The sequence below is a fragment of the Rothia nasimurium genome (assembly GCF_928391935.1).
GTDB classification, from domain to species: domain Bacteria; phylum Actinomycetota; class Actinomycetes; order Actinomycetales; family Micrococcaceae; genus Rothia; species Rothia nasimurium_D.
On the sequence record NZ_CAKMTD010000008.1, the window covers coordinates 1 to 103109 of the forward strand.

90 protein-coding genes, 2 tRNA genes, 1 rRNA gene and 2 riboswitches are annotated in these 103109 nt (G+C 62.4%); of the genes, 71 read left to right on the forward strand and 22 right to left on the reverse strand.

Annotation, left to right across the window (positions count from 1 at the left end; all coding sequences use genetic code 11):
• The first annotated feature begins 177 nt into the window (after positions 1-177).
• The 19 genes from rrf (at position 178) to L7A15_RS08470 (ending at position 16697) form a co-directional block, all read left to right on the forward strand.
• Positions 178-294 (forward strand): 5S ribosomal RNA (gene rrf, locus L7A15_RS08380).
• A 393-nt stretch (positions 295-687) separates the two neighbouring features.
• Complete coding sequence (locus tag L7A15_RS08385) at positions 688-1572, forward strand: DsbA family protein (RefSeq protein ID WP_237208131.1); 885 nt, start codon at positions 688-690, stop codon at positions 1570-1572.
• 182 nt (positions 1573-1754) lie between these two features.
• The gene (locus L7A15_RS08390) at positions 1755-2423 is read left to right on the forward strand and encodes a nucleoside hydrolase (protein WP_237208301.1); all 669 of its coding nucleotides are present in this window, start codon (positions 1755-1757) and stop codon (positions 2421-2423) included.
• Positions 2385-2461 (forward strand) — tRNA-Thr (locus L7A15_RS08395). The genes L7A15_RS08390 and L7A15_RS08395 overlap by 39 nt, the downstream gene beginning before the upstream one ends.
• Before the next feature lie 687 nt (positions 2462-3148).
• Positions 3149-4183, forward strand: a complete 1035-nt coding sequence (locus L7A15_RS08400) for an ABC transporter substrate-binding protein (protein WP_237208132.1) — start codon at positions 3149-3151, stop codon at positions 4181-4183.
• A 3-nt stretch (positions 4184-4186) separates the two neighbouring features.
• Positions 4187-5308, forward strand: coding sequence for a FecCD family ABC transporter permease (locus L7A15_RS08405; RefSeq protein WP_237212406.1), 1122 nt, complete (start codon positions 4187-4189; stop codon positions 5306-5308).
• A complete protein-coding gene (locus L7A15_RS08410; RefSeq protein ID WP_237208134.1) occupies positions 5308-6435 on the forward strand; it encodes a FecCD family ABC transporter permease in 1128 nt (375 codons plus the stop codon). The genes L7A15_RS08405 and L7A15_RS08410 overlap by 1 nt, the downstream gene beginning before the upstream one ends.
• Complete coding sequence (locus L7A15_RS08415; protein ID WP_237208135.1) at positions 6432-7256, forward strand: ABC transporter ATP-binding protein; 825 nt, start codon at positions 6432-6434, stop codon at positions 7254-7256. The genes L7A15_RS08410 and L7A15_RS08415 overlap by 4 nt, the downstream gene beginning before the upstream one ends.
• Positions 7249-8316, forward strand: a complete 1068-nt coding sequence (locus tag L7A15_RS08420) for a siderophore-interacting protein (RefSeq protein WP_237208136.1) — start codon at positions 7249-7251, stop codon at positions 8314-8316. Before L7A15_RS08415 ends, L7A15_RS08420 begins: the two co-directional genes overlap by 8 nt.
• A gap of 77 nt (positions 8317-8393) precedes the next feature.
• Positions 8394-9194, forward strand: coding sequence for an SGNH/GDSL hydrolase family protein (locus L7A15_RS08425; RefSeq protein WP_237208137.1), 801 nt, complete (start codon positions 8394-8396; stop codon positions 9192-9194).
• Positions 9195-9765: 571 nt separating this feature from the next.
• Positions 9766-10002: a 50S ribosomal protein L28 gene (gene rpmB / locus L7A15_RS08430; RefSeq protein ID WP_083090534.1), complete on the forward strand. Its 237-nt coding sequence runs from the start codon at positions 9766-9768 to the stop codon at positions 10000-10002.
• Positions 10003-10004: 2 nt separating this feature from the next.
• The gene (gene rpmG / locus L7A15_RS08435; RefSeq protein ID WP_004005967.1) at positions 10005-10175 is read left to right on the forward strand and encodes a 50S ribosomal protein L33; all 171 of its coding nucleotides are present in this window, start codon (positions 10005-10007) and stop codon (positions 10173-10175) included.
• 3 nt (positions 10176-10178) lie between these two features.
• Positions 10179-10484, forward strand: a complete 306-nt coding sequence (gene rpsN / locus L7A15_RS08440; protein ID WP_237189500.1) for a 30S ribosomal protein S14 — start codon at positions 10179-10181, stop codon at positions 10482-10484.
• 80 nt (positions 10485-10564) lie between these two features.
• Complete coding sequence (locus tag L7A15_RS08445; protein WP_083090531.1) at positions 10565-10852, forward strand: HU family DNA-binding protein; 288 nt, start codon at positions 10565-10567, stop codon at positions 10850-10852.
• Positions 10853-11061: 209 nt separating this feature from the next.
• Positions 11062-11658 carry a hypothetical protein gene (locus L7A15_RS08450; protein ID WP_237208138.1) on the forward strand — a complete coding sequence of 199 codons (597 nt, stop codon included), beginning with the start codon at positions 11062-11064 and terminating at the stop codon, positions 11656-11658.
• A 44-nt stretch (positions 11659-11702) separates the two neighbouring features.
• Positions 11703-12299 carry a copper resistance CopC family protein gene (locus L7A15_RS08455; protein WP_237208139.1) on the forward strand — a complete coding sequence of 199 codons (597 nt, stop codon included), beginning with the start codon at positions 11703-11705 and terminating at the stop codon, positions 12297-12299.
• 106 nt (positions 12300-12405) lie between these two features.
• Complete coding sequence (locus tag L7A15_RS08460; RefSeq protein WP_237208140.1) at positions 12406-13074, forward strand: copper chaperone PCu(A)C; 669 nt, start codon at positions 12406-12408, stop codon at positions 13072-13074.
• A 14-nt stretch (positions 13075-13088) separates the two neighbouring features.
• Positions 13089-14456 carry a Dyp-type peroxidase gene (locus tag L7A15_RS08465; protein ID WP_237208141.1) on the forward strand — a complete coding sequence of 456 codons (1368 nt, stop codon included), beginning with the start codon at positions 13089-13091 and terminating at the stop codon, positions 14454-14456.
• Positions 14457-14507: 51 nt separating this feature from the next.
• Entirely contained in the window at positions 14508-16697 is a 2190-nt protein-coding gene (locus L7A15_RS08470) for a cytochrome c oxidase assembly protein (RefSeq protein WP_237212407.1), read from the forward strand.
• 87 nt (positions 16698-16784) lie between these two features.
• Here L7A15_RS08470 and L7A15_RS08475 read toward each other — a convergent pair whose 3' ends face one another.
• Positions 16785-18218 carry an amino acid permease gene (locus L7A15_RS08475; RefSeq protein WP_237208143.1) on the reverse strand — a complete coding sequence of 478 codons (1434 nt, stop codon included), beginning with the start codon at positions 18216-18218 and terminating at the stop codon, positions 16785-16787.
• A 249-nt stretch (positions 18219-18467) separates the two neighbouring features.
• On the opposite strand from L7A15_RS08475, the gene L7A15_RS08480 reads away from it, so the two are divergent.
• On the forward strand, positions 18468-20393 hold the full coding sequence (locus L7A15_RS08480) for an NHL domain-containing thioredoxin family protein (protein WP_237189493.1): 1926 nt from the start codon (positions 18468-18470) through the stop codon (positions 20391-20393).
• Between the two features lie 71 nt (positions 20394-20464).
• On the opposite strand, the gene L7A15_RS08485 is transcribed toward L7A15_RS08480, so the two are convergent.
• Positions 20465-21448 (reverse strand): hypothetical protein, encoded by a 984-nt coding sequence (locus tag L7A15_RS08485; protein ID WP_237189913.1) that lies wholly within the window; start codon positions 21446-21448, stop codon positions 20465-20467.
• 75 nt (positions 21449-21523) lie between these two features.
• Here L7A15_RS08485 and L7A15_RS08490 point away from each other — a divergent pair, with 75 nt between their 5' ends.
• Positions 21524-22219: a hypothetical protein gene (locus L7A15_RS08490; protein WP_237189914.1), complete on the forward strand. Its 696-nt coding sequence runs from the start codon at positions 21524-21526 to the stop codon at positions 22217-22219.
• Between the two features lie 54 nt (positions 22220-22273).
• Here L7A15_RS08490 and L7A15_RS08495 read toward each other — a convergent pair whose 3' ends face one another.
• From L7A15_RS08495 to L7A15_RS08505, 3 genes are all read right to left on the reverse strand, one after another.
• Positions 22274-22765: a hypothetical protein gene (locus L7A15_RS08495; protein WP_237189915.1), complete on the reverse strand. Its 492-nt coding sequence runs from the start codon at positions 22763-22765 to the stop codon at positions 22274-22276.
• A gap of 112 nt (positions 22766-22877) precedes the next feature.
• The gene (locus L7A15_RS08500) at positions 22878-23330 is read right to left on the reverse strand and encodes a MauE/DoxX family redox-associated membrane protein (protein ID WP_237218796.1); all 453 of its coding nucleotides are present in this window, start codon (positions 23328-23330) and stop codon (positions 22878-22880) included.
• A gap of 233 nt (positions 23331-23563) precedes the next feature.
• A complete protein-coding gene (locus tag L7A15_RS08505; RefSeq protein ID WP_237208144.1) occupies positions 23564-23836 on the reverse strand; it encodes a type II toxin-antitoxin system RelE family toxin in 273 nt (90 codons plus the stop codon).
• A gap of 136 nt (positions 23837-23972) precedes the next feature.
• Between L7A15_RS08505 and L7A15_RS08510 the strand changes: the two genes are divergently transcribed.
• Entirely contained in the window at positions 23973-24248 is a 276-nt protein-coding gene (locus tag L7A15_RS08510) for a type II toxin-antitoxin system prevent-host-death family antitoxin (protein ID WP_237200453.1), read from the forward strand.
• Positions 24249-24573: 325 nt separating this feature from the next.
• On the forward strand, positions 24574-25164 hold the full coding sequence (dcd, locus tag L7A15_RS08515; protein ID WP_237189899.1) for a dCTP deaminase: 591 nt from the start codon (positions 24574-24576) through the stop codon (positions 25162-25164).
• A 63-nt stretch (positions 25165-25227) separates the two neighbouring features.
• On the opposite strand, the gene L7A15_RS08520 is transcribed toward dcd, so the two are convergent.
• The gene (locus L7A15_RS08520) at positions 25228-26538 is read right to left on the reverse strand and encodes an MFS transporter (protein ID WP_237212411.1); all 1311 of its coding nucleotides are present in this window, start codon (positions 26536-26538) and stop codon (positions 25228-25230) included.
• A 139-nt stretch (positions 26539-26677) separates the two neighbouring features.
• Positions 26678-26950 (reverse strand): DUF4235 domain-containing protein, encoded by a 273-nt coding sequence (locus L7A15_RS08525; protein ID WP_237189901.1) that lies wholly within the window; start codon positions 26948-26950, stop codon positions 26678-26680.
• A gap of 201 nt (positions 26951-27151) precedes the next feature.
• Positions 27152-27253, forward strand: a riboswitch (TPP riboswitch).
• Between the two features lie 105 nt (positions 27254-27358).
• Here L7A15_RS08525 and L7A15_RS08530 point away from each other — a divergent pair.
• The 4 genes from L7A15_RS08530 to L7A15_RS08545 all read left to right on the forward strand — a co-directional run bounded on the left by L7A15_RS08530 (position 27359) and on the right by L7A15_RS08545 (position 31306).
• On the forward strand, positions 27359-27976 hold the full coding sequence (locus tag L7A15_RS08530; protein ID WP_237212413.1) for an ECF transporter S component: 618 nt from the start codon (positions 27359-27361) through the stop codon (positions 27974-27976).
• Positions 27977-28037: 61 nt separating this feature from the next.
• Positions 28038-29615 carry an ABC transporter ATP-binding protein gene (locus L7A15_RS08535; protein ID WP_237212415.1) on the forward strand — a complete coding sequence of 526 codons (1578 nt, stop codon included), beginning with the start codon at positions 28038-28040 and terminating at the stop codon, positions 29613-29615.
• Entirely contained in the window at positions 29612-30412 is an 801-nt protein-coding gene (locus L7A15_RS08540; RefSeq protein WP_237188392.1) for an energy-coupling factor transporter transmembrane component T family protein, read from the forward strand. The genes L7A15_RS08535 and L7A15_RS08540 overlap by 4 nt, the downstream gene beginning before the upstream one ends.
• Before the next feature lie 9 nt (positions 30413-30421).
• Complete coding sequence (locus L7A15_RS08545; protein WP_237188395.1) at positions 30422-31306, forward strand: aminotransferase class IV; 885 nt, start codon at positions 30422-30424, stop codon at positions 31304-31306.
• A gap of 191 nt (positions 31307-31497) precedes the next feature.
• Here the strand turns inward: L7A15_RS08545 and L7A15_RS08550 are convergent, their stop codons facing one another.
• Both L7A15_RS08550 and L7A15_RS08555 read right to left on the reverse strand, forming a co-directional pair.
• Positions 31498-32733 (reverse strand): multidrug effflux MFS transporter, encoded by a 1236-nt coding sequence (locus L7A15_RS08550; RefSeq protein ID WP_237212416.1) that lies wholly within the window; start codon positions 32731-32733, stop codon positions 31498-31500.
• A 168-nt stretch (positions 32734-32901) separates the two neighbouring features.
• Positions 32902-33504, reverse strand: a complete 603-nt coding sequence (locus L7A15_RS08555) for a hypothetical protein (RefSeq protein WP_237212417.1) — start codon at positions 33502-33504, stop codon at positions 32902-32904.
• Between the two features lie 75 nt (positions 33505-33579).
• Here L7A15_RS08555 and L7A15_RS08560 point away from each other — a divergent pair, with 75 nt between their 5' ends.
• A complete protein-coding gene (locus tag L7A15_RS08560) occupies positions 33580-36252 on the forward strand; it encodes a DEAD/DEAH box helicase (protein ID WP_237212418.1) in 2673 nt (890 codons plus the stop codon).
• Positions 36253-36437: 185 nt separating this feature from the next.
• On the opposite strand, the gene L7A15_RS08565 is transcribed toward L7A15_RS08560, so the two are convergent.
• The 3 genes from L7A15_RS08565 to L7A15_RS08575 all read right to left on the reverse strand — a co-directional run bounded on the left by L7A15_RS08565 (position 36438) and on the right by L7A15_RS08575 (position 38587).
• The gene (locus tag L7A15_RS08565; RefSeq protein WP_237212419.1) at positions 36438-36911 is read right to left on the reverse strand and encodes a low molecular weight protein-tyrosine-phosphatase; all 474 of its coding nucleotides are present in this window, start codon (positions 36909-36911) and stop codon (positions 36438-36440) included.
• Positions 36912-37313: 402 nt separating this feature from the next.
• Complete coding sequence (locus tag L7A15_RS08570) at positions 37314-38162, reverse strand: hypothetical protein (RefSeq protein ID WP_237212420.1); 849 nt, start codon at positions 38160-38162, stop codon at positions 37314-37316.
• Positions 38162-38587: a hypothetical protein gene (locus L7A15_RS08575; RefSeq protein ID WP_237200462.1), complete on the reverse strand. Its 426-nt coding sequence runs from the start codon at positions 38585-38587 to the stop codon at positions 38162-38164. The genes L7A15_RS08570 and L7A15_RS08575 overlap by 1 nt, the downstream gene beginning before the upstream one ends.
• Positions 38588-38938: 351 nt before the next feature.
• On the opposite strand from L7A15_RS08575, the gene dnaK reads away from it, so the two are divergent.
• The 7 genes from dnaK to L7A15_RS08610 all read left to right on the forward strand — a co-directional run bounded on the left by dnaK (position 38939) and on the right by L7A15_RS08610 (position 47021).
• Positions 38939-40786 carry a molecular chaperone DnaK gene (dnaK, locus tag L7A15_RS08580; protein WP_237188402.1) on the forward strand — a complete coding sequence of 616 codons (1848 nt, stop codon included), beginning with the start codon at positions 38939-38941 and terminating at the stop codon, positions 40784-40786.
• Between the two features lie 2 nt (positions 40787-40788).
• Entirely contained in the window at positions 40789-41394 is a 606-nt protein-coding gene (locus tag L7A15_RS08585; RefSeq protein ID WP_237188403.1) for a nucleotide exchange factor GrpE, read from the forward strand.
• 95 nt (positions 41395-41489) lie between these two features.
• Positions 41490-42491, forward strand: a complete 1002-nt coding sequence (locus L7A15_RS08590) for a DnaJ C-terminal domain-containing protein (protein ID WP_237212421.1) — start codon at positions 41490-41492, stop codon at positions 42489-42491.
• Positions 42492-42493: 2 nt separating this feature from the next.
• Positions 42494-42919, forward strand: coding sequence for a heat shock protein transcriptional repressor HspR (locus L7A15_RS08595; protein WP_237212422.1), 426 nt, complete (start codon positions 42494-42496; stop codon positions 42917-42919).
• A gap of 170 nt (positions 42920-43089) precedes the next feature.
• A complete protein-coding gene (locus L7A15_RS08600) occupies positions 43090-44223 on the forward strand; it encodes an ATP-binding protein (protein ID WP_237212424.1) in 1134 nt (377 codons plus the stop codon).
• Positions 44224-44351: 128 nt separating this feature from the next.
• On the forward strand, positions 44352-45437 hold the full coding sequence (locus tag L7A15_RS08605) for an LLM class flavin-dependent oxidoreductase (RefSeq protein WP_423817283.1): 1086 nt from the start codon (positions 44352-44354) through the stop codon (positions 45435-45437).
• Positions 45438-45584: 147 nt separating this feature from the next.
• The gene (locus tag L7A15_RS08610; protein ID WP_237212426.1) at positions 45585-47021 is read left to right on the forward strand and encodes an alanine/glycine:cation symporter family protein; all 1437 of its coding nucleotides are present in this window, start codon (positions 45585-45587) and stop codon (positions 47019-47021) included.
• 79 nt (positions 47022-47100) lie between these two features.
• On the opposite strand, the gene trmB is transcribed toward L7A15_RS08610, so the two are convergent.
• Positions 47101-47922: a tRNA (guanosine(46)-N7)-methyltransferase TrmB gene (trmB, locus tag L7A15_RS08615; RefSeq protein ID WP_237208149.1), complete on the reverse strand. Its 822-nt coding sequence runs from the start codon at positions 47920-47922 to the stop codon at positions 47101-47103.
• A gap of 540 nt (positions 47923-48462) precedes the next feature.
• Between trmB and L7A15_RS08620 the strand changes: the two genes are divergently transcribed.
• Entirely contained in the window at positions 48463-49896 is a 1434-nt protein-coding gene (locus L7A15_RS08620; RefSeq protein ID WP_237200470.1) for an amino acid permease, read from the forward strand.
• 107 nt (positions 49897-50003) lie between these two features.
• On the opposite strand, the gene L7A15_RS08625 is transcribed toward L7A15_RS08620, so the two are convergent.
• The 3 genes from L7A15_RS08625 to L7A15_RS08635 form a co-directional block, all read right to left on the reverse strand.
• Entirely contained in the window at positions 50004-51275 is a 1272-nt protein-coding gene (locus L7A15_RS08625; protein WP_272878630.1) for an MFS transporter, read from the reverse strand.
• A 99-nt stretch (positions 51276-51374) separates the two neighbouring features.
• A complete protein-coding gene (locus L7A15_RS08630) occupies positions 51375-52226 on the reverse strand; it encodes an HNH endonuclease family protein (RefSeq protein ID WP_237188411.1) in 852 nt (283 codons plus the stop codon).
• Positions 52219-53670: a TY-Chap domain-containing protein gene (locus tag L7A15_RS08635; RefSeq protein WP_237212428.1), complete on the reverse strand. Its 1452-nt coding sequence runs from the start codon at positions 53668-53670 to the stop codon at positions 52219-52221. The genes L7A15_RS08630 and L7A15_RS08635 overlap by 8 nt, the downstream gene beginning before the upstream one ends.
• A gap of 201 nt (positions 53671-53871) precedes the next feature.
• On the opposite strand from L7A15_RS08635, the gene L7A15_RS08640 reads away from it, so the two are divergent.
• Genes L7A15_RS08640 through L7A15_RS08650 form a run of 3 tightly spaced genes read left to right on the forward strand, consistent with a single transcriptional unit; the run spans position 53872 to position 58022 of the window.
• Positions 53872-56241, forward strand: coding sequence for a Tex family protein (locus L7A15_RS08640; protein ID WP_237212429.1), 2370 nt, complete (start codon positions 53872-53874; stop codon positions 56239-56241).
• Between the two features lie 14 nt (positions 56242-56255).
• Positions 56256-57134, forward strand: a complete 879-nt coding sequence (locus L7A15_RS08645) for an aldo/keto reductase (protein ID WP_237208151.1) — start codon at positions 56256-56258, stop codon at positions 57132-57134.
• A 54-nt stretch (positions 57135-57188) separates the two neighbouring features.
• Positions 57189-58022: an aldo/keto reductase gene (locus L7A15_RS08650; RefSeq protein ID WP_237200475.1), complete on the forward strand. Its 834-nt coding sequence runs from the start codon at positions 57189-57191 to the stop codon at positions 58020-58022.
• A gap of 222 nt (positions 58023-58244) precedes the next feature.
• Here the strand turns inward: L7A15_RS08650 and L7A15_RS08655 are convergent, their stop codons facing one another.
• Both L7A15_RS08655 and L7A15_RS08660 read right to left on the reverse strand, forming a co-directional pair.
• A complete protein-coding gene (locus L7A15_RS08655) occupies positions 58245-59561 on the reverse strand; it encodes an MFS transporter (protein WP_237208152.1) in 1317 nt (438 codons plus the stop codon).
• Positions 59562-59563: 2 nt separating this feature from the next.
• Entirely contained in the window at positions 59564-63379 is a 3816-nt protein-coding gene (locus L7A15_RS08660) for a DEAD/DEAH box helicase (protein ID WP_237208153.1), read from the reverse strand.
• Between the two features lie 220 nt (positions 63380-63599).
• Positions 63600-63727: riboswitch (SAM riboswitch) on the forward strand.
• A gap of 35 nt (positions 63728-63762) precedes the next feature.
• On the opposite strand from L7A15_RS08660, the gene L7A15_RS08665 reads away from it, so the two are divergent.
• The 3 genes from L7A15_RS08665 to L7A15_RS08675 all read left to right on the forward strand — a co-directional run bounded on the left by L7A15_RS08665 (position 63763) and on the right by L7A15_RS08675 (position 66449).
• On the forward strand, positions 63763-63978 hold the full coding sequence (locus L7A15_RS08665; protein WP_237188419.1) for a nuclease PIN: 216 nt from the start codon (positions 63763-63765) through the stop codon (positions 63976-63978).
• Positions 63975-64409: a plasmid stabilization protein gene (locus L7A15_RS08670; protein WP_237200478.1), complete on the forward strand. Its 435-nt coding sequence runs from the start codon at positions 63975-63977 to the stop codon at positions 64407-64409. Before L7A15_RS08665 ends, L7A15_RS08670 begins: the two co-directional genes overlap by 4 nt.
• 96 nt (positions 64410-64505) lie before the next feature.
• Positions 64506-66449, forward strand: a complete 1944-nt coding sequence (locus tag L7A15_RS08675; RefSeq protein WP_237208154.1) for a DUF6350 family protein — start codon at positions 64506-64508, stop codon at positions 66447-66449.
• Positions 66450-66482: 33 nt separating this feature from the next.
• Here L7A15_RS08675 and L7A15_RS08680 read toward each other — a convergent pair whose 3' ends face one another.
• Complete coding sequence (locus L7A15_RS08680; protein WP_237208155.1) at positions 66483-66896, reverse strand: hypothetical protein; 414 nt, start codon at positions 66894-66896, stop codon at positions 66483-66485.
• 155 nt (positions 66897-67051) lie between these two features.
• Between L7A15_RS08680 and purN the strand changes: the two genes are divergently transcribed.
• Both purN and purH read left to right on the forward strand, forming a co-directional pair.
• Entirely contained in the window at positions 67052-67630 is a 579-nt protein-coding gene (purN, locus tag L7A15_RS08685) for a phosphoribosylglycinamide formyltransferase (RefSeq protein WP_237208156.1), read from the forward strand.
• A 127-nt stretch (positions 67631-67757) separates the two neighbouring features.
• Positions 67758-69365, forward strand: coding sequence for a bifunctional phosphoribosylaminoimidazolecarboxamide formyltransferase/IMP cyclohydrolase (purH, locus tag L7A15_RS08690; RefSeq protein ID WP_237208157.1), 1608 nt, complete (start codon positions 67758-67760; stop codon positions 69363-69365).
• A 62-nt stretch (positions 69366-69427) separates the two neighbouring features.
• Here purH and L7A15_RS08695 read toward each other — a convergent pair whose 3' ends face one another.
• Positions 69428-71155, reverse strand: coding sequence for a VWA domain-containing protein (locus L7A15_RS08695; RefSeq protein WP_237208158.1), 1728 nt, complete (start codon positions 71153-71155; stop codon positions 69428-69430).
• 373 nt (positions 71156-71528) lie between these two features.
• Between L7A15_RS08695 and glyA the strand changes: the two genes are divergently transcribed.
• A complete protein-coding gene (gene glyA, locus L7A15_RS08700) occupies positions 71529-72812 on the forward strand; it encodes a serine hydroxymethyltransferase (protein WP_237208159.1) in 1284 nt (427 codons plus the stop codon).
• Positions 72813-72814: 2 nt separating this feature from the next.
• Positions 72815-73693: a bifunctional methylenetetrahydrofolate dehydrogenase/methenyltetrahydrofolate cyclohydrolase gene (locus L7A15_RS08705; RefSeq protein ID WP_237188436.1), complete on the forward strand. Its 879-nt coding sequence runs from the start codon at positions 72815-72817 to the stop codon at positions 73691-73693.
• 48 nt (positions 73694-73741) lie between these two features.
• Here L7A15_RS08705 and L7A15_RS08710 read toward each other — a convergent pair whose 3' ends face one another.
• Positions 73742-74452 carry a GntR family transcriptional regulator gene (locus tag L7A15_RS08710; RefSeq protein WP_237208160.1) on the reverse strand — a complete coding sequence of 237 codons (711 nt, stop codon included), beginning with the start codon at positions 74450-74452 and terminating at the stop codon, positions 73742-73744.
• 72 nt (positions 74453-74524) lie between these two features.
• Here L7A15_RS08710 and L7A15_RS08715 point away from each other — a divergent pair, with 72 nt between their 5' ends.
• From L7A15_RS08715 to L7A15_RS08725, 3 genes are all read left to right on the forward strand, one after another.
• Positions 74525-74977, forward strand: coding sequence for a glycosyltransferase family 39 protein (locus tag L7A15_RS08715; RefSeq protein ID WP_237188439.1), 453 nt, complete (start codon positions 74525-74527; stop codon positions 74975-74977).
• Between the two features lie 17 nt (positions 74978-74994).
• Positions 74995-76062 carry a tryptophan--tRNA ligase gene (trpS, locus tag L7A15_RS08720; protein WP_237208161.1) on the forward strand — a complete coding sequence of 356 codons (1068 nt, stop codon included), beginning with the start codon at positions 74995-74997 and terminating at the stop codon, positions 76060-76062.
• Between the two features lie 91 nt (positions 76063-76153).
• A complete protein-coding gene (locus tag L7A15_RS08725; RefSeq protein WP_237208162.1) occupies positions 76154-76618 on the forward strand; it encodes a 2'-5' RNA ligase family protein in 465 nt (154 codons plus the stop codon).
• 155 nt (positions 76619-76773) lie between these two features.
• Here the strand turns inward: L7A15_RS08725 and L7A15_RS08730 are convergent, their stop codons facing one another.
• On the reverse strand, positions 76774-77883 hold the full coding sequence (locus tag L7A15_RS08730; protein ID WP_237208163.1) for a mannose-1-phosphate guanylyltransferase: 1110 nt from the start codon (positions 77881-77883) through the stop codon (positions 76774-76776).
• A gap of 317 nt (positions 77884-78200) precedes the next feature.
• On the opposite strand from L7A15_RS08730, the gene sdhC reads away from it, so the two are divergent.
• From sdhC to L7A15_RS08840, 22 genes are all read left to right on the forward strand, one after another.
• A complete protein-coding gene (gene sdhC / locus L7A15_RS08735; protein WP_237189366.1) occupies positions 78201-78581 on the forward strand; it encodes a succinate dehydrogenase, cytochrome b556 subunit in 381 nt (126 codons plus the stop codon).
• 3 nt (positions 78582-78584) lie between these two features.
• Positions 78585-79070: a succinate dehydrogenase hydrophobic membrane anchor subunit gene (locus L7A15_RS08740; protein ID WP_237189367.1), complete on the forward strand. Its 486-nt coding sequence runs from the start codon at positions 78585-78587 to the stop codon at positions 79068-79070.
• Positions 79071-79107: 37 nt separating this feature from the next.
• Positions 79108-80871 carry a succinate dehydrogenase flavoprotein subunit gene (gene sdhA, locus L7A15_RS08745; protein WP_237189368.1) on the forward strand — a complete coding sequence of 588 codons (1764 nt, stop codon included), beginning with the start codon at positions 79108-79110 and terminating at the stop codon, positions 80869-80871.
• A 1-nt stretch (position 80872) separates the two neighbouring features.
• Positions 80873-81658 carry a succinate dehydrogenase iron-sulfur subunit gene (locus L7A15_RS08750; protein ID WP_237189369.1) on the forward strand — a complete coding sequence of 262 codons (786 nt, stop codon included), beginning with the start codon at positions 80873-80875 and terminating at the stop codon, positions 81656-81658.
• 130 nt (positions 81659-81788) lie between these two features.
• A complete protein-coding gene (locus tag L7A15_RS08755) occupies positions 81789-83015 on the forward strand; it encodes an amidohydrolase (RefSeq protein ID WP_237208164.1) in 1227 nt (408 codons plus the stop codon).
• A 258-nt stretch (positions 83016-83273) separates the two neighbouring features.
• On the forward strand, positions 83274-84386 hold the full coding sequence (locus L7A15_RS08760) for a BMP family lipoprotein (RefSeq protein ID WP_423816880.1): 1113 nt from the start codon (positions 83274-83276) through the stop codon (positions 84384-84386).
• 242 nt (positions 84387-84628) lie between these two features.
• On the forward strand, positions 84629-86221 hold the full coding sequence (locus L7A15_RS08765) for an ABC transporter ATP-binding protein (protein WP_237189372.1): 1593 nt from the start codon (positions 84629-84631) through the stop codon (positions 86219-86221).
• Between the two features lie 3 nt (positions 86222-86224).
• Positions 86225-87514: an ABC transporter permease gene (locus L7A15_RS08770; protein WP_423816686.1), complete on the forward strand. Its 1290-nt coding sequence runs from the start codon at positions 86225-86227 to the stop codon at positions 87512-87514.
• A gap of 2 nt (positions 87515-87516) precedes the next feature.
• On the forward strand, positions 87517-88809 hold the full coding sequence (locus L7A15_RS08775; protein WP_237208165.1) for an ABC transporter permease: 1293 nt from the start codon (positions 87517-87519) through the stop codon (positions 88807-88809).
• A 340-nt stretch (positions 88810-89149) separates the two neighbouring features.
• Positions 89150-89545 (forward strand): cytidine deaminase, encoded by a 396-nt coding sequence (locus L7A15_RS08780; protein ID WP_237189374.1) that lies wholly within the window; start codon positions 89150-89152, stop codon positions 89543-89545.
• 101 nt (positions 89546-89646) lie between these two features.
• Complete coding sequence (locus tag L7A15_RS08785; RefSeq protein WP_237189375.1) at positions 89647-90945, forward strand: thymidine phosphorylase; 1299 nt, start codon at positions 89647-89649, stop codon at positions 90943-90945.
• A gap of 27 nt (positions 90946-90972) precedes the next feature.
• A complete protein-coding gene (locus L7A15_RS08790) occupies positions 90973-92913 on the forward strand; it encodes a hypothetical protein (RefSeq protein WP_237208166.1) in 1941 nt (646 codons plus the stop codon).
• Positions 92914-93014: 101 nt separating this feature from the next.
• Positions 93015-94280 (forward strand): adenosine deaminase, encoded by a 1266-nt coding sequence (locus L7A15_RS08795; RefSeq protein WP_237208167.1) that lies wholly within the window; start codon positions 93015-93017, stop codon positions 94278-94280.
• A 14-nt stretch (positions 94281-94294) separates the two neighbouring features.
• Positions 94295-94987 carry a MazG nucleotide pyrophosphohydrolase domain-containing protein gene (locus L7A15_RS08800; protein ID WP_237212431.1) on the forward strand — a complete coding sequence of 231 codons (693 nt, stop codon included), beginning with the start codon at positions 94295-94297 and terminating at the stop codon, positions 94985-94987.
• Positions 94988-95327: 340 nt separating this feature from the next.
• Positions 95328-96608 (forward strand): phosphopyruvate hydratase, encoded by a 1281-nt coding sequence (gene eno, locus L7A15_RS08805; protein ID WP_237208169.1) that lies wholly within the window; start codon positions 95328-95330, stop codon positions 96606-96608.
• A 166-nt stretch (positions 96609-96774) separates the two neighbouring features.
• On the forward strand, positions 96775-97518 hold the full coding sequence (locus L7A15_RS08810) for a septum formation initiator family protein (protein WP_237208170.1): 744 nt from the start codon (positions 96775-96777) through the stop codon (positions 97516-97518).
• 80 nt (positions 97519-97598) lie between these two features.
• Positions 97599-98165 carry a DUF501 domain-containing protein gene (locus tag L7A15_RS08815; RefSeq protein WP_237200501.1) on the forward strand — a complete coding sequence of 189 codons (567 nt, stop codon included), beginning with the start codon at positions 97599-97601 and terminating at the stop codon, positions 98163-98165.
• A 46-nt stretch (positions 98166-98211) separates the two neighbouring features.
• Entirely contained in the window at positions 98212-99168 is a 957-nt protein-coding gene (locus L7A15_RS08820; protein ID WP_237208171.1) for a Ppx/GppA phosphatase family protein, read from the forward strand.
• 13 nt (positions 99169-99181) lie between these two features.
• Positions 99182-100570, forward strand: a complete 1389-nt coding sequence (locus tag L7A15_RS08825; RefSeq protein WP_237208172.1) for a S8 family peptidase — start codon at positions 99182-99184, stop codon at positions 100568-100570.
• 262 nt (positions 100571-100832) lie between these two features.
• Positions 100833-102218 carry an NAD(P)/FAD-dependent oxidoreductase gene (locus L7A15_RS08830; RefSeq protein WP_237189422.1) on the forward strand — a complete coding sequence of 462 codons (1386 nt, stop codon included), beginning with the start codon at positions 100833-100835 and terminating at the stop codon, positions 102216-102218.
• A 70-nt stretch (positions 102219-102288) separates the two neighbouring features.
• A tRNA-Leu gene (locus tag L7A15_RS08835) sits at positions 102289-102362 on the forward strand.
• A 295-nt stretch (positions 102363-102657) separates the two neighbouring features.
• Positions 102658-103035: a hypothetical protein gene (locus L7A15_RS08840; protein WP_237212433.1), complete on the forward strand. Its 378-nt coding sequence runs from the start codon at positions 102658-102660 to the stop codon at positions 103033-103035.
• Positions 103036-103109: the final 74 nt, after the last annotated feature.

A 103109-nucleotide genomic window follows, 5' to 3' on the forward strand; every position in this document is an offset into this window, starting at 1 on the left:
TAGGCCAGGTATGGACGCGGGGAATGCCCGTGGAGTTGACTGGTACTAATAGTCCGAAGGCTTACACTTTTTAGCTAGTACGTGTTTGTTTGTTTGCGTCCACTGTATGGTTTTGAGATAACAACCCTTTGGGTTTGTTATTGCTGCCCCGCTGGTGTGGGGTGGTCATCGTAGGTTTACGGTGGTTATAGCGAGAGGGAAACACCCGGTTCCATCCCGAACCCGGAAGTTAAGGCTCTTTGCGCCGATGGTACTGCACTGGTGACGGTGTGGGAGAGTAGGTCACCGCCGGTTTTTTATTGGGATACAGAAGGTCCTGGACGAAACGTCCAGGGCCTTTTTGTTTTGTTGTGGTGTTGTGTTGGCTCGGAGCTATCGCTCCGAGCCACTGTCATTTAAGGGGCACAATATGGTGCAGTCTATGAGAACACACCTGGTTTAAGTTAGCGTGCAGGGCGTCCGGGACACACACGCCTGCCTGCAACCCGAGAAAAGCACAATCAGCGGGCTAACACCCCAAACCATAAGTCTTCTACCAGCACTCACCCTGAGAATATCCAGAACTAAAACCCACAAAACTAATTGTTTCCTGGGAAAGTAGTCTAGGAGAGGGGTAGCCCCACCATACACCACCAAGAACCGGTAATCTTAACTCTGAACCAAACACCACGAAAGAGAGAAACCGCAGTGCCCCAGGGAACCCCCACCACTGACGCCCGCGAACGCGCCCGTCGCCTCGCCGCTGAACAAGCCAAAAAGTCCAGCAAAAAATCAACCCGCTGGATCCAGCTCACCGTCCTCGGCGTCGTTGCCGTTATCGTAGCGATCGTAGCCTTCGTCGTCATCAACGGTAACCGCAACCAAATCCCCGAAGCAGGCCCCGTCCCCGCGTCCGCAAACCAGTACGGCGGTATCGTCCTCACCCAGGACGGCATCGTCAAGGACTCATCAGACGTAGCAGAACGAAACTCCAAGGAACTCGGCACCTCCGAAGCAACCTACAAGGCAGCTGACGGCAGCGATGCAACAATGCCCCTCGGCGTCGCCCTCCCTGAAGAAGCAGACAAGAACGGCGAGCCCGTCCGCGTCACCATCTTCCAGGACTTCAACTGCGTCCACTGTGCATCCTTCGAAACTGAAAACGCAGAAACCCTCGCAGCCCTCGTCAAAGAAGGCAAAATTACCCTCGAACTGCGTAACCTAACCTTCCTCGACGCCAACAGCCCCACCTTCTACTCAGCCCGTGCCAACAACGTCGCCTACTCAGTAGCAAACCAGGTCTCCGCCGAGGACTACCTCAAGTTCCAGCAGGAAGTCTTCACCTACCAGGCCCAGAACGGCACCTCCAACGAAGAACTCATCAAGATCGCTGAGAAATACGGGGCAGACGTAAAGGACGACGTCACCAAAAACACCTGGCGACCTTTCATCCAAACCGTCACCCTCGAATCTGCAACCAACGGCATTGAAGGAACCCCCACCATCTTCGCCGACGGTGAGCTCTTCACCGAAGCCCCCACCGGTTTCGCTGACTGGATCAACCAGAAGATCGCCGACAAGGCCGCACAGTAACCCACTACAAACACACCACAGGCTAACAGCTAGTACGGTAGATGTACTGAACTGGTAGCAACCGTGTAGGGACAGCTACACGTCAACTCCTCAGCTTCATGCTGAAAAGAGATTGACGGTAGCTGTCCCTTTTCTTATGTCTACCCCCAAGAGCAGCAAGAACCCCCGCCATACCCCACCACTTGCTAATCGACTGCGACCCCGGCATCGACGATACCCTCGCCCTTACCTACGCTTATACCCACCCGCAGGTTGCTGTAGAGGGTATCGTGGCAACCGGCGGGAACGTGAGCACCGAGCAGGTGGGACGCAACGTCCGCGGCCTGCTAGAACTACTCGACGGCCAAGGCACCCCTGGGCCCTCGGAGCTGAGAACCCCCTGGCCCAACCACTCACCACCACCGAAGAAACCCCCGGACCCTTGGGCACAGGCTACGGGGCGCTGCCCAGGCAGAGCTGGCCCTCCGCGACACCCTGCGCGACGCCGTCCTACCCGCAGGCTCCGGGGAGAAACACCCCCTGGACCTGCTCCCCACCGAACAACACCTGCTTGCCCTAGCAGAAGCACACGCCACCGGGGCCTCCTGCATACTCCTCGACGAACCCACCGCAAGACTCGACACCCCCGGCCTCGAACAAGCCGCAGCACTCACCACCGCCCACCACACCGCAGGAGACAACACCATCATCGCCACCCACAACACACAACTCACCCAAGCCCTCACACCCCACCTTCCCCTACACCACTACCAGCTAGACACTTCCCAATAACATGCACCCGCCCGCAATATCAGGTACACTTGAAAAGTCTTGCCTCCTTAGCTCAGCTGGCCAGAGCACCTGTCTTGTAAACAGGGGGTCACCGGTTCGAATCCGGTAGGGGGCTCCACTCTATGAACTCTGCGATCGATTGGACACCTATAAACCGGTGACCATTCGGTCGCAGATTTATTTCCTCGTACGCCAGTTTCGCTAACGCTCAACTGATTCCAGGCCCTCTTGAGTGCTCGCTCGCACCCGGGCCTTCCAGCCGCTCCCTCATCTGGTTCGAATCCGGTAGGGGGCTCCACTCTATAAACTCTGCGATCGATTGGACACCCATAAACCGGTGACCATTCGGTCGCAGATTTATTTCCTCACACACCAGTTTCGCTGACGCTCAACTGATTCCAGGCCCTCTTGAGTGCTCGCTCGCTCGCACCCGGGCCTTCCATCCGGTAGGGGGCTCTCTTAGTGCCCAAAAACAAGGCAATACCCACTATCTAGATACGGGGGCATCCGGGCTCGCGCTCGCTGCCGACCCTCTCGCCCGGTTCGCTCCGCTCACGAGACGATTCACGCCCCGCCTAACGGCGGATTCCGTTCGCTCTCGTGCGCTGGCGCACCCGCTCACTCCATCCAGCCAGCAGCTTCGCTGCGAGTCCGATACGCCCCTATCTCACCATGCGCACCTAGCTAACCAGCGTTTGCACAAATACGCAAACAAAAGATAGTGTTATTCCTGGCTTAGGGTCACCTAAGCAGTTCTATAGATAGTCCTATAGAACCAAACACCCTTCCCAGGAGAACACAACCAATGTCCGCAATCACCCGCGCCACCTTCCTCAAGGCCACCGCAGCCACCGCCCTCACCGGCCTGCTCGCAGCCTGCACCACCGGCTCCAACGACACCTCAAGCAGCACCATCTCAGCAGCCTCTGGCGAGAGCTACACCGTCAAGCACGCCTTCGGCGAGACCACCTTCAGCGCGGTACCCCAGAAAATTGCTGTCGTGAACTTCTGGAAGAACCCCGACGTCCTCCTGGCCCTCGGCGTAGTACCCGCAGGCACCCCCGTCGTCACCTACGGCGCCAACGCCAAGGGCTCCACCGACTGGTTCGACGCCAAACTCGCCGAACTGGGCGGCACCGCCCCCACCACCTACGACGAAACTGACGGCCCCGACTACGAAGCCCTCGCAGCCCTAGCCCCCGACGCCATCTTCTCCGTCTACGGCGACATGACCCAGGAAGTCTACGACAAGCTCTCCGGCATCGCCCCCGTCGTTGCAGCCCCCGAAGGTGTCGGCGCCTTCGCCGCCTCCTGGGAAGACGTGGTCAACCAGGCAGGCGCTATGCTCCAGAAAACAGATGAAGCAGCCGCCCTCATCGAATCCACCAACCAGCTCATCGCTGACGCCTCAGCCCAGCACTCAGCCCTCAACGGCAAGACCTTCATCGCCGGTATGTTCGACCTCGAAGCCCAGGCCCTCAGCGCCTACGTCGCCACCGACTCCCGCTCCCAGTTCCTCACCTCCCTCGGCATGAAACTGGCCCCCTACGTCACCGACAACGCCACCGAAGCCGACGCCTTCTTCATGAACATCTCCGGCGAAGTCCTCTCCGAGGTCGAAACCGACGTCGTCTGGGCCTGGGGCACCAGCGACTCCGACGAAGAAGCCATCAAGGCTAACACCCTCTTCGCCCAGATGCCCGCTGTAGCCAACGGCAACCTGGTCGTCGAAACCGACACCGCCATCTCCCTGGCCCTCTCCGCCGCATCCCCGCTGTCCCTGAACTGGGCCATCAACGAAACCGACACCCTGGCCAAGCTCGCAGCAGCAGTCGCCTAACCTGTGCCAGCCACCGCTGTGACCCCAACCCAGCCCACCAGACAGGACGCACCCGCCCCGGCTTCCAGCCCGAGGGCGGGCGCCCGCCGTGGGGCAAGAACCCCAGCCCGCCGACGCCTACTCACCGGCACAGTCCTTATCCTGGGGCTGGTGCTAGCATCAATCGCCTCCCTGGCCTACGGGACCCGGCAGATCGACCCAGCCACCGTGCTCAGCTTTATCGGCAGCTCTGTGAGCGGAACAGATACTAGCCCCACCGGTGCGTCCGAAGCCGAAGCGGCCGTCCTGACCCAAAGGTCAGTGCGGACCCTCTGGGCGTTGGTGGTCGGCGCCGCCCTGGGACTGGCCGGTGCCGGGCTACAAGGAATTACCCGCAACCCCCTCGGGGACCCCGCCATCTTGGGTATCAACGCCGGGGCAGCCTTCGCTGTGGTGGCCGGAATCAGCTTCTTCGCGGCAGACTCAACCACCGTCTTCGCCCTCTACGCTTTTGCAGGAGCTATAGCCTCCGCTATCGCCGTATACGCGTTGGCCTCCATCGGCAGTGGGGGAGCGACCCCCATTAAACTAGCCCTCATGGGGGCAGCCCTGACCGCCGGGCTCGGCTCAGGCACCAGCGCCATGATCCTCACCAACCAAAACACCCTCGACGATTTACGCCGCTGGCAGATTGGATCAGTTGCCGGTGCGACCATGGAAGACTTCTTCCCCGCCGGTTTACTGTTGGCCCTTGGCGCAGTCATTGTACTCACCGGGGCCAAGACCATTAACAGCTTTGCCCTCGGCGACGACATGGCAGCCTCCTTGGGGGAGAACGTTGCAGCCCGCCGACTCGTCCTCACCGCCGGCGTTACCCTGCTCGTCGGCACCGCCGTTGCCCTCACCGGCCCCATCGGCTTCCTCGGCCTCATGGCCCCGCACGCCATGCGGGCCCTCGTCGGCGCCGACTACCGCTACCTGCTTCCCCTGTCCGCCCTCACCGGGGCAGTCCTCCTGACCGTCGCAGATACGGTCGGCCGAATTATCCTGCCCCCGCAAGAAATGCAGGTAGGCGTCATGATGGTGGCCCTGGGCGTTCCCGTCTTTATTTACCTAGTGCGACGAGGCAAGGCGGTCAATCTCTAATGACGTTCCGCTCAACTTCCCCGCAGGCCGAGCCCCCCGTCTGCCTGGCCTCTGCCCGGGCAGCAGGCTCCCCCCTGCCCCGGCAGGCATCTGAAGCCGCCCTCAACACGGTCGGGAAGGTGCGGAAGGACGCCCGCCGCCGGCCCCTCCTGGCCACTGCAGCCCTCCTGTTAGGGCTGGTAGCGGCTGTTGCCGTGAGGGTCCTGCTGGGCTCCTACACCGTCACAATCCCTGACTTCTTCACCATCCTGTCCGGCGGCACCCTTGACCATGCCCGGGGTGCCACCTACATTGTGATGGAAGAAAAGCTACCGCGGGCCGTCCTCGGTGCCCTGGCAGGAGCCTGCTTTGGCTTAGGAGGCGCAATCTTCCAGCTCCTCTTGCGTAACCCAATAGCCAGCCCCGACATCATCGGTGTCTCCAACGGCGCTGCCCTAGGAGCAGTCATCGGCATTGTCTTCCTGGGCCTGGGCGGCCTGCCACTGACCCTGCTGGCTATTCTGGTCGCCCTGGCTGTTGCCGTCCTTATCCTGGGTCTATCCGCTGGAGATTCTGGTGCCGGCAACCGCTTCATCCTGGTCGGTCTAGGAATCTCAGCGCTCTCAGGGGCCTTTATCCAGTACGTCCTCTCCCGGGTATCGACCAGCAACGCCCAGACCCTGACCCACTGGCTGGCCGGATCCCTGTCCACCGCCAACTGGACCCGCATCAGCCTGCTGGCTATCTGCTTTGCCCTCCTGGTGCTCCCCCTACTGGTCTGGTGGCGGCCCCTGCACGCCACAGCAGTCGGGGAAGAACTGGCCCGGGGGCTCGGCGTGCCTACCGGCCTGGTCCGCACCGGCTTCATCGCCCTCGGGGTGCTACTGGTTGCCGTGGCCACCGCCGCCACAGGCCCCCTAGCCTTCATCGCCTTTATGGCCGGGCCCATTGCCCGGGCCGCCACCGGGGGCCGCCACAGCCTCATCAACGCCGCCCTCGTCGGCGCCATCGTCGTCATCGTCGCTGATTTTATTGGCTCCAATGCCATACCCGGGGTAAACCTGCCCGCAGGCGTCCTCACCGGTGCTTTCGGGGCCCCCGCCCTCATCTGGCTGCTCGCCCGAACCTCCGAAGGGAAAACTTCATGAAAACAGTAACCGCCCGGTCCCTCACCGTTGAACAGGTACGCCTGGGCTATGGGGATACCGTTATCGTGCCTGAGCTCTCCCTGGAGTTCCCCACCGGAAAAATGACCGCCATTATCGGCCCCAACGGCTGCGGAAAATCCACCCTCCTGCGCGGTATCGCCCGCCTGCTCAAGCCGGCATCCGGCAAAATCCTCCTGGACGGCCGTCCCGTCGGCTCCTACGGGGGCAAGGAATTTGCCCGGATGGTTGGCCTGCTCCCACAAAGCCCCATTGCCCCCGAAGGTATTACGGTAGCCGACCTGGTAGCCCGCGGCCGCTACCCCTACCAGGGGCTCTTCAGAGGCTCCACCAAGGAGGACGACGCGGCAGTTGCCCGCGCCCTGGAAGCTACCCACACCCTGTCCCTAGCCGACCGCCAGGTCACCGAACTATCCGGCGGCCAGCGCCAGCGCGTCTGGATCGCTATGGCCCTGGCCCAAGAAACAGACGTCCTGCTGCTGGATGAACCCACAACCTACCTCGACCTTGCCCACCAGGTTGAGCTCCTAGACCTACTGGCAGCAATCAATGAAGAACGAGGCACCACCATGATCCTGGTGCTGCACGAACTCAACCTCGCCGCCCGCATTGCCCACCACCTCGTGGCCATGAAGGACGGCGCCGTTGCCGCCGCAGGAGATGCCGGGCAGGTGCTAACCTCCAAGAACCTGCACACCATTTTTGGGTTGCGGGCCTCCGTCGCCGACCCCCTAGGCGATGGTTCCACCGTTGTGGTTCCCCATACCCGGGCGTCCATGGAACGGGAGTTACTTCTTGGCTAAAACAACCCGCCGCGAGGTCTCCCGGTCTATCAACCAGTACGGGGTCTTTCCCGTTACCGTCTCCCGTATCCAGCAGCTGAGCCCCCACTTCGTGCGGATCTCCCTCACCGGCCGCTCCCTGCTCCACGCCGCCGAACCCATCGCAGACGGCACCGGCCGGGTCTTTGACGCCTACATTAAACTTCTGGTACCCCCGCCTGGGGCCAGCGGCCCGACCATGATTGAACTCGACGAATCCTGGCGCCAACGCTGGTTCGCCGCCCCCGCCTACGAACGAGGCCACATGCGGACCTACACGGTGCGTCACTCCCGGCTCGTGCCCTCCGTTGGCTTTGACGAAACCCCCCTCCTGGGTATGTTCCCCGCAGCAGCAGCTGACCTTACCCCCTTGGAGAGGCCCCTACCGGCTGGCGTCCAACCTGAAATCGATATCGACTTCGTGCTCCACGGGCCAGCCGACAGCTTAGATACCGGGAAGGCAGGAGAGTCGACCGGGCCAGGATCCACCTGGGCAGCCACAGCCCAGATCGGCCAGCAGGTCTCCATCCTGGCCCCCCTCTACGGCTCTAGCCTCTGGAGCTCCTGGAATCCCGGCGCCGCCCACCGCCTGCTCCTCTTGGGGGACGAAACTGCAGCCCCAGCCGTCCTCTCAATCCTGCGCTCTTTACCGGCCGGGGCCCGGGGCACCGCCATTCTCGAAACCCCGGACGACGATGACCTCACCACCTGGGCTGAGGTGAAGGACGCCGCCTCCCGTCTACCCGAACTCACCCTGCGCTGGGCCGCCCGCCCGCCTGGCCACAACCGGGGGGAAGCCCTCATCGCTCACCTGCGACAAACATGCGGGGTCGGGGCTGGCTGCGAGACAGCCCTGGAGTTCGTCGCCTCAGACGAAATCGTCTGGCAGCTCGCCGAAAACCCCCAAGGCAGCTATGTTTTCATCGCGGGGGAATCATCCCTCATCAAAACCCTGCGTCGGATCTGCGTCAACGAAGCGAAAATCCCAAAACACAACATCTCCTTCATGGGTTACTGGAAAGCCGGCCAAGCCGAAAGCTGAGGTAGGCCTGCTCACAATGTGTACACAAGGGCCAGGACACTTCTGCAGATGAGGGCCCTCGCGGTAGGTTAGAAACTGTGAAAACACTGCTGAACACTGAAGAACCTATCCGCTACGTTGCCCTCGGCGATTCCTTCACCGAAGGCGTCGGCGACGACGCCCCAACCCGCCCCAACGGCGTCCGCGGCTGGGCCGACCGCGTCGCCGAACAGTTCATGCTCGCCGACCCCGCCGCAAGCTACGCCAACCTGGCTATCCGGGGCCGCCTGCTCGGTCCCATCATCGACGAACAGCTTGAACCAGCTCTCGCCCTCAAACCCAACCTGGTCTCCCTTATCGGCGGCGGCAATGACTCCCTGCGCCCCGGGTTCGACGTCGATGCCCTGGCCAGCCGCTACGATGCAGCCTTCAAGACCCTGCGCGATGAAGGTATCGAAGTCTTCACCATGACGGGCTTTGACCCCGGCCCCAAGGGCTTCTTTAGCGGAAACCGGGCTAGAGTTGCCCTCTTCAACGAAATCCTGCGCGAAGTGGCAGACGACCGTGGCGTGACCATCGTTGACTATTGGCGGATGCACGAACTCCTTGATCTGAGGTACTGGGCCCCCGACCGGCTGCACATGAACGCTGCCGGCCACACCCTCGTCGCCCGCCGGGTTCTTGAAACCCTCAGTGCTGAAAATATACAAATCGGGGATCCCAGTGTGCCCGATGCCGAACACAAAACCCGGGTTCAAGAGGCCCTGGATAACGCCAAATGGGCGCGTGAATTCGTCGTTCCCTGGATTGGACGACGGCTGCGCGGCACTAGTTCCGGGGACGGAATCAGCCCCAAATATCCTCAGCTGACCCGTTTTGACACCGTGCCAGAACACTAAGACGGACCCCATAAAACGGCTTTAACAGGTTCTAGGGAAGATTAAAAGCTTTAAGCTGTTAAAGTCACACTTAAGATTACAAGCGTGTAATTTACGGCTGGGGAGGGGTTGGCAGGCGGCTGAACCTACCCCTCCCCATGGCTAAAAACCCCGGAAATAAGCGCCCGATGACTTGCAGAAAGTTAAAAAACCGGTAGAATTGACAGAGGTTCAAACGCACCAGTTGAACCAGAAAAACAAGCTTGCGCACACCGGAGCAGGTAGACCCCGCACCGGCGGACGCAAGCTTTTTACTGGCCAAACAGGTTGCGTGGTATCCCGTAATTACCTAGACTTTAAGGCTGTTCGTAGTGGTGGCAACACCTCTCGTACACCTCAAGCTTCACCGTTTTTCCCGCGGCGGGGATTCCTATCGGCCTCTCACCCGATAGCGAATCTCAAACACTCTAGCCTTGGAGAATAACCCGGTGCTCTACCTATAGGTGACGGGACGCCCATTGCTGATTGCTCCCTTCCAAGAGCAAACGCCAACTGCGTACCGTCATTTCGTCAACAATTGGAGGAGAAAACTATGGCAGCTGTCTGCCAGGTGACCGGAGCTGTTCCCGGCTTTGGACACAGCATCTCGCACTCGCATCGCCGCAACAAGCGTCGTTTCGATCCTAACGTCCAGAAGAAGAAGTACTACGTACCCTCACTTCGTCGCAACGTAACCCTGAACGTCTCTGCAAAGGGCATCAAGGTTATTGACGCACGTGGTATCGACGCAGTAGTAGCTGACATCCTTGCACGCGGAGAGAAGATCTAAACATGGCATCAAAGGCTAAGGACCTACGTCCTATCATCAAGCTCAAGTCCACTGCGGGCACCGGCTACACTTACGTCACCCGTAAGAACCGCCGCAACAACCCCGATCGTATGGTTCTCAAGAAGTACGATCCCGTTGTCCGTAAGCACGTTGACTTCCGAGAGGAGCGCTAAACAATGGCGAAGAAGTCCAAGATCGCTCGTAACGAGCAGCGCAAGGTCATCGTAGCCCGCTACGCTGAAAAGCGCCTGGAACTCAAGAAGACCCTGATCGACGAAAATGCAACCCCCGAAGAGCGCGAAGCCGCTCGCGTAGGTCTGCAGAAGCTGCCCCGCAACGCTTCACCCGTCCGCGTCCGCAACCGCGACCAGATCGACGGCCGCCCCCGTGGTACCTTCCAGAAGTTTGGTATCTCACGCGTACGCTTCCGTGAGATGGCACACCGCGGCGAACTGCCCGGCGTCACCAAGTCTTCCTGGTAATCTGCAACTGATATGGGTAGCCTTGTCACCAGGGCTAACCCCCAGTCGCAATTTTGTGAAAGTCTCAGAAGGAGCATTCAATGGCTAAGAACCGTAGCGAACTCGTCGCAGAGGTTGCAGAGAAGGCCGGCACCAGCCAGGCTGCAGTGAACGGCGTTCTCGACGCCCTCTTCCAGGTCTTCGAAGCATCTGTTGCTAAGGGCGAGAAGATCACCATCCCCGGCTGGATGGCAATTGAGCGCACCGATCGTGCCGCTCGCACCGGTCGCAACCCCCAGACCGGCGAAACCATTCAGATTCCCGCGGGCCACGGCGTCAAGCTGACCGCAGGTTCAAAGCTGAAGGCAGCAGTCTCCACCAAGAAGTAATTCTTGAGACAGGCTTCAAAGGGCCACCTCACGTAGAGGTGGCCCTTTTGCTATGCCTGCTGCAGGAATAAAAGTCTGGACTTAGTCCCATAAGTAGGTGCTGAGATACCTGCAGATGGGGCTAAGTACCTACAGGTGGAGGGCTATGAGATAATAGGCAAGGCCTCAGAAACCAGGACCACACCCACACGGCAGGAAAGGGGGAGAGCATGAACCAGCGCAGCCGCAAGGTCGCCCGCGCCTGGATAATCGCAACCTCCGCCACCAGCCTAGGCGCAGCCTCCCACCTGCTCGGTGGAGGTCACCTGCCCCACCCCATCGTCCTGGCCCTAGCCACCGCCCTGGCAGCCCTCATCACCCTGGGTATCACCCAGCTGAAACTGCCCCGAACCAGTCTTGGGGCAGGCGTCCTCGTCGGCCAGGGAATCCTGCACCTGCTCTACAGTTACGGCCACCCCGTCAGCCACCTTGCCACCCACACCGGCGGGCACCAGCACGGGGAAACCGCCGCAGCCCTCACAGCCGTCGCCCTGGACGGCCACAGCTACGGTGCTGGAATGTGGCTGGCCCACAGCCTAGCTGCAGGAGCCACCTATGCCATCCTGGCCTACAGCGAAGAGCTACTGGGCGTCCTCAAAACCCTGCTCGGTTACGCCCGCAGGTTCTTTGAGACGCCGAAACTTCCGGCCCTCACCCTGGCCCCCACAATCCGGGAGGCGACAGGGCACCTCCTGGTCCTGAAAGAAATCCTCGCAGGAGGTACCCGAACCAGCCGGGGCCCTCCGCCAGCCCTTGCCTACAGATAACCCGCAGCAACCGCTGTCGGGTCCCTACGTACGCAAGGAATCCCATGAAAAAGGCAAACGCCGCAAAAATTATGGCCGCAACCGGCCTCCTGCTTGCAGGTAGCATCACATCAGCTGCCGCCCACGACGAACTCGTCAGCAGCTACCCCGCAGACGGAGAAACAGTTGCCGTCGGCATCGACGAAATTACAATGACCTACTCCGGCAACATCATGGACGTTGACGGCGCGAACCAGGTCGTCGTCACGAATGCCGCCGGTGAAAACGTCACAGAAGAAACCCCGGACATCGACAACCGCACCGTCAGCCAGGACCTCTCACCGGCTGCCCTCGAACCCGGCACCTACACCGTGACCTGGCGCGTTGTTTCCTCCGACGGGCACCCCATCCAGGGGACTTTCAACTACACCGTAGGGGAGGGGCAGGACGCCACCCCCAGCAGCTCAGCTGAGGCAAGTAGCCCGGCTGCGACCTCCGAAACCAGCGCACCAGCCCAGGCTGCAGAAACTAAGGCTGCTAGCGACCCCGTCACCCAGGCAGCCGAGGGTCTCAGCCTGCCCGTAAAACTGCTCATCCTCCTCGGTGGCCTAGCAACCCTCGGACTCGTTGCTACGGTGCTGCTGAAAGCCCGCAAAAAGTAAGGACGAAGGCAGGGTCACCCCCTGCGGGTAGCTGACCTGCCTTCTCCTGTCCCTCATCATGAACTGGCCTGCACCGGCGCAGGCCCACACCCGAAAGAATATGACCATGTCATCCAAGAAAACCCTGACCATCGGTGTTTACGCCGCCCTTGCAACCTTGACCCTGGCCGCCTGCGGTGGAGGGGCTAACCAGGCCTCACACACCGCTAGCGCAAGCGCCTCAGCAAGCAGCTCAGCGACCGCCAGCGCCCCTGCTAGCGCCACTGCATCAGCTACCAGCCAGGTTGCTCTTGCTGTCCACGACGCCTGGGTTAAGGCCGCAAGCAGCAACATGACCGGTGCCTTTGCCACCATCACCAATGAGAGCGACCAGCCCATCACCATCGAAGGAGCCTCAGCGACCTCCGCAGGCATGGTTGAACTCCACACCACCGAAATTGATGCCGCAACCGGAACCTCCACCATGAAGAAGGTAGAGGGCGGCTTCACCCTCGAACCCGGGGCAACCCTCGAACTGGTCCCAGGCGGTGACCACATCATGCTCATGGACATGAAGTGCTCCCTCGTTGCCGGTAGCACCGCCGTCATCACCCTAGACACCAGCGCAGGCGAACTCAGCTTTGATGCAGTTGTCCGCGACTACGAGGGTGCCAAGGAAGAATATGCCCCCGGTGACCACAGCGGCCACGAAACCATGGGCACCGCCGAAGACAGTGACGGCCACAACCACAGCCACACAGCTGAAGAGGCCGCCGTCCTTCCTCAGTGCGCCTAGGAAGATAAAGCAGCATGAGTAGCTCCTTCGACGAAGACCTCGAACGCGCCATCAGCGGTGCCCAAGAGCCCCAGGGGGGCCCCGGCAAAAACCAGAAGGCCCAGGCCCCAGCATCGGGGCTGGACGGCGGGCCGGGAACCAGCCGACGGGCCGTCCTGACCGCAGGAATTGCAGGCGCAGGCCTTGGCATAACCGGCACCCTGGCAAGCCAATATGCCGCTAAGGCTATTGAGTCGGGGCAGGAGGCTACCCCAGAGGTACCTCCGCTCGAAGGGGCTACCGTGCCCTTCTACGGTCAACGGCAAGCCGGTGTAGATACCCCTGCACCGGCCCACGCCAGCTTCATCGCCGTCAACCTGAACAGTGAGATAGACCAGGACGGCGTCCGTCGCCTCCTGCGCATCCTGACCGACGACGCCGCCCGCCTCACTCAGGGAAAGGCAAGCCTGACCGACCAGGAAGCCGAACTGGCCAGCGTCGCCGCCCACCTCACCGTCACCATCGGCTTCGGCCCGCGCATCTTCGACATCGTGGCCCCCGAGAAAAAACCAGCCTGGCTCAAGCCCCTCCCCGCCTTCGAACAGATCGACCAGCTACAGCCCGAATGGAATGACGGGGACCTCCTCCTCCAACTCTGCGCCGACGACCCCATGACCATCGCCCACGCCCAGAGGGTCCTCCTCAAAAACGTGCGAACCTTCGGCCGTGTTCACTGGGTCCAGGAAGGCTTCCGCCGCGCCTACGGCAGCGAACGCCCCGGCCAGACCGTCCGAAACCTCTTCGGCCAAATTGACGGCACCATCAACCCAGCCAGCGAGGACGGCAGCATGGACGCCATGGTCTGGGGCAACCACGAAGAACTCACCCCCTGGGAACCCGGCGGAACCTCCCTCGTCATCCGCCGAATCCACATGAACCTGGATACCTGGGACCAGGCCGACCGGCCCGCCCGGGAGGACGCCGTCGGGCGAAAACTCTCCAACGGGGCGCCCCTCACCGGAGAAAATGAACGCGACCCCGCCGACCTCTCAGCCACCAACGAACTAGGCTTTACCGTCATAGCCCCCTACGCCCACATTCGTCGGGCCGCAGCAACCACTCGGGTTGAGCGAATCCTACGCCGGGGCTACAGCTACAACTTGCCGGTAGCCAACGCCTCGGGATTATCAGAACACGGGCAAACCAGCGGGGGAATCAGCAACTCCGGCCTCATCTTCTGCTCCTACCAGGCTGATCCCGTCCAACAATTTCTGCCGATTCAACAACGCCTTGCTGAACTGGACATGCTCAACACCTGGACTGTTCCCATCGGGTCAGCCGTCTTCGCCCTCCCCGCAGGGTGTCAAGAGGGTGGCTTCGTGGGTGAAGGCCTCTTCCAGTAAATACCTCATACTGCATACACACTGATCACAATGAGAAAAATGGTTGAAAAGATGGCAGAACAGCATCACCGCCCACCCGCCCAACCCCCCCGGGGAAAGCAGGGCGTCCACCGAGGCATCAGCCGAAACTGGATCTGGGCCTTCCCCGCAGCAGCAGCCCTCGCCCTCATCCTGAGTCTCCTCCTCACCGGAGCCAACTCGGGCACGGCCCTGGCCGACGCTGGCCCCCTGGTGCGCTGGGGCCTACCCCTCGCAGAGACCCTGCACAACTTCTCCATGGCCACCACCATGGGCGCCCTCATCTTCGCCATCGGCATCGTCCCCCGGTTCCTCGACTCAGCACGAGGCAGGGTCAATATCAACATGGCCCACGCAACCAGCTCCACCCAACGGGCCAAAAACCTTCAGAGGACAGAACACCCGGCCTTTATCGCCGTCCTCAACCTCGCCGCCGCTGCCGCAGTGACCTGGACGGTTGCAGCCATCGCCGTCCTCATCTTCAGCTACGCAGACATCACCGGCCGAGTGCCCTCATCAGGCGCTGACTATACAGGTGAGCTCATCAGCTACATCAGCACCATCGACTCAGGTAAACAAGAAGCCACCCACATCATCGTGGCTGCAACCGTCGCAACCCTAGCCCTGGGCGTCCGCTCCCTCACCGGGCTTCTGCTCACCTTCGGGCTGTCCCTGGTGTCCCTCGTCGCTATGGCCCTCGGTGGCCACTCCTCCGGCGGCGACGACCACATGGGCGCCGTCAACTCCCTGGGACTTCACCTGCTCGGTGTCGTGCTCTGGTGCGGCGGGCTACTTACCCTCATTGTCATCTCCAGGGCCATCAGCGCCGACGACGCAGGCACCGGCACCCTGCCCGAAACCCGCAGGGGAGAGCACACCGCCTCAAGCCGCAGGGCCCCCCTCGCCGTTGTCGTCCTGCGACGCTACTCAACAGTGGCCCTCTTCGGTTTCGTCCTCGTACTCCTATCAGGCTCCATCAACGCCCTGGTGCGCCTCAACAGCCTCGGGGAACTGTTCACCACCACCTACGGGGGACTGGTCCTAGCCAAGCTCTGCCTCACCCTGGCCCTGGGCGTCTTCGGCGCCCTCCACCGTCTTCGCCTCATTCCGCTCATGGAGTCCGGCCTGGTCAGCGCTGGCAAGGGGCTCTGGGCCGCCATTATCGCTGAGATGGTGATCATGGGCCTCACCAGCGGCCTTGCCGTGTCCCTCAGCCGTACCGCGCCCCCGGCCCCCCAAACCCTGCCCGAGGGGGCTGAACCCGTCCGCATCATCACCCTCTACGACATGCCGCCAGAACCGCACGTCGCCGAATGGTTCACCCAGTGGCGCTTTGACTGGTTCTGGGTCGCCTTTATCAGCTTCGTCGGTTTCACCTACCTCTGGGCCTACGTCAGGGTACGACGGACGGGCGGCACCTGGCCTATCGGCCGCCTCCTGTCATGGTTTGTGGGCCTCACCGTCCTGCTCTACATCACCTGCGGCGCCCTGACCGTCTACTCCCGGGTGCTCTTCTCCGTCCACATGGTCGAACACATGCTCCTGACCATGGTCTGCCCCATCTTCCTCGTGCTCGGTGCCCCCATCACCCTGCTCCTTCGGGCCCTTGAGCCCCGTCAGGACGGCACCCGCGGCCCCCGCGAATGGATCTTGCGGCTGGTTCACTCGGGCTGGTCAAAGGTCATCACCCACCCCATCTTTGCGGCCGTCAATTTCGCCGGTTCAATTGTGGTTGTCTACTTCACCCCGCTCTTCGGGGTCATGCTGAACTACCATGTGGGCCATGAATTTATGCTGATTCATTTCCTCATCACCGGCTATATCTTCTCGCTGGTGCTGATCGGTATTGACCCGATTCCGTACCGTCCTACCTTCCCCATGCGTCTCATCATGATTATTGCAACCTTGGGGTACCACGCCTTTGTGGGCATCGCGATTATGCAGATGGATACCTTGTTGCAGGCATCCTGGTTCGGTAACTTGGGCCGTCCTTGGGGGCTGTCAGCGATTGACGACCAGAAGCTGGGCGGTTCGCTTATGTGGGCCATTGGGGAAATCCCGACCATGCTCATCGCGGTGGGTGTAGCTGTGCAGTGGTCTATGAACGATAAGAAGGTTCAGCGCCGCATCGACCGTCAGGCTGACCGTGACGGCGACGCCGAGCTCAAGGCCTACAACGACATGTTTGCGGCCCTGGCGGAAAAGGATCAGACCCGCCGCTAGAGGCCACTGGCTGTAGGTACTTCCTCCCATCTGTAGGTAGCTCAGCACCTACCGATGGGAGGAAATACCTACATACACGGACGGGGGCTACCGGCTCCGGTGCAGGACGGCACCGGCCAGGCTCAGGGCCAGGGCCACTGCACAGGAAATCAGCACCTCAACCCGGTGCTTCTCCGTTACCCCCATGTAGACCAGCAGGGCAGTCAGCCCAGCTATTAAGAGGTAGTTGACCCAGGGCCAGCCCGCCAGGCGCAAGGACGCTGAGGCGGCGCGTCCGTCCGGACCGGCCAGCACCCCAGCCCCAGGCTCAAGCCCTGCCCCAACCCGGCGGAAGCGCAGGTGGGACACAGCTACAATCAGCCACACAAAAATCCCCACGCCACCGGTGGAATTAACCAGCAGGGCAAAGACCTGCTCCGGCATAAAGTAGTTCAGAAGAACCGAGGCGAAGCCGATCAGGGTTGAAAGGATAATGGCGTTGCGGGGGGCCTTGGTGGAGGACACCCGGGAGAAGCAGGCGGGGGCGTCGCCCTGCTCAGCCAAGGCAAAAACCATCCGCGAGGCGGCATACAGACTGGCGTTCAGGCAGGAGAGCAGGGCCGTGAGCACCACAATGTTCATGGCCAAACCGGCATAGGGAATCCCCAGCACCTCAAACATGGTGACGAAGGGGGAGACGCCGCTGGTGACGGACGTCCAGGGAATAACGGCCAGGGTGACGGCAATCGAGCCAACATAGAAGAAGAGGACACGGAAAATAACGGACCGCACAGCCTTAGTCACGGCCAGGGCAGGGTTGCTTGACTCGCCCGCAGCAACGGTAGCGATCTCAGCCCCAAACATAGAAAAAATGACCGCCAGCAGGGCCGTAAAGACTGCCCCCACCCCGTTGGCGAAGAAACCGCCCCCTGCCGTGTAATGAGCCAAGGACGCCGTCGAGTTGGGAATTAGCCCCAGCAGGGCCAGGACCCCCACGGCAATAATGACGACAATTGCCCCGATCTTGATCGAGGAAAACCAGAACTCAGCCTCCCCATAGGAGCGCACCGACAGCAGGTTCAGCCCCAGGAAGGCCACCACCATCACGAGGGCAACCAGCCACTGGGGCCAGGACGGCACCCAATCAGAAATAATGGCCGCCGCAGCCGTCGCCTCAATGGCAACCGTCACCGACCAAAACCACCAGTAGAGCCAGCCCACCGAGAACCCAGCCCACCGGCCAATATAGCGGCGGGCGTAGACCGAAAAAGACCCGGTTTCGGGGGTGGACGCAGCCATCTCACCCAACATACGCATCACCAGCACCAGCACGGTACCAGCAAGCAGATAGGTCAGTATGACGGCCGGGCCAGCAGTAGCAATCGCAGTAGAGGAAGCAACCAAAAGCCCAGCCCCAATAGCCCCACCCATGGCAATCATCGACAGGTGACGGGGCTGTAGGGTACGCGCCAACCGTGGTGACGCCGACCCCTCAAAGGAGTCAAGAGAAGGCTCAGAGCCAGAAGCATGAAGACGATTCACAGACATACTTTCATCGGGAATCCCGGAATGGGGGTAACAACCTAAACCGGGAAGATCCAAAAATATTCCCAGGTGGGGGAGCCCTGCCAGGGCAGGTGCCGAGAACAATACTAACTGTTACGCACTATTACGCCTCGTGTAACGCGCAGGCCCCACCGGCTCAATACACGGTCACCAGATGGCAGCGCCCCACCAGGAGGACTAGGCTTGAACTACTACACAACCCACCACCACAGAAAAGGTAAAAACATGGCAGAGAATGCAGCCGCACGCCAGACCAAAGTCCGCGCCTCAGAACTTGTCGGTCGTGGCTGGCTCAACACCGGCGACAAGCAGCTTTCCCTCGAAAGCCTGCGCGGAAAAATCGTCATTCTCGACTTCTGGACCTTCTGCTGCATGAACTGCCTGCACGTACTCGACGAGCTGCGCCCCCTCGAAGAAGAGTTTTCCGACGTGCTCGTCACCGTCGGCGTCCACTCACCCAAGTTCGAACACGAAGCCGACCCGGTGGCGCTCGCCGCCGCTGTTGACCGCTACGACATTACCCACCCGGTGCTCGACGACCCCAACCTGGACACCTGGAACGCCTACACCGCCCGCGCCTGGCCTACCCTGGTCGTCGTTGACCCCGAGGGCTACATCGTCGCCCACCTCTCTGGCGAGGGCCACGTTAAGGGCCTGACCTCCCTGGTGCGCGAGCTCGTTGAAGAGCACGAGGCCAAGGGCACCCTGCACCGCGGCGACGGCCCCTACGTTCCCCGTCCCAAGCCCCAGGGCACCTTTGCCTTCCCCGGCAAGGCCCTGGCCCTGCCCGAAGACCTGGCAGGTCGCCCCGGCACCTACCTGGTCACCGACACCGCCCGCCACCGCCTAGTGCAGGTGGAGGGCGACCTTGAAACCCCCCTGGCCAGCTTCGGCGGCCCCGAGAAGGGCTACGCGGACGGCGACGCCACCACCGCCCGCTTCAACGAACCCCAGGGCCTGGCCCTGGTGCCTGCCGAGCTGCGCGAAAGCCTGGGGGCGGACGTCCTGATCGCCGACTCCGTCAACCACCGGGTGCGCGGCCTGCGCCTGGCCGACGGAACCATCACCACCCTGGCAGGCTCCGGCGCCCAGCGCCTGATCGACGGCGACACCGCCCGCACCGACCCCAACTTTATCGCTGAGGGTGCTGACCCCCTCACCGTCGCCCTGTCCTCCCCTTGGGATCTGGTCTACTCCCGTGAGGCCTCCGCCTTCCTCATCGCCATGGCAGGCACCCACCAGATCTTCAGCTTCGACCCCGCCACCGGCCAGCTCGCCGTCTTCGCAGGCACCGGCGCCGAGGGGCTCAAGGACGGCGCGGCCGCCGACTCCTGGTTCGCCCAGTCCTCCGGCATCATCGAAGCCCGCGACGGCTCCATCTGGGTTGCTGACTCCGAAACCTCCGCCCTGCGCCAGATCACCTTTGAAAACGGTGCAGCGACCGTCAGCTCCGCCGTCGGTATCGGCCTCTTCGACTTCGGCTTCGTCGATGGCCCCCGCGAGGACGCCCGCATGCAGCACTGCCTCGGCCTAGTTGAGCTGCCCGACGGCTCCATCGCCATCGCCGACACTTACAACGGCGCTATCCGCCGCTTCGACCCGGCCACCGGCGTCCTGGGCACCCTAGACCGTGGCTTCGCCGAGCCCTCCGACCTGCTCGTCGAAGAAACCGAGGACGGCGGCGCCCGCCTGATCGTCGTAGAAGCCAACGCCCACCAGCTGGTGCGCGTCGCCATCCCCGAAGCCATGCAGCACGTCGACGAAGGCGCCTCCCAGGTCACCCGCAAACCCACCGAAATCGCAGGCGGAACCCTCAACTTCACCGCCCGCTTCACCGCCCCCACCGGCCAGAAACTCGACACCCGCTGGGGCGACCCCACCCAGCTCAAAATCTCATCCACCCCCGAGAACTTCATTCTCGAAGGAGCCGGAACCTCCCAGGGCCTCACCCGCCAGCTGGTACTCAACCCCGACATCACCGAGGCCGTCCTGCACATCACCGCCCGCGCCGCCGCCTGTGACGGCGAACCCGGCGGCGAAATCCCCGACCACGCTGCCTGCCACCTCTACCAGCAGGACTGGGGCCTACCCGTCGTCGTCACCGCTACCGGCGACAGCGACCTCGCCCTTGACCTGCGCGGCGTCAACTAAACCAAGCACCACACACATAAGGACCCGCCCCGAACACTCGGGGCGGGCCCTTAGCTTAACAACAAGGACGGCTAGGCGGCGGCCTTGAAGATTACAGCATCGTTGGCAACAGCCAAGGAGCCGGTCACCGTGAAAGGAACCGAATGGACTACCTGCTTCTTCTTCCCCGTAAAAAGATCAAGCTCAGTAAAGGAAATCTTAGCCGTGCCCTGGGCCGGAGCTAAGGTCCACTTCCCCTGACTCAGGGACACCTCAACCTCAGGGTACTCAGAAATTTCCCAGGCCACCCCGCCGTCCACCCGACCATCAAAAGCAAGCTCAAAGGGGCACCCCGTCGGGTACAGGGAATCCTGGGTAGCGCAGGAACTCAAATAGGTGTTGACCTGCTGCTGCACCGAAGCCACAGCCGCCTCAGAGGGTTGCAGCTCCACCGAAAGCTGAGAGGCATCCTTACTAGCAGACGTCACCGAGACACTCTCAGACACAGCAGAAAACAAGGCAGACTCATAGGTGACGGTGTAATGCCCAGGGTAAAACACCGCAAAAGTACCCTCACCCTGCTTGAGGGGGACCTTAGTGCCGTTCAAGGTCGCCGCCTCAACAGCCCCAGAACTTACCTCAAGCACAGGCAACTCCTGCGGAACAATATGCCACTGGTCAAAAACACCCCAGTGGGATCCCACCTTCTGCGTTTCGAAAACAGTAGACCCGGGCTCGCCAGCCAGCTCGTAGGCGACGGTCACGCGGGCCTTCTCGCCGCCGTCCAAGATCTCAACCTGCGAGGTTTCAAGATTTTTCAACTCGGCAAAAGACGCTTTGAGGGCATCCCCGGTCAACATCGCTGCCGATGCATCAGGGGCCTCAACCCCCAAAATGCCCAGGGCCTTAGACCCATCCCCCTCGCGCACCGCCGAAAAATAAGCCCGTACCTGGCCATCTGGCCCATACACAAACCGGTTAATCAGCCCTAAAGCTACCAGCGCAATCACCACAGCCAGGGCAACACCCATCAACCAACGAGCCAACACACGATCAACAGAAGAAGAAAAACGCACCCCTTAAATGTAGCTCACACAGGTACCAGCCCCACCTAGCCACCTAGGCGAGCTCATGCCCGCTACAGTAGAAGAATGGCAGAAAACGCGCACCAAGTACCCAAACACTATGGGGAACCTACCACCGTCTACCACCCCCGCATACACTCCTACCACCGGCGCGTCCTCGCCGTCCTCCCCAGTCTCCTCCTTGCCCTAGCCTGCCTTGGCTTCATGGGCTACAAACGCCCCACCCCCCTGATTATGGTTGCCCTCGGCCTGGTCGCTGTTTTTGCAATCTGCTCCATCTATGGCACCCTGCGCCCCCACATTGTCGTCAAAACTGACACCCATGTGCTCCGTGGCCGCCTCTACGGCTGGCAGGCCCTGCCCCTGGCCGCCTTCGCCCAGACTGTGCTCGTTGAGCGCCTCACTCCCAAGCAGGCAGCTGGCAAGGAGCTTAAGGGGGCTGCCGCCCTGCGCTACAAGGGCGTCCCCGCCCTTTTTGGTGTTGATGATAAGGGCAAACGCATTTTCCGCCTGGACGGGCGTGTTTGGGACGCTAAAACCCTGCGCTCCATTGCCACCGCCATAGCCCCCCAGACCACGGTCTACACCAGCATTAACGTGGTCCAGATGAACAAACAGCACCCCGGGCTAGTGACCTTCAACGAGCTTCACCCCGGCTGGAAATCAGCAACCCTCGGAGCTGTATCCTTGCTCTTCTTGCTGGCGCTCACTGTCGCCGCCTTCCTGCCTGACGACGTCCTGCGCCAACTTCACATTCTTTAAAGAGGTAACCCCCTACCCGCCCCACTAGGGCAGATAGGGGGTTTCCTGTATTAACTAGTCGGACGCCTGCCGGTAGAACCAGGTTTTTGTGGTGCCGACGAAATGCGCCCAACAACCGGCTAGCAGGGCCAGGGGAAGGGCCCAGGTCAGGAGATTAATAGCCGCGAAGCTGCCGGCCAGCCAGACATACCACCCCAAGGCCAGCCCGTACAGGGCCAGGCCAGGGACCGCCCAATTTAGGTGCGGGGTGTAGCTCGTTGCCGCCGACCGCCAGGTATTCGCAAGATGAAAAAGGGCGAAGAGTAGGGCTGGAATGAGGGCGTAGGCGTTGAAAACACCAGCAAAACGGGCGGGGTCATGAGGGGAGGTGCCCCAGAGGCCAACGTAGGCGAGCACCGGCAGGGAGGTCAGGATCAGGGTGGCGGGGGCAAGGATGACGGCGACGAAGCCCAGCAGGTACTTTGAGTTAGACGATAGCTTGTCTGACCTGGTGATCCGGTGGGAGCCGGGTGCTTGAGGGGTAAGGGGCGCGGGGGTCTGGGCCATGCAGAATCACTCCTTGGGTTGGTGGGGAGGGTACCTGGCGCACAGGAGTATTATCAGCAATCTTACTATTTGTGTCTGGGCTGTGGCAAGGGTAGGTTTACGGCGCGGGGGCCTAGGCAAGGAGGTGGGGGAGAAGGGCCAGGACGCCTCCCCGGTAGGTTGCGGCCCCGTAGAGGGTAGCTGCGGCGCAGGCGACTAAAAAGGTGTTTCGCACCAGGGTGCGCCACGACAGGGGCGCCGACGACAACCCCCCAAAACACTGACAGGGCTCAGTCGCCCCCAGGGCCAGAGCCCGAGCCACCACCAGCCAAAAAACCAGCATAAGCCCAAGCGTCGCCGTCGCCCCCACGACAGCAAAAACCCCAGACGCCAGAAGCACAACCCCCGCCAAACCCAACTCCACCCAAGGAAGCAACCGGGCCACCCACTTCACCGGCACATAAGAATGTAGACGCAAGGCAACCAGGGCCCCCACCGTCATATGCGGCTGACGCGCCTTAGCCACCCCACTCACCAACAAGGTAAGAACCACAACCAAAGCCCCACCAAAGGCCAACCAGACCACCCCGCGCCCCTTCCGTCCTCACAGCAACTAACACTCCAAGCCTAACCCCTCTCGGCCCGGTCGGCCCGGCCCGGCGCCCGCACAAGTCATCTCGTTCACCCGAGGTACATATCAAACGATATGTACCTCGGGTAAACGAAATGAAAAAACAAGCGTAAGCGCCCTGTGGTGGCTCTAGGTATTTCTGGGGGCGGTCTGCACTCCGACGCGCGTGGGCGAGCCCGCCTGCCAGGCTAGAGGCCGCGGTAAACCTCTCGCCGGTGGCCGATTTTAAATACTTCTACGACAATCCTGTCTCCATCGATTCTGTAGAGAACCCGATACACCTTGACCTTAATCCGGTAGCTGTTCTTTGACCCCTCTAACTTCTGCGATCCAATCGGGTGGGGGTTCTCAGCTAGATTCTTGAGTGCCCTGTGTATGTCTAGGGCTGAGTTCTTGTCGCCTGCCAGGAGCCTATCTAGAAATTTTTCTGCCTGCCTACTCAGAGTTACCTTGTACGCCATAAAACCTCCAAAAGAAGCAAACTCTACACAAAGTGTACACTGTTTGACTTGTTTACAGAATGGGGGTAGTTTGAGCTTATAGAGGGCTTGCTTGACCGCAAGATTCGCCCGCACCTACTGGGAAATGAGAAAGACCATGGCACAACTAGTAGCTGAGCGTAGCAGCATTAAGCTCGTAGAACTCAGAAACAACCTAGGCGACAAAGTCAACGAAGTAAGCTACACCAACCATCGCCTCACCATTACCCGCAACGGCAAACCCGTAGCGGCCCTCATCTCCGTCGACGATCTCGCCCTCCTCGAAGAACTGGAACTTAAGCAAGACTCAGAAGATATGGCCCGAGCAATTGCGGAAGATGACGGCTACCGCGTCAGCCTCGAAGAGTTTGAGGCCAAGCACGGCCTCGCCTAGCCCCACCCCGCCCGGCGCCTGCCCGATGTCCGAGCCGTCCACCCGCCTGGCGTCCGCGCAATTCATCTCGTTCACCCGAAATGCATACCAAACGATTAGGTATCCCAGGTGAACGAGATGAATTTTTAACTTTTGAGGGGCAGGACGGGCGGGGGTGGGGCCGGGTTTGGGGGAGTTCGGGCCAGGTCGGACGACGGCTGGGAGCGGCTGAGTACATGTAGGGCAGGACGGGCCCGGCCCACCACACTGCCCCAATACCAGCGTCCGCAACGCTCCGCGTCCGCAATGCCCACAGCCCCGGGGGTAACTGCGGTATTTTGGAAGGGTGCTATTTTCTGATCAGGACATCCGCAAAGACCTAGCGGCAGGCCGCATTCAGCTCGAACCCTACGACGAGGCTATGATCCAGCCGGCCTCCGTCGACGTGCGCCTCGACCGCTTCTTCCGTCTCTTCGACAACCACAAATACCCCCACATTGACCCCTCCCAGGAGCAAAAAGACCTGACCCGCCTGGTAGAAGTCGCCCCTGACGAGCCCTTCATCCTGCACCCCGGCGAGTTCGTGCTCGGGGCAACCTACGAGAAGGTCACCCTCCCCAATGACGTGGCTGCCCGCCTGGAGGGCAAGTCATCGCTGGGACGCCTGGGCCTGCTCACCCACTCCACCGCCGGGTTCATCGACCCCGGCTTCTCAGGGCACGTCACCCTCGAACTGTCCAACATGGCGACCCTGCCCATCATGCTCTGGCCCGGGTCTAAGGTCGGCCAGCTCTGCTTCTTCAAGCTGACCAGCCCCGTCGAAAACGCCTACGGCACCGGCCCCTACGGCAACCGTTACCAGGGGCAGCGCGGTCCCACGGCCTCCCGCAGCTACCTGAACTTCCACCGCACCACCATCCCCACCGCTGACCAGTAAAAAGACAAGACTCAGGCCCCCTGAATAGCAGGGGGCCTGAGCTTATAGGGTAGGTAGTCGGAGCTATTGGGCAGGCTGGGGGTTCTTCATCGGAAGAACCAGCAGCAGGCCAGCGGCGAGGACTAGGACGATTCCGAGAATCCCCCAAATCTGGCTACCCATTTGGGTGACGAAGAGGCCGAAGAGGGCCGGGGCGAGGAAGCTGGCCGCGCGTCCTGTCGTCGAGTAGAGGCCATAAATTTCGCCCTCCTGGCCCTCCTCTACCAGGCGCCCCAGGTAGGAGCGGGCAGCGGACTGGGCGGGCCCGACGAAGGTGCAGAGGGTCAGGCCGCAGATCCAGAACATGGTGGTGGACGGCCAAATCAGCAGGGGCAGGGCCGTGATAATCAGGGCGGTGAGGGAGGCGACGATGACGCTCTTGGGGCCGAAGCGGTCGTCGAACCAGCCGCCGGCCATGGCCCCGAGGCCAGCGACGATATTGCCGAAGATGGCGAAGACAATGACCTGGTTGGTGCTGAAGCCGAAGGCACCTGCTGCGAGGACGCCGCCGAAGGTGAAAATACCGTTCAGGCCGTCGCGGAACACTGCAGATGAGATGAGGAAGTAGAGGGTGGTGGGGGCCTCGCGGCGCAGGCGACGCACGGTGGCGAAGAGCTCTTTGTAGGAGGAGAGGAAGCTGCCGGTGGTAGCCTGAGCCCGGACGGTCTGGGGCATGGACCGCATACGCAGAATCAGGGGCAGGGAGAAGACCAGGCCCCAGAGGGCGCAGAAGAGCGCAACAGCACGGATGTTGAGGGAGTTTTCCTCTGGTATTCCTAGGAGGCCGGGGCTGATGAAGCCCACGAGTACCAGCCCCAGGGCGATAATGCCGCCGAAGTAGCCAGCTGCCCAGCCGAGGCCGCTGGCCTTGCCGATGGTGTCCCGGGTGGAGATGGTGGGCAAAATGGCGTTGTAGTTGACGACGGCGAACTCATTCACCAGGTTGCCCGCTGCCAGGAGGGCCACACCTAGCACCAGGTGGTCGGGGGAGGGGGCGACGAAGAAGCAGAGGGCCATGATGAGCACGAGGAGCAGGCTGTTGACCGTGAGCCAGAGGCGACGGCGGCCGTTGGCGTCTGCCCGCTGGCCGGAGACAGGGGCGAGTAAGGCAATGAGGATACCTGCGATGGTCAGGCCGAAGGAGAGGGTGCCGGTGGTGTGGACCTCGTCGCCGAAGGCGCTACTGGTGAGGTAGACGGCGAAGACGAAGGTCGTCATGATCGCCTGGAAGCTGGCGTTGCCGACGTCCCACAGGGCCCAGGAGAAAATGGTGGACCGGGAGGCCGGTTCCCGTGTGGTGGACGGGGCGGCAGCGTCCTTCAAAGTTGTGCTCATGCCTGCAATGTTACCGGCCAGGTGAACACTCACCCCCGTTGAACGGCAGGATAACAAGAAAAAAGTGCAGGATTCCACCAAATAAGAGGTGGATTCCTGCACTTGGAGGGCCAGCCTGGGCCCGTGAGATGTTTTAGGTTTAGATCTCGGACTGGTCGCCGCGCTGGGCCAGGGACTTGGCCTCAAACTTGTACTGGGCGCGGGTAATGCTGACCTTGATGACGGTGCCGACCAGGCCAGTAATCAGGGACCAGAGGATGATGTCGCGCCAGCGTTCGTCGTCCTCGGGGTTGTTGGCCGGGGGCTGGTTGCCGGTGATTTTGGTCCAGCTTGCTGAGAGGACCTTGTTGGCCAGGGCTACGCCGCCGAGTGAGGCGGCGGTGCCTACGATCTTGATGAGGGGGTTGCTCATAACCTTCCCTTTCCATACGAATGGGAGCCCCTGTCTGGGGCGCTCTTACCCCAATGCTATCAGTGCTGTGTAGTTGTGTGGGTAAGGACGCGGTCATGCAGGGCCCCAGTGAGAGGAAGGAGGCCAGCCCCCTCTTCCTTTTTGTTCTGTGACCTGCCTATACTAGTGTGGCTCGTGTTACGCGGGCGGCAGGGTGAGTCCCTGCCACGACAGGGGAGCACCAAGTGGTGCTGAGAGTGCACATGCAGACCCTCGAACCTGATCCGGTTAGTACCGGCGCTAGGGAGTCGAAAACTTTCAAAAGCCCAGCCGCCTCACCCCGGCCGTCCTGCCCCAAGAGCAGGGAGCCGACGAGGAGGCGAGGGCCTGTGCATGCCCCCTTTGTATATAGATTCAAAGGAAGGCTTTATGTCTACACCCAAAAAAACCGCGCTGACCTGGCGCGTCAATGACATTGTTGTCGCATCTGTGCTGGCTGTTGCCTGCGCTATCCTCTTCTGGTTCTGGAACATCGTCGGCTATAAGGCCACTACGGCAGCCCTGGCTCTGGCCCCGGAGTATGCCTCCCTCATGGGTGGGACCTGGCTGCTGGCGGGCGTCCTGGGCGGCCTGATTATTCGTAAGCCCGGCGCTGCCCTCTACACCGAGCTGCTGGCCGCTATTATTTCTATGCTCATGGGCAGTGACTACGGCTGGCAGATCGTGCTTTCTGGCATTATTCAGGGAATTGGCGCTGAACTGGTCTTCGCCCTCTTCCTCTACCGGCTCTGGATCTTGCCCGTTGCCCTGCTGGCTGGTGCTGTGTCTGGTGCCTTCATGAGCGTTTCTGAGCTGATTATTTACTACGCCGGTGTTTTTGAGGGGGCTAAGGCTGTTGCCTACGCTACCGGCGGTATCATTTCTGGCACGATTCTGGCCGGGCTGGTTGCCTGGCTGCTGACCCGCGCCCTTGTCGCCACCGGCGTCCTAGATTCCCTGGCCTCTGGCCGGGCCCGCGCCCGCCGTACCACCCCCTCCCACAGTTAGGTCAGGCGTGCCCACCGAACCCACCTCAAGCTCCCGCCCCCTTCCTAATGAGGGGGCGGGGGTGCCCCCCGTCCAGCCGGTGAGGACGCGCGGGGCCCACCTGGCTACCCGCGATTTCGGCTGGCACCACCCCGGACGCCCGGCCCCGGCCTTCGCCCATCTCACCTTTGACATCACCCCCGGTGAAAAGGTCCTGCTGGTTGGTCCCTCCGGCGCGGGTAAGTCCACCCTCCTGCACGCCCTGGGCGGGCTGGTTGAGGACGAAGACGGCCAATCCCAGCTCGGCACCCTCACCATCGACGGCCTCCCCGCCCGCGAGGCCCGGGGCCGCTGCGGCCTCATGCAGCAGGACCCCGAAAGCTCCATCGTCCTAGCCCGCGTTGGCGACGACGTCGCCTTCGGCCCCGAAAACCTCGCCGTCCCCCGCGAGCAGATTTGGCCCCGCGTCACCGAAGCCCTCACCGCAGTCGGCCTCAACCACCTGGACCTCAACCACCCCACCAGCGCCCTCTCCGGTGGCCAGAAACAACGCCTGGGCCTCGCCGGAATCTTGGCCATGCACCCCGGCGCCCTGCTCCTGGACGAACCCACCGCCAACCTCGACCCCGCAGGCGTCATTGAAGTGCGCGACTCCGTGCTGGCCGCTGCCCAGGCCGCCGGGGCCACCCTCGTCGTGATCGAACACCGCATAGACGTCTGGGCCCAGCACATGGACAGGATCATCATCCTCGGGCCAGGCAAGGACGGGGCCGCTACCATCACCCACGACGGGCCACCCGCAGCCGTCCTCCACCAGGCCCGCACCTCCCTGATCGCAGGAGGTGTCTGGGTGCCCGGCCACACCCCCCACCCGCCAGCCCCCGCCGGAACAGCCACCGGCACCACCGCCCTACTCGAAGCCCGCGACCTCACCATCACCCGCGCCACCCCCACCCGTCGCCAACGCAAGGAACGAGCCCGGGCCCTCGCAGCCGGGACAACCCCCGTCCTCGACCTACCTGCCGTCGCCACCGGAATCAACCTCACCCTCCACGCCGGGGAACACCTGGCCCTCGTTGGCGGAAACGGCAGCGGCAAATCAACCCTGGCCCTCACCCTCGCAGGCCTCCTCACCCCCGCCACCGGGCAGGTCTACGCCCACCCCACCCTCACCGGGGCAGATACCCTCAGCCACGACCTCACCACCTGGCCCGCCGCCGAACTCGCCCACCGAATCGGCTACGTCTTCCAAGACCCCGAACAACAATTCATCACCCCCAGCGTCCGCGCCGAACTCGAATTCGGCCCCCGCCACCTAGCCAAAACCCGCAGAACCCCGCTCAACGAGGCCGACCTAGCCCAGCGCGTCGACACCCTCCTGGCTAAACTCCACCTCACCCACCTGGCCAACGCCAACCCCTTCACCCTCTCCGGCGGCGAAAAACGACGCCTATCCGTCGCCACCGCCCTCGCCACCGAACCTGCCATCCTGGTGCTCGACGAACCCACCTTCGGCCAAGACTCCACCACCTGGGCCGAACTCGTCACCCTCATTCGCGAACTCCTCACCCAAGGAACCGCCGTCATCTCCGTCACCCACGACACCGACTACATCGCAGCCCTCGGCGGCACCACCTACCGCCTAGGAGGCCGCCCATGACCCACGACCTCTTCGCCCCAACACCAGCCCACGCCAGCCGAATCGGCCAACTCTCAGCAGGCAGCAAACTCCTCGCCACCCTCATCCTTACCCTCGGCCTGATCCTCATCAAAGACTGGGTCAGCGCCACCGCGATCCTCTGCCTAGAACTCGCCCTCTTCGCCACCTGGGGCCTCAACCCCCTCACCCTCTTCGCCCGCTTCTGGCCCCTCCTCATCGGCACCCTCCTCACCGGCTGGTCCACCTCCCTCATCGCCGACAAAACCGGCGAAACCCTCCTGCAGGTCGGCTTCATCTGGATCACCAGCGACTCAGCAGCCGCCGGTATCGCCCTCATGCTCCGCAGCCTGGCCCTCATACTCCCCGGCGTCCTTCTCATCACCACCACCGACCCCACCGACATCGCCGACGCCCTCGCCCAAACCGCCAAACTCCCCGCCCGCTTCGTCCTCGCCGCCCTAGCCGCCCTCCGCCTCACCACCCTCATGATGAGCGAATGGCACGCCCTCGGAGCGGCCCGACGCGCCCGCGGCCTCGGGGCCAGCGACAGCCTGCTACGACAAGCCAAAACAGTCACCGGCCAGGGTTTCGCCCTGCTCGTCCAATCCATCCGACGCGGTACCCGCCTAGCCACCACCATGGAAGCCCGGGGCTTCGGCGCAGGGGCCCGCACCTGGGCCCGCACCTCCGTCTACCGACGCGACGACCTCACCTTCCTCCTCATCAGCCTCGGAATCCTCGCCACCGGCTACGCAACCGCCGCCTGGGCCGGGACACTCACCTGGGTATGGATGTAGGGTTAAGACATGACTACACCCACCGTTGTACGGCTGACCCAGGACCACCCCGCAGGCACCCTCGCCGACGCCAGCACCCCCCTCATCAAGATCGAAGACCAAGGCCTCACCCGGGGCGACGGCGTCTTCGAAACCATGCTGGCCGCCAACCGCACCGTCCGAAAATTCGACTCCCACCTGGCCCGCCTCGCAAGCTCCGCCCGTCTCCTCGACCTCCCCCTACCCGACGAAGCCAACCTGCGTGCCGCCGTCCAACTGGCCGTCGACTCCGCCGAACCCGGTGCACAGACCGTGCTCGGCGAAGAACACACCGTCAAAATCATCATCTCCCGTGGAACCGTCGAAGACGGCCCCCACACCTGGGTCACCGCAGCCCCCTCCGCCCCCAGCATTCTGCACCAGCGCGAGCACGGCGTCCGCGCCATGCTCCTACCCCGAGGCCACGACCCCGCCGAAGACTCCGCCTACCCCTGGCTCCTCTCCGGCGCCAAAACCCTCTCCTACGCCGTCAACATGTCAGTCCTCCGCTACGTTGCCCAGCACGGGGCCGACGACGCCATCTGGATCACCGACGACCGCCGCATTCTTGAGGGAGCCACCTCCTCCGTCATCGTCGCCGTCACCGAAGGCGACAAAAAAGTGCTCTACACCCCCGAACCCGCCCACGGCATCCTGCCCGGCACCACCCAGGGCACCATCTTCACCCGCGCCCGCGACAAAGGCTGGGAACTCGGCTACGGCCCCCTCTACCCCCAAGACCTCCTCGAAGCAGACGCCGTCTGGCTCGCGTCCTCGGTGCGCCTCCTGGCCCCCGTCAGCCACCTCAACGGAACAGCCCTGGCCACCAACAAGGCCCTCACCGACGAACTCATGGGCTACCTAGCCCAGGGATAAGCTAGTCCAGGGTAAAACAGCCCAGGGGCAAGCCAGCTCAGGCACCGCCTAGCCCCACCCCATAAAACCAAGCGCCCCGCCTCCTGACCTTTCAAAAGTCAGGACGCGGGGCGCTCGCCGTCGGGCCGGAGGTTTGAGGGCCTGGGCTAGCGGGCTGGGCTAGTGGGCTGGGGCTCTTGAGAGCCGGGGCCTTAGGAGGGGCGGTCGGTGACGTAGTCGCTGGGGGAGCGCGGCGTGGTGAAGAGGCTCAGGCCAGCGAGTAGGGAAAAGCCCAGCATGGTCAGGGCCATGGGCAGGTAGGCGCTACTGCCGCCCAGGGCCACCAGGGGAGCAGACAGGCCACCGACCAGGGACTGGGTTGTGCCCATCAGGGCCGACGCCGACCCCGCTATATGGCGGGCCTCGCCCATAGCCAGGGCCGAGGCGTTACCGAAAATAAGGCCCACCGAGGTGGTAAAGGTAAAGAGCAGAATCATAGTCACCAGTAGCGACGGGCCCATTAGGAAGTGCAGGGTTAAAAGAACCGACACCAGCAGGATCGAGCTAGCGCCCACTGTCAAAATGGTTCGCTGGGCAACCCGGCCAATCAGGAAAGCATTGATGAAGGAAGCCAGCACCACGCCCATGGAGTTGAACCCAAAAGCGTAGGTGAAGTGAACTTCTGAGAGTCCCATGACGTTCTGTAGCAGGTAGGGGGAGCCCGACACATAGGCAAAGAGGGCCCCGAAGGCCAGCACCAGGGTCAGCATAAACCCCCGGTAGCGGCGGTTCTTGGCGACCTCCACCATGCCGGTGTAGACGGTGAGCAGGCTGCCGGTGCGGCGGCGCTCCGGCGGGAGGGATTCTTTCACGAAGAGGGCAACCAGCACCATGGAACAGGCCACCAGAACAGCAATGACCTTGAAAACATCCCGCCATGTACCGTAGGTCAGCACCACCCCGCCGAGGAGGGGCGCCACGACCGGGGCGAACCCGTTGATCATCATCATGACGCTCATGAGCTTGGCCGTCTGCAGGCCGCTGGTGGAATCAACAATGACGGCCCGAGACAGCACCAGCCCGATAGCCCCGGTAAAGCCCATGAGGAAGCGGGAGGCAATCAGGATCTCAATGGTGGGGGCAAAGGCGCAGGCCAGGGTGGCGGCGGCGCAGAGGACGACCCCCACCAGCAGGGGCAGGCGTCGTCCGGTCTTATCGGAGAGGGGCCCGACGACGAACTGCCCGGCCCCCATACCGGCCAGGAAGGCGGTCAGGGTCAGCTGGACGGTCGGGGCTGTGGTGGCCAGGTCAGAGGCGATGGTCGGCAGGGCGGCCAGGTACATATCAATGGCCAGCGGCCCCACCGCCGTCAAGGACGCCAGGGTGAAAATAGTAACCAGGGGCAGGCCGGGGCCCTCCGCTGGCTCCTGCTGGTGGGGCGTGCTCATAGGCGACCTTTCTTACTGATACTGATAACCGGGCCTGACAAACCGACCCGCCTGGGCACGACAGTTGGCTGGGTGGGCCCTAACTGTGGGCCACACGGCGGGCCCTGCTGCGGGCCCTAGTATTCTACGCCCCCGGGCCCAAGTATGCAGAACTGCATGAAGGCGGGGTTAGGGGCCTTCGGCTAGACGCACTAGACCCGGGGCGGAATAGGCCGCTGCATAATCTGTCAAGAGCTCCTCCTCCTGGGCCGCCCACATGTCCCAGTAGGGGCGGTAGGTGTCGCCGTCGCGGGCTAGGGCCCGCTCCTTACGCAGGGCGGTGGGCGCCTCAACATAAAAACCCAGGTCATGTGCCCCCGTCAGCGCCCCTACCCCTTCAACAATCAGGACGCCTGCGCCCAACTCCTCGGGCAGGGTCAAGGGGTGGGGGCCGGTCGGCTCAGACCTCACCCAATCCCAGCCGAACCAGACCGGGGCAAACCCGGCAGACGAGCCGGGGCGGGGGCGTCCTTGCACCACATACTCCGCCAAACCCTGCCACACCCGTGCTGCCGCAGCCAGGCCCTCCCAGCCCTGGTAGAGGTCCTCCACATGAAAAACCTGGGCAGGAACCCCCGCCGCCACCAGCCCTTTTTCCAGTTCCCCGGCCAGGGTCGTCTTACCCGAGCCACTGCGTCCGTCCACAGCAACCAGCAAGGGCCGCTGCTCCCGCAACTGCTGGCGGGCCCGCACCACCAGCCCAAGCACATCACCAGAACCAACCCGGCCCACCAGAACCTCCTCAACTCACAGCAACAGCTCCCCCCAGGCTACCGCAGAACCACCCCCGACTAGGTCATAATGACAATGACCACCGCACTAGCCTCAGGGGAAACCATGACCGACCTCAACGCCGCCCACACCCTCATCCAGGCCGCCACCGCCGCCCGCCAGGCCCTGGCCGCCCTAGCCCAACCCCCGGCCCTCCACTTCAACCTGCCCGCAGGCTACGCAGGCTCCCTCTACCGCTTCGCCCCCCTCAACCCGGCCTCCATCGCTAACACCACCGAATGGCTTACCCAGGCCTACTGGCGCACCCAACCCCCGGCCGTCCACGACGACCTCCGCGCCCTGGCTAGCGCAGACACCAACGTCCCCGCCATGATTGCCGCCATCGAAGCCGGCCAAGGCGGCCTCCTAGGCCGCTTCTTCGGCGGAGAAAAACGCCGCGCCGCCGAAGCCGCCAGCTTCGACCTCACCACCCGCCTCACCGAAACCGGGCCCCTGCTCGCCCGCCTTGCCCCCGTCCTCGCCGCCCAGCCCAGCGCTCAAAGCCCCGAAACCGCTTTTGCCGCCAACACCCTCGGGCTCAAGGACGCCGCCGCCCCGGCCCTTGCCCGCTACGCCGGGGAAAACTGGGCCTCCCCCCGCTGGGAAGAAATCACCGCCGCAGAACACGCCGCCTACCTCTCCATCTGGGGCGCCCTCAACACCCCCGAACGCGCCCAACTCATGGCAGGCATGAGCGGCGACATGCAGGCCCTCAAAGCCGAACGCGCTACCCTCACCCTCAAGAACGTTCCCGTCGACAAACTCCGCGAACTGACCAGCGGCACCGTCCGCACTGCGCCCCTGGTAGACGCCGGCCTAGCTACCGTCGCCGACGTCCTGGCCCAGGGTAGCGCCGCCGCCCTCACCCGCATACCCGGAATCGGCGAAACCACCGCCAACCAGATTTATGCAGCAGCCACCCGCCTGCTCGACGAAGCCACCGGCCAGGAAAAAGAAAACCTGGGCGAAACTCGCACCCCCGCCGCCGAACGAATCCTTATCGGCCTTGATCGCCTCCGCGCCATCGACGCCGCCCTCGGCGACTCCGACCTCTTCGACCGCCTGGCCTCCTACGCGCCCCTGCTTACCCAGCCGACCCCGGCTTCCGGCCCCCTCTACGTTGCTGTCGGCGACGACCTGACCGACCTCAACCAGCTCCGCACCGACCTGGCCCGCTGCCAGGCCCTCGCCCCGCTGGCCGTCCCCGCAGCCACCTGGCTCAGCCCCGACGCCGCCTGGGCCGGCTACCTGGCCGACCCCGCCACCCACCAGGCCCTCCTCGCCCACTACCTCGGCAACGAAACCCTCGGCGACGCCTACCTCCCCGCCGAAATCTTCGAACGGATCCGCAAATACCCCCTCAACCTCACCGGCCTCTCCGCCACCCTACGCGGCTACCAAACCTACGGCGCCAAATTCATGCTCGCTCAGAAAAAAGTAATCCTTGGCGACGAAATGGGCCTGGGCAAAACCATGCAAACCCTCGCCGCCCTCACCCACCTCACCAACACCGGCAAAACCCACTTCATCGTCGTCTGCCCCGCCTCCCTGGTCATCAACTGGCAGCGCGAAACCGAAAAATTCACCGCAATCCCCACCCACCTAGCCCACGGGGACGCCCGCGACGCCGCCCTCGCCGCCTGGAAGGCCGACGGCGGCCTGCTCATCACCACCTACGACGGGGCCCGCCTCTACGCCGACGCCACCTGGCGAGCCGACGCCGTCATCGCCGACGAAGCCCACCTGGTAAAAAACAAAACCGCCCAACGCTCCCAAAAAGTCGCCGACCTCGTCCGCGCCGCCGACTACGCCGTCCTGCTCTCCGGCACCCCCATGGAAAACCGCGTCTCGGAATTCGTCACCCTCGTCGACTACCTCCAACCCGACCTCGTCGCCGACGGCGGAGTCGAAAACCTCCTCGCCAGCGAATTCCGCGCCCGCATAGCCCCCGCCTACCTACGCCGCAACCAAAAAGACGTACTCTCCGAACTACCCGACATGACCGAGCACCGCGACTGGCTCGAACTCACCCCCACCGACGCAGACGCCTACCGGGCCGCCGTCGCCGAAGGCAACTTCGCCCTCATGCGCCGCGCCGCCTGGGCCGCAGACGACTCCGCCAAACTCACCCGCCTACTCGAAATCGTCGAAGAAGCCACCCACGCAGGCCGCCAAGTCCTCGTCTTCTCCTTCTTCCTCTCCGTCCTCACCCGCCTCGAAACCGCCCTCGGCACCAAAACCGTCGGCACCATCACCGGCGCCATGCCCCCAGCCGAACGCCAAGCCGCCGTCGACAGGCTCAAGGACGCCGCCCCCGGCTCCGTCCTGCTGGCCCAAATCACCGCAGCAGGCGCCGGACTCAACATCCAATCAGCCTCCGTCGTCATCCTCACCGAACCCCAGTTCAAACCCACCATCGAAGCCCAAGCCATCGCCCGCGCCCACCGCATGGGCCAAACCCACGCCGTCGACGTCTACCGCCTCCTCGGCGCCAACACCGTCGACGAACGCATGATCGAACTGCTCGGCCTCAAATCCCAACTCTTCGACGAATACGCCCGCCTCTCCGCCACCAAGGACGGTGCCGCCGAAGCCGTCGACATCTCCGACTCCAAGATGGCCGCCCAAATCATCGCCGACGAACGCGCCCGCCTCGGCCTGGACGCCGCCGCCCCCGTGGCCGATAGCGAGGGGACGGCTGAAGGTTAAAGAGGGCGCACAGGGGTCGTGTTCGCTGGGTGGGGGGATGAGCGGACGCGGCCAGGGTGCTCCTGAGAGCTGACGTGGATCGGGGCTGGCGGTGAATCGCGAGGAGCCCCCGGGCGACGAGCGAGAGTGGTTGTCAGCACAAGGGGTGCCCTGGCCCGCTTGCCGGCCAGCTCACCCGGCCCAGGCTAACTGCTGTGGGCCCGAGCCTGCTCGATGACTCCGGGCACGGCGTCCCGAATCATCTGGAAGGTTTCGTAGAAGTCGCTCATGTCCCCGTACCAGGGGTCGTAGATTCCCAGCCGGTCGAGGGGCTGATCTGCGACAGCCGGGTCGAACTCGCGCATGAGATGAACCTTGGCCGCCGCTTCCTCCGTGGGGGCCAGGTGTTTGAGCGCCCGGTAGTGGTTGGTGTCCATGGCGAGAAGTAGGTCGTAGCGGTCAAAGTCGGCCCGGGTGAACTGCTGGGCCCGGTGGGAGCCGGTATTGATGTTGAGCTCATCGAGCACCTTCTTGGCCCGACGGTCGATGGGGTTGCCCTCTTCTTCGTTAGATATGCCGCTGGAGGCGACCTCCACGGCGAGCCCGGCCTGGGCGGCAGCCTGCTTGATGAGGTACTCGCCCATGGGGGAGCGGCAGATATTTCCGGTGCATACAGTCATGATTCGATACATGCCCACTATGTTCCCATAGCTTCCCCAGGAAGTTGGAGGGGAACGTCCTGAAATATGCCTGCAGTTGAATAAATCAGGGAAAAAAGTTCGCTCTAAGACGGAAAAATAAGGATAACCTGTGTATAGTCTTACAGGTACACACACTTGATGGTGCAGTTTTCAGGCAAAGATAGCCCGGTTCATACAGCAGTGAACTGAAGGGGACCGCACCAAACACACAACTTTCTTGAGTTCTTTCGAGATGACAAAAGCCCCGCAGGCCACACACCTGCGGGGCTTTTGCGTACCCGGCCCAGCGCCGTCCCGTCCTTCCCCCCTATATGTGCCGCAAACCTTCATATGTTGCGGCATTACCGGCACATTTGAAGGTTTGCGGAACATGTGTGAGAGCTAGCGAGGGGTGTCTTCCAGCTCCGCCCGCCTGCGTTTGGACTTTTTTCCGTTACGCACAGCAAGCACTGCAGCGCCCACCCCGATCACCAGGGGTAGCCAGGCCTTGGAGTAGTCCATGAGGAAAAGGAGCCAGTCCGGTGGGGTGATAGCGGGCCAGGGTATCTGCCAGGACGGAACCGGCAGACTAATCTGCGGGGGAGCAGGGAGGTGCACCCTGATGTCTGGAACAGGCAGGGCTATACGGGGCGCTTCCACCTCCGGCAGAAGAGCAAGCAACCATTGGGCTACCCTGCCCAGCAGGGGCATAAGCACCAGCATGGCAAGGAACCAGGCCGATTTGCCCAGCCCAAACAGCAGGGGCAGGGTAAACCGCAGGTAGGGGCTTTCCTCAAGCGACTCACGGTAGGCCGCTGACCGGCTACCCACAGGCGGGTCAAGCTCCACATAGTCCTGAGTGGCCCTGTCGTGGTAGGCCACGAGGAGCAGCTCATCGAGGAAGTTTTTGGTGAGTTTGAGCTGGGGTTCTGTGGGAGGGACGGCCCTGGCCTGGGAAAACTCCCCCTCCTTGATGTTCTGGGCGAGTCCAAGACTGGCCGGGGTGTGGTCGTAGCGTCCCATGACCTCGCCGTTCACCAGCACCCGCACCCGCTGCTTGGGGCGGCTAAGGCGCTCGGCGATACGCTCGTGGAGCCTGGCTCCGGGCGGGGATTCATTGAAAGTATGACGTGACTTCTGACCTGGGTTTTGACGGGGCCAGCCCGGGTCAATCTCCAGAAACTCGGCGTCAGCACCCCGTTCAAGCACGAGGTGCCCGGTCACCGGGTGGTGCAGTTCCCAGCGGAGCATTACCCCAGGCTCCCAGAACCCTCTGCACCCTGGGGTCGTGAGCCCCAGACTTCCTCAAACTTGTTATGCCAGGGGCTAGCTGCCACGAGGTAGATGATGAGTACCGCCCACACATACCAGCCGGCGCCGTCCGGGTAGAAGAGCCGGGCCGCCAACCACATGCAGGCAGCGGCGGTGAGGGCAAAGGTGATGTTAGGGCGGTAGGTGGCGGCGTCATAGGCCGCCAGGGCAGCGAGGGCGAGCGGGGTGCCACCTAGGATTACCGGAACCACGACCTGCTCAGGCAGGGTCACCGCAAGAACCCAGGGGGCAAGGACGAAGACAACCGGCAGGGCAGCAAGGGCCAGGCGGTTACCGCCCCGGCGGCGAGGGGAAGAGGTTTCTTCTGAGGGCAGGTCGTCCTTGACCGATTCGGTGGTGCTCATGCCACCCATTGTAGGCGGTGGGCCGCCGTCCCATCCCTCCTATATGTGCCGCAAACCTTCATATGTTGCGGCATTACCGGCACATTTGAAGGTTTGCGGAACATATGCGAACAGTGAGGACGGGGGCGCTCGGCCGGGGGCGGGACCGGCAGGCGCCGGGGCGGGTGGGTCCCTCCTGCCCGGCCCCACAAGCCTCAACTAAACTTACGCAAAAAAGTTGAGTCTTTTTGACTCAACTCTATTGACAAGAACCCCAAAGAAGGGCACACTAGATATCAAGACAAACGGGTTGAGCCTGCAAGACTCAATTTGTTTGAAAGATGTAAAGATAACCAACCATAAGGAGTAAATATGTCACGCGCAGTAGGTATTGACCTCGGTACTACCAACTCAGTTGTATCAGTCCTCGAAGGCGGCGAGCCCGTCGTCATCGCCAACGCAGAAGGCGCCCGCACCACCCCCTCCGTCGTCGCATTCTCAAAGGACGGCGAAGTTCTGGTCGGTGACGTCGCCAAGCGTCAGGCCGTCACCAACGTCGACCGCACCATCGCTTCCGTCAAGCGCCACATGGGCACCACCTGGACCCAGGACATCGACGGCAAGGCCTACACCGCCCAGGAAATCTCAGCCCGCACCCTCATGAAGCTCAAGGGTGACGCTGAAGCCTACCTGAACGACAAGGTCACCGACGCCGTCATCACCGTCCCCGCCTACTTCAACGATGCCGAGCGTCAGGCTACCAAGGAAGCCGGCGAAATCGCGGGCCTCAACGTCCTGCGTATCGTCAACGAACCCACCGCAGCAGCCCTGGCCTACGGCCTCGACAAGGGTAACGAAGACGAACTGATTCTGGTCTTCGACCTCGGCGGCGGTACCTTCGACGTCTCCCTGCTTGAAGTTGGCAAGGACGAAGACGGCTTCTCAACCATTCAGGTTCGTGCAACCTCAGGCGACAACCGCCTGGGTGGCGACGACTGGGACCAGCGCATCGTCGACTTCCTGCTGGAGCAGGTCAAGTCCAAGACCGGCGCTGACCTCTCTAAGGACAAGATCGCCCTGCAGCGTCTGCGCGAAGCAGCAGAGCAGGCCAAGAAGGAACTGTCCTCAGCAACCTCCACCAACATCTCCCTGCAGTACCTCTCCGTGACCCCCGAGGGTCCCATCCACCTGGATGAAAAGCTGACCCGCGCCAAGTTCCAGGACATGACCGCAGACCTGATCGAGCGCACCAAGAAGCCCTTCAACGACGTTATCGCTGAAGCAGGCGTCAAGGTTTCAGACATCGCCCACATCGTGCTGGTCGGTGGCTCAACCCGTATGCCCGCCGTCACCGAGGTCGTCAAGGAACTCTCCGGTGGCCGCGAACCCAACAAGGGTGTCAACCCCGACGAGGTCGTTGCCATGGGTGCTGCCCTGCAGGCAGGCGTGCTGAAGGGTGAGCGCAAGGACGTCCTGCTCATCGACGTCACCCCCCTCTCCCTCGGTATCGAAACCAAGGGCGGCGTGATGACCAAGCTGATCGAGCGTAACACCGCGATCCCCACCAAGCGCTCTGAAACCTTCACCACCGCTGAAGACAACCAGCCCTCAGTATCGATTCAGGTCTTCCAGGGCGAGCGTGAGTTCACCCGCGACAACAAGAACCTGGGCACCTTCGAACTGACCGGCATCGCCCCCGCCCCCCGCGGCGTCCCCCAGATCGAAGTTACCTTCGACATCGACGCCAACGGCATCGTCCACGTCTCCGCTAAGGACAAGGGCACCGGCACCGAGCAGTCCATGACCATCACCGGCGGCTCCTCCCTCTCCAAGGAAGACATCGACCGCATGGTCAAGGACGCCGAGGCCCACGCCGAGCAGGACAAGGCCCGCCGCGAGGCCGCCGAGACCCGCAACGCTGCTGAGAACACCGCCTACTCCATCGAGAAGCTCATCAAGGAAAACGACGAGAAGCTGCCCGAGGACGTCAAGACCGAGGTTCAGGCCGATGTTGACGCCCTGAAGGCTGCCCTCGAGGGTGAAGACGATGACGCCGTCAAGGCCGCTTTCGAGAAGCTGCAGGCATCTCAGACCAAGCTGGGCGAGGCTCTCTACGCCCAGGCTCAGGCAGATGCCGCAGCCGGTGAAGGCGCCAAGGCTGAGGACGACGACGTCGTTGACGCCGAAGTAATCGATGAAGAAGACGAGAAGAAGAACTAACCATGGCTGAGAACACCAAGGAGCCCGTAGATAACCAGCCCGAGGGCACCGACCCTCTGGAGGAAGCCTTCGCCGCCCCGGCAGCTGAAGGCCACCCCGAGCCCGAAGGTGTAGCTGCTGACGCTGCGGCAGATGAGGAATCTGCCGCAGCTGAGGCCGGCGACGGTGCAGAGGCAGCTGAGAGCGCTGACGCGGCCCTGGCCGCCGAGCGTCTTGAGGATCTGCGCCGCCTTCAGGCCGAGTTCACCAACTACAAGAACCGCACCGCCAAGGAAAAAGACCAGCTGCGCGACTTCGTGATCGCCGACCTGGTTGCCGCCCTGCTGCCCGTTATCGACGATATCGATGCCGCCCGCAAGCACGGTGACCTTGAAGAAGGCCCCTTTGCCGCTATCGCTAACAAGCTCGAAGAGACCCTGACCAAGCAGGGCCTGGAGCGCTTTGGCGAAGTCGGCGAACCCTTCAACCCCCAGGTTCACGAGGCTGTCCTGCAGCAGCCCACCAGCGAGGTTGAGCCCGATTCAATCTCCATGGTTCTTCGCAACGGTTATAAGGTCAAGGACCGCGTGGTCCGCACCGCCCAGGTAGCCGTAGCGGTAGCAGAATAAGGACGCGGGCGGGCACCCGGCCTGATAGGTCAGGCTAGGTGCCCGCTCTGTCTACCCCCTAAAAGACATAAGATCTACCTCGGAAGGAGAGGCACATGGCGAGCGAAAACTGGCTCCATCAAGATTTTTATAAGGTACTGGGCGTAGCCGAGGATTCTTCCGAGGCAGATATCAAGAAGGCCTACCGCAAGCTGGCCCGCAAGTACCACCCTGACCAGAACCCCGGCGATGAGGCCGCCGAGAAGAAGTTCAAGGAGGTCTCAGAAGCCTACGACGTGCTCTCAGACCCCAAGCAGAAGGAAGAGTACGACCAGATCCGTAAGTACGGGGCCGCAGGCTTCGGCGGAGCTGGCGGCTTCCCGGGTGGGTTCCCCGGTGGTGCCGGTGGCGGAAACTTCACCTATTCCACCAGCGGCGGCGGAGCAGGCATCAACATTGAAGACCTGCTGGGCGGCATGTTCGGCGGCGGTGCTGGTTTCGGCGGGGCCGGACGCTCCGCAGGCGGCTTCCCCGGAGGGGCCGGGGGCTTCCCCGGCGGCGGCTTCTCAGCCCCCAAGGGTGAGGACGCCACCACTAGCGCCCGCATCACCATCCAGCAGGCCTACGATGGGGCTGAAGTTACCGTCTTCCGCCCCGGCGGCTCCCAGACCCAGGTGCGCCTGCCGCGCGGCGTCAAGGACGGCCAGAAAATCCGCGCCCGAGGCAAGGGCCACCCGGGCCACGGCGGCCCCGGCGACCTGATCGTCACCGTCCGCGTCGACGCCCACCCCGTCTTCGACCGCGAGGGCGACAACCTACTTGTGCACCTGCCCGTCACCCTGGAAGAAGCCCTCAAGGGCGGTATCATTGAGGCCCCCACCCTCGACGGCGGCAGCGTCAAGCTCCGCCTGGCTGCCGGGGCCCCGTCCGGCCGAAAACTGCGTGCCAAGGGACGCGGGTTCGTCACCAAGAAGGGCACCGGCGACATGCTGGTGATCCCCGAAGTGCAGCTACCCACCGACCTCACCCCCGAGGCCGAGGCCGCCCTGGACACCTTCCTGGCCCTGGCCCCCCAGGCTGATCCCCGTGCGGACCTCCTCCGGAAAGCTGGTGACTAGGCATGGCACTCGACTCTGACCGCCCCCTCTTCGTGATTTCAGTAGCCGCCGAACTGGCCGGTATGCACCCGCAGACCCTGCGTCAGTACGACCGGCTAGGGCTGGTGCAGCCCCAGCGGGCCCCGGGGCGGGCCCGTCGCTACTCCGAACGCGACGTGCAGAAACTCCAGGAGATTCAGGAACTTTCCCAGTCCGGCGTCTCCCTCGAGGGCATTAAGCGCATTATGCAGCTTGAGAACCAGGTGGAGGCCCTGCAGGCCCGCATGGTGGAGCTCCAGGCTGAGAATGAGGCCCTGCGTAACCGCCTGCAGGAGGGGAGCCGCGTCTTCGCCGCCGGAACCTCAGGTGGCGCCGTCCACCTGGCCCGGGGTAAGCGTCCAGCCGCCCGCCCGAAATCCCAGGCCGTCGTGCTTTATCGGCCCCGCTAAAACTGACCACGGTGCCCCTGGCTACAGCCAGGGGCACCGTGCTGTTTAAGCAGTCCCTGCCCAGGTCAGGGGCGAAAGTACACAAGATTCACAAGAGTACACAAGATTCACAAGAGTACACAAGGTACACAGGAGTACACAAGGTACACAGGAGTACATAAAATAGGTTTATGGCTGTTTCACACAAGACCTCGAACACACGGCACATTAATCCTTTCAAACCCACTGCGGGCGCTGAGCCTCCCCAGCTCGTAGGCCGAGAGGGCGTACTTGATGAGTTCACCTACGGTCTAAAAATCAGGTCAGGTGCCCCTGGCCTGCTGACTGTCATGACCGGTGCTAGAGGCGTCGGGAAAACAGTCATGCTGAATGAAGCTGAATATGCTGCCCGGCAGGAGGGCTGGGTCGTTATTTCTGAAACAGCTACGCCGGGGTTTTCTGAGCGAATCGGGGCCTTAGCCCGGACCTATCAACAGGAACTTGGTGAGAAGCCTCCCACGAGGAGGCTGACGGGAGTAGCGGTAGCTGGGGTTTCTATCAGCACTACCTTGCTCCCCGAGGAGCAGGTAGACACCCGTCATTCCTTGAAAGAGCTCTTGCACATCTTGGATGCAAAGGGCACCGGTCTGCTGATTACCCTCGACGAGATTCACGCAGCAGACCGGCAGGAACTTTCTCTGCTGGCTTCATGGATTCAACACTATATCCGTGAGTCCCTGCCGGTTGCCCTTGTCTTTGCAGGTTTGCCTGCGGCAGTGTCAGACCTGCTCAATGAGGGGGTAGCTACCTTTTTGCGGCGGGCAGACCGAATTGATTTAGCGGCGGTCGCAGTTGAGGACGTCGCCCAATCCTACCGGCACACTTTCAAGCCGCTTGATGTTGTTATTGAGGACGCTGTGCTGGCCCAGGCGGCGCAGGTAACGGGTGGGTACCCTTTTATGATTCAGCTTGTGGGGTATCACCTGTGGAAGATAGCAGAGAGGCTGGAACCCGGGTCTGTTGTAACAGAGGAGGACGCCAGGTTGGCCTTTGATGAAGCCCGTCGTAGAAACCGGCGAATGGTGATCGAATCAGCCTTGGCGACGGTATCGGCTAAGGACCTTGATTTCTTGCAGGCTATGGCGGTTGATGACGGGGTTTCTGCTGTTTCTGCGATTGCTGAGCGCATGGACGCAGCTAAAAATACGGTGGGGAATTACCGCTCAAGGCTCATTGCAACTGGTCTTATTGAGCCGGCTGGGTATGGGAAGATCCAGTTCACCCTGCCAGGGCTGCGTGAGTATTTGCGTTCGCTGGAGGGGTAGGGGCTCACGGGGTTGTGCTCAGGAGAGTGGGGTGCTGAAATCCCACCAAAATACTTTCGGAATAAAGTAATGTAGGCTGGTGTTGAACCTCCTGTAAACGATCAAGACTGCACCGAAAGGCAATCGAAATGACCAGCATCAGCACCTCCCCCGACCTGCGCCCCGGCCTACCCAGCGTCGACAACACCGACTTCCAAATGGGCCTAGATACCTTCGGCGACACCACCGTCGACCTCGCAGGAAACCCGCTGCACCAGGCCCAGGTGATCCGCAACGTCCTCGAACAGGGCCAGCTGGCTGACCGCGTCGGCGTCGACTTCTTCGGCATCGGTGAGCACCACCGCCCCGACTATGCCGTCAGCGCCCCCGACACCATCCTGGCGGGCCTCGCCACCACCACCGAGCGCATCCACCTGGGCTCGGCCGTCACTGTCCTATCCTCCGACGACCCCATCCGCGTCTACCAGCGCTTTGCCACCATCAACGCCCTCAGCAAGGGGCGGGCCGAAGCAGTGCTCGGCCGCGGCTCCTTCACCGAGTCCTTCCCCCTCTTCGGCTACAAGCTCGAAGACTACAACTCCCTCTTCTCTGAGAAGTTCGACCTCTTCACCAAAATCATCACCCAAGAACCCCTCACCTGGAACCCCGGTAACCGTGAACCCCTGGTCAACCAGGAGATCTACCCCAAGACCGAGGGGACCCTCAAGCACTGGCTGGCTGTTGGCGGCAGCCCGGAATCTGTTGCCCGCGCGGCCCAGTACAAGACCCCGCTCATGCTCGCCATCATTGGTGGGCCGGCTGAGCGCTTCAAGCCCTACACCGACCTCTACCGCCGCGCCAACGAGCAGCTGGGCAACGGAACCCTACCCATTGCCGTCCACTCACCCGGCCACATCGCCGACACAGACGAAGAAGCTCGCAAGCAACTGCGAGAGCACTGGATCGCTAACCGCAACAAGATCGGTGCCGAACGTGGCTGGGGTCCGGCCGGGGAACGCGAATTTGAACACGAAGTCGAACACGGCGCCCTCTACGTGGGTTCGCCCGAAACCGTTGCCCAGAAGATTGCTGATACCGCCAAGTCCCTGGGCATCAACCGCTTCGACCTCAAATACTCCAACGGCCCCCTGCCCCACGAACACTCCCTGAACTCAATCGAACTCTACGGCACCAAGGTGCTACCGCGCGTCAGGGAACTCCTCTCAGACCAGTAATAGTCATCTAACACCACCGTAGAAGGACCTGTCCCTGGCGATATAGTAGAAGAGCGCCCCACCGGCCACGAGGCTAGGTGGGGCGCTGCCTTTATCACGCACGTCGCGCCGGTTCCCTCACCACAGCGACGGACCCAAGGAAAACACATGACCCTTCAAGACATCTTGAGTGCGATTAGCTCCCTGCTTTGGGGGCCTTTCGTGCTGATACCCCTGCTCCTCGGCACCGGTATCTACCTCACCATCCGGCTGGGCTTCATCCAGCTCACGAAATTAGCCGTCGCCAACCGGCTTGCCTTCCTCGAACGCAAGGACGAGGACGCTCCCGGCGGCGACATCTCCCAGTTCCAGTCCCTGACCACCGCCCTGGCAGCTACCGTGGGCACCGGCAACATCGTGGGTGTTGCCACCGCAATCTCTATTGGCGGCCCCGGCGCCCTCTTTTGGATGTGGATCACCGCCCTCTTCGGTATGGCCTCCAAATACTCCGAGGCCTTCCTGGGCGTGCGCTATCGCACCACCGACGCTAAGGGGGAAATCTCCGGCGGCCCCCAGTATTACTTGCAAAGGGGTATCAAGGGCCCCCTGGGCAAATTCCTTGCCCTCTTCTTCGCGGTAGCCGCCGTGCTGGCGTCCTTCGGCATCGGCAATACCGCCCAGGGCAACTCCATCGCCCACAACCTCGAAGACACCTTCCACCTGCCCACCGGCCTCACCGGCATCGTCCTGGCCATTATCACCCTCTTTGTGCTAATGGGCGGCATTAAATCTATTGGTAAGGTGACCGCCGGTTTCGTGCCGGTAATGATCCTCTTCTACGTGGGCGGGGCCCTCTATATTCTGAGCGTCAACGCCTCAGCAATACCCGGTGCCTTGGGGCAGATTTTTTCGGACGCCTTCACCGGCACGTCCGCTGTCGGCGGCTTTGCCGGGGCCTCACTCATGTACGCTGTGCAGTACGGTGTAGCCCGCGGCATTTTCTCTAACGAATCGGGTATGGGCTCTGCTGCTATTGCAGCAGCCGCTGCCCAGACCACCCACCCGGTCCGTCAGGGGCTGGTTTCCATGACCCAGACCTTCATTGACACCATGATCGTGGTGACCTGCACCGGCCTGGTGCTGGTTGTCACCGGCATGTGGCAGGCAACCGACCCCAGCGGTGAACAGGTAGCAGCCTCTGTCATGACCAGCCAGGCCTTTGCCTCGGTGATTGGGCCAGCCGGTAGCATTATTGTCACCGTGGGTCTGGTGCTCTTTGCCTACTCCACTATTCTGGGCTGGGCCTACTACGGCGAACGCAACATCGAGAGGCTGGTGGGCCGCCGGGGTGTGATCCCCTACCGTATCTTCTTCGCCGTCATTATTTATTTCGGCTGCACCATGGAGCTCTCGGTCGCCTGGACCTTCTCTGATATTGCGAACGGGCTGATGGCTATTCCCAACCTGATTGGCCTGCTCCTTATGTCGGGCCTGATCGTGAGGGAAACTAAGTACTACCTGGCGAACGATCCTCAGCTCACAGCGTCCAAGTCGGATATTGATGCTTTCATGGAGGGTAAGCCGGGAGCTATCGACTCTCATTAAACGCGAATGTGCCACTTATTCCCGAGCGGGGTAGTTAGACCTCAACACTCGGGAATAAGTGGCACATTCAATTTTTGAGCTAGGACCGAATGTAGGTCAGGTCGTGGGCCCGACGGCCTGCCTCACCGGCCTTGCGTTCGAAGCTGGTGACGACGCGGCCCTCCCAGCGGGGTGCCCAGCCGCCGACGGGGTCGTCTTCGGTGGTGTTTTCACCGGCGTGGGCGTTGGTGAAGTCGGGGTGGGCGTCCAGAACTTCGCGCATGACCAGGGCGTATTCTTCCCAGTCGGTGGCCAGGCGCCAGGTGCCGCCGGGCTTGAGAACCCGGGCTACCTTGTCGGCAAAGGCGGGGGAGACCAGGCGACGCTTGTGGTGGCGGGCCTTGTGCCAGGGGTCGGGGAAGAAGACCCAGAGCTCGTCTACTGAGGATTCTTCAAGCAGGTTGTCGAGCAGTTCGGGGGCGTTGGCCTGGGCTACGCGCACGTTTTTAACTCCGGCCTGGCCCATTTTCAGGAGCAGGTCGGCGATGCCGGGGGTGTAGACCTCAACGGCTAGGAAGTTGGCTTCGGGTACCTGGGCGGCCCGGTTGACGATGGCCTCGCCCAGGCCGGAGCCGATTTCAACGACGAGTGGGGCGTCGGTGCGTCCGTAGAGGGCCTGCTGGTCAAAGACCGCGCCTTCAGCAACCGAGGTGTCGCCGATGTTGCGGGGCAGGTCAAGCACGTGGGTGGGAGCGTAGGTGTCCCAGGCCTTTTGGCGGCGGGCGGTGAGGCGGTCGCCGCGGCGGACGAAGGAGTAGGGCTGGCGGTGGAACTTTTCAGGGACGGGCGCGGTGAGGTCTTCCCCTGCTGCTGCGCGTTCTGCCTTGTCGGCTAGGTCTTGTTTCTGTTTGTTGGTTTCCATAACTCTCCGTTTCGGGGTTGGGGGCTACCGGCGTGCGCGGAAACGCTAAGCGCCGCCGGGGCCGTCTGCCGTCGGTGTGAGTACCGGGCAGGACGGCGGGTAGGAACTTCCTATTATAGGCCGGGGTCTTTCTCTCCCTGGTTTTCTCAGGTGGCGTCTCCATTGCTGGGTGCCGCTTAGGCGATGGGAACCCTGGGTGGGAAAGGGGGAGTCTTGTGGTGATCTGGGGGTGGTGGAAGGGGTGGCCGAGGTGGCTTTGTTCTTTGGGGAAGTGCCTGTGTTTTTAGGGACTATTGGGGAGATAATTGTTTCTGCGTAAAGGATCTGGTGCGGACGGAGGCTGGGGGAGCGGGCATCAGGACGGAAAACACTAAGGTGGGCGGGTAGTGGTGTGGTTGCGTATTTACCCTCTCTGGGGCTTACACTTGACCTGAACTTTAAAGATGAATTCAGGCCCGGCTACCCGGCCTTGTGCGCTTCTATAGCGCTGTGAATGCTCCGGGGAAGACCGGCACACCACAAACCATAAGGGGGAAGCTCGTGGCAACAGCCGAGCAAACACCTGACATTCACGAGGGCGAAGGCCTTCAGCGCGGCCTGTCCAACCGCCATATCCAGCTCATTGCTATCGGCGGTGCTATCGGCACCGGCCTGTTCATGGGTTCAGGCAAGACTATCTCTCTAGCCGGCCCCTCACTGCTTTTGGTGTACGCCATTATCGGTTCCATCATCTTCCTTGTGCTCCGCGCTATGGGAGAGCTCCTACTGTCGAACCTCAAGTACAAGACCTTCAACGACTTCATCACTGACCTGCTCGGCCCGTCCGCAGGTTTCTTGATGGGCTGGTCCTACTGGTTCACCTGGGTCGTGATCGGTGTTGCTGACATCATTGCGATTACTGCCTACGTTCACTTCTGGTGGCCTGACCTGCCGGCCTGGATCCCGGCCCTGGCCCTGATTGGCCTGCTGCTGGCCCTGAATCTGCCGAGCGTCAAGAACTTCGGTGAAATCGAGTTCTGGTTCGCCCTCATTAAGATCGTGGCAATTGTTCTGCTTATTGTCGTGGGCTTGATTATGGTAGTGACCGGCTTTACCTCCCCGAGCGGGGCGCAGGCGTCCGTCGCTAACCTTTGGAACGATGGCGGCTTCTTCCCCCAGGGGGCAACCGGCTTCTTTGCCGCCTTCCAAATTGGTATCTTCGCCTTCCTGGGTGCTGAGCTGATTGGCACCACCGCCGCAGAAACCAAGGATCCTACCAAGACCCTACCCCGGGCTATTAACGCGGTGCCGGTGCGAATCATCATTTTCTACGTGCTCACCCTGTCTGTGATTCTGATGGTTACCCCCTGGCGAACTATTGACCCTGAAAAGTCCCCCTTCGTTGAGATGTTTACCCTGGCAGGTCTTGGGTTTGCCGCCCATCTGATTAACTTTGTGGTCATCACGAGTGCGGCGTCTTCAGCGAACTCAGGTATTTTCTCAACTTCCCGCATGATTTACGGCCTGGCCCAGGACGGCAGCGCACCTGCCCTCTTTGCCAAGCTCTCCAAGAACGGGGTGCCCCGTAACGGCCTCTTCTTGACCACCGTGCTGCTGCTCTCGTCCCTGATTCTGCTCTACTCAGGTGACTCCCTGATGACGGCATTTACCCTGGTGACCACCGTGGCCTCCGTCTTGACTGTGGTGACCTGGTCTTTGATCATCATTTCCTACCTCAAATACCGCAAGACCCGCCCTGAGCTCCATGAGGTATCGGCCTATAAGCTGCCCGGTGGTATCGTGACCTGTTACGCTGTGCTGGCTTTCTTCGCTGGTGTTATTGTGCTGCTTTTCATGTATGAGGACACCCGCCAGGCCCTGATTGCAATGCCCGTCTGGTACGCCCTGCTGGGTTTGGGCTGGTGGCTGGTGCACCGCTCTAACCGGGGTCAGACCCTGGCTGCCCGCGCTACTGAAAAGTCCCAGAACAAGTAAAGCCTCCCTGCCTGAACGGTAGGTACCGTGAGAGCCCGCCCCCGGTTTAGCCGGTGGCGGGCTTTGGTATTTTCTGGGTTTGTCTTCCTGGGTTTGTCTGTCTGGGGTTAGGACGTCCCCGCCCCGGCCAGGCCTGCTGTAGCTGGTGGGCGTCCGGGAAGGACCAGGGCTGACAATAAGGAGGAGATGAGGAGCAGGGCGACGCAGGTGAGGGCTGTTCCCGGCCAGCCTGCCCAGGTGTAGATCACCCCGGTGCCCCATCCGACGAGGGCGCTCCCTGCGTAGTAGAAGGAGTTGTAGAGGGCGGTGGCCTGGGTTTTGGCGTTGCCGCCGATGGCTCCGGCCCAGCCTGAGGCGATGGCGTGGGCGGAGAAGAAGCCGGTGGTGAAGATAACGAGTCCGGCCACAATGAGGGGGAGGGGGGATGCTAGGGTGAGTAGGCCTCCGGCCGCCATGACCAGGCAGGAGCCTATGAAGATTCCCTTGGGTCCGCGTTTTTGGGCCAGGGCGGCCCCGTAGCTGGAGGAGAAGGTTCCAAAGAGGTACATCAAGAAGATGAGGGACAGCAGTAGCTGTGAGAGTGAATAGGGTGGGGCCTGCAGCTTGAAGCCGATGTAGTTATACACGCTGACGAGGGATCCCATGAGGGCAAATCCACCAAACCAGAGGGCCAGTATGGGGAGGGTGCGGAAGAGCCCGGCTACCTTGCGGGCCGTGTTGTGGGGGTTGGGGGTGGCGTCCTGCCTGGGTGAGGACGTCCGTGCCCCGGTGGCGCGGGAGGGCGGCTTGTCGTGGGAGGCTGGAATCAGCAGGAAGAAAATGAGGGCGGCTACCAGGCCGACTAAGGAGACCGCGAACATGGCCATCCGCCAGGGCACAATTTCTGAGAGGGGCCCTGCGATGATGCGTCCTGAGAGCCCGCCGATACTGGTTCCTGAGATGTAGAGTCCAGCGGCTGCGGCCCTGGCGGAGGGGTGGGCTTCTGAGACTATGACCGCAACAGCTAGGCCTGCTACACCGCCCAGGAAGGCACCTTCTAGGGTGCGGAGGGTGAGCATGAGGGGGTAGCTGTCAATCCAGGGGGCGGTGAGGCCCAGGGCGGTTGCCCCGCAGATTGCCGCCATCATGGTGCGGACCCGGCCGAACCTGTCGGCTACTGCTGCCCAGAGCAGGGTGCAGAGGGCCAGCCCAGCGGTTGCACAGGACATGGTGAGGGCGGAGGCGTCCGGAGAAATGTTCAGGTCACGAGCAATTTCCGGGATCAGGGGCTGCGGGGAGTAGAGCTGGGCGAAGGTTGCTACCCCGGCTGCAAACATGGCAATCAGTAGCCGCCGGTATTCGCGGCTGCCGCGCCGGTAGCCTTCGAAGGTATCGCTCACCTGCCCTCCTTCGGGGTGCCTGGGGTGTTTGCTACCACCCTAGCGAGCAGGGGCTGGGTTTCTTGTGCAGAATAACCCGGGGATACTGCTTCACCTGCCCTATTCGCCCGCGAAGTTGGATCGGTAGGCGGGCTGTTCCGGGCAGGTCCCTAAGACGCCTTGCATGGCCCGCTTCTCGGCCTTGGTGACGGTGAGCTTGTAGGCTGCTTTGACGGAGATTTGCCGGGCAACGTATTCGCACTGGTAGCCGGGTTGGGGGAGCCAGGCAGCGGCGTCCTTATCGGATTTTTCGGTGTTGGCCAGGTAGCCTGCTGCCTGCAGGTTGAGGGGGTCGTTGGCGATGAGGGCGCGTTGGTCGTCGCCCCAGGCCCAGGCGCCTGAACCCCAGGCGTTGGAGAGGGCGACGACGTGGTCGATGGGCACCGCCTCACTGGTTTCTGGGCCGCGGACGAAGTTGATAGTCTCGGCTGAGTAGGGGTCTAGCAGGGTGCCGGTGACGACGCGGCAGCGGGTGTCGCGTTCGATGGTGGTGAGGTCTCGGGCCAGGATGTCGTTGCGCTGGTCGCACCCGTTGCCGTCGATATCTTGCCAGGGTTCCCCGTAGGCGCTGCGTTTGTAGGGGGTGGCGCTGCTGCGCTCAGCGACGGTGAGCGAGTCGAGCACCTCGCGTGCCGTGGAGTAGGTTTCTACCCCGCTGTTGGCAAAGCCGGTGCTGATGGGCTGGCCTGTATCCCAGAGGGCTTCCCAGGCCTGGCGGGGGTTCCAGTTGTGCGTACCGAGCCAGAAGAGGGCTGCCAAGAGCAAGGCTAGGAGGAGCAGGGCCGTCAGGATACGACGGACGGTCTTGCCCAGGGCGTCCCACCAGCGCACCCCGGTGCGGATCTGGCGGTCGCTGATATCGGGAACCTGGACGGTGCGGGAGCGGCGACGGGTCGCTTTGGTTTTACTCAAAATCGTCGACAACCACGTAGCCCTTGCCGGTGATCGGCACCATGGGAACAGAACCGGTGGAGGGGTGGGCGGCACTGATGGCCGTGGAACCAGCCGGGTCATCGGACTGGAAGTAGTCGGGGTGGTCGGCCCCCATGCCGAACCGCATAGCTGAGATAATGCCGTCGGCGGCCTCTGCCACGGAGAAGAAGTTGTGGGCCCAGCGGCCGGTGGCGGTGGGGGGCGCCCACCCCTGGCTGGTCAGGTAGTCGGCGTCCATGGGGACGTCGATCGCGTCAAACTCCTCGGGGGAGGACAGCTCGCAGAAGTAGCCGGCGGGGGATCGCAGAATACTGACATAGTTGGTGTAATCCCCGGTGGCAACCACCTCGGGGGAGATATAGTACAGGCGCAAGGACAGGCTCCACGGCAGCTCTTCAAGCCGCTGCTCCATGACGCCGGTCAGCTGCTCCCAGGCCCGGGCCTGTTTCTCAGCCTCACTCAGGGTCTTGGGCTGGACAACACCAATACCCTGGGCCTTAATCTCCTCAATGTTGAGCGGTTCGGTGGGGTCGCTGGAAGCCGACGGTACCTGCCGGGCGGGCAGGGACGAATTGCCGGCCAAGACCAGGGCGTCATTAATCAGCTGACGGCCAATCCGCAAGGCCTTATGCCAGGAACCATACTTGGCCCGGACAGCACCCAGGTGCGGGACCCTCCCGCTCCGGGACGGATCCTCAGCCCAATGGCCGTAGAGCAGGACGGTCGGCTTACGGTCATAGCGGATGCAGAAGCTCAAAAACTCGCCCAAGGAATTCCTGAAGGTACGCTCACTCACATCACCTGCCGTCAGCGAAATACCCAACTCTTCGGCGTCCGGCGGGCACACCCCCACCTTAAGCAGGGCCCGGGACCAGGACCGCTCACCCAGCCGGTCTTCAATCAGGGCACGCGACGGAGGCCACGAGAAATCACCCCGTGACAAATGAGCAACCTCAGCAGGAAGGTTCTCCAAGAACTCATCGTAGGCATGCTCCTCCAACTGGGTATAGGGATGATCCGCCATATACTCCAAGGCCCCACCAATGCGGCCCAAAATAGTGGCAATCGTTTCAGGAGCAACCGAAAAAGACTCCAGCATACGCGGCAGGTCCTGCACAATCGTAGGATCCAGACGCACCGCAGCATACTCATAGTTCGGCTCAAAATCATAGGACACAGCAATCGCATACCAGATCGCTGACGCCATCAGCACATTACTGTGGGTCTGGGCCTGCTGCCCCTCAAAAACCCAGCGGCCAGAGTACAAGGCCCGTTCAAGAAGCTCCCGGTCTATCGACGGGTAAACAGCAACAACCCGGCTATAGGCTTCAGAGGCCGTCCAGCCCATTGATACGAGATCGGTGAAGAACGCATCATGGTGTTCACAAAACTCAGCAAAACTGCTTTCCTGATGGGCGTCCATTCTAAAACTCCTGATGACAATGGGGTTGGGGAACAAGGCCCCCTGCGGTTCACGCACTCTATCTTATGACTTGGGCAGACAGCGCACCACAAACAGGTAAAACTGTTACGCCCCCAGAAACTGTCTACAGCCTTTCACCCCTGCTCCCACAGCGCCCTGAGCACGACGCACCGGCCCGGTTATTAATGAGAAACTTAGAGAATGACTCATGCAGGTTCCGCAGAAAACCAGGCCCAGGGCCTTCCGCCGATCGAAGAGCGTATCGCTTCCGAACTCGGCGTTAGCACCCAGCGGGTGGATGCCGCCGTCCGCCTGCTCGATGAAGGGGCCACCGTGCCCTTTATCGCCCGCTACCGCAAGGAAGCCACTGGCGGGCTCGATGACGCCCAGCTCCGCACCCTGGCCGAACGCCTACGCTACCTGCGGGACCTCGAAGACCGCCGCGCCGCCGTCCTCAACACCCTGCACGAACGCGCCCTGCTCACCGACGAACTGGCTGCGGCGCTCGCGCTGGCCCCTACCAAAAATGAGCTTGAAGCCCTCTATGCCCCGCATAAGACCAAGCGTAAGACCCTGGCCTATCTAGCCCGGGAGGCCGGGCTGGAGTCCCTGGTGGAAGATCTGCTTGAGGTTCCTTTCGCCCCCACTACCGACATTGCCGACGCCTACGTCGAGCCGGCCCTGGCCGACGCCGAACCCGGCACCGTTGAGGCTACCGTCGCCTCAGTGGAGAACGCCCTGGACGGGGCCCGCGCCATCCTGATTGAGCAGGCCATGACCGACCCGGCCCTGGCTGATACCCTGCGCCAGCGCTTCATGCGCCGTGGTGTTATCACCTCCCGCCTGATCCCCGGCCAGCAGGAGGCCGGGGCCAAGTTCAGCGACTACTTCGAGTTCAACGAGGAAATCCGCAAGATTCCCTCCCACCGGGTGCTGGCCCTGCTCCGCGCCGAAAAGGAGGGGGCTGTTAAGGTCACCCTCGATGTGGACGTCCTCCCCCCGGCTAAAACCGGCCTCAAGGGGGGTGCCCGCGAGGCAGCCGAGATCCTGGCCGAAGAATACGAGCGCGAACGCAGCTGGTACGAACGCACCGTGGCCGAAGCCCTGGGCATCGGCGCCCAGGTGCTGAACATGGTGTCCGACGAGAGCATGGTGGTTGGCTGGCAGGCCAAAACAGTGCGGACGGCCTGGCGGCAGCGCCTGCTGCCCCGCCTGGCGACCGAAACCCGCACCGTCCTGTTTGAACAGGCCGAGAAGGACGCCATTACCGTCTTTTCCTCCAACCTGCGCGACGTCCTGCTGGCCGCCCCTGCCGGTTCCCGCCCCACCCTGGGCCTGGATCCCGGCCTGCGTACCGGCGTTAAGGTCGCGGCTGTTGGGGCCACCGGCCAGGTGCTTGCCACTACCGCTATCTACCCGCACGCCCCGCGCAACCAGTGGGAGGATTCCCTCGCCACCCTAGAAGACCTCGTGATCAGCCACGGTATTGAGCTGATTGCCATTGGCAACGGCACCGCCAGCCGCGAAACCGACAAACTGGCCGGGGACCTGCTCAAGCGCCTGGCTGCCCGAGGGGTGCGCGGGGTGCAGAAAATCGTCGTCTCCGAAGCCGGGGCCTCCGTCTACTCCGCCTCAGAACTGGCCTCCACCGAACTGCCCGGCCTCGACGTCTCCCTGCGCGGGGCCGTCTCCATCGCCCGCCGCCTGCAAGACCCCCTGGCCGAACTGGTCAAAATCGACCCCCAATCCATTGGTGTCGGCCAGTACCAGCACGACGTGTCCCCGGCCGCCCTCACCCGCGCCCTGGACGGCGTCGTGGAGGACTGCGTCAACGCCGTCGGCGTGCTCGTCAATTCTGCCTCCCCAGCCCTGCTGGCCCGCGTCGCCGGCTTCAACCGCACGGTTGCCGACAACATCGTCACCTACCGCACCGAACACGGCCCCTTCACCCGCCGCACCGACCTGCTCAAGGTCCCCCGCCTCGGCCCTAAGGCCTACGAGCAGGCAGCTGGCTTCGTCCGCATTACCGACGGCCCCGAACCCCTGGACGCCTCGGGCGTCCACCCCGAGTCCTACGACCTAGCCCGCCAGATTGTTACCGCCGCCGGGGGCTTCACCGGCAACCGTGTCTCCGCCGAGGCCCTGGCCGCCCTCACCCCTGCCGACTTCGTCACCGAGACCCACGGCCTGCCCACCGTCACCGACATCATCGCTGAACTCTCCGCCCCGGGGCGCGACCCCCGCCCCACCTTCCGCACCGCCCGCTTCGAAGAGGGCATTGAAACCATCTCCGACCTCACCCCCGGCATGATCCTGGAAGGCACCGTCTCCAACGTCGCCGCCTTCGGTGCCTTTGTGGATATCGGGGTTCACCAGGACGGCCTGGTTCACGTCTCGCAGATGAGCCGCGACTTTGTCTCAGACCCCCACGCCATCGTCAAATCAGGCGACATTGTGCAGGTGCGCGTGGTCGAAGCCGACCCCGCCCGCAAACGCATTTCCCTCTCCCTGCTCCTGGAAGAGCCAGAACCCAAGGCGGCCCGCAAGGCAGGCGGACGCCGGCGGCGCTAGGAAGGAACCCCACCATGAACCTGTCTCTGACTATGAACGATGGCCACACCATTCCCCAGATGGGCTTTGGTACCTGCCGAATCGCTCCCGAGACCATAGCCGCCGCCGTCACTCGGGCGCTGGAGGCTGGCTACCGGCACATCGACACTGCCACCATCTACAAGAATGAAGCGGGCGTTGGGCAGGCTCTGGCTGAATCCGACCTGCCCCGCACCGATCTCTTCATCACCACCAAGCTCTGGAACACCGACCAGGGCTACGAGACCGCTATCGAAGCAGCCGAACGCTCCCTCGAACTGCTGGGCTTGGACTACCTGGACCTCTACCTCATCCATTGGGCCCAACCGGCCCAGGGACGCTACCGGGCCTCCTGGGAAGCCCTGGTCGAGCTGCGCGAGCGCGGGCTGGTGCGCTCCATCGGCGTCTCTAACTTCACCGATACCCAGCTGGACCACATCATTGGCGACACCGGTATCACCCCGGTTGTCAACCAGATTGAACTGCACCCCTACCTCACCCAAACCGATATGAGGGCAGAGAACTCAGCCCGCGGCGTCCTGACCGAGGCCTGGAGCCCCTTGGGCAACGGGCTCGTTCTGGACGACCCCGTCCTGCACCAGCTAGCCCGGGAGCGCGGTATCGGGGTCGCCGAGCTTGTGCTGGCCTGGCACCTGGCGGTGGGGCACGTCGTGATTCCTAAGACTGAAACCCCCGCCCGTATGGCCTCCAACCTGGCGGTGCAGGGTCTAGACCTCACTCCCGATGAAATCGCCGCTATCGAGGCTCTCAACCGCACCCACCGCCTGGGTGGTGACCCTGCCGAAGGCGACCTGGGCGCCCCCGAATACAGCGACCGCCGCTCGTTCACCCCTGCCGAACAGGCTAGGGGCTAGGGGAGGAGCGGGGCTAGAGTGGAAGAGAACTGTGCAGAACTGAAAGGACACTCCATGACTGAGTCACCCCGCCTCACTTTCAACGACGGCAACACCATTCCCCAGCTAGGCTACGGCGTCTGGCAGGTAGAAAACGAGGTTGCTGAGAAGGTCGTGGGTCTGGCCCTGGAGGCTGGCTACCGCCACATCGACACCGCCAAGATTTACGGCAACGAAGAGGGCACCGGCAAGGCTATTGCTGCCTCCGGCGTCGCCCGCGAGGACGTCTTCCTCACCACCAAGATCTGGAACGACGACCAGGGCTACGAGCAGGCCCTCAAGGCAGCGGACGAGTCCTTGGCCCGCCTGGGTACCGACTACGTTGACCTGCTCCTGGTCCACTGGGCCAAGCCCTCCCAGGGCCTCTACCTGGACACCTGGAAGGCCCTGATTGAACTGCAGAAGCAGGGCAAGGCCAAGTCCATCGGCGTTTCTAACTTCCCCGAAGAGCAGCTGCGTGAAATCATCGCTGAAACCGGTGTTGTGCCCGCTATCCACCAGATTGAGCTGCACCCCTACTTCGCCCAGGAGAACCTGCGCGAGGTCCACGCAGAACTTGGCATTGTCACCCAGGCCTGGAGCCCCCTGGGCAACCGCTCCGACCTGCTGGATAACCCCGTCATTGGCGAAATCGCCAAGGCCCACGACGCCACCCCCGCCCAGGTGGTACTGGCCTGGCACCGGGCCCACGGCATCGTTGCCATCCCCAAGTCCGTAACCCCCGAGCGTATTGTCTCCAACTTCAAGTCCCTGGATGTAGCCCTGACCGGCGACGAAGTTTCAAAGATTGACGCGCTCTCATCAGCCGAAGGCCGCATTGGCCCCGACCCGGCCCACATCGACTTCTAGTAAGGGCTACCCAAGGGGCAGAGCAGGGTCACAGCGAAGCTGCTGGCTCGGATGAAGTGAGCGGGTGCGACAGCACGCAAGAGCGAATGGAATCCGCCGCTAGGCGGGGCGTGAGGGTCAGGCTTACGCCTATTCCGCCCGCAGATTTATTTCCTCGCGCGCTCGGAATCTGTTGGGCTCCATCGAGCGTGACCCTGCGGAGCCCCTCGACTGCTACGACTTCTAGGAGTCAACGACGGGCTGCTGCCGGGTTTCCGGAATGGGTTCTGGAACATAGCGCCAGAGGGCAGGTGCCGCCAGCGTCGCTAGGGCGATGGTGACCATGACCAGGGCCCCGCCAACGACGGCGGCCAGGGGCGAGCCCACCAGTTCGGCGGCACCGCCTACAAAGGCCATGCCCAGGTTGGGGCCGCCCGCAACCGTGATGATGAAGAGCCCCTGTAGGCGGCCGCGCAGGGCGTCGGGGGTGGCTACCTGAATAATGGTGGAGCGGTAGACCGAGCCCAGAGCGTCTGCCCAGCCCATGAAAGCCAGGGCCACAAACGCCAGGCTAAGCGGTAGCAGGTTTTCGGTGATAGAGGCACTGGGTACCCGCCCCTCATAGGCCCAGGCGATGACGCCAAAGGCGATAAAGCCCAGCCCCCACCCGGTATAGCTGAGGGTGAGGAAGCGGCCCTGGCGGCGGACGTCCTTGAGGAAGCCAGAGAAGGACACCCCGATGAGGGCACCTACGGGGCCTGCTGCTAGGAGCAGGCCTGCCCCGGCTTCACCGCCGCCGAAGGTCAGGGCGGCGAGCGCCGGGATGAGCGGGCGGGCCTGGGCGAAGAACATGCCCAGCAGGTCCACCACAAAGGTCATACCGACCACGGTGTTGCGGCGGACGAACCCCAGCCCCTCGCGGATTGAGGTCAGGACGGACGGACGTGCCGCCCCGCTCTGTTCCGGGAGCATGGCGGGTAGGCGGTAGAGGGCCCAGATACCGACGGTCATGGCGATAACGTTAATGGAGTAGGTGAGCTGGTAGCCCACAGAGGCTACGAGGACGCCGCCGATCAGGGGCCCGGCGCTCATGCCCAGGGTGCCTACCGACATCATGAGGGTGTTGGCGGCCGGGAGCAGGCGGGGCTTGACGAGGCGGGGAATAATGGCCCCGCGGGCAGACTGGTTGATGGGCTGGATGAGGGACTCTGCCGCAATGAGGGCGTAGAGCACGGCCACGCTGTGGATATTGAGCCAGGCGTGCAGGGCGATAAGGACGGCGACGCCCCACATGCCGAGGGTGGCGGTGAGGGCAACCTTGCGCCGGTCGTAGCGGTCGGCAATGACCCCGCCGTAGAGCCCGCCAATGACCAGGGGAATTACCGATACCAGACCCACCAGGCCCACGGCCCCGGCGGAGCCTGTGAGGGCGTAAATCTCCAGGGAGATGGCGACGCTGGTGATGGCAAAGCCGATGGTGGAGAAGAGCCCTCCGAGCCAGATGCGTCTGAAGTCGGGGGAGTAGGTCAGCGGGGTGAAGTCCATGAGTATCTTGCCCACGGTTAATCTCCTGTCTTCTCTGAGACTGCGCCCTGACCGGCGTCCGGTTCAGGCGCAGCCAGCAGGTCGCGGATCTGGGCGGCGGTGAGCTGGGAGGAGAAGAAGGAGCCTTCGTCCACCACGGCGTCGAAGAGGGCTGCCTTGTGCTCCTTGAGTTCCATGACCTTCTCTTCGATGGTGCCCGCTGAGACGAGGCGGTAGACCATGACGTTCTTGGTCTGCCCAATGCGGTGCACACGGTCGACGGCCTGCTGTTCGGCAGCCGGGTTCCACCAGGGGTCCATGATGAAGCAGTAGTCAGCGCTGGTTAGGTTCAGGCCGAACCCGCCAGCCTTGAGTGAGATCAGGAAGACCGGGGTCTTCCCCTGCTCGAACTCTTCGAGTAGCTCCCCGCGGTTGCGGGTGGAGCCGTCCAGGTAGAGGTAGGGGATCCCCAGGGAGCTGAGCCGCCCGGCCACCTTCTGCAGGTAGCCGGTGAACTGGCTGAAAATCAGGGCCCGGTGGCCGTCGTGGATAATTTCGGGCAGGTTCTCTTCCAGATAGTCCAGTTTGGAGGATTCCACCCCGGCGTAGCGTTCAGGGTCAATGAGGGTGGCGTCCAGGGCCAGGCGACGCAGGGTGGTCAGGGACTGGAAGATGGTGAAGCGGTTCTTGTCCATGTCCTCTAGCAGGCCCAGGATTTTTTGGCGCTCGCGCTGTAGGTGGGTGTCGTAGGCCTTGCGGTGGGCCGGGGCCAGGGGAACGTCGATCCGCATGTCGGTCTTCTCGGGCAGGTCTGCGGCTACCAGGTCCTTGGTGCGGCGCTTCATGAGCGGGCGGATCCGTCGGCGTAGCCTGCCCAGGGCCTGGGTTTCTTCGCCGGATTCGATGGGGGTGGCGTAGAAGTCCTTGAAGGCGCGGGCGGAGGGGAAGAGGCCGGGGGCGGCGATAGAGAACATGGACCACAGTTCCATGAGGTTGTTCTCCATGGGGGTGCCGGTGACTGCGATTTTGGTGCGGGCAGGCAAATCGCGGGCGGCCTGGTGGGCCTTGGTTTTCGCATTTTTGACGAACTGGGCTTCATCGAGCACCAGGCCCTGGTAGGGGTTTTCTGCCCCGAGGGTGAAGTAGTGTTCTTCGTCCAGGCGGAAGAGGGCGTAGGAGGTGACGATGACGTCGGCCCCTTCAACGGCCTGGGCTAGGGGCCGCTTGGACTTTCGCACGGATTCTTCGATTCCTACCACCTTCAGGGTGGGGGCAAATCGCTTGATTTCGCGCACCCAGTTGGGCACTACCGAGGTGGGGGCAACCACCAGGAAAGGGGCGGACGCGCCCGCCCCGGCTCCTGCACCGTCTGGCTGGTTGTCGGCTTCCGGCTGGTTGTTGGCCTCCGGCTGGCTGGTAGCGAGCTGGGCCTGCTCCTGGGCGTGCAGGAAGAGGGCGATAGTCTGCAGGGTCTTGCCCAGGCCCATATCGTCGGCCAACACGCCGCCAAGGCCCCTCTCCCAGAGGAAGGCCAGCCACTGGAAGCCCTCCACCTGGTAGGGGCGTAGGGTGGCCTGTAGGTTGGCGGGTACTTCGGCGGGGGAGTGGTGGTCAAGGTCGAGGAGGGCGGTGACCTGTTCGTCCCAGGCGGCGACGGTCTGGGTTTCGGCGGCCAGCTCTTCGAGCTCCTCCCAGAGGCCCACCTGGTGGCGGTTGATTTCAAGTGGCCCGGTCTTGTCGGTCAGCTGGGCAGCTTCGCGCAGGAGTTCTTGTAATTTCATGAACTCGGGCCGGTCAAGGGCAAAGTACTGGCCGTTGCCCAAAAGCAGGTGGGTCTGCCCCTTGGCCAGGGCCGCAACGACCTCTGAGAAGGCCACATGCCAGTCCCCGGCCTTAATGGCCACGCCCAGGCCGAACCAGTCGCGTCGGCGGGTATCATCAACGGTCACGACGATTTCGGGGGCCTGGTCAAGCTCCCGGAACTCGGGGGCCGGGCCCACCACGTCCACCCTGACCCCGTCGAGGGCCTGGTAGGCGGGCAGGTAGGTTTCGAGGAGCTCCCGGGTTCCCCAGTTTTCGGTGTAGTGGCGGGTAAAGGGAACCCCGGGGCGGATCTTCTTGACCTCCTTGAGTACCCGGTATTCGTGGGCGGTGTCGCGCACGTCGGCCCGGTCTTCGCCGGGGTAGCCCAGGGCGTCGAGCACCAGGACGTCCGGCCCGTCGCCCGTGGGGTCGACCGGGTACTCCCAGCGCCAGCGGGTTGAGGCATGAAAGGGCGGGCCAGCTTCTTCAAAGGTAATGGTCAGCACCAGGGTGGGGGTACGGACGGCCGGCAGCTCAAGTTTTTCACTGGACGTTGAGACGGGCAGGGCCCGGGTGAGGGCCGGGTAGAAGTCGGTGAAAAAGGCGGGCACATCGGCTGCCGGGATAGTCACCGGATCCCCCGCAATCAGGGACTCAGCGACAGGGTCAACCGGCCCATCTGCCGGAATCAGGACTAGCTGGGCCTCAGCAGAAAGCCAAGGCGGCCTAGCCAAGGACGCCCCCGCCTGGGTACTGGGGACAGGAGAATCCTCGGCCTGCTCCTGGGGGGCCACCTCGTTCTCCTCAACACAGGCCAGGGCAGAAGGAACCGCCGACTCCCACCGGGCATTAGCTGCCGCCTTCACATAGTAGTCCTGGGCAGCCCCACCCAGGGCAATAAAGCCCTGACGGGTATTCCCCAGCTTATGGGTATAGCAGGCAGGGATTGTGTAAGGCCCCCAGCGGAGCAGGGGGGTCAGGGCCAGGGCGTCGGCGGACGACCCCCGCTCCGGCACCGGGGTCAAATCCAGCTCCACGGTGGCCGGGTCAGCCAGGGCCAGCCCAGCCTCTTTACCCTCCAGAAGAATAGGCAGGCCCAGCTCCCGGGCCGACCGCAACATATTCCACAGCAGGGAAGAATCAACCGTCGACAGAACCGCCCAATCCCGGTGGGAGGAATACACGGACTGGCTACTGCGAATCACCGCATAGAACTCGTTAAACCAGGTGGCGTGCTCGGCCAGCAGGCCGGTGCCTGCGCTCGCCGCTGCGGATCCGGAGAACTTTTCCCAGCTCAGGCCGCCCTTAATCCACCTGCCCCGGGCCCCCATCATGAGGGGGCGAGCTTCGAGGGAGATTCGGGGGGCCCCGGTGTTTTTGGTCCACCCGAACTTACCCGGTACCACCAGGCGCAGGTCTAGGGCCCCAGAAACCCCGTGGTTGCGGTTGTCGTAGCCGGGCCGGGCGGCCAGGGAATGGGCGAGGGAGCGACGCCATGCCGGCAGGGAAGATTCCGGGGCCTTGTGGGCCGGGGCGGTATCGTCCTGACCCAGCCGGTGCCCGTACCGCTGCTTCAGCAGGTCGGTGGCACTCTGCAAACCGACCGTATCGGCCCAGTCCATAAACTCCTGTTTTTCCTCGTCCGTGAGGGTATCGAGCAGGGAGGGGCTACTAGCCGGGGCCGTTGCCTCAGACCGCCAAGTGCGGGAGGAGGCCGTCATTGCCTTCTTAGCCTTACTTGACCGGTCAATGGCCGTCAGCATGAGGGCCACCGCATGTTTACAGTTATGAACCACCGGGCAGGAGCAGGAGGACGCGAAAGCGTGGGAGCCCGGGGTGACCTCGGGAGGAAACATGACCTGGGTCTTATAGGGCTGGGAGCCGGAACCCGCAACCTCCCCCGTCAGCCTACGCTTAGCCCCGTCGTAGGTGTAACGGACGACGTTGCCCTCCCGCATATACCTCTGCCCACGGGTATAGGCCCCCGACCCCACCTGGCGAATAATGGCGGGGGCGGTTACAGGAATCTCAGGGAAAGCAGAAGACGTCACCACAAACCTCACTTCACACGGTCACATGCCTAGTCTTCTAGCGTATCGCAGAGCCCTAGCTCCTGGCACTGCCCAGGGGCAGGTTAGGGGAGGGCTGACTCAAAAACAGTACTTTCGTCTAGTGCTGGTGGCTGGGTGTGGCCCTGGCCGGGTGGGCCGAAAAAATCTTGGGGGAGGGGTGTTTACAAACCCGGGGTGGAGCCCGTATGCTGTTAACCAGCTTCAAGAGATTCAACTGTTAAGCTCCGACTTTGGTTGAACGCCAACCCCATGTTCACGGGTGGCTCGGATGACGAAGCGGTCTGCATCGCGCATTTTGGCGCTGTTTGGTGCAGGCAAGAGCAAGTTTCGAAAGGAATGCGCACCTCACGCGCGAAAACGGCATGTCACACGCTCGCTCAAATGCCCACCGTCCCCATGTTTCTGTTCAGAAGAACATTTCTGCTGCTTCTGTTCCTGCCCGTGGCGGTTTCACTGCCATGAGCATTCAGGACTACACCCGCATTTCAAACGAGCGTAGTGAGTTTCTGAACTTTCTTCTTTCCCCTAATCCCAGCGGTATTCCGGCTACTGAATACGGCGTTCTGAAAGCTGCATGAGCAACGTAGGTTACCTTCTCGATTCTGATGTTCTCGCCGAGATCCGTAAGGCTACCCCTTACCAGCCGGTGGTGAACTGTCTGCGTCGTCGCTCTTACCGCACCATGTATATTTCGGTGTTGAGTTTGGGCGAGTTGAAGGGCCTCTACCCCTACCCTGAGACTGAGCGGTGGTTGGCTGAGTTGATGGACCGCTTTGAGAATCATGTTCTTGAGGTGGACGCGGCGGTGTCGTTGGAGTGGGCTGGACGGCACGCGGAGAAGCACCTGCACCTGGTGGGGGGTGCGCGTCCTGCCCCTTTGGCTACTGCGGCCTTGGAGGGGCTGATGGCTGCAACTGCTACTGTTCACCAGCTTGAGATTATTTCGGGTAAGGCTGAGGCCTACCGCTCCTGGGGGATTGCCGCTATCAACCCCTGGGAAGAAGACTAAGACCTCCACCCGGTTGCCCGGATCGGGCCCACCGTGCCAGCCACCACCTCGTCGCCCGCCCCACAGGCAGGCGAAACATGACATGATAAAGGGACGATGAAAACCTCAGCGCGTCCCCACCGTACCCTGCCCATGCCCCTCTGGCTCCAAGGCACCGTCGAACTAGCCCTTGTCGCCCTCGCCTCCTACCTGACCGTCGCCCTCATCCTGGCGGCCATCTGGTACACCAACGGCTTCAACACCGCCAACCTGGCCGGCGCAATCTCAGTTGCAGGCCACCTCTGGCTCCTAGTCCACGGGGTGCCCCTCCACCTGGAAATCCCCGAGCAGGCAGGAATGGCCGCCATCTCCGGCACCATGAGCTTCGTACCGCTGGGGCTCACCCTCATCCCCCTAGCCCTCTGCTACCGGGCCGGACGCCGCCTGGCAAGGGCCAGCTACGAGGGCCAGTTCTGGCAGCCCTTCGCAGGGGGCCTAGCCGCCTACGCCCTCGTCGGGGCCGGAATTAGCCTGCTCTCAGCCGGGGAATTCCTCACCACCTCCCCCCTCCTAGCGGCCCTGGCCCCCCTCTGGGTGGCCGCCCTTGGAATCCTGGCCGGTGGCTACGCTGAATCCCGCTCCCTCGCAGCCATGATTGGGGTCAATGCCGCTGACTGGGTCAAAAACTTTAGCCAATACTCCCGCTGGGCTGGCTCCTACGCCTGGGCCCTGGTGCGCTCAGCCGTGGTGGGCCTGCTCGCCTACACGGCAGGGGGAGCCCTGCTCCTGGCCGGTAGCCTCTTCTGGCACTGGGACGACGTGGTAGCCCTCTACCAGACCCTCCACGCCGGGGCTGTGGGCGGGGCCGCCCTGACCCTGCTCCAGCTGGGCCTGCTCGTTAACCTGGTGGTTTTTGCAATGTCCTGGAGCTCCGGGGCGGGCTTCGCCCTGGGGGAGGGCACCCGGGTAGACCTCACCGGCACCGAGGTGGGCGTCATGCCCTCCTTCCCAATCCTGGGGGCCCTACCGCACGCCACCGAACCCTGGGGGTATGCGGCCCTAGCCGTGCCTGTCCTGGCCGGAGCTGTGGGGGGCTGGTGGTTCTTCAGGGAGGGCGAGAACCATTTTGATGAATGGATGAGCCTGAAAATCCGTTTCCGCTGGATCTCCTGGCCCCTATCAACCCTGGGGTACGGGGTGCTGACCCTGGTTCCGGTCTTCCTGGTGACCCTGGTCGTGGGCTGGATGGCTGGTGGCTCCCTGGGCGTAGGCCGGTTTACCAGCCTGGGCCCTGACCCCCTCTTCTTTGCGGTCTTTTCGGCTTTCCTCCTGGCGGTAGGGGCCATGCTGGGGTTGGGCGCTGCCCACCTGCTGGTGCGCGACACCTCGGGGGAGCTAGAACGCTTTGCCGACCAGCCTGCAACCCGCGCTGAGAGGAAGGCCGCCCGTGAGGCTGCCCGGGCTGAGGTTCGGGCCGCCCGCGCCGCCCGGAAAGCGGAGAAGGGCCAGAAAGCGAAGAAGGGCAAGCAGGCCGGGGCTGCGACCGATGGGTCTGTTGCCGATGGGGCTGCGACCGACGGGACTACGACCGACGGGTCTGGGGCGGCAGAAACTGGGCTGGCCGACGACACCGCCGAAGGTGCTCCTGAGCCCGGCACCGGCCACCTGAGCCTGGTGGCAGAAGCGGGCGAAGACACTCCGGAGACAGACAAGGAAGAAAGCCTTGACTCGGGTGAGGAGGCGACCCCGGGCGAGGGAAGTGCTGAGGGGAGCGCCGAGGAACAGGTAGTGGCCGACGTCGAAGCTGCAGGCCAGGAGGCCGACGACGAGGCCCCCAGCACCCCGGCTGAGGACGAAGGAGCAGAAACCCCCGAGGGACACCTGCCGGAAGACTCAGATCAGGATGCTGCCGGGGACGAGGCCGCCCCTAACGTGCCTGCCCAGCCCTTCCGCCCCGTCGTCAAGCGCCCCAAATCCCTGCGGGCCCGTCGCCAAAAGCGCCTGGAAGAACTAGCCGACCAGGCCAAGGAGGCCGAGCGCCCCCACTCGGACGAAGCCTAGCCCCACCACCGGGGCGGGCTTGGGGATGGGGGCCTACTGGCCCATCAGGCTCTTCATCAGCCCGTCGCTCATCTGCACACTGCACTGCTCTTGCCGTTCAAGGGTCAGGGCATTCTGCAGGCAGTCAGCGTAGGCGGCCGTCGCCTCCGCAAAAATCAGCTGCAGGCCGGCAGATAACATCAGGAACAGCGCCCACAGGGCCACCATAACCATCAGCAGAATCGAAAAAGCCGGGAACTTAGCCTGGGCCATCTTCACCAGGGTAGTAATCGCGAACCCCACGGTGATCGCGCCCAAGAGCAGGGTGGCAACAGCGGCCACACCCGGAAAATAGCCCGTCCCCAGGCAGACCACCAGCACCAGAAAAGTAGACCGCGACCACACCTTAACATTCTCAAGGGTCTGGGCGGAGGGGCCAGGCGTCAGGGAGCGAGGGGAATCAGACATACCCCTACTCTACCGCCCCGGTAGCAGGCCCACGACCCAGCACCAGGGGTAGGACGCCCCCGCCCCACCCTGGCACCGGCCCAGGGGCAGGGCGGGTATCTCAGGATAAAAACAAACCCAACCTCAAAGGTGACCTGTGCGATAGACTGGTATTCATGCGCATTGTGGTGATGGTGTCAGGCTCTGGCACGAATTTACAGTCCATTCTTGATTCTGTGGCTACCGGTGACCTTGACGTGACCGTGCTGGCTGTAGGTGCCGATAAACCCTGCCTGGGAATCGACCGGGCAGAGAAGGCAGGAATCGAAACCTTCCTGGTGGAACCCAAGGCCTACCCGGACCGCGAAGCCTGGAACCGGGCCCTGGAAGAAAAAATTGCCAGCTACCAGCCCGACTACATCATCTTCGCAGGCTTCATGCGGATCGTTGATTCCCAGCTGGTAGACCGCTTCAAAGACCGAATCGTCAACACCCACCCGGCCCTCCTGCCCTCCTTCCCCGGGGCGCACGGCGTCCGCGACGCCCTGGCCCACGGCGTGAAAGTCACCGGCCTCACCGTCCACCTGGTTGATTCAGGGGTTGATACCGGCCCGATCCTGGCCCAGGCCGCCGTTGACGTTCTGGACGGCGACACCGAAGCAACCCTCCACGAACGCATCAAGGTCAAGGAGCGAGTGCTGCTGGTTGAGACTATCTCCCGTCTCGCCCAAAACCTCAAGGGCCCAAAAGCCTAACCCAAAAGTTTAGCCCCACACCTGGGGGCTGGGTCTAGGGTCGGGGCCTGAAAACAAGCGACTCACCCACGTTTACCCACCTGCCGCCCACCCAGCGGGCTGGCACAAGCACAACGGAGAATAATCTGTGAGTCTCATTGAGCTCGACCGCGTCCCCCTCAAACGCGCCCTCATTTCTGTTTATGATAAGACCGGCCTGGAGGACCTTGCCAGGGGCCTGCATGAAGCCGGTGTCGCTATCGTTTCAACCGGCTCTACCGCCTCCACCATCGCCGCCGCGGGCGTCCCCGTCACCGAGGTCTCCGACATCACTGGCTTCCCCGAATGCCTAGAGGGCCGCGTCAAGACCCTGCACCCGCGCGTCCACGCCGGCATCCTGGCTGACCGCCGCAAGCAGGAGCACATCGACACCCTCAAGGACATGGAGATCGAGGCTTTCGACCTGGTTGTCGTCAACCTCTACCCCTTCGTTGAGACTGTAGCCTCCGGCGCCGACCAGGACGCCATCATCGAAAAGATCGACATCGGCGGCCCCTCCATGGTTCGTGCCGCCGCCAAGAACCACGACGCCGTAGCCATCGTCGTCGACCCCGCCAAGTACGGCCAGGTCGTTGAAGCCGCCAAGGCAGGTGGCTTCAACCTGGCAGAACGCCGCCGCCTGGCGTCCGCCGCTTTCGCCCACACCGCCGCCTACGACACCGCCGTCGCCACCTGGACCGCAGCCCAGTTCGAGCAGGACGACGACGCCAACTACTGGCCCCCCTTCGCTGGACTCGCCTTCGAACGCTCCGAATCCCTGCGCTACGGCGAAAACCCCCACCAGGCAGGCGCCCTCTACGTCGACCCCGCCGCAACCCCCGGCATCGCCCAGGCAGAACTGCTCGGCGGCAAGGCCATGAGCTACAACAACTACGTCGACGGCGACGCCGCCCTACGCGCCGCCTACGACTTCGACGAACCCGCCGTCGCCATCATCAAGCACAACAACCCCTGCGGCATCGCCGTCGGCGCAGCAGACGCAGCCGACCCCATTGCCGACGCCCACGCCAAGGCCCACGCCTGCGACCCCCTCTCAGCCTACGGCGGCGTCATCGCAGCCAACCGCGAAGTCACCGCAGCCATGGCAGAAACCGTCAAGGGCATCTTCACCGAGGTCATCATCGCCCCCTCCTACGCCCCCGAAGCCTTGGAAATCCTGCAGACCAAAAAGAACCTGCGCATCCTCCAGCTCCCGGAGGGCTTTGCCCGCGACACCATCGAATACCGCCAGGTCTCCGGCGGCGCCCTCTTCCAGGACGCCGACCGCCTGCACGCCGACGGTGACCGCGTGGAGAACTGGCAACTGGTTGCCGGTGAGGCCGCCGACGCAGCCACCCTCGCTGACCTTGAATTCGCCTGGAAGGCCCTGCGCTCTGCCAAGTCCAACGCCATCCTGCTCGCCAACGACGGAGCTGCCGTCGGCATCGGCATGGGCCAGGTCAACCGCGTAGACTCCTGCCGCCTCTCCGTCGAACGGGCCAACACCCTGGCTGAGGGGGCAGAACGCGCCCGCGGTTCTGTGGCCGCCTCAGACGCCTTCTTCCCCTTCGCCGATGGCCTGCAGGTCCTGCTGGATGCTGGCGTCCGCGCTGTTGTGCAGCCCGGTGGCTCCATCCGTGATGAAGAGGTCATTGCCGCTGCCCAGGAGGCAGGCGTGACCATGTACTTCACCGGAAGCCGTCACTTCTTCCACTAAAGAGCCCATATACTAAAGGCCCTTCCTGCATGAGGCAGGAAGGGCCTTTTAGTTTTGAGGGGTTACTGGCCTTCAGCCGGGGCTTCTTCTGCACCTGCTGCCGCCGCTTCTGCTGCGCCGGTGAGAGCCTGGGAGAAGATGTCTTGAATATCGGTGGGGGCTTCTGCCAGGTGGGCTTCACCGCCGACGCTTTGGGCAATGGTGTTCAAAGCATTCATGTCGGCGTCTGTTGAGATGCCAATGAAGATGAAGACCACGGGGTTAGCAGGATCCTGCTCAGCCTGAATGGTTGAAATGAGGTCTTCTTGGCTAATGGAGTTGCCGTCGGTGTTCTGGCCGTCGGTCAGAATAATGACGGAGTTCACCGACCCGGGGACATAGTTTTCCTTAGCTGAGCGGAAGGCAGCCAGCGTGGTGTCATAGAGGGCAGTTTGGGCATCGGGGTGGATGGTGCCTGCAATCGCTGTGCCTGCCTCTTGAATCAGCTGGCGCTGGGTTTTGCCTTCAACTTCTTCTTCAAGGCCGCGGACGGGGACGAGCTCCTGGTAATCAGAGAGGCTACCGTCGGCTTGGGTGAGGTCGCGGGAGAACTTCCAGAGACCCATGGAGTCTCGGGCGGGGAAGAGCTGGGATCCTTGGAGGATGGAGTCGACGGTGATGTCGATGCGGTTGTGTTCGGTTCCGGGGACGGTGGTCAGCATGGAACCGGAGGCGTCAAGGACGACCAGGGCGTTGAGGGGGGCGGACTGGAGGGAGTAGGCCGTCCAGATCTGGGTGAGGACGTCCTGGTTGCTGGGGGTCAGGGCGGTGTAGTCGCCCAGGGCCCCGGTGACGCCGTCGCTGGAGCCGTCGGCGGCGCGGAGGCCAGCGGCAGCCAGGGCGGCCTTGCCGTCGTCGCTTGCCAGGTAGCTGGTGATCTGCTTGGCTGCGTTGTCGATGGTGGTGTTGTTGCTGGTGGAGGTCTGGTAGAGGGGGTAGTTCAGGGTGAAGGAGGTATCTGCGGGGAAGGTTGCGGTCAGCCCTGAATCTGTGTGCTGGGCGGTGTAGGCGGCGTAGTCGGCCTCGGTGACGATGGCGGCGTTCTTGTCTCCGGCATCGACGGCGGCGAGGAGTTGGGCTGCGGTCTGGGCGGGTTCGGTGACACCGATGGTTTGGGCCCGCTTGGAGGTGCTGGCCAGTAGGTCGTCTACGCTGACGGTTCCGGCCCCGGCCTCGGAGATGCCGCTGAGGATGGCGGCGAAAGCGGCCGGGTCAGCCTTGGGGTCGCCCATGGAGATAGTGTCGTTGTTGAGGGCGGCCTGCCAGGTGTCGGCTGTGGTGTCGGCTTCAGATACGAGGACGGCCGGGGTTTGGGCCAGGGAGCTGGCGAGGGGGGTGAGGCCCATGTCAGCCTGGCTCATGGCCAGCTCGGCGCGGGCGGTGGAGTCGGGGATCCACAGGTTGGTGTTTGAGGCCCCGGATGCTACTTCGGTGAGGATGTCGCCGGCGGTCTTGCTGGTGTCAATGTCGAGGGTGACGCAGGTTTCTTCGTCCACGGGCATGGTTTTGAGTGCTTCAGCCATGGGGGCGGTGGTGGTCACCGTTACTGACTGGGTGGTGGAGCAGGCGGCGGGGACGGCCTGGCCGCTGGTGGTTGAGGGGGTCTTGGCGCCGCCGGTGATATTGAGGACGGCAATGGTGCCACCGGTAAGCAGGACGATAGCGGCTGCGCCGGTTGCAATCCATTTACGGCTAGCCTTTTTCTGCTTTTCGAGGCGTTCCTGGCGGCGGGATTTAGTGGTGGTCACCATGGGGCTTCTCTTCCCTCTATCTTTGGGTGGGGTTAGCTGCTCTGGGTGGGAGCAGGCGAGTGGGTTCGCCCAATAGTTTACCAAGGACGGCCAGAGCGCCAGAACCCGGTATTGGCAGCCGATATGACGGTGGGGGAGGGGTAGGGCCGGACGGCGGGCACCTGGCCGGGTGCCCGCCGTCCGCGTAACCTCGCCGGGGCAGGAAGAAAAACCGTCTCATATAGGTAGTAGGAACTACACCTGGCGTCGCAGGTCACATACACTGGTAAGAGTTAGGGGGCAGGCTAGGCTCCCTTTGCCCATCACGTCATCTTCTGTATTCCCTCATACAGCTAATCCAGAAGAAACTGATTACCCAACTCAAGGAAGTGGCATGACCAACCTTTCACCCAACGTCACCAACCTGCCCCTGGCCGAGGTCGACCCCGAGGTCGCTGAAGCTATCAAGCAGGAGCAGGACCGCCAGCAGAACACCCTCGAAATGATTGCCTCAGAGAACTTCGCCCCCCGTGCGGTGCTTGAAGCTCAGGGCTCTGTTCTGACCAACAAGTACGCCGAAGGTTACCCCGGCCGCCGCTACTACGGCGGCTGCGAATTTGTTGACGTGGTGGAGCAGCTGGCTATCGATCGCGCCAAGGCCCTCTTCGGTGCTGACCACGCCAATGTGCAGCCCCACTCCGGTGCCCAGGCCAACAACGCCGTCATGCACGCCCTGCTGACCCCCGGTGACAAGATCATGGGCCTCTCCCTGGCCCACGGTGGCCACCTGACCCACGGTATGAAGCTCAACGTCTCAGGCAAGCTCTACGAGGTTGTTGCCTACGGTGTGGACGAAGAAACCGGTCGCGTCAACATGGACGAGGTTCGCGAGCTGGCCCTGGCTGAGAAGCCCAAGGTCATTATCGCCGGCTGGTCAGCCTACACCCGTCAGCTGGACTTCGCCGCCTTCCGCGCTATCGCCGATGAAATCGGTGCCTACCTCTGGGTCGATATGGCTCACTTCGCTGGCCTGGTTGCAGCTGGCTTGCACCCCAACCCCGTCCCCCACGCCCACGTGGTGTCCTCCACCGTCCACAAGACCCTGGCAGGCCCCCGCTCAGGTTTCATCATGTGCGTTGAAGACCTGAAGAAGAAGATCGACTCGGCTGTCTTCCCTGGCCAGCAGGGCGGCCCCCTCATGCACGCTATCGCCGGTAAGGCTACCGCCTTCAAGATCGCTGCGTCCGACATGTTCAAGGACCGCCAGGCCCGCACCCTGGAAGGCGCCAAGATCCTGGCTGACCGCCTGAACCAGGCCGACATGGCAGAAGCCGGCGTTAAGGTTATCTCCGGCGGCACCGACGTTCACCTGGTCCTGGTTGACCTGCGCGACGCCGACATCAACGGCCGTGAGGCAGAAGACCTGCTGCACGAAGCCGGTATCACCGTCAACCGCAACGCAGTGCCCAACGACCCCCGCCCGCCCATGGTCACCTCCGGCCTGCGCATCGGCACCCCCGCCCTAGCCACCCGTGGCTTCGACGCCGCTGCCTTCACCGAGGTCGCCGACATCATCGCCGAAACCCTCAAGCCCGGCGTCGACGTCGCAGCCCAGCGCCAGCGCGTCACCGCCCTGTGCGAGAAGTTCCCCCTCTACTCCGGCATCGAGGAATGGTAAACATGCCCCAGATTCTTGACGGGGTGGCAACCGCCGCCCAAATCAAAAAAGAACTCGCCGAGCGCGTCGTCGCCCTGAAAGAAAAGGGCGTCACCCCCGGCCTAGCCACCGTGCTGGTCGGCGACGACCCCGCCTCCCGCTCCTACGTGGGCGGTAAGCACCGCGACTGCGAAGAGGTCGGTATCGCCTCCATCAAGGTAGAACTTCCTGCCACCATCACCCAGGAAGAACTCGAAGCCGAGCTGGAGAAGCTGAACAATGACCCGGCCTGCACCGGCTACATCGTCCAGCTGCCCCTGCCCAAGCACATCGACACCAACCGAATCCTTGAGAAGATTGCCCCCGAAAAGGACGCCGACGGCCTGCACCCCATGAACCTGGGCCGCCTCGTCCTTAACGTGGGTGAACCCCTGAACTCGCCCCTGCCCTGCACCCCCAACGGGGTCATTGAGCTGGTAGAGCGTCACGGTATCTCCTGGAAGGGCAAGAAGGTTGCTGTGCTGGGCCGCGGTATCACCGTGGGCCGCCCCCTGGGCCTGCTACTGACCCGCAAGGACGTCAACTCCACCGCCACCCTGGTTCACACCGGCACCGAGGACGTTGCTGCCGCCCTGCGCGAGGCTGACATCATCGTCGCTGCCGTGGGCGTTGCCCACGCCGTGAAGGCTGATCAGGTCAAGGACGGCGCTATCCTGCTCGACGTTGGTGTCTCCCGCATTGAGGACGCAGAAACCGGCAAGAAGAAGCTGACCGGCGACATCTCACCCGAGGCTGCTGCCAAGTCCAGCTGGTACTCACCCAACCCCGGCGGCGTCGGCCCCATGACCCGCGCCATGCTGCTGGTCAACGTGGTTGAAACCGCTGAACGCCAGGCTGCCTAACTCCTTCACGAAGAGCGCCGCACCCCACAGATCGGGGTGCGGCGTTTTTTATCTCGTGAGCTCAAGTTCGTAGTCGTAGCGGTCGCCCCGGTAGAGCGTCACCGTGTTCTCGACGGGTAGGCCCCGGCCCGTCCGTCCGATCTTCTCAACGCGGAGGGCAGCTGCGCCCAGTGGTACCTCAAGGTGGTTAGCTTCTGACTGGGTGAGGTTGGTAGCTAGGACTGAGACTGTGGCAGATTCAACCTGATAGCCAGAAGCCCGCATCTGGGCATCGAGAGAGAGGGACTGCTCCGGTTCCATTTGAGAGAAGGCCTCGGGCAGGAAGTAGGCGGTTTCGAGGGCGATAGGGGAGCCGTCCGCCTGCCGCAATCTCTGGATTTCTATCACCTTGGCCCCGGGTTCTAAGTTCAGTACTCTTTGCACGTGCAGGGGCGCTTCGATGAGATGGCACACCAGGGTGAGGGTATGGGGGCGGTGGCCTCGTACCGTCATGTCCTCGGTGAAGGAACGGAGGGACGGCAGCTTCACCAGATCTTGCTGGGGGGCGACGAAGGTACCTGACCCTTGCACGTTATAAATCAGCTTACGGTCGATGAGCTCACGCAGGGCCCGGCGCACGGTATCGCGGGAGACCTCAAATTCTTCCTGGAGTTGCCGTTCGGTGGGCAGAAGCGTGTTTGCCTCGGCCTTGGCAAGGTACTTTTCGTTGATGAGGCTAGCAACCATGTGATATTTGGTTTCGCGCGATGTGAGCTTCATAGTCACCCACTTTACGCCCTGCAGGGCAAGAGGTATCAGAGGGCCCTGAAAATCTTTGACATAATGGACACCATGCAGAAAAACGGTTCAGATCATTCAGCGCAGAAGCAAAACACCACCACTGTCTTTGTTGGGGCCGGTATTGGCATGGCGATTTTGGTTGCCCTGCTGGTGTGGGCAGTGATTCAGTCGGCTCATGAGGAGTCGGTCTTGGGCTGGATTCTGGCCGGTATCATTGCAGCCTGGCTGGGTATTGCAGCCTACCTGCTGATTAACGTCAACCGGACCCTTGCCGCCCAGCGGAAGGCTTACGAGGGGCACGCTGTGGCCCGGGCTGAGTACGAATCTGAGGTGCATACCGAGAAGCTGGCCCACTCCTTCCAGATTTGCCTGGTGCAGTCTAAGGTGATTGCCGAGCAGCTTGACGTTAACGATGAAAACTCCCGCGACATGATTAATCGCGCTATCGACACTATTAATTTCACCGCCAAGAACGGTATGGAGCTGGCCCGCGAAGGGGCCTAAAGAACAAAGGACGCCCCGTGAGCAAGTCACAGCAGACCACCCCCGAAGAAAACCCCAAGGCAAACATCCCGAACGCAGCAACTGGTGCCCCGCGTGCCTTCTCGGGCGCCCAGCCGTCCGCAGACTCCATGCACCTGGGTAACTATATTGGTGCGGTCAATAACTGGGTTGACCTGCAGAAAGACCACGAGTGCCTCTACTTTATTCCCGATATGCACTCGATTACCGTGCCCCAGGACCCGGCGGTTCTGCTGGAGCGCACCCGCAAGACTGCAGCCCAGTACATTGCAGCCGGTATTGACCCCGAGAAGACCCCCCTCTTCGTCCAGTCCCATGTGCCCGAACATGCCCAGCTGGCCTGGGTGCTTAACTGCATTACCGGCTACGGCGAGGCCGCCCGCATGACCCAGTTCAAGGACAAGGCCGCCAAGCAGGGTACCGATAACGCCTCGGTGGGCCTCTTCACCTACCCCGTCCTCATGGCAGCAGACATCTTGCTCTACCAGGCCGACGTTGTGCCGGTGGGTGAGGACCAGCGCCAGCACCTGGAACTAACCCGCAACCTGGCCCAGCGTTTCAACTCCCGCTTTGGCGATACCTTCGTGGTGCCTGAGCCGGTGATTCTCAAAGAGACTGCCAAGATTTACGACCTGCAGACCCCGGACTCCAAGATGAGTAAGTCAGCCACCACTGATAAGGGCATTATCTGGCTGCTGGACGACCCCAGGAAGACCGCCAAGAAGATCAAGGGCGCTGTCACCGACGCCGGTAGCGAGATCGCCTACGACCGCGAGAACAAGCCCGGTGTCTCTAACCTGCTCTCCATCTACTCGGCTGTCACCGGCAAGGCCATTGACGATATCGTCGCCGAGTACGAGGGCAAGATGTACGGCCACCTCAAGGTCGACCTGGCTGAGATTGTGGTTGAGGAACTCTCACCCATTCGGGAACGCGCCCTGGAACTCATGGATGATCCGGTGGAGCTAGACCGTCTGCTGGCTATCGGTGCCGGTAAGGCCCGGGAGATTGCCTCCGTGACCGTGAAGAATGTCTACGACGCGGTCGGCTTCCTGCCCGCCCTCTAGGCCCTGATCCCCGGTTCAGAGCGTGACTTTTTCCCCCACCTTGAAACCAGGCCGCAGGTACCTCAGCATCGTCGCTGGGGTACCTAGGGGCGTGGCCGAATACCTTGTTGCCTGGCGGGCACGCCAGGGTCTGACCGGCCCTGCTGCTGAGAGCTGCCACATCACGGTGTTGATGTGTGAGGACGCTGGCGCCCACGAGCCCCTGAAACCCCTGGGGCGGGCCCTGGCCGGCTGGGGGCCTGTGGAGGTAGAGCTGGGGGGAGCAGAAACATTTGAACCGGTCACCCCGGTGACCTACCTGCCGGTTGTGGCAGGAGCTGACCAGCTCCAGATGATTCACCGGACCTGCCAGCAGGCCGTGGGGGAATCAGCCTCCCCCTTCCCCTACACCCCCCACCTGACCCTAGCCAACCACGCCCCGTCCCCGGCCCTGGCGGCGTCCTTGCGCGATTTTGCGACCCTGCCCTCGGAGCTTGAACGTTTTACGGTAGGGCAGCTGACGGTCTATCGGTATAGCTCGGGTAGCTGGCAGGAGCTTGGAACCATAGACCTCTAGCGGTCGCCTGCAGGCCCCGGCCCAGCCCGGCTGTCAGAAGGAGGGCCTACTGGGGTGGGCAGATCTTGAGCGAAGGTTTTACCAGCCCCTACACCTGCTGGGGCATCAACAAACCGGCCACCCCAGGTAGGGCGGCCGGTTTATCAGTACGAGGGCTAGAGCAGGTTGTCCATGCCCTGTTCCTTGAGCGTGGTAACAGTGTTCTTCACGCTCTGGGCATCGTCACGAACAGTCACCAGCAGGGCGTCTGCCGTATCCACAATCACGACGTCCTCAATGCCGATAACCGAGATTTTACGGCCGGTGTTATTGACGACGATACCGGTGGAGTCCTCACTAATCACGCTGGCCTTATCGCCCAAGACGAAGAGCTGGTCCCCGGTCTTTTCGATATTGAGGCGGGCCACAGCGTCGAAGTCTCCTACGTCATCCCAGCTAAAGCTACCGGGTACCATGGCGACATCACCGGCTGCTGCGGCGGGTTCAGCTACCGCATAGTCAATGGCTGTTTTGGGCAGGGTGTCCCAGAGTCGGCTCATGACGATTTCCCGGGCCGGGGTGTCCCAGGCGCGGGCGATTTCCATGATGCCCAGGTAGAGTTCGGGCTCCTTGGCTTCAAGGTGCTTGAGCATGAGGGAGGCTGGGGCGACGAACATACCCGCGTTCCAGGTGTAGTCGCCAGAAGCGAGGTACTCGGTGGCTGTTGTTTCGTCGGGCTTTTCAACGAACTGCTCAACAGCCAGGGCGTTGGGGGCGTCGTCCAGCTCCAGGCTGGCTGTTGCCTTGATGTAGCCGAAGGCAGTGGAGGGGGCGGTCGGCTCAATACCGATCGTCACGATTTTGCCGGATGCCGCAGCGTGGACGGCTTCACGCACTACCGCCTGGAAATCGTCGACGGGATCAATAATGTGGTCGGCCGCGAAGGACCCAATAATTGCCTCGGGATCGCGCTCATGCAAAATAGCGCAGGCAAGACCAATCGCTGCGGCAGAGTCGCGAGGGGAGGGCTCCAGTACCAGGTCAGAGGCGCGTAACTCAGAGAGCTGCTGGGTGACGGCATTGGCATGGGCCTGGCCGGTGACCACCATGACGCCGGACGAGGCCAGCTCAACCAGGCGGTCGTAGGTGGAGCGCAAGAGGGAGCTGCCTGTGCCAGTGAGGTCTAGGAGGAATTTGGGTTCTACAGCGCGGGAGAGGGGCCAGAGCCTGGATCCAACGCCGCCCGCGGGAATGAGGGGGTAGAACCGTTCAAGTGGTGTTCTCATCGTCCCTACAGTGTACATAAGATTTCTAGTCATAAAGATGAAATGTTTGAGCCAATTTTTTGGCTCCATCTCAAGGGCTGAAGCGCCCCTTGAAGTGATAAACCGTGCAATGACGCGCCTATACGGATTTAGGCTATTAAAGTGTGCCCTATTTGGGCAAATTTGAGGGCTAAAAAGATGGTGGCAGGGTGTCAATAAGTGCAGGTTAAACCTGCTAATCTTGCTGTTGAGTAGAACACACACTATGTCTTGTGCGGGCTCTTATACCTTGGCATCTGCCGAGGTTGTTTTATCCGCAACAAACAGGAGGTTATTCAGTGCCGAATACATCCAAGGGCACAACGTACCGTGGCGGCGAAGGTATGTGGTCGTGGGTTGCCCACCGCATCACCGGTATCGCCATTTTCTTCTTCTTGCTGGTTCACGTCCTTGACACCGCAGTCGTCCGCATCTCTCCCGAAGCCTACAACGCTGTTATGGAGCTCTACAAGAACCCCATCATGGGCCTAGGCGAAGCTGCCCTCGTTGCTGCAATCGTGTACCACGCCTTCAACGGTATCCGCATCATTCTGGTGGATTTCTGGAAGAACGGTGCTAAGAACCAGAAGGCTATGCTCTGGGGCGTTTTGGTCCTGTGGGCAGTCGTCTTTGTTCCCTTCTTCATCCGTCACATCATGCTCGTGTTTGGGGGTCACTAAACAATGGCAACTCCGCTGAAAACCAAGATTTCTGTTCCCCGCAGCCGAGACAACACCGTCTCAGGTATCAAGTACAACCGAGCTTCCACTAAGCGCAATAACTTCGAGATGATGGCATGGCTCTACATGCGTATCTCCGGTGTTCTGCTGGTTGTCCTGATTTTCGGTCACCTCTTCGTCAACCTGATGATGGGCGAAGGCGTCCACCGCATCGACTTCGGTTTTGTCGGCGGCAAGCTGGCCAACCCCTTCTGGCAGGTCTGGGACCTCCTGCTCCTCTGGCTGGCCATGCTCCACGGCGCTAACGGTATTCGCGTCATCATTGACGACTACGCTGAAAAGGACGGCGTCCGCTTCGCCCTGAAGGTAGCCCTCTTCCTGGCCACCGCCTTCGTCATCTTGCTGGGCACCCTGGTCATCTTTACCTTTGACCCCTGCCCCGTCGGCGCAGCGGCAGACCTCCTGCCTTCCTTCTGCCCCGCTCCCTAAATAGCGCATCACAGTTTTAGAAAGAAGCAATCGACTCATGCAGGTACATAAGTACGACGTCGTAATCATCGGCGCAGGCGGCGCAGGTATGCGAGCCGCTATCGAAGCTGGTCAGCGCGTGCGCACCGCAGTGCTCACCAAGCTCTACCCCACCCGCTCCCACACCGGTGCCGCCCAGGGTGGCATGTGTGCAGCCCTGGCCAACGTAGAAGAGGACAACTGGGAGTGGCATACCTTTGACACCATCAAGGGCGGCGACTACCTGGTTGACCAGGACTCCGCTGAGGTCATGGCCAAGGAAGCCATCGACGCGGTCCTTGATCTTGAAAAGATGGGCCTTCCCTTCAACCGCACCCCCGAGGGCCGTATCGACCAGCGTCGCTTCGGCGGCCACACCCGCGACCACGGTAAGGCCCCTGTGCGCCGCGCCTGCTACGCAGCAGACCGCACCGGCCACATGATTCTGCAGACCCTCTACCAGAACTGCGTCAAGCACAACGTCGAATTCTTCAACGAATACTACGTCCTTGACCTGGTCATGGTTGAGGACGAAAACGGCGTCCGCCGCCCCGCAGGCGTCGTCTCCTACGATCTGGCAACCGGTGAAGTCCACGTCTTCCAGGCCAAGAGCGTCATCTTCGCCTCCGGCGGTTGTGGCAAGATCTTCAAGACCACCTCCAACGCCCACACCCTCACCGGTGACGGCATGGCTATCGCCCTGCGTAACGGTATCCCCCTGGAAGACATGGAGTTCGTCCAGTTCCACCCCACCGGCCTGGCAGGCCTGGGTATCCTCGTCTCCGAGGCTGCCCGTGGTGAGGGCGGTATCCTGCGTAACTCCGACGGCGAACGCTTCATGGAACGCTACGCCCCCACCATCAAGGACCTCGCCCCCCGCGACATCGTTGCCCGCTCCATGGCCAACGAAGTCCGCGAAGGCCGCGGCTGTGGCCCCAACAAGGATTACGTCCTGCTGGACCTCACCCACCTGGAACCGGCCCACATCGACGAGAAGCTCCCGGACATCACCGAGTTCGCCCGCACCTACCTGGGTGTAGAACCCTACACTGAGCCCGTCCCGGTCTTCCCCACCGCCCACTACGCCATGGGTGGTATCCCCACTAACATCAAGGCTGAAGTCCACGCAAACTCTGAGGACATCATCCCCGGCCTGTACGCCGCTGGTGAGGTTGCCTGTGTGTCCGTCCACGGCTCCAACCGTCTGGGCACCAACTCCCTGCTCGACATCAACGTCTTCGGTAAGCGGGCCGGTATCTACGCGGCAGAATACGCAGCCTCCGCTGACTTCCTGCCCATCCCCGACGACGCCGCCGACTCCACCCTGAACCTGCTCAACCAGATTCTCACCGGCGAAGGCACCGAAAAGGTTGGCCAGCTACGCAAGGAACTGCAGGACGTCATGGACGCCGACATGCAGGTCTTCCGCACCGAAGCAACCATCCACAACGCCGTCAACAAGATTGTTGAACTGGAAGAGCGATACAAGAACATCCAGATCCAGGACAAGGGTAAGCGTTTCAACCTTGACCTGCTCGAAGCCGTAGAGCTCGGCTTCCTGCTGGAACTGGCCAAGGTCATGTCAGTGGCAGCCCTCCACCGCAAGGAATCCCGTGGCGGCCACTTCCGTGAGGACTACCCCGACCGCGACGACGCCAACTTCATGAAGCACTCAATGGTCTACCTTGACGAGAACGCTGAGATGGAAGGCATCAAGGGCCTGCGCTTCGACACCAAGCCCGTCACCTTCACCCGCTACGAACCGATGGAGCGTAAGTACTAAAATGGCTGATTTTGAAGCACGTGAACCCGAATCCAAGGTTGAGCTGAAGTCTGAGTCAGGCGAAGCGGGCGCTATCCCCACCTTCGACGTGACTGTCCAGGTCCGCCGCTACAACCCTGAGATTTCTTCTGAAGCTCACTGGGATGAATTTAAGCTGACCATGTACGGCACCGACCGTGTGCTCGATGCCCTGCACAAGATCAAGTGGGAGATCGACGGCTCGCTGTCCTTCCGCCGCTCCTGTGCCCACGGCATCTGTGGCTCCGACGCCATGCGCATCAACGGCCGCAACCGCCTGGCCTGCAAGACCCTGCTCAAGGACCTGGACCTGTCCAAGCCCATCACCGTTGAGCCCATCAAGGGTCTGCCCTGCGAGAAGGATCTCATCGTTGATATGGAGCCCTTCTTCCAGGCCTACCGCGAAATCATGCCCTTCTTGGTCAACGACACCAACGAACCCGAGCGTGAACGCCTCCAGTCCCAGGAAGACCGCGCCCGTTTCGATGACACCACCAAGTGCATCCTCTGCGCCGCCTGTACCTCATCCTGCCCCGTCTTCTGGACCGACGGTCAGTACTTCGGTCCGGCAGCGATTGTGAACGCCCACCGCTTCATCTTCGACTCCCGAGACGATGCAGGTGACATGCGCCTGGAGATTCTGAATGACAAGGAAGGCGTCTGGCGTTGCCGCACCACCTTCAACTGCACCGAGGCCTGCCCTCGCGGCATTGAAATCACCAAGGCAATCGCCGAGGTCAAGCAGGCAATCCTGGCCCGCTCCCTCTAAGCCCTAGAAGACAGTGCTCCTGGAACCTTATGTTCCAGGAGCACTGTTTTGTTTCCCCCAGGAGAGAGGGCTTGGCCGGTTCCTGGACCATAAGTTCAAGGGGCAGGGGCTTTGGCGCTACTCTATATACATGACGTCCACACCCTACGCCGCGCAGACCCTGAACCTGGGGTCCCCTATCTTCGCCCAGCGTCTCCGCTCCCTCCTCCCTGATCTTGTTAAGTTCCGGCGGGACGTCCACCAGAACCCTGAACTTTCCTACCTGGAGAACAAGACCACAGAGCGGATTTTCCGCACCCTCACCGAGGCCGGGCTGGCACCTAAGCACCTCAAGGGAACCGGCTGCTACGTTGACGTGGGGGAGGGGCCCATCGCCGTTGCCCTCCGCGCTGACATTGACGCCCTGCCCATCCAGGAGGTCACCGACCTGCCCTACGCCTCCTGCGTCGACGGCGTCATGCACGCCTGCGGGCACGATATTCACCAGACCGTCATGCTCGGCGTCGCTATCGCCCTGAAACGCCTCCACGACGAGATCCCCCTCGGCGGGACCGTCCGCGTCATTTTCCAGCCGGCTGAAGAACAACTGCCCGGCGGGGCCGTGGACGTCATTGCCCAGGGCATCCTTGAGGGCGTGCCCCGGGCCTTTGCCCTGCACTGCGAACCCAAGGTGGACGTCGGCAAAATTGGCACCCGTATCGGGGCTATCACCAGTGCTTCTGACACCATCAAAATCACCCTCAAGGGCCGCGGCGGCCACACCTCCCGCCCCCACCTGACCGAAGACGTCATCTATGCCCTCTCCCAAATCGCTATTAACGTCCCGGCTGTGCTCTCCCGCATGACGGACGTCCGCTCCGGCGTGCTGGTCGCCTGGGGGCAGGTTGAGGCTGGGGTGGCCCCCAATGCCATCCCCTCCACTGCTTTTCTGGCGGGCACCATGCGCTGCCTGGACGCTGACGTGTGGAAGCAGGCCGGGACCATGCTCGATGACATCGTCGAACAGATTGCCGCCCCCTACGGGGTGGACGTCGAGCTAGAGCACTACCGGGGCGTCCCACCGTCGGTTAATACCGAAGACGAAGTCTCCATGATTGAAGCCGCCTCCCGCGCAGAACTGGGGGAGGACTCCGTAGTGCTGGTAGAGCAGTCCATGGGCGGGGAAGACTTCGCCTGGATGTTGCAGGAAGTTCCCGGAGCCCTCATCCGCCTGGGCACCCGCACCCCCGGCGGGCCCACCTTTGACCTCCACCAGGGGGACTACGCCCCCGACGAGCGTTGCATCGAATACGGGGTGCAGGTTATGGCAGCTACCGCCCTGCGGGCCATCCGCACCGAACTCGCCGCCCGCGCCTAAGATCTGACAAGCACATCCACACCCCAAGGCGAGCCCCTGCCCTGTCTGCCTGACGGACAGGGCAGGGGCATATCTGTGGGTAAATACCTGAGGGCTGTGATTAATTAGCAGGAATGTGTATTAGTCGTCACGGAAAATCAAGTGAGACCGGGGTGAAAGGGAAGCTGAATCACACTAAGATGTGTTGTGTTACGCAAAATTACCCCGGCACGCCACCATCACACACAGCTGCTATACACAGCAGGCAGCCCGGGCAACATGAAAAGGACCTCCATGGCTCTCTCACGCAAGCACATCGCTTCCACCGGTTCGATCCTCGGCGTCTCCGCCCTCCTGCTAGCCGGCTGTGGCGCAGCCCCCGAAGCATCCTCCTCCGCATCCGGCGACGCCAAGGACTACCTTGGCTGCATCGTCTCCGACTTCGGTGGCTTCCAGGACAAGTCCTTCAACCAGAACTCCTACAAGGGCCTGAAGGACGCTGTTAACGAATACGGCATCAACTTCAAGGAAGCAGAATCCAAGTCAGAACCCGACTACGTTCCTAACCTCGACGCCATGGTCCAGAACGGCTGCAACATCACCGTTACCGTCGGCTTCGGTCTGGCCAAGGCTACCGCAGAAGTAGCAGAAGCTAACCCCGACCTGCACTTCACCATCGTCGATGACAACTCCATCGAGCTGCCCAACGTCCGCCCCATCGTCTTCGACACCGCCCAGGCTGCCTTCCAGGCAGGCTACGTAGCTGCCTCCCAGACCAAGACCGGTAAGGTTGCAACCTACGGCGGCATGGAATTCCCCACCGTCACCATCTTCATGGACGGCTTCGCCCAGGGTGTTAAGTACTACAACGAGCAGAAGGGCGCCAACGTTGAGGTCCTCGGCTGGAACACCGAAGCCCAGTCAGGTACCTTCACCGGTGACTTCGAAGACGCCTCCAAGGGCAAGACCAACACCCAGAACTTCCTCGACCAGGGCGCTGACATCATCCTGCCCGTCGCTGGCCCCGTGGGTGTAGGTACCCTGGAAGCAGTCAAGGAATACAACGCAACCTCACCTGAGAACCCCGCCTCAGTTGTTTGGGTTGACGCCGACGGCTTCGAAACCAACCCCGAATTCCAGGACATCATCCTGACCTCCATCATGAAGAAGATGGACGCCGCCATCACCGAAACCATCAAGTCAGACATGGACGGCAACTTCACCTCTGACGCCTACATCGGCACCCTCGAGAACGACGGCGTCGGTCTGGCCCCCTTCCACAACTTCGACTCAGCTGTTTCCGCTGAAACCAAGGCTGAACTCGACAAGATCAAGGAAGACATCATCGCCGGCACCATCAAGGTTGAAACTGCCGGTTCACCCACCAAGTAGAGGTATCGTTAGCGCAAGCTAACTGACCGAACGGCTCACACTCCCTTTCCTCAGGTCAGGGGTGTGAGCCGTTTGTGTGGTAAAACTACCAGCCCAGCTCGCTGTCCACCCCACAGCAGAGGAAACCCACCCGGCCTAACCGTTAAACGGTAGAACCCGCTAAACTAGGTAGGCACAACCCAACTAGCACATCGCGCCTACGGCTGCGGCGTGCCGTCCGGTTCTCACGAGAAAGCCACCCCATGAAACTCGAACTGCGCCAGGTCACCAAGCGCTTCGGTGACTTCACAGCTAACGACAGTATCGACCTGACGGTCAACCCCGGCACAGTCCACTGCCTCCTGGGCGAAAACGGCGCGGGTAAATCAACTCTCATGAACGTCATCTTCGGCCTCTACCAGCCCACCGAAGGCCAGCTCTACATTGATGACAAGCCCGTCAACTTCAACGGCCCCTCAGACGCTATGGCTGCCGGAATCGGCATGGTCCACCAGCACTTCATGCTGGTTCCTGTCTTTACCGTCGCTGAGAACGTGGCCCTGGGGTCCGAATCCATCAAGGGCGGCACCCTGGATCTCGAAACCACCCGCCAGAAGATCCGCGAAATCTCCGACCGCTACGGCTTTGCTGTCGATCCCGACGCCATCGTTGAAGACCTGCCCGTTGGCGTGCAGCAGCGCGTCGAAATTATCAAGGCCCTGGTGCGCGACGCCGAAATCCTGATTCTGGACGAGCCCACCGCCGTCCTCACCCCGGCTGAAACCGACCAGCTGCTGGGCATCATGGACCAGCTCCGCAAGGACGGCAAGTCCCTACTCTTCATCTCCCACAAGCTCCGCGAAGTCCGCGAAATCTCAGACGACATCACCGTCATCCGCCGCGGCAAGGTCGTCGGCCACGCAGACCCGTCAATGTCCACCACCGAACTGGCCTCCCTCATGGTCGGTAAGGCCGTCCAGCTCACCGTCGACAAGAACGAAGCACAGACCAACGACAAGACCTTCGAGGTCAAAGACCTCACCCTGGTCGCAAGCAACGGCGTGCCCCTGCTCAAGGACGTCAGCTTCACCGTTCACGGCGGCGAAATCCTCGCCGTCGCCGGTGTGCAGGGCAACGGCCAGACCGAACTAGCAGAATCCATCATCGGCCTACACCCCAAGGCCACCGGATCCATGAAACTGGGCGGCACCGAACTGCTGGGCATGACCACCAAACAGGTCCTCCGCGCAGGCGTCGGCTTCGTACCCGAAGACCGCAGCAAGGACGGCCTCATCGGATCCTTCTCCATCTCAGAGAACCTGATCCTCGACCTCTTCGACACCCCCGAATTCTCCTCCGCAGGCACCCTCAAACGAGCTGCCATCTCTGCCAACGCAGACCGCGCAGGCACCGAATTCGACATCCGCATGGGCTCCAAGGAACACACCGCCTCCACCCTCTCCGGCGGTAACCAACAGAAGATCGTCGTAGCCCGCGAACTCTCCCGCCCCCTCGAACTCTTCGTCGCCTCCCAGCCCACCCGCGGCGTCGACGTCGGCTCCATCGAATTCATCCACAAACGCATCGTCGCCGAACGAGACAAGGGCGTCCCCGTCATCATCGTCTCCACCGAACTCGACGAAGTCTACGGCCTCGCAGACCGCATCGCCGTCTTCTTCCACGGCGAACTCATGGGCATCGTCCCGCCGGACACCCCCCGCTCCGTCCTCGGCCAAATGATGGCAGGAGCCACCTACGACGAAGCCCTCGCCGCCGCCAAAACCGACGAGATCCCCAGCGCCTCCCACGCCAAGCACCTGGCCACCGAACCCACTACCCAGGCAGAAGGAAAATAAGCCGTGAGCGACCAGAAGCCCGCAGCCCAGCAGAACACACCTGCCCAGGCCACAGAAACAAACCCAGCCCCGGCAACCGCCGCCCAGCAGATCGTCCCCGCTGAAAAGCCCTCCGCCTTCGCCCGCATCGCAGGCGGCGGCATCGGCCTCTCCATCGGCGCAGCCCTCGCAGCCTTCTTCGTCGGCGGCATCCTCATCGCCTTCACCGACCCCGAAACCCAGGCGGCCTCCAAGTACTTCTTCGCCCGTCCCATGGACACCATCAGCGCAGCCTGGTCAGCAGCATTCGACGCTTACCTAGCCCTGCTCCAAGGTGCCGTCTACAACCCCAACGGCCGAAACTTCGCCCAGCAGATCCGACCCATCACCGAAACCCTCACCGTCGCCACCCCCCTCATCTTCGCCGGTCTTGCCGTCGCCCTCTCCTTCCGCGCCGGCCTCTTCAACATCGGTGCCCAGGGCCAGGTAATCCTCGGTGCAATCGTCTCAGGCTGGGTAGCACTCAACGCAGGCCTGCCCCTAGCCGCCATGATCCCCCTCATCCTGATCAGCGGCCTCCTCGGCGGCGCCATCTGGGGTGGCATCATTGGCGTCCTCAAAGCCAAAACCGGCGCCCACGAAGTCATCCTGTCCATCATGATGAACTACATCGCCGCCAACCTCCTCGTCTACCTCCTGAAGACGCCCGTCCTGCAGGCTGAGGGAAGCTCCAACCCGATCTCAGAATCACTGGACAAAAACGCAATCTTCCCCCTCCTCATCGGCCAGCCCTTCCGCCTCCACCTCGGCTTCCTGGTGGCCCTCGCCGCCGTCGCCTTCGTCGCCTGGCTCCTCAACCGATCCACCATCGGCTTCCGCCTCCGCGCCGTCGGCGCCAACCCCAACGCCGCCCGCACCGCCGGTATCTCCGTTGCCAGCGGCTACATCATCGTCATGGCAATCTCAGGCGCCCTCGCCGGCCTTGCAGGCGCAACCCAGGTCGCAGGCACTGAAAAAGTCATCACCCCCGGTATCGCAGCCTCCCTCGGCTTCGACGCCATCACCGTAGCCCTCCTAGGCCGCTCCAAGCCGCTCGGCACCTTCTTCGCGGCCCTCCTCTTCGGCGCCTTCCGCGCAGGAGGCGTCTCCATGCAGGTCAACACCGGCACCGCCATCGACATCGTCCTGGTCCTCCAGGCCCTCATCGTCCTCTTCATCGCCGCGCCCCCGCTCGTCCGCGCACTCTTCCGCCTGCCCGACCCCAGCGGCAAACCCAAGAAAAAGTCCACCAAGAAAAAGGCCGTGGAGGCATAACCATGAGCGTAGCGTCAACCCCGGCACCCGCCACCGAAAACAGCCCTGAGACCCTCGCCGTCAAAAACTGGAAAAACCCAGTCATTTACAGCGTCCTTGGTGTCCTCACCTCCCTCCTCATCGTCCTCAAGGCGCCCAAATCCACCATCACCCTCAAATACTCTGACGGTGTGAGCTGGTTCCAAGCCGCCCCCGTTCACATCAACCCGGTCATCTACGGCTGGATTGCAGCGACCATCATGCTCGGCGTCGCTGGCTACGCCCTCATCACCACCAACGCCGGTAAGCTCCAGCCCCGCTGGGTAGCCCCCCTCTTCTGGTTCGCTTTCGCCACCGGCCTGCTCGTCTGGGCGATCGCATCCACCACCAAACCCGAGCTCTCCCTGGTCTCCCTACTCAACGGTGCCCTCCTGCTCTCCATCCCCATGATCTTCGGTTCCATGGGCGGCCTGCTCTGTGAGCGCTCCGGCATCGTCAACATCGCCATCGAAGGCCAGCTCCTGCTGGGCGCCTTCTCCGCAGTCCTGGTCGGCTCCGTCACCCAAAACCCCTGGATCGGCCTGCTTGCAGCAATCATCGGCGGCATGCTGGTCTCAGCAATCCTCGCCTCCTTCGCCATCAAGTACCTGGTAGACCAGGTCATCGTCGGCGTCGTCGTCAACGTCCTCGTCTCAGGTCTGACCGGCTTCCTCTTCTCCCGAGTCCTTGAGCCCAACGCCTCCACCCTTAACTCCGCACCGCGCCTCCCGGCCTTCCCGATTCCGGGCCTGTCCGAGATCCCCGTTGTGGGCCCCGTCCTCTTCAACCAGAACGTCCTGGTCTACCTCATGTACCTTGTGGTAGGCGCTATCTGGTTCGCCCTCAACAAGACCCGCTGGGGCCTGCGTACCCGCGCCGTCGGCGAACACCCCAAGGCAGCTGACACCCTGGGTGTGAACGTCAACCGTCTCCGTGCTACCAACGTCCTACTTGCTGGTGCTGTAGCCGGTATGGGTGGTGCCTTCTTCACCCTGGTCTCCGTGTCTTCCTTCAACTCGGATATGACCGCAGGTCAGGGCTACATCGCCCTTGCAGCCCTCATCTTCGGACGCTGGACCCCCCTCGGGGCCCTCTCCGCCTCCCTGCTGTTCGGCTTCTCCCTGAACCTGCAATACGTCCTTTCCATTCTGGGAACCTCAGTACCTACCGAACTGCTTGCCATGATGCCCTACCTGGTCACCATCTTCGCAGTCGCTGGTCTGGTGGGCCGTTCCCGTGGCCCCGCCGCGGTCGGCACCCCCTACGTCAAGGAGTAGGGCCGGACGGGCGGCTAGAGTATGGCGCCCCCAGGTCAAGGAACAGGGCCGGACGGGCGCAGGGAAGCCAGGAGCGCCATTCGGGGTATACAGCCTCGCAGGCTCGGCTGATTCCGCAAACTTTTTATTTCCTCGCGCGCTCGGAAAAGTTTGCTCCATCCGATCCACGCACTGGCTTGCCGCGTATCTTTCGGGCGCCTTAGCGGGCCAGCAACCTACGGCGCGTGGCCGCTACCTTCATGGAGGGTAGCGGCCACAGCCGTCTTAAGGTTCGCGCGTATGGGGCGTCCGCTTCCGCCTCAACCTCCCCGTACCTGTAGAAAAACAAAGGAAGATACCAATGACTTCACAAGATATTGACTGGGATCAGCTCACCGCTGCTGCCACCGCAGCCCTGGCGAACTCCTACTCGCCCTACTCCAACTTTGCCGTCGGCGTGGCGGCCCTGACCACCGACGGGCGCCTGATTACCGGCGCCAATATCGAAAACGCCTCCTACGGGCTGACCCTCTGCGCCGAATGCTCCCTGATTTCTGAGCTCTTCCGCACCGGCGGCGGCAAACTGGCTGCCTTCGCCTGCGTCGATAAGGACGGCAACGCCCTCATGCCCTGCGGCCGTTGCCGCCAGCTCCTCTACGAGCACAGCACCCCAGGTATGCTCCTGCGCTCCACCAGCGGGGTGCTCACCATCGAGCAGATGTTACCCGACGCCTTTGGGCCCGACCGGCTGAGCTAAAGAAGCCCGACCTGTCATACTGGATACAGAACACTAATCATCTGACGAGAAGATACAAGGACGCGGGCGGCGCAGGACCCCCGCCCCGGAAAGGCCCCACCGTGAGCACCGAAGCTTTCGACGCCGTAGACATCATCCGTATCAAGCGCGACCGAGGAACCCTCAGCCCCGAACACATTGACTGGGTCATCGACGCCTACACCCGCGGGGTCGTCGCCGACGAGCAGATGAGCGCCCTGGCCATGGCTATCTTCCTCAACGGCATGAACCGCCAAGAAATCGCCCGCTGGACGGACGCCATGATCCGCTCCGGCGAACGCATGGACTTCTCCTCCATCATCGGCCCCGGCAAAAAAATCGCCACCGCCGACAAGCACTCCACCGGCGGCGTCGGCGACAAGATCACCCTGCCCCTGGCCCCGCTGGTTGCCGTCTATAACGTCGCTGTTCCCCAGCTCTCCGGCCGCGGCCTCGGCCACACCGGCGGCACCCTCGACAAGCTTGAAGCTATCCCCGGCTGGCAGGCCAACATCTCCAACGAAAAGACCCTCGACATCCTGGGGAGCGTCGGTGCGGTTATCTCAGCGGCAGGATCCGGCCTGGCCCCCGCCGACAAGAAGCTCTACGCCCTACGCGACACCACCTCCACTGTTGAAGCCATCCCCCTCATTGCTTCCTCCATCATGAGCAAGAAAATCGCTGAGGGCACCGACTCCCTGGTGCTCGACGTCAAGGTCGGCTCCGGTGCCTTCATGAAGGACGCCGCCCGCGCCCGCGAACTAGCAGAGGTCATGGTAGAGCTGGGGGAGGGGGCAGGCGTCAAAACCAGTGCCCTCCTCACTAACATGGACACCCCCCTGGGCCTGGCCGTCGGCAACGCCAATGAAGTCGCCGAATCCGTAGAGGTCCTAGCCGGGGGTGGCCCCGCTGACATCATTGAACTCACCGTCGAACTGGCCCGGGTCATGCTCCGCAACTCCGGTATCGACGCCGACCCCGCCGAGGCTCTTGCAGACGGCCGCGCCATGGACAAGTGGCGCGAGATGATCTCCGCCCAGGGCGGCAACCCCGACGCCCCCCTGCCCGAACCCCGTGAAACCCACACCATCTACGCAGAAGCCACCGGCACCCTCACCCGCCTCGACGCCCTGGCCGTCGGCGTCGCATCCTGGCGCCTGGGCGCAGGCCGCGCCCGCAAGGAAGACGCCGTGCAGCTCGCTGCCGGTATCAACCTGCACGCCAAGCCCGGCGATACCGTCACCGCAGGCCAGCCCCTCATGACCCTCATGACCGACACCCCCGAACGCTTCGACCGAGCCCTCCAAGCCCTCGACGGCGCCTGGAGCATCGGAGGCACCTACACCCCCGTCGACACCATCATCGACCGAATCAACGCCTAAAACTCGCACCCCCAGAAAGAGGACACCATGGGCATCTTTAGCCGCAAGAAAAAGCAAGCAGAGCTCACCACCCCAGCAGCTGCTCCTGCCCCCCAAGCAGCAGAAGTCGCACCGATTCTCGGCACCGATTCAGCTGCCGTCCCTGCCGAGCAGGTAACCGACACAGCTGTGGCTGAAAGCCCTGCGGTCTCCAACGATCGAGATGTCCTGGCCCCTGCACTTGCAACGGAATCCTTGCCGGTCGCTGGAACCGAAGAGGCCCGCCCTGAACTCGGTGCCGGCCTACGGTCTGTCGTTGCCCTCATGCGCTCCAAGGGCGAAGGGCAGGTAACCCTTAACCTGGTTCAAGAAGGCAACGATATGGACTACACCCTGCAGGTGCGCGGCCAGCAGGTTGAATCGGGGCGCATCAACCCCGGTGGCGAATGGTTTGACGTTGTTGCCGACCTCTACGTTGAAGAGAAGGAAAGCCCTCGCGGAGTCTTTACCCGGGCCCTGATTGTGGTTAGCCCCGACGTCAGCGGCAACTCATCCGTGACCGCCTCCTTCCTGAACACGGAAACCGGCAAGACCAGCAACATGAATTACAGCCTGGCCTCTGGCGCTGGCGCGGGTGTTGGCGCTGGCGCTGTGACCGGGAATGAGGCATCTGCCGTCGATGCTAGCCCTGTGGGTGCCGAAACCTCCCACGGCCTTCCTGCTTCAGCCCACTCAGCCCCCGGTAGCACAGCATCGCCGACCGACTTACCGGAAGAAACCGGCGCAGATTCGGCTCACTCACCCCAGGAGGCCGGTGAGGCTGACCTCCCCGCAGACGGCGAAAAGGCCCAGGCAGCGGACGAAGCAAGGAACACTACCGGTAGCACCGAAGCAGATACCACCGGGGCCGCTGACCTGGAGACCGCTTCTTCAGGAGCTGCAATTGCCGCTACCTCGTCAGAACCTGCTGCCACTACTGACCTAGCTGAGAATGCTGGTTTTGCTACCGCTACTGACGCTGCTGGTTCTGCCAACACTCCTGGCGCTTTCAACACTGCTGACGCTGCAACCGGCGCTGCTTCCACCGAGTCCCTGGACGGCGACGAGGCTTCTGCAACCCCTGAAACTCTTGCAGGTTCTTCCTCTGAGTCCTTCGTCGGCGACTCAGCAACAACCCCGGAAGGGGCCGTCGTCGCCTCCGCCGCTGCCCAGCAGCCCGCCACCGCAACCCCGACCCACCAGCGCAACGACAACGAGCTGCCCGCCCACATCGATGATTCCACCTTCATCACCGAAGACCACGCAGACCAGGGCGCAGGCGAACCCCTGAACACCCAGCCGGTCGCCTCAACCCACGTGCCCGCCCACGCAGCAGACAGCCCCGCCGACACCGCGTCCGAACGCTACATCCCGGCCCACAGCGCAACCCAGGCCAACCTGGACGCCCCCACCACCGGCCTTACCTACGACGTGGCACCCTCCTTCGCCTCAACCGCCCCCACCAAGCCCTCCGCCACGGAGAAGGCAGCAGGTAACCTGGTCCTCACCGAGGCCGACGTCGTCGCCCGCTTCGCCCCCGCCTACGAGGCCCTCTTCGGCCCCAACGGCACCGCCCGCGACGTCTCCACCGTCCTCATCCGGGTCCGTGCCCTCGGCTCCTACTACGACGCCCTCACCCACGTGCGTCGCAACGGCTTCTGGGAACAGGTCCGCACCTTTGACCTGATCCCCGAAGAAACCCTGGCAATCCTGCAACTTAAGGCAGACTCCTACAAGGAAGGCCACGGCTCCCCGCTGGCTATGACCATCCGCTTCACCCCCGGAACCCCGGTCGAAACCGCCTTCGACTACGGCAACGAGGAAGCCTTCGTCCGCTACCCTGAGCGTCTCCCCGCCCAGCAGTACGTCGAAGAGCTCCGCATGTTCCCCCGCACCGGCGACAAAATCCCGGCCCACCTCAACGAAGCCCTGGCTTCCTGGACCTACTAAACCCAGCACCCCCACCCCATAGGACGTCCGCCCCGGCCCAGCCCCACCGACAGGCACCGCCGGGGCGGCGCCCTACCCGGCCCCACCCCGCAAGGAGCACCATGACCGAGAACCAGCCCAATCTCACCTGGATCCAGCAGCTACCCAAGGTCTGCCTACACGACCACCTCGACGGCGGCCTCATGCCCGAAACTCTCATCGAACTGGCCGCTCAGGTAGGGCACACCCTGCCCACCACAGACCCCGACCACCTAGCTGCCTGGTTCAAAGAAGCCGCTGACTCCCGCTCCCTGGAACGGTACCTTGAAACCTTCGAACACACGGTGGCCGTCCTGCAGACCGCAGACAACCTGCGTCGGGTAGCACGCGACCACGTCCTCACCCTCGCCGCCGACGGCGTCATCTACGGGGAGGTGCGCTGGGCCCCCGAACTCCATACCCGCGGGGGCCTCACCTACGGGGAAGCTGTTGAAGCCGTCGCCGACGGGCTCATGGACGGTATGGAAGAAGTAGGACGCGCCGGGGGGCGGATCCTGGTCAACCAGATTCTCTGCGCCATGCGTCAGAACCAGAACTCAGTGGACGTCGTCAAGACCGCCCTGAACTACAGGCACCTGGGAGTCGTGGGCTTCGACCTGGCAGGACCAGAAGACGGCCACCCCGTCAGCGAGCACGCCGAAGCCCTCAACCTTGCCGCTGAGAACTTTCTGCCGGTGACCCTGCATGCCGGTGAAGCCTACGGTCTCGACTCCATCACGGAGGCCCTCACCACCGGACGGGCCCTACGCCTAGGCCACGGAGTGCGTATCACCGAAGACATCACCGCCCGGACCCTGGCTGAACTTGACCCCGACGGGCAGCTGATGCCCGGCGCCGACCCCAACCAGACCGTCCTGCAACTGGGCGCCGCCGCAGAATGGGTCAAGAACCGTCGGATTACCCTTGAAACCTGCCCCTGCTCCAACCTTCAGACGGACGCCGCCGAAAAGGCCGCCAACGTGGGGCATCATCGTCCCTTCGACCCTGCCCGTCAGCACGCCGACCACCCCGCTGCCCTGCTCCTACAGGCGGGCTTCGCCGTAACCATTAACCCCGACAACCGCCTGATGAGCGCCACCAGCATGACCCGAGAATTCGCTGAGCTGGCCCTGAACCACGGCTTTGGCCTGCCCGACTTCTTTGAGGTGACCTTCCACGCCATCAACGGGGCCTTCTGCTCCCACGATGAAAAGCAGGCCCTGATCCAGAGCATCCAGGCTGTTTACGGCCAGCTGGCCCTCCAAGAGCAGCAAGATCAGCAGGGGCAGGACGGCGCCGCCCCGCCTCCCAGCGCAGGTGCCGTCGATCCCGGTCAGGCAACCTTCTAATGCCCGAGGGAAAGGTGAGAAGGGGAGAAGAAGCCACTGCAGGGGAAGGGCTGGAGCAGTTGCTCCATCTCTTTGCCACCTTGCGGAACCCCGGCGGCTGTGCCTGGACTGCCGCCCAGACCCACCAGAGCATCATGCACTACCTGGTGGAGGAAACCTACGAGGTGGTTGAGGCTGTTGAAGCCACCGGGGGAGTTAACCTGCCCCTGCTCCGCGAAGAGCTGGGGGATGTCCTCCTGAATGTCATCTTCCATGCCCAGCTGGCCTCAGAAGTACCTGCCGAGCAGGGCGGCTTTGACCTTACCGACGTCATCCAGGGTCTCAGCGACAAGCTTATCCGCCGCAACCCCCACGTCTTTGGCAGCCGGGCAGGCCAGGGCCACCCCACCGCTCAAGATATCTACGACACCTGGGATGCCATCAAGCAAGCCGAAAAGCCGGAACGCACCGGCGTCCTGGACGGTATACCCCCGGGCCTGCCTGCGCTCGCCTCAGCCGCTGCCCTCCAGGGCAAGCTGGCCAAGGTGGGGGAGGGGCCCAGGGCTGAGGGGCAGGACGCCCCCGGCCCGGTTCCCCCCTTCACCTCCGAAGAGGAGCTCGGTGCCTACCTCTACCAGGTGGTTGCTTCTGCCCGGTCTGCCGGGCTGGACGCAGAGCGGGCCCTGCGTGCCTACAACCGGGGCGTTATTGAAGCCTTCGATAGCTAGGGCTGGGTTGATTGGTTGGTTGGGCTGGGCCTGAGAGGGCTGGGGCTGGCGGGCGTAGCCGAGGTTACAGCGTGAGGGGGCTGTAATACCTGTTCACAGGAAAAGTGGGGTGGGAGAATAGAAGCGGTTTGATGTTGTGACCGGTTGGTCATTAACCAACAAAACCTCACCATGAGCGAAATTAGCGTGGGAATTGTTGAATTCCTGTGTGCTTATGTGGGTTTTTTGGTAGACTGAGAGCCATAAACGCGCCGGGGGCTTCGGCAAGAGCCAGCTCCCAGAGCAGCCCGCTCAGCGCTATACAGCCATCCCACTTTCTTATCCTCCAAGGAGCATATTCATGGCTTTGATTACCGCAGTTCACGCTCGTCAGATTCTTGACTCACGCGGCAACCCCACCGTCGAGGTAGAGGTCCTGCTCGAAGACGGCGCTTTCGGCCGCGCAGCAGTTCCCTCAGGCGCTTCCACCGGTGAATGGGAAGCAGTAGAGCGCCGCGACGGCGACAAGGCTGTTTACCTGGGCAAGGGCGTTCTCGGCGCTGTCTCAGCAGTCATTGACGAAATCGCTGAAGAAGTGATCGGCATTGACGCAACCGACCAGCGTGCTGTTGACGCAGCCATGATCGCCCTGGACGGCACCAACAACAAGGGCAAGCTCGGCGCAAACGCTATCCTCGGCGTTTCCATGGCCGTTGCTAAGGCTGCAGCTGAGTCCTCAGACCTGCCCCTCTACAAGTACCTGGGCGGCCCCAACGCTCACGTCCTGCCCGTTCCCATGATGAACATCCTCAACGGTGGCTCACACGCTGACTCCAACGTTGACATCCAGGAATTCATGATCGCCCCCATCGGCTTCGACACCTTCTCCGCTGCCCTGCAGGCTGGCGTTGAGGTATACCACGCCCTCAAGAGCGTTCTGCACGACCGCGGCCTGTCCACCGGCCTGGGCGACGAAGGTGGCTTCGCCCCCAACCTCGACTCCAACGCTGCTGCACTTGACCTGATCATCGAGGCTATCGAGAAGGCCGGCTACAAGCCCGGTGAAGAAATCGCCCTGGCTCTGGACGTCGCTTCCTCCGAGTTCTACAACGACGGCGCTTACGAGTTCGAAGGCCAGAAGAAGTCTGCAGCTGAAATGTCTGCCTACTACGCTGACCTGGTTGCTAAGTACCCCCTCGTTTCCATCGAGGACCCCCTGGACGAGAACGACTGGGACGGCTACAAGACCCTCACCGCCGAAATCGGCGACAAGGTTCAGATTGTTGGCGACGACCTCTTCGTGACCAACCCCGAGCGTCTGGCTAAGGGCATCGAGGGTGGCGCTGCCAACGCCCTGCTGGTCAAGGTCAACCAGATCGGTTCACTGACTGAGACCTTCGACGCTATGAGCCTGGCTCAGCGTTCCGAGTACCGTTGCATGGTTTCACACCGTTCAGGTGAAACCGAGGATGTCACCATCGCTGACCTGGCTGTTGCTACCAACGCTGGCCAGATTAAGACCGGTGCTCCCGCCCGCTCCGAGCGCGTTGCTAAGTACAACCAGCTGCTGCGCATTGAAGAAGAGCTCGGCGAGCAGGCTGTTTACGCAGGCAAGGGTGCTTTCCCCCGCTTCGCAAAGTAGTCTTTTCCTCTCTCACGTGAGAGATTGAGGACGCTCCCGCCCCGGCCAGGTTTCCCCCCTGGCCGGGGCACTGCCCTTTAAGGACGAAGGCAGGAACCGTTCAGCGGGTGCCCAGTTCAGGCGGTAAAATAGGAAAATCACGGACGAGAGGGCAGGAAGAGCATTTATGGCACGCACACCGGGTAAGAAACCCAACCCCATCGCAGCCTACTTCGGCTTCGGCACCCCGGCGCGGCCGTCCGCCCCCACCAAAAATCAGGCCAAGGGCAGGCCTGCCAGGACGCAACCAGCCGCCCCCAAAACCTTCGACCTGAGCAACCCCTCAGCCCGGGCCAGCTCAGACGAAGGCGGCCTCACAGCCCCCGTAGCAGCCCATGCGTTCAGCGGCCACTTCGTCACCCTAGCCATCGTGCTGGTGGTTGTTGCCCTCACCGTCTACAACCCGCTGACCAGCTACATCAAACAAGGCAACGAGATCAAGAGCGCCCAAGAAAACATCGCCGCACTTGAAGCAGAAAAACAGGCCCTAGAAGCGCAAGTGAGCTGGTGGCAGGACGACAACTACGTCAAGCAACAAGCCAAGAGCCGCCTCTTCTACGTTGAACCGGGGGAGACCCCCTACCTGGTGGTAGGGGCTGACACCGGCCAAGAGCTGGCAGATGACACCAGCGTGGCGGCCCTGACGGCCCCCGAAGATTCGTGGACCACAAAACTCTGGGGGTCCCTGCAGATCGCCGCTGAAGACACCTCCGTTAGTCCACCACGGCCGACACCCAGCCAATCTGCAGCACCGAGCGACACGGCAACCAGCGCAGGACCTGAAGAACCTGCCGGGGCCGGGCCCAGCACAACCGCTGAGCCCACCGCGCAACCGTCCGCCGGAACCACCCCCGAAGGCACCGGCCGCTAACCGGCCCCCGCCACCCCCACCGAACCTACCAGCCGGTAGGTAGACTAGAACCTAAACAGCTAACCCACCCGAAGGACATTATGACCACCCACCAGCCGCACGGCTTCGGCGTCACCGCCGAGACTCTCAGCCCCACCGAGCTCGACCTTACAGTGCTCTCAGCGCAGCTCGGCCGCACCGTGCGTGACGTGGTCGAAATTCCCGCCCGCTGTATCTGCGGCAACCCCCTGGTCGCCGCCACCGCCCCGCGCCTAGCCAACGGGTCCCCCTTCCCCACCACCTTCTACCTGGCCCACCCCGTCATCACCGCCGCCGCCTCCCGCCTAGAGGCAGAAGGGGCCATGTACGAGATGACCGACGAGGTTGCCGACAACGAAGACAAGGCGGCAGCCTACCGGGGCGCCCACGAAAACTACCTGGCCGAGCGCGAACGTATCCGCCTCAAGGCCGGCCTCGACGAGGTACCCGAAATTGAGGGCGTGTCCGCTGGCGGTATGCCCACCCGCGTCAAGTGCCTGCACGCCGTCCTCGGCCACACCCTGGCCGTCGGTCGTGGAATCAACCCCTACGGCGACGCCACCTTAGACCTCATTGCAGAATGGTGGACCCCCGAAACCTGCCACTGCGACCCTACCTGGCGCGACTAAGCCCAGCCCCGACCGTCCTGACCCCACAAGCCCCAGGGAGAAACCCATGCGTGTAGGAGCTATCGACTGCGGAACCAACTCCATCCGCCTGCTCATTGCCGATGTTGAGATCACCGAAACCGGCCCTGTGCTCCACGAGCTGGAGCGCCGTATGAAGATTGTGCGCCTGGGCAAGGGCGTGGACGCCACCGGCTGGCTGGCCAAGGAATCCCTGGACCGTACCTTTGCCGCCGCCCGCGAGTACGCTGACCTGCTGCGGGACTACGGGGTAACCGACGTCCGGTTTGCCGCCACCAGCGCCACCCGCGACGCCGGCAACCGGAAAATCTTTACAGACGGAATCCGGCAGATCCTGGGCGTAGAACCCGAGGTCATCACCGGCCGGGAAGAGGCTGAACTGTCCTTTGCCGGGGCGGTCTCGTCCGTGGGTAATACCGAGGCCATGACCCTGGTGGTCGACCTAGGCGGCGGCTCCACCGAATTCGTCCTGGGCAATAAGGACGGGGTAGCGGCAGCTAAATCTGTGGATATCGGCTGCGTGCGCATGACCGAGCGCCACATCAGCTCAGACCCGGCCAACGTCACCCAGATTTCCCGCGTCATTGCCGACACCGACAAGGCCATTGCTACCGCCCTCTCAACCGTTGACCTGTCCAAGGCCGAGCGTATTGTGGGGGTCGCCGGGACCGTCACCACGGTGGTGGCCCACGCCCTGGGCCTGGACGCCTATGATCCTGACCGAATCGACCGCTCCGAAATTTCCATCAAGGCCGTCTCTAACACCGCCGCCGACATGGTGGCGATGACCAGCGCCCAGCGGGCAGCCCTGCCCTACATGCACGAGGGCCGCGTAGATGTGATTCCGGCAGGCTCGGTCGTCTGGGCCCGCATCTGTGAACGCGTCAGTGCCCTGACAGGCGGGGCAATCACTACCGTCATTGCCTCAGAAAAGGACATCCTCGACGGCCTGGCCCTGTCGGTCGCAACCCGCGCCAACCACTAGAAATCCCAGGTCCATGCCTAGACTGCGACCCCTGACCCTTCTTGCTGCTACCTGCCTTGCCCTGCTGGGCGGGACACTCACGTCCCTACCCGGGCAAGCAACCACCACCAAGCCAAGCCCCAGCGCGTCAACCAGCGCAAGCCCCAGCAAGGCGCCTACCGCTCTGCCTTCGGTGCAGACAACCCGAACCCCCAAGGGGGACTCGATTCGGGCCCGCCAGTACTGGCTCACCGAGTACGGGATCAGCGACCTCTGGGATCAGGCCACAGGCAAGGGCGTCACCGTCGCCGTCATCGACACCGGCGTGGACGGCACCCACCAGGACCTTAAAAAGAACGTCTCACCCGGCTACGATGCCTCGACCGGCACCACCAAAAGTAAGGGCTGGACGGGCCTGGGGCTAGAACCAGAGCACGGCACCCTGGTTGCCTCCATCATTGCTGGTCACGGGCACAATGACGGCACCACCCCATCCAACCCCGGGGAACCCGGCGACTCAGCGGGCATGCTGGGCGTCGCCCCCGAAGCCACAATCTTGCCCGTCTCCCTGGAAATGGGAACAGCCGAGGCCGGGACCCGCTCCATTGACGAGCAGATACCCGACGCCGTCCAATGGGCAGTTGATCAGGGGGCGGATATCATCAACCTCTCTGTCGGCTCCGATAAGACCACCTGGCCCCAGTCCTGGGACGAGGCTTTCACCTACGCTGAAGAAAAGGGTGTCGTCATTATTGCCTCGGCCGGTAACCGGGGTGCTGGCCTCACCCAGGTCGGGGCCCCGGCCACCATGCCCGGGGTGTTGACCGTTGGCGGGGTGGATAAGAACCAGGTGGCCTCAGAAGAGTCCTCCTCCCAGGGTATTTCTATTGCTGTGGCGGCCCCGGCAGAATCCATGATCGGGGCTATCCCCGGCAACAAGTACGCCACCTGGTCAGGCACCTCCGCAGCCGCCCCTATCGTCGCCGGGGTTGCTGCCCTGATTATGGAAAAATACCCGGATTTGACCGGGAACCAGGTGATCGAGCGGATTATCAGCTCAGCCGACGACGCCGGGGACAAGGGCCGCGACGCCCTCTACGGTTACGGGATTCTCAACCCGGCCAAGGCCCTTGCCTCTGACACCCCGGACGATACGGATACCAACCCCCTCGGGTCTATGGCCGAGTGGGAAAAGGTCCACCGGAAGCACTCTGCAGAAGCCAGTGAAACGCCCAGCCAGGAGCCTGTCCACCAGGCAGGCGAAACCATTGAGGAGGCCGCCGCCCCCCAGCCGGTGCGTCCCGTCGAAGACTCCGGAATCCTCCCCTTTATCGTGTTAGCTGCCTTTGCCCTCTGGGTGGGAATCATCAGCCTGGGCACCATCAGGCAACTGGGCTGGCTTATCCGCCACCCCCGCCGGTAGGGGCCCTGCCGTTTCTGCAGGTAGGACGGCGAGGCGCTACTTCCTGGGCCCCGTCTGGGGGAGGGGAAGAGGTGAAGACTGCCTTCATCTGCTTCTCACATCACCCTCATAGAGGGCTGAAAGACTGGGGTATAACACCCCGCAATAGCTGAGAGCAAAATATGCTCAAAACTATGCTTAAGCCCCTCAAAAGTGGCAAGATAAGCATGGAGACTTTTTGCCGGGTGACCGGTTATCCCTATGACAGGAAGAACAAACACGAATGGCATTCAATAAGATTGCACAGGACCGCCCTCGCGTCCTGATCGTCGGTGGCGGCTACGTTGGCTTCACCGTTGCTAAGAAGATTCAGAAGGTCATCAAGGAATCCGGTGGCGTCGTCACCGTCGTTGATCCCAACCCCTACATGACCTACCAGCCCTTCCTCCCCGAGGTTGCTGCAGGTTCCATGGAGGGCCGCAACGCTACCGTGCCCCTGCGCCAGCACCTGCGTGACTCCGAAATCATTGGTGGCCGCGTCATTGCTGTGAACCACGCAAGCAAGACCGCTACCATCGAGCCCATCAACGCTGGTGAGCCTTTCGAGCTGACCTACGATGAGATCGTCCTGGGTGCCGGTGCTGTGACTCGTGCCTTCCCGATCCCCGGCCTGGCTGAGGTCGCTATCGGTATGAAGACCGTTGAAGAGGCCGTGTCTGTTCGTAACTGGGTTCTGGAGCGCCTGGAAGTTGCCTCCATTGAGACTGACGAGGACGCCCGCCGTCGCGCCCTGACCTTCGTGATTGTTGGTGGCGGTTTCGCCGGTGTTGAAACCATCTCTGAACTTGAAGATATGGCCCGTGAGGCTGTGAACCGCAACGACCGCCTGCGCGTGTCTGACCTGCGCTTCGTCATGGTTGAGGCTGCCCCCCGCATCATGCCTGAGGTTCCTGCTGACCGCGCTGAGAAGGTTGTTGCTGAGCTGCGTGCCCGTGGCATTGAGGTCCTGCTGAACACCTCCCTGTCTGACGCTACTGACGGCCACCTGAAGCTGATCAACATGGGCGACAAGTCACCTGCTGGTGAGCTTGAGACTGACACCCTGATTTGGACTGCCGGTGTTGCTGCGTCCCCCATGCTTAAGGACACCGACTTCCCCATTGACGAGCGTGGCCGTGTGCGTGTTCAGCCTGACCTGCGTGTTGCTGGCGATGAGGGCGTTATTGAGGACGCCTGGGCTGCTGGCGATAACGCTGCTGTGCCTGACCTTTCCGGTGGCGGCGTCGGTGGCTTCTGCGTCCCCAACGCCCAGCACGCTTCCCGTCAGGCTCTGAAGCTGGCTGAGAACCTGCTGGCTAAGCGCCGCGGTGAGGCCCTGACTGATTACTACCACGAGACCATTGGTGTTGTTGCTGGTCTGGGTCTGTGGAAGGGCGTTGCTAACTTCAAGGGTAAGACCATCGGTGGCCCCCTGGCTTGGCTCATGCACCGCGGCTACCACGGTACCGCTATCCCCACCACTGAGCGTACTGCCCGCGTGATGGCTACCTGGGCCCTGAACCAGGTCTTTGGCCGCGATACTTCGTCGATTCGTCACCAGCGTTCACCTCGCCGGGCCTTCCAGCAGGCTACCGGCACCGCCCCCGAGAAGGCTAAGGCAAAGCTCTAAGCGCTTTTCTGGTATAAAGGTATAAGCAGTAAGCGCTCGCCGGGTTGTGGCCCGGCGGGCGCCTGCTCAAGGCCCTATAGCCCAATTGGCAGAGGCAGAAGACTTAAAATCTTTGTGTTCCGGGTTCGAGTCCCGGTGGGGCTACAAAACAAATGGCATGTCACTATGCGCGAAGCGCAGACATGCCATTTGTTTTGTAGCCTGGCGTTCAAAATCGCCACCGATGTGGCGATTTTAGCCAGCTGAAACTGTACTGACGCCATAATGCGCGAAGCGCGGGCGTACTCTCTTTTTTGTAGCCTGGCGTTTAGCGTGGGGTAACGCTTGCACGGCATATCGTTGAACGATAATATTGATAAACAATAGTATTGAAAAACGATATGTGGTTGGTATTGGGGGTTCATAAGAACACCTCCGTCCGACCGGTAAGGAGGCGACTGTGCCTACTGATGTTCCCAGAAAGAAAAGTTTCTGGTCGATGGATGTAACTGTACTGGCTATGCTCTGCAGCCTGTTTCTTGTCACCTACATCCTGAATGTATTTGTCGATCAGAAGTTCCATACCTTCCTCAGCCCGGCCATCGAAGGCGGAATCAGCTTTGACCTGGCAGCCGGAGGTCCTTTTGCATATCTTATGGCAGGCTTTGTGCTTAAATCGGTGAGCCTGTTTCTTGCTATCTGGGGTATGTGGTTTATTTTGAATCGCATTAAGAGGGGGCAGTTATACTCCCACAAGACGTCACGAGGTACTGTTCTTGTAGCTTGGGACTGTCAGGAAAACGGTGTAAACCCTCCCAACCCCAACAGGAGAAAATAACACCATGACAACAGAACACCAACTCGCCCAAAACCTCATCACCCAAGCCAAAGAACAAGGCCTAGACCTCAGCA

What these genes read in the sequence shown, in the direction of transcription:
- L7A15_RS08400 (WP_237208132.1), top strand. Translation starts at nt 3,149, where the DNA reads ATGTCCGCAATCACCCGCGCCACCTTCCTCAAGGCCACCGCAGCCACC.
- L7A15_RS08410 (WP_237208134.1), top strand. Translation starts at nt 5,308, where the DNA reads ATGACGTTCCGCTCAACTTCCCCGCAGGCCGAGCCCCCCGTCTGCCTG.
- L7A15_RS08415 (WP_237208135.1), top strand. Translation starts at nt 6,432, where the DNA reads ATGAAAACAGTAACCGCCCGGTCCCTCACCGTTGAACAGGTACGCCTG.
- rpmB (WP_083090534.1), top strand. Translation starts at nt 9,766, where the DNA reads ATGGCAGCTGTCTGCCAGGTGACCGGAGCTGTTCCCGGCTTTGGACAC.
- rpmG (WP_004005967.1), top strand. Translation starts at nt 10,005, where the DNA reads ATGGCATCAAAGGCTAAGGACCTACGTCCTATCATCAAGCTCAAGTCC.
- rpsN (WP_237189500.1), top strand. Translation starts at nt 10,179, where the DNA reads ATGGCGAAGAAGTCCAAGATCGCTCGTAACGAGCAGCGCAAGGTCATC.
- L7A15_RS08445 (WP_083090531.1), top strand. Translation starts at nt 10,565, where the DNA reads ATGGCTAAGAACCGTAGCGAACTCGTCGCAGAGGTTGCAGAGAAGGCC.
- L7A15_RS08450 (WP_237208138.1), top strand. Translation starts at nt 11,062, where the DNA reads ATGAACCAGCGCAGCCGCAAGGTCGCCCGCGCCTGGATAATCGCAACC.
- L7A15_RS08455 (WP_237208139.1), top strand. Translation starts at nt 11,703, where the DNA reads ATGAAAAAGGCAAACGCCGCAAAAATTATGGCCGCAACCGGCCTCCTG.
- L7A15_RS08460 (WP_237208140.1), top strand. Translation starts at nt 12,406, where the DNA reads ATGTCATCCAAGAAAACCCTGACCATCGGTGTTTACGCCGCCCTTGCA.
- L7A15_RS08465 (WP_237208141.1), top strand. Translation starts at nt 13,089, where the DNA reads ATGAGTAGCTCCTTCGACGAAGACCTCGAACGCGCCATCAGCGGTGCC.
- L7A15_RS08470 (WP_237212407.1), top strand. Translation starts at nt 14,508, where the DNA reads ATGGCAGAACAGCATCACCGCCCACCCGCCCAACCCCCCCGGGGAAAG.
- L7A15_RS08480 (WP_237189493.1), top strand. Translation starts at nt 18,468, where the DNA reads ATGGCAGAGAATGCAGCCGCACGCCAGACCAAAGTCCGCGCCTCAGAA.
- L7A15_RS08490 (WP_237189914.1), top strand. Translation starts at nt 21,524, where the DNA reads ATGGCAGAAAACGCGCACCAAGTACCCAAACACTATGGGGAACCTACC.
- L7A15_RS08495 (WP_237189915.1), bottom strand. Translation starts at nt 22,765, where the DNA reads ATGGCCCAGACCCCCGCGCCCCTTACCCCTCAAGCACCCGGCTCCCAC.
- L7A15_RS08505 (WP_237208144.1), bottom strand. Translation starts at nt 23,836, where the DNA reads ATGGCGTACAAGGTAACTCTGAGTAGGCAGGCAGAAAAATTTCTAGAT.
- L7A15_RS08510 (WP_237200453.1), top strand. Translation starts at nt 23,973, where the DNA reads ATGGCACAACTAGTAGCTGAGCGTAGCAGCATTAAGCTCGTAGAACTC.
- L7A15_RS08520 (WP_237212411.1), bottom strand. Translation starts at nt 26,538, where the DNA reads ATGAGCACAACTTTGAAGGACGCTGCCGCCCCGTCCACCACACGGGAA.
- L7A15_RS08525 (WP_237189901.1), bottom strand. Translation starts at nt 26,950, where the DNA reads ATGAGCAACCCCCTCATCAAGATCGTAGGCACCGCCGCCTCACTCGGC.
- L7A15_RS08530 (WP_237212413.1), top strand. Translation starts at nt 27,359, where the DNA reads ATGTCTACACCCAAAAAAACCGCGCTGACCTGGCGCGTCAATGACATT.
- L7A15_RS08540 (WP_237188392.1), top strand. Translation starts at nt 29,612, where the DNA reads ATGACCCACGACCTCTTCGCCCCAACACCAGCCCACGCCAGCCGAATC.
- L7A15_RS08545 (WP_237188395.1), top strand. Translation starts at nt 30,422, where the DNA reads ATGACTACACCCACCGTTGTACGGCTGACCCAGGACCACCCCGCAGGC.
- L7A15_RS08550 (WP_237212416.1), bottom strand. Translation starts at nt 32,733, where the DNA reads ATGAGCACGCCCCACCAGCAGGAGCCAGCGGAGGGCCCCGGCCTGCCC.
- L7A15_RS08560 (WP_237212418.1), top strand. Translation starts at nt 33,580, where the DNA reads ATGACCACCGCACTAGCCTCAGGGGAAACCATGACCGACCTCAACGCC.
- L7A15_RS08565 (WP_237212419.1), bottom strand. Translation starts at nt 36,911, where the DNA reads ATGACTGTATGCACCGGAAATATCTGCCGCTCCCCCATGGGCGAGTAC.
- L7A15_RS08570 (WP_237212420.1), bottom strand. Translation starts at nt 38,162, where the DNA reads ATGCTCCGCTGGGAACTGCACCACCCGGTGACCGGGCACCTCGTGCTT.
- L7A15_RS08575 (WP_237200462.1), bottom strand. Translation starts at nt 38,587, where the DNA reads ATGAGCACCACCGAATCGGTCAAGGACGACCTGCCCTCAGAAGAAACC.
- dnaK (WP_237188402.1), top strand. Translation starts at nt 38,939, where the DNA reads ATGTCACGCGCAGTAGGTATTGACCTCGGTACTACCAACTCAGTTGTA.
- L7A15_RS08585 (WP_237188403.1), top strand. Translation starts at nt 40,789, where the DNA reads ATGGCTGAGAACACCAAGGAGCCCGTAGATAACCAGCCCGAGGGCACC.
- L7A15_RS08590 (WP_237212421.1), top strand. Translation starts at nt 41,490, where the DNA reads ATGGCGAGCGAAAACTGGCTCCATCAAGATTTTTATAAGGTACTGGGC.
- L7A15_RS08595 (WP_237212422.1), top strand. Translation starts at nt 42,494, where the DNA reads ATGGCACTCGACTCTGACCGCCCCCTCTTCGTGATTTCAGTAGCCGCC.
- L7A15_RS08600 (WP_237212424.1), top strand. Translation starts at nt 43,090, where the DNA reads ATGGCTGTTTCACACAAGACCTCGAACACACGGCACATTAATCCTTTC.
- L7A15_RS08605 (WP_423817283.1), top strand. Translation starts at nt 44,352, where the DNA reads ATGACCAGCATCAGCACCTCCCCCGACCTGCGCCCCGGCCTACCCAGC.
- L7A15_RS08610 (WP_237212426.1), top strand. Translation starts at nt 45,585, where the DNA reads ATGACCCTTCAAGACATCTTGAGTGCGATTAGCTCCCTGCTTTGGGGG.
- trmB (WP_237208149.1), bottom strand. Translation starts at nt 47,922, where the DNA reads ATGGAAACCAACAAACAGAAACAAGACCTAGCCGACAAGGCAGAACGC.
- L7A15_RS08635 (WP_237212428.1), bottom strand. Translation starts at nt 53,670, where the DNA reads ATGGACGCCCATCAGGAAAGCAGTTTTGCTGAGTTTTGTGAACACCAT.
- L7A15_RS08640 (WP_237212429.1), top strand. Translation starts at nt 53,872, where the DNA reads ATGACTCATGCAGGTTCCGCAGAAAACCAGGCCCAGGGCCTTCCGCCG.
- L7A15_RS08645 (WP_237208151.1), top strand. Translation starts at nt 56,256, where the DNA reads ATGAACCTGTCTCTGACTATGAACGATGGCCACACCATTCCCCAGATG.
- L7A15_RS08650 (WP_237200475.1), top strand. Translation starts at nt 57,189, where the DNA reads ATGACTGAGTCACCCCGCCTCACTTTCAACGACGGCAACACCATTCCC.
- L7A15_RS08665 (WP_237188419.1), top strand. Translation starts at nt 63,763, where the DNA reads ATGTCACACGCTCGCTCAAATGCCCACCGTCCCCATGTTTCTGTTCAG.
- L7A15_RS08670 (WP_237200478.1), top strand. Translation starts at nt 63,975, where the DNA reads ATGAGCAACGTAGGTTACCTTCTCGATTCTGATGTTCTCGCCGAGATC.
- L7A15_RS08675 (WP_237208154.1), top strand. Translation starts at nt 64,506, where the DNA reads ATGAAAACCTCAGCGCGTCCCCACCGTACCCTGCCCATGCCCCTCTGG.
- L7A15_RS08680 (WP_237208155.1), bottom strand. Translation starts at nt 66,896, where the DNA reads ATGTCTGATTCCCCTCGCTCCCTGACGCCTGGCCCCTCCGCCCAGACC.
- purN (WP_237208156.1), top strand. Translation starts at nt 67,052, where the DNA reads ATGCGCATTGTGGTGATGGTGTCAGGCTCTGGCACGAATTTACAGTCC.
- L7A15_RS08695 (WP_237208158.1), bottom strand. Translation starts at nt 71,155, where the DNA reads ATGGTGACCACCACTAAATCCCGCCGCCAGGAACGCCTCGAAAAGCAG.
- glyA (WP_237208159.1), top strand. Translation starts at nt 71,529, where the DNA reads ATGACCAACCTTTCACCCAACGTCACCAACCTGCCCCTGGCCGAGGTC.
- L7A15_RS08705 (WP_237188436.1), top strand. Translation starts at nt 72,815, where the DNA reads ATGCCCCAGATTCTTGACGGGGTGGCAACCGCCGCCCAAATCAAAAAA.
- L7A15_RS08710 (WP_237208160.1), bottom strand. Translation starts at nt 74,452, where the DNA reads ATGAAGCTCACATCGCGCGAAACCAAATATCACATGGTTGCTAGCCTC.
- L7A15_RS08715 (WP_237188439.1), top strand. Translation starts at nt 74,525, where the DNA reads ATGCAGAAAAACGGTTCAGATCATTCAGCGCAGAAGCAAAACACCACC.
- L7A15_RS08730 (WP_237208163.1), bottom strand. Translation starts at nt 77,883, where the DNA reads ATGAGAACACCACTTGAACGGTTCTACCCCCTCATTCCCGCGGGCGGC.
- L7A15_RS08740 (WP_237189367.1), top strand. Translation starts at nt 78,585, where the DNA reads ATGGCAACTCCGCTGAAAACCAAGATTTCTGTTCCCCGCAGCCGAGAC.
- sdhA (WP_237189368.1), top strand. Translation starts at nt 79,108, where the DNA reads ATGCAGGTACATAAGTACGACGTCGTAATCATCGGCGCAGGCGGCGCA.
- L7A15_RS08750 (WP_237189369.1), top strand. Translation starts at nt 80,873, where the DNA reads ATGGCTGATTTTGAAGCACGTGAACCCGAATCCAAGGTTGAGCTGAAG.
- L7A15_RS08755 (WP_237208164.1), top strand. Translation starts at nt 81,789, where the DNA reads ATGACGTCCACACCCTACGCCGCGCAGACCCTGAACCTGGGGTCCCCT.
- L7A15_RS08760 (WP_423816880.1), top strand. Translation starts at nt 83,274, where the DNA reads ATGAAAAGGACCTCCATGGCTCTCTCACGCAAGCACATCGCTTCCACC.
- L7A15_RS08765 (WP_237189372.1), top strand. Translation starts at nt 84,629, where the DNA reads ATGAAACTCGAACTGCGCCAGGTCACCAAGCGCTTCGGTGACTTCACA.
- L7A15_RS08775 (WP_237208165.1), top strand. Translation starts at nt 87,517, where the DNA reads ATGAGCGTAGCGTCAACCCCGGCACCCGCCACCGAAAACAGCCCTGAG.
- L7A15_RS08780 (WP_237189374.1), top strand. Translation starts at nt 89,150, where the DNA reads ATGACTTCACAAGATATTGACTGGGATCAGCTCACCGCTGCTGCCACC.
- L7A15_RS08790 (WP_237208166.1), top strand. Translation starts at nt 90,973, where the DNA reads ATGGGCATCTTTAGCCGCAAGAAAAAGCAAGCAGAGCTCACCACCCCA.
- L7A15_RS08795 (WP_237208167.1), top strand. Translation starts at nt 93,015, where the DNA reads ATGACCGAGAACCAGCCCAATCTCACCTGGATCCAGCAGCTACCCAAG.
- eno (WP_237208169.1), top strand. Translation starts at nt 95,328, where the DNA reads ATGGCTTTGATTACCGCAGTTCACGCTCGTCAGATTCTTGACTCACGC.
- L7A15_RS08810 (WP_237208170.1), top strand. Translation starts at nt 96,775, where the DNA reads ATGGCACGCACACCGGGTAAGAAACCCAACCCCATCGCAGCCTACTTC.
- L7A15_RS08815 (WP_237200501.1), top strand. Translation starts at nt 97,599, where the DNA reads ATGACCACCCACCAGCCGCACGGCTTCGGCGTCACCGCCGAGACTCTC.
- L7A15_RS08820 (WP_237208171.1), top strand. Translation starts at nt 98,212, where the DNA reads ATGCGTGTAGGAGCTATCGACTGCGGAACCAACTCCATCCGCCTGCTC.
- L7A15_RS08825 (WP_237208172.1), top strand. Translation starts at nt 99,182, where the DNA reads ATGCCTAGACTGCGACCCCTGACCCTTCTTGCTGCTACCTGCCTTGCC.
- L7A15_RS08830 (WP_237189422.1), top strand. Translation starts at nt 100,833, where the DNA reads ATGGCATTCAATAAGATTGCACAGGACCGCCCTCGCGTCCTGATCGTC.